Origin of the sequence: Bifidobacterium choerinum (assembly GCF_002761235.1) — a bacterium.
GTDB classification, from domain to species: Bacteria; Actinomycetota; Actinomycetes; order Actinomycetales; family Bifidobacteriaceae; genus Bifidobacterium; species Bifidobacterium choerinum.
The window spans coordinates 634,384-749,726 of record NZ_CP018044.1 but is presented as its reverse complement, the minus strand read 5'-3'; the positions used below and the strand labels follow the sequence as shown (position 1 = coordinate 749,726).

The 115,343-nt window shown below is 62.2% G+C and carries 89 protein-coding genes, 2 tRNA genes and 3 pseudogenes (2 of these 94 only partly in view); 49 read left to right on the top strand and 45 right to left on the bottom strand.

The window, feature by feature from the left end; genetic code table 11:
• Nucleotides 1-31, top strand: partial view of a putative RNA methyltransferase gene (locus BcFMB_RS02865; protein WP_099720998.1) — the end only. The gene continues 851 nt to the left of window position 1, outside the view; the window shows 31 of its 882 coding nt (coding positions 852-882); its start codon lies off the left edge, out of view; its stop codon occupies nucleotides 29-31.
• A gap of 1,189 nt (nucleotides 32-1,220) precedes the next feature.
• Entirely contained in the window at nucleotides 1,221-2,981 is a 1,761-nt protein-coding gene (locus tag BcFMB_RS02860) for a hypothetical protein (protein ID WP_099720997.1), read from the top strand.
• A gap of 154 nt (nucleotides 2,982-3,135) precedes the next feature.
• Here BcFMB_RS02860 and BcFMB_RS02855 read toward each other — a convergent pair whose 3' ends face one another.
• The 3 genes from BcFMB_RS02855 to BcFMB_RS02845 all read right to left on the bottom strand — a co-directional run bounded on the left by BcFMB_RS02855 (nucleotide 3,136) and on the right by BcFMB_RS02845 (nucleotide 5,943).
• Nucleotides 3,136-3,480: a hypothetical protein gene (locus tag BcFMB_RS02855; RefSeq protein ID WP_024540464.1), complete on the bottom strand. Its 345-nt coding sequence runs from the start codon at nucleotides 3,478-3,480 to the stop codon at nucleotides 3,136-3,138.
• Nucleotides 3,481-3,659: 179 nt separating this feature from the next.
• The gene (locus tag BcFMB_RS02850) at nucleotides 3,660-4,526 is read right to left on the bottom strand and encodes a DMT family transporter (protein WP_198405451.1); all 867 of its coding nucleotides are present in this window, start codon (nucleotides 4,524-4,526) and stop codon (nucleotides 3,660-3,662) included.
• Between the two features lie 343 nt (nucleotides 4,527-4,869).
• Nucleotides 4,870-5,943: an alpha/beta fold hydrolase gene (locus tag BcFMB_RS02845; RefSeq protein WP_024540462.1), complete on the bottom strand. Its 1,074-nt coding sequence runs from the start codon at nucleotides 5,941-5,943 to the stop codon at nucleotides 4,870-4,872.
• 189 nt (nucleotides 5,944-6,132) lie between these two features.
• Here BcFMB_RS02845 and BcFMB_RS02840 point away from each other — a divergent pair, with 189 nt between their 5' ends.
• The gene (locus tag BcFMB_RS02840) at nucleotides 6,133-7,953 is read left to right on the top strand and encodes an AMP-dependent synthetase/ligase (RefSeq protein WP_024540461.1); all 1,821 of its coding nucleotides are present in this window, start codon (nucleotides 6,133-6,135) and stop codon (nucleotides 7,951-7,953) included.
• Between the two features lie 16 nt (nucleotides 7,954-7,969).
• Here BcFMB_RS02840 and BcFMB_RS02835 read toward each other — a convergent pair whose 3' ends face one another.
• Complete coding sequence (locus BcFMB_RS02835) at nucleotides 7,970-10,333, bottom strand: prolyl oligopeptidase family serine peptidase (RefSeq protein WP_099720995.1); 2,364 nt, start codon at nucleotides 10,331-10,333, stop codon at nucleotides 7,970-7,972.
• A gap of 283 nt (nucleotides 10,334-10,616) precedes the next feature.
• On the opposite strand from BcFMB_RS02835, the gene BcFMB_RS02830 reads away from it, so the two are divergent.
• The 7 genes and pseudogenes from BcFMB_RS02830 to pknB all read left to right on the top strand — a co-directional run bounded on the left by BcFMB_RS02830 (nucleotide 10,617) and on the right by pknB (nucleotide 19,564).
• Nucleotides 10,617-11,318 carry an FhaA domain-containing protein gene (locus BcFMB_RS02830; protein WP_024540459.1) on the top strand — a complete coding sequence of 234 codons (702 nt, stop codon included), beginning with the start codon at nucleotides 10,617-10,619 and terminating at the stop codon, nucleotides 11,316-11,318.
• A 21-nt stretch (nucleotides 11,319-11,339) separates the two neighbouring features.
• Nucleotides 11,340-11,882, top strand: coding sequence for an FHA domain-containing protein FhaB/FipA (locus BcFMB_RS02825; protein WP_029675320.1), 543 nt, complete (start codon nucleotides 11,340-11,342; stop codon nucleotides 11,880-11,882).
• Nucleotides 11,883-11,886: 4 nt separating this feature from the next.
• Nucleotides 11,887-13,509 (top strand): PP2C family protein-serine/threonine phosphatase, encoded by a 1,623-nt coding sequence (locus BcFMB_RS02820; RefSeq protein WP_232513861.1) that lies wholly within the window; start codon nucleotides 11,887-11,889, stop codon nucleotides 13,507-13,509.
• Nucleotides 13,506-15,029: an FtsW/RodA/SpoVE family cell cycle protein gene (locus tag BcFMB_RS02815; protein WP_024540456.1), complete on the top strand. Its 1,524-nt coding sequence runs from the start codon at nucleotides 13,506-13,508 to the stop codon at nucleotides 15,027-15,029. The genes BcFMB_RS02820 and BcFMB_RS02815 overlap by 4 nt, the downstream gene beginning before the upstream one ends.
• Nucleotides 15,029-16,495, top strand: coding sequence for a peptidoglycan D,D-transpeptidase FtsI family protein (locus tag BcFMB_RS02810; protein ID WP_099720994.1), 1,467 nt, complete (start codon nucleotides 15,029-15,031; stop codon nucleotides 16,493-16,495). Before BcFMB_RS02815 ends, BcFMB_RS02810 begins: the two co-directional genes overlap by 1 nt.
• The gene (locus tag BcFMB_RS02805; protein ID WP_024540454.1) at nucleotides 16,492-17,487 is read left to right on the top strand and encodes a serine/threonine-protein kinase; all 996 of its coding nucleotides are present in this window, start codon (nucleotides 16,492-16,494) and stop codon (nucleotides 17,485-17,487) included. The genes BcFMB_RS02810 and BcFMB_RS02805 overlap by 4 nt, the downstream gene beginning before the upstream one ends.
• Nucleotides 17,484-19,564: pseudogene (gene pknB / locus BcFMB_RS02800) on the top strand (Stk1 family PASTA domain-containing Ser/Thr kinase). The gene BcFMB_RS02805 and the pseudogene pknB overlap by 4 nt, the downstream one beginning before the upstream one ends.
• A 116-nt stretch (nucleotides 19,565-19,680) precedes the next feature.
• Here pknB and BcFMB_RS02795 read toward each other — a convergent pair.
• The 3 genes from BcFMB_RS02795 to BcFMB_RS02785 all read right to left on the bottom strand — a co-directional run bounded on the left by BcFMB_RS02795 (nucleotide 19,681) and on the right by BcFMB_RS02785 (nucleotide 22,411).
• Nucleotides 19,681-20,328, bottom strand: a complete 648-nt coding sequence (locus BcFMB_RS02795) for an anthranilate synthase component II (RefSeq protein ID WP_024540452.1) — start codon at nucleotides 20,326-20,328, stop codon at nucleotides 19,681-19,683.
• An 87-nt stretch (nucleotides 20,329-20,415) separates the two neighbouring features.
• Nucleotides 20,416-21,513: a class E sortase gene (locus tag BcFMB_RS02790; protein ID WP_099720993.1), complete on the bottom strand. Its 1,098-nt coding sequence runs from the start codon at nucleotides 21,511-21,513 to the stop codon at nucleotides 20,416-20,418.
• A gap of 88 nt (nucleotides 21,514-21,601) precedes the next feature.
• Nucleotides 21,602-22,411, bottom strand: a complete 810-nt coding sequence (locus BcFMB_RS02785; protein ID WP_024540450.1) for a DUF881 domain-containing protein — start codon at nucleotides 22,409-22,411, stop codon at nucleotides 21,602-21,604.
• Nucleotides 22,412-22,569: 158 nt separating this feature from the next.
• On the opposite strand from BcFMB_RS02785, the gene crgA reads away from it, so the two are divergent.
• Nucleotides 22,570-23,034, top strand: a complete 465-nt coding sequence (gene crgA / locus BcFMB_RS02780; RefSeq protein ID WP_099720992.1) for a cell division protein CrgA — start codon at nucleotides 22,570-22,572, stop codon at nucleotides 23,032-23,034.
• A gap of 504 nt (nucleotides 23,035-23,538) precedes the next feature.
• On the opposite strand, the gene BcFMB_RS02775 is transcribed toward crgA, so the two are convergent.
• Nucleotides 23,539-24,780 (bottom strand): THUMP-like domain-containing protein, encoded by a 1,242-nt coding sequence (locus tag BcFMB_RS02775; RefSeq protein ID WP_099720991.1) that lies wholly within the window; start codon nucleotides 24,778-24,780, stop codon nucleotides 23,539-23,541.
• An 867-nt stretch (nucleotides 24,781-25,647) separates the two neighbouring features.
• Nucleotides 25,648-26,430 carry a rhomboid family intramembrane serine protease gene (locus tag BcFMB_RS02770; protein WP_024540345.1) on the bottom strand — a complete coding sequence of 261 codons (783 nt, stop codon included), beginning with the start codon at nucleotides 26,428-26,430 and terminating at the stop codon, nucleotides 25,648-25,650.
• A gap of 283 nt (nucleotides 26,431-26,713) precedes the next feature.
• Between BcFMB_RS02770 and BcFMB_RS02765 the strand changes: the two genes are divergently transcribed.
• On the top strand, nucleotides 26,714-26,938 hold the full coding sequence (locus BcFMB_RS02765; protein WP_024540346.1) for a hypothetical protein: 225 nt from the start codon (nucleotides 26,714-26,716) through the stop codon (nucleotides 26,936-26,938).
• A gap of 349 nt (nucleotides 26,939-27,287) precedes the next feature.
• Here the strand turns inward: BcFMB_RS02765 and BcFMB_RS02760 are convergent, their stop codons facing one another.
• Nucleotides 27,288-29,750, bottom strand: coding sequence for a glycogen/starch/alpha-glucan phosphorylase (locus BcFMB_RS02760; RefSeq protein ID WP_024540347.1), 2,463 nt, complete (start codon nucleotides 29,748-29,750; stop codon nucleotides 27,288-27,290).
• Between the two features lie 611 nt (nucleotides 29,751-30,361).
• Here BcFMB_RS02760 and BcFMB_RS02755 point away from each other — a divergent pair.
• Nucleotides 30,362-30,769, top strand: a complete 408-nt coding sequence (locus BcFMB_RS02755; RefSeq protein ID WP_099720990.1) for a sterol carrier family protein — start codon at nucleotides 30,362-30,364, stop codon at nucleotides 30,767-30,769.
• A 153-nt stretch (nucleotides 30,770-30,922) separates the two neighbouring features.
• Here BcFMB_RS02755 and BcFMB_RS02750 read toward each other — a convergent pair whose 3' ends face one another.
• Nucleotides 30,923-31,318 (bottom strand): DUF3073 domain-containing protein, encoded by a 396-nt coding sequence (locus tag BcFMB_RS02750; protein ID WP_024540349.1) that lies wholly within the window; start codon nucleotides 31,316-31,318, stop codon nucleotides 30,923-30,925.
• A gap of 143 nt (nucleotides 31,319-31,461) precedes the next feature.
• On the opposite strand from BcFMB_RS02750, the gene trpS reads away from it, so the two are divergent.
• Nucleotides 31,462-32,565: a tryptophan--tRNA ligase gene (gene trpS, locus BcFMB_RS02745; protein WP_099720989.1), complete on the top strand. Its 1,104-nt coding sequence runs from the start codon at nucleotides 31,462-31,464 to the stop codon at nucleotides 32,563-32,565.
• Between the two features lie 125 nt (nucleotides 32,566-32,690).
• Here the strand turns inward: trpS and BcFMB_RS02740 are convergent, their stop codons facing one another.
• Nucleotides 32,691-34,622: a threonine/serine exporter family protein gene (locus BcFMB_RS02740; protein ID WP_232513860.1), complete on the bottom strand. Its 1,932-nt coding sequence runs from the start codon at nucleotides 34,620-34,622 to the stop codon at nucleotides 32,691-32,693.
• Between the two features lie 137 nt (nucleotides 34,623-34,759).
• Between BcFMB_RS02740 and BcFMB_RS09495 the strand changes: the two genes are divergently transcribed.
• From BcFMB_RS09495 to BcFMB_RS02730, 3 genes are all read left to right on the top strand, one after another.
• On the top strand, nucleotides 34,760-34,951 hold the full coding sequence (locus tag BcFMB_RS09495) for a hypothetical protein (protein WP_157775055.1): 192 nt from the start codon (nucleotides 34,760-34,762) through the stop codon (nucleotides 34,949-34,951).
• A gap of 87 nt (nucleotides 34,952-35,038) precedes the next feature.
• Nucleotides 35,039-35,467: a hypothetical protein gene (locus BcFMB_RS02735; RefSeq protein WP_099720987.1), complete on the top strand. Its 429-nt coding sequence runs from the start codon at nucleotides 35,039-35,041 to the stop codon at nucleotides 35,465-35,467.
• Nucleotides 35,468-35,616: 149 nt separating this feature from the next.
• Nucleotides 35,617-38,370: a phosphoenolpyruvate carboxylase gene (locus BcFMB_RS02730; protein WP_099720986.1), complete on the top strand. Its 2,754-nt coding sequence runs from the start codon at nucleotides 35,617-35,619 to the stop codon at nucleotides 38,368-38,370.
• 151 nt (nucleotides 38,371-38,521) lie between these two features.
• On the opposite strand, the gene BcFMB_RS02725 is transcribed toward BcFMB_RS02730, so the two are convergent.
• Nucleotides 38,522-38,734: a MarR family transcriptional regulator gene (locus tag BcFMB_RS02725; RefSeq protein ID WP_099721703.1), complete on the bottom strand. Its 213-nt coding sequence runs from the start codon at nucleotides 38,732-38,734 to the stop codon at nucleotides 38,522-38,524.
• A complete protein-coding gene (locus BcFMB_RS02720) occupies nucleotides 38,688-39,491 on the bottom strand; it encodes a Fic family protein (protein ID WP_099720985.1) in 804 nt (267 codons plus the stop codon). The genes BcFMB_RS02725 and BcFMB_RS02720 overlap by 47 nt, the downstream gene beginning before the upstream one ends.
• Nucleotides 39,492-39,840: 349 nt before the next feature.
• Here BcFMB_RS02720 and BcFMB_RS02715 point away from each other — a divergent pair, with 349 nt between their 5' ends.
• On the top strand, nucleotides 39,841-40,176 hold the full coding sequence (locus BcFMB_RS02715) for a hypothetical protein (protein ID WP_157775053.1): 336 nt from the start codon (nucleotides 39,841-39,843) through the stop codon (nucleotides 40,174-40,176).
• Nucleotides 40,177-40,254: 78 nt separating this feature from the next.
• On the opposite strand, the gene BcFMB_RS02710 is transcribed toward BcFMB_RS02715, so the two are convergent.
• Nucleotides 40,255-41,367 carry a LacI family DNA-binding transcriptional regulator gene (locus BcFMB_RS02710; protein ID WP_099720983.1) on the bottom strand — a complete coding sequence of 371 codons (1,113 nt, stop codon included), beginning with the start codon at nucleotides 41,365-41,367 and terminating at the stop codon, nucleotides 40,255-40,257.
• A 108-nt stretch (nucleotides 41,368-41,475) separates the two neighbouring features.
• On the opposite strand from BcFMB_RS02710, the gene BcFMB_RS02705 reads away from it, so the two are divergent.
• On the top strand, nucleotides 41,476-42,165 hold the full coding sequence (locus tag BcFMB_RS02705; protein WP_418215001.1) for a carbonic anhydrase: 690 nt from the start codon (nucleotides 41,476-41,478) through the stop codon (nucleotides 42,163-42,165).
• Between the two features lie 203 nt (nucleotides 42,166-42,368).
• Here the strand turns inward: BcFMB_RS02705 and BcFMB_RS02700 are convergent, their stop codons facing one another.
• Entirely contained in the window at nucleotides 42,369-43,292 is a 924-nt protein-coding gene (locus BcFMB_RS02700; RefSeq protein WP_099720982.1) for a DUF559 domain-containing protein, read from the bottom strand.
• Nucleotides 43,293-43,671: 379 nt separating this feature from the next.
• Here BcFMB_RS02700 and BcFMB_RS02695 point away from each other — a divergent pair, with 379 nt between their 5' ends.
• Together BcFMB_RS02695 and BcFMB_RS02690 are read left to right on the top strand one after the other, a co-directional pair.
• Complete coding sequence (locus tag BcFMB_RS02695; RefSeq protein WP_099720981.1) at nucleotides 43,672-45,012, top strand: hemolysin family protein; 1,341 nt, start codon at nucleotides 43,672-43,674, stop codon at nucleotides 45,010-45,012.
• An 85-nt stretch (nucleotides 45,013-45,097) separates the two neighbouring features.
• On the top strand, nucleotides 45,098-45,580 hold the full coding sequence (locus tag BcFMB_RS02690; protein WP_024540361.1) for a Dps family protein: 483 nt from the start codon (nucleotides 45,098-45,100) through the stop codon (nucleotides 45,578-45,580).
• 204 nt (nucleotides 45,581-45,784) lie between these two features.
• On the opposite strand, the gene BcFMB_RS02685 is transcribed toward BcFMB_RS02690, so the two are convergent.
• On the bottom strand, nucleotides 45,785-45,943 hold the full coding sequence (locus BcFMB_RS02685) for a Rossmann-fold NAD(P)-binding domain-containing protein (RefSeq protein ID WP_198405437.1): 159 nt from the start codon (nucleotides 45,941-45,943) through the stop codon (nucleotides 45,785-45,787).
• Nucleotides 45,940-46,833: an aldo/keto reductase gene (locus BcFMB_RS02680; protein WP_232513858.1), complete on the bottom strand. Its 894-nt coding sequence runs from the start codon at nucleotides 46,831-46,833 to the stop codon at nucleotides 45,940-45,942. Before BcFMB_RS02680 ends, BcFMB_RS02685 begins: the two co-directional genes overlap by 4 nt.
• Here BcFMB_RS02680 and BcFMB_RS02675 point away from each other — a divergent pair.
• Nucleotides 46,738-47,349: a substrate-binding domain-containing protein gene (locus tag BcFMB_RS02675; protein WP_257790240.1), complete on the top strand. Its 612-nt coding sequence runs from the start codon at nucleotides 46,738-46,740 to the stop codon at nucleotides 47,347-47,349. The genes BcFMB_RS02680 and BcFMB_RS02675 overlap by 96 nt on opposite strands.
• 21 nt (nucleotides 47,350-47,370) lie before the next feature.
• Here the strand turns inward: BcFMB_RS02675 and BcFMB_RS02670 are convergent, their stop codons facing one another.
• On the bottom strand, nucleotides 47,371-49,542 hold the full coding sequence (locus BcFMB_RS02670; RefSeq protein ID WP_157775051.1) for a hypothetical protein: 2,172 nt from the start codon (nucleotides 49,540-49,542) through the stop codon (nucleotides 47,371-47,373).
• Between the two features lie 178 nt (nucleotides 49,543-49,720).
• Between BcFMB_RS02670 and BcFMB_RS02665 the strand changes: the two genes are divergently transcribed.
• The 6 genes from BcFMB_RS02665 (at nucleotide 49,721) to BcFMB_RS02640 (ending at nucleotide 56,596) form a co-directional block, all read left to right on the top strand.
• Entirely contained in the window at nucleotides 49,721-51,163 is a 1,443-nt protein-coding gene (locus BcFMB_RS02665; RefSeq protein ID WP_099720977.1) for a hypothetical protein, read from the top strand.
• A gap of 30 nt (nucleotides 51,164-51,193) precedes the next feature.
• Nucleotides 51,194-53,329 carry a coiled-coil domain-containing protein gene (locus BcFMB_RS02660; RefSeq protein ID WP_099720976.1) on the top strand — a complete coding sequence of 712 codons (2,136 nt, stop codon included), beginning with the start codon at nucleotides 51,194-51,196 and terminating at the stop codon, nucleotides 53,327-53,329.
• On the top strand, nucleotides 53,310-53,897 hold the full coding sequence (locus tag BcFMB_RS02655) for a hypothetical protein (RefSeq protein WP_099720975.1): 588 nt from the start codon (nucleotides 53,310-53,312) through the stop codon (nucleotides 53,895-53,897). The genes BcFMB_RS02660 and BcFMB_RS02655 overlap by 20 nt, the downstream gene beginning before the upstream one ends.
• A 445-nt stretch (nucleotides 53,898-54,342) precedes the next feature.
• Nucleotides 54,343-54,528 (top strand): hypothetical protein, encoded by a 186-nt coding sequence (locus BcFMB_RS02650; protein ID WP_157775049.1) that lies wholly within the window; start codon nucleotides 54,343-54,345, stop codon nucleotides 54,526-54,528.
• A gap of 111 nt (nucleotides 54,529-54,639) precedes the next feature.
• Entirely contained in the window at nucleotides 54,640-55,302 is a 663-nt protein-coding gene (locus tag BcFMB_RS02645; RefSeq protein WP_099720973.1) for a DUF1287 domain-containing protein, read from the top strand.
• An 838-nt stretch (nucleotides 55,303-56,140) separates the two neighbouring features.
• The gene (locus tag BcFMB_RS02640) at nucleotides 56,141-56,596 is read left to right on the top strand and encodes a hypothetical protein (RefSeq protein ID WP_157775047.1); all 456 of its coding nucleotides are present in this window, start codon (nucleotides 56,141-56,143) and stop codon (nucleotides 56,594-56,596) included.
• Between the two features lie 91 nt (nucleotides 56,597-56,687).
• Here BcFMB_RS02640 and BcFMB_RS02635 read toward each other — a convergent pair whose 3' ends face one another.
• The 3 genes from BcFMB_RS02635 to BcFMB_RS02625 all read right to left on the bottom strand — a co-directional run bounded on the left by BcFMB_RS02635 (nucleotide 56,688) and on the right by BcFMB_RS02625 (nucleotide 59,422).
• Nucleotides 56,688-57,272 (bottom strand): hypothetical protein, encoded by a 585-nt coding sequence (locus BcFMB_RS02635; protein ID WP_099720971.1) that lies wholly within the window; start codon nucleotides 57,270-57,272, stop codon nucleotides 56,688-56,690.
• Entirely contained in the window at nucleotides 57,226-58,161 is a 936-nt protein-coding gene (locus BcFMB_RS09490; RefSeq protein ID WP_157775045.1) for a zinc ribbon domain-containing protein, read from the bottom strand. The genes BcFMB_RS02635 and BcFMB_RS09490 overlap by 47 nt, the downstream gene beginning before the upstream one ends.
• A gap of 190 nt (nucleotides 58,162-58,351) precedes the next feature.
• On the bottom strand, nucleotides 58,352-59,422 hold the full coding sequence (locus tag BcFMB_RS02625) for a DUF4352 domain-containing protein (protein ID WP_157775043.1): 1,071 nt from the start codon (nucleotides 59,420-59,422) through the stop codon (nucleotides 58,352-58,354).
• Nucleotides 59,423-59,567: 145 nt separating this feature from the next.
• Between BcFMB_RS02625 and BcFMB_RS02620 the strand changes: the two genes are divergently transcribed.
• From BcFMB_RS02620 to BcFMB_RS02590, 7 genes are all read left to right on the top strand, one after another.
• Nucleotides 59,568-62,828, top strand: a complete 3,261-nt coding sequence (locus BcFMB_RS02620) for a helicase-related protein (RefSeq protein ID WP_099720968.1) — start codon at nucleotides 59,568-59,570, stop codon at nucleotides 62,826-62,828.
• Nucleotides 62,829-62,835: 7 nt separating this feature from the next.
• Nucleotides 62,836-63,603, top strand: a complete 768-nt coding sequence (locus BcFMB_RS02615) for a DUF4391 domain-containing protein (protein ID WP_099720967.1) — start codon at nucleotides 62,836-62,838, stop codon at nucleotides 63,601-63,603.
• On the top strand, nucleotides 63,600-65,624 hold the full coding sequence (locus BcFMB_RS02610; protein ID WP_099720966.1) for a site-specific DNA-methyltransferase: 2,025 nt from the start codon (nucleotides 63,600-63,602) through the stop codon (nucleotides 65,622-65,624). Before BcFMB_RS02615 ends, BcFMB_RS02610 begins: the two co-directional genes overlap by 4 nt.
• Before the next feature lies 1 nt (nucleotide 65,625).
• Nucleotides 65,626-68,730: a restriction endonuclease gene (locus tag BcFMB_RS02605; RefSeq protein ID WP_099720965.1), complete on the top strand. Its 3,105-nt coding sequence runs from the start codon at nucleotides 65,626-65,628 to the stop codon at nucleotides 68,728-68,730.
• A 73-nt stretch (nucleotides 68,731-68,803) separates the two neighbouring features.
• Entirely contained in the window at nucleotides 68,804-69,826 is a 1,023-nt protein-coding gene (locus BcFMB_RS09485; protein ID WP_198405436.1) for a hypothetical protein, read from the top strand.
• Between the two features lie 214 nt (nucleotides 69,827-70,040).
• On the top strand, nucleotides 70,041-72,377 hold the full coding sequence (locus BcFMB_RS09480) for a Tim44 domain-containing protein (protein ID WP_157775039.1): 2,337 nt from the start codon (nucleotides 70,041-70,043) through the stop codon (nucleotides 72,375-72,377).
• A 124-nt stretch (nucleotides 72,378-72,501) separates the two neighbouring features.
• Complete coding sequence (locus BcFMB_RS02590; protein ID WP_099720962.1) at nucleotides 72,502-73,209, top strand: DUF4357 domain-containing protein; 708 nt, start codon at nucleotides 72,502-72,504, stop codon at nucleotides 73,207-73,209.
• Here BcFMB_RS02590 and BcFMB_RS02585 read toward each other — a convergent pair.
• On the bottom strand, nucleotides 73,179-73,409 hold the full coding sequence (locus BcFMB_RS02585) for a hypothetical protein (protein ID WP_099721701.1): 231 nt from the start codon (nucleotides 73,407-73,409) through the stop codon (nucleotides 73,179-73,181). The genes BcFMB_RS02590 and BcFMB_RS02585 overlap by 31 nt on opposite strands.
• 302 nt (nucleotides 73,410-73,711) lie before the next feature.
• On the opposite strand from BcFMB_RS02585, the gene BcFMB_RS02580 reads away from it, so the two are divergent.
• Entirely contained in the window at nucleotides 73,712-74,527 is an 816-nt protein-coding gene (locus BcFMB_RS02580) for an aminoglycoside 3'-phosphotransferase (protein WP_099720961.1), read from the top strand.
• Nucleotides 74,528-74,958: 431 nt separating this feature from the next.
• Here BcFMB_RS02580 and BcFMB_RS02575 read toward each other — a convergent pair whose 3' ends face one another.
• The 4 genes from BcFMB_RS02575 to BcFMB_RS02560 all read right to left on the bottom strand — a co-directional run bounded on the left by BcFMB_RS02575 (nucleotide 74,959) and on the right by BcFMB_RS02560 (nucleotide 80,907).
• A complete protein-coding gene (locus BcFMB_RS02575; protein WP_198405450.1) occupies nucleotides 74,959-75,963 on the bottom strand; it encodes an alcohol dehydrogenase catalytic domain-containing protein in 1,005 nt (334 codons plus the stop codon).
• Nucleotides 75,964-76,129: 166 nt separating this feature from the next.
• Nucleotides 76,130-76,687, bottom strand: coding sequence for a hypothetical protein (locus BcFMB_RS02570; RefSeq protein ID WP_157775037.1), 558 nt, complete (start codon nucleotides 76,685-76,687; stop codon nucleotides 76,130-76,132).
• A gap of 659 nt (nucleotides 76,688-77,346) precedes the next feature.
• Nucleotides 77,347-79,854: an excinuclease ABC subunit UvrA gene (locus BcFMB_RS02565; RefSeq protein ID WP_099720958.1), complete on the bottom strand. Its 2,508-nt coding sequence runs from the start codon at nucleotides 79,852-79,854 to the stop codon at nucleotides 77,347-77,349.
• A 459-nt stretch (nucleotides 79,855-80,313) separates the two neighbouring features.
• Nucleotides 80,314-80,907, bottom strand: a complete 594-nt coding sequence (locus BcFMB_RS02560) for an NADPH-dependent FMN reductase (RefSeq protein ID WP_099720957.1) — start codon at nucleotides 80,905-80,907, stop codon at nucleotides 80,314-80,316.
• Nucleotides 80,908-81,146: 239 nt separating this feature from the next.
• On the opposite strand from BcFMB_RS02560, the gene BcFMB_RS09475 reads away from it, so the two are divergent.
• Nucleotides 81,147-81,290: a TipAS antibiotic-recognition domain-containing protein gene (locus BcFMB_RS09475; RefSeq protein WP_156097563.1), complete on the top strand. Its 144-nt coding sequence runs from the start codon at nucleotides 81,147-81,149 to the stop codon at nucleotides 81,288-81,290.
• Between the two features lie 20 nt (nucleotides 81,291-81,310).
• Here the strand turns inward: BcFMB_RS09475 and BcFMB_RS02555 are convergent, their stop codons facing one another.
• Nucleotides 81,311-82,063, bottom strand: coding sequence for a M48 family metallopeptidase (locus BcFMB_RS02555; RefSeq protein WP_024540143.1), 753 nt, complete (start codon nucleotides 82,061-82,063; stop codon nucleotides 81,311-81,313).
• A 424-nt stretch (nucleotides 82,064-82,487) separates the two neighbouring features.
• Here BcFMB_RS02555 and BcFMB_RS02550 point away from each other — a divergent pair.
• A tRNA-Ile gene (locus BcFMB_RS02550) sits at nucleotides 82,488-82,561 on the top strand.
• 32 nt (nucleotides 82,562-82,593) lie between these two features.
• Nucleotides 82,594-82,666 (top strand) — tRNA-Ala (locus tag BcFMB_RS02545).
• A gap of 625 nt (nucleotides 82,667-83,291) precedes the next feature.
• Here the strand turns inward: BcFMB_RS02545 and BcFMB_RS02540 are convergent.
• On the bottom strand, nucleotides 83,292-84,428 hold the full coding sequence (locus BcFMB_RS02540; protein WP_232513857.1) for a hypothetical protein: 1,137 nt from the start codon (nucleotides 84,426-84,428) through the stop codon (nucleotides 83,292-83,294).
• Nucleotides 84,429-84,545: 117 nt separating this feature from the next.
• Nucleotides 84,546-84,629, bottom strand: a pseudogene (locus BcFMB_RS10035) (zinc ribbon domain-containing protein); the annotation flags it as partial.
• A 478-nt stretch (nucleotides 84,630-85,107) separates the two neighbouring features.
• Here BcFMB_RS10035 and BcFMB_RS02535 point away from each other — a divergent pair.
• Together BcFMB_RS02535 and BcFMB_RS02530 are read left to right on the top strand one after the other, a co-directional pair.
• On the top strand, nucleotides 85,108-85,464 hold the full coding sequence (locus BcFMB_RS02535; protein WP_024540145.1) for a DUF2207 domain-containing protein: 357 nt from the start codon (nucleotides 85,108-85,110) through the stop codon (nucleotides 85,462-85,464).
• A gap of 9 nt (nucleotides 85,465-85,473) precedes the next feature.
• On the top strand, nucleotides 85,474-87,333 hold the full coding sequence (locus BcFMB_RS02530) for a DUF2207 domain-containing protein (RefSeq protein WP_157775035.1): 1,860 nt from the start codon (nucleotides 85,474-85,476) through the stop codon (nucleotides 87,331-87,333).
• Nucleotides 87,334-87,437: 104 nt separating this feature from the next.
• Here BcFMB_RS02530 and mscL read toward each other — a convergent pair whose 3' ends face one another.
• Both mscL and BcFMB_RS02520 read right to left on the bottom strand, forming a co-directional pair.
• Nucleotides 87,438-87,914 carry a large conductance mechanosensitive channel protein MscL gene (mscL, locus tag BcFMB_RS02525; protein ID WP_024540148.1) on the bottom strand — a complete coding sequence of 159 codons (477 nt, stop codon included), beginning with the start codon at nucleotides 87,912-87,914 and terminating at the stop codon, nucleotides 87,438-87,440.
• A gap of 302 nt (nucleotides 87,915-88,216) precedes the next feature.
• Nucleotides 88,217-91,342, bottom strand: a complete 3,126-nt coding sequence (locus tag BcFMB_RS02520; protein WP_232513856.1) for a glycosyl hydrolase — start codon at nucleotides 91,340-91,342, stop codon at nucleotides 88,217-88,219.
• A gap of 415 nt (nucleotides 91,343-91,757) precedes the next feature.
• Between BcFMB_RS02520 and BcFMB_RS02515 the strand changes: the two genes are divergently transcribed.
• The 3 genes from BcFMB_RS02515 (at nucleotide 91,758) to trhA (ending at nucleotide 95,432) form a co-directional block, all read left to right on the top strand.
• Entirely contained in the window at nucleotides 91,758-92,963 is a 1,206-nt protein-coding gene (locus BcFMB_RS02515; protein WP_099720954.1) for an MFS transporter, read from the top strand.
• Nucleotides 92,964-93,127: 164 nt separating this feature from the next.
• Complete coding sequence (gene gdhA / locus BcFMB_RS02510; protein WP_024540151.1) at nucleotides 93,128-94,474, top strand: NADP-specific glutamate dehydrogenase; 1,347 nt, start codon at nucleotides 93,128-93,130, stop codon at nucleotides 94,472-94,474.
• A gap of 112 nt (nucleotides 94,475-94,586) precedes the next feature.
• Nucleotides 94,587-95,432 carry a PAQR family membrane homeostasis protein TrhA gene (gene trhA / locus BcFMB_RS02505; protein WP_232513855.1) on the top strand — a complete coding sequence of 282 codons (846 nt, stop codon included), beginning with the start codon at nucleotides 94,587-94,589 and terminating at the stop codon, nucleotides 95,430-95,432.
• Nucleotides 95,433-95,981: 549 nt separating this feature from the next.
• Here trhA and BcFMB_RS09790 read toward each other — a convergent pair.
• The 8 genes and pseudogenes from BcFMB_RS09790 to dnaA all read right to left on the bottom strand — a co-directional run.
• Nucleotides 95,982-96,356: pseudogene (locus BcFMB_RS09790) on the bottom strand (VanZ family protein); the annotation flags it as partial.
• A 483-nt stretch (nucleotides 96,357-96,839) separates the two neighbouring features.
• Nucleotides 96,840-97,325, bottom strand: a complete 486-nt coding sequence (locus BcFMB_RS02495) for a DUF3566 domain-containing protein (protein WP_232513903.1) — start codon at nucleotides 97,323-97,325, stop codon at nucleotides 96,840-96,842.
• A gap of 148 nt (nucleotides 97,326-97,473) precedes the next feature.
• Entirely contained in the window at nucleotides 97,474-100,215 is a 2,742-nt protein-coding gene (gene gyrA / locus BcFMB_RS02490; protein ID WP_024540155.1) for a DNA gyrase subunit A, read from the bottom strand.
• A gap of 83 nt (nucleotides 100,216-100,298) precedes the next feature.
• On the bottom strand, nucleotides 100,299-102,350 hold the full coding sequence (gene gyrB / locus BcFMB_RS02485) for a DNA topoisomerase (ATP-hydrolyzing) subunit B (protein WP_269467039.1): 2,052 nt from the start codon (nucleotides 102,348-102,350) through the stop codon (nucleotides 100,299-100,301).
• A gap of 221 nt (nucleotides 102,351-102,571) precedes the next feature.
• Nucleotides 102,572-103,078: a DciA family protein gene (locus BcFMB_RS02480; RefSeq protein WP_099720952.1), complete on the bottom strand. Its 507-nt coding sequence runs from the start codon at nucleotides 103,076-103,078 to the stop codon at nucleotides 102,572-102,574.
• Nucleotides 103,078-104,232: a DNA replication/repair protein RecF gene (recF, locus tag BcFMB_RS02475; protein ID WP_024540158.1), complete on the bottom strand. Its 1,155-nt coding sequence runs from the start codon at nucleotides 104,230-104,232 to the stop codon at nucleotides 103,078-103,080. The genes BcFMB_RS02480 and recF overlap by 1 nt, the downstream gene beginning before the upstream one ends.
• An 82-nt stretch (nucleotides 104,233-104,314) precedes the next feature.
• The gene (gene dnaN, locus BcFMB_RS02470; RefSeq protein ID WP_024540159.1) at nucleotides 104,315-105,439 is read right to left on the bottom strand and encodes a DNA polymerase III subunit beta; all 1,125 of its coding nucleotides are present in this window, start codon (nucleotides 105,437-105,439) and stop codon (nucleotides 104,315-104,317) included.
• Nucleotides 105,440-105,928: 489 nt separating this feature from the next.
• Nucleotides 105,929-107,557, bottom strand: a complete 1,629-nt coding sequence (dnaA, locus tag BcFMB_RS02465) for a chromosomal replication initiator protein DnaA (protein WP_024540160.1) — start codon at nucleotides 107,555-107,557, stop codon at nucleotides 105,929-105,931.
• A 351-nt stretch (nucleotides 107,558-107,908) separates the two neighbouring features.
• On the opposite strand from dnaA, the gene rpmH reads away from it, so the two are divergent.
• The 5 genes from rpmH to BcFMB_RS02440 all read left to right on the top strand — a co-directional run bounded on the left by rpmH (nucleotide 107,909) and on the right by BcFMB_RS02440 (nucleotide 110,507).
• Complete coding sequence (rpmH, locus tag BcFMB_RS02460; protein ID WP_024540161.1) at nucleotides 107,909-108,043, top strand: 50S ribosomal protein L34; 135 nt, start codon at nucleotides 107,909-107,911, stop codon at nucleotides 108,041-108,043.
• 23 nt (nucleotides 108,044-108,066) lie between these two features.
• The gene (rnpA, locus tag BcFMB_RS02455; protein WP_024540162.1) at nucleotides 108,067-108,423 is read left to right on the top strand and encodes a ribonuclease P protein component; all 357 of its coding nucleotides are present in this window, start codon (nucleotides 108,067-108,069) and stop codon (nucleotides 108,421-108,423) included.
• Between the two features lie 23 nt (nucleotides 108,424-108,446).
• Nucleotides 108,447-108,731, top strand: coding sequence for a membrane protein insertion efficiency factor YidD (gene yidD / locus BcFMB_RS02450; protein ID WP_033491038.1), 285 nt, complete (start codon nucleotides 108,447-108,449; stop codon nucleotides 108,729-108,731).
• A gap of 10 nt (nucleotides 108,732-108,741) precedes the next feature.
• On the top strand, nucleotides 108,742-109,746 hold the full coding sequence (gene yidC, locus BcFMB_RS02445) for a membrane protein insertase YidC (RefSeq protein ID WP_024540164.1): 1,005 nt from the start codon (nucleotides 108,742-108,744) through the stop codon (nucleotides 109,744-109,746).
• A 218-nt stretch (nucleotides 109,747-109,964) separates the two neighbouring features.
• Nucleotides 109,965-110,507 (top strand): Jag family protein, encoded by a 543-nt coding sequence (locus tag BcFMB_RS02440; RefSeq protein WP_024540165.1) that lies wholly within the window; start codon nucleotides 109,965-109,967, stop codon nucleotides 110,505-110,507.
• 106 nt (nucleotides 110,508-110,613) lie between these two features.
• On the opposite strand, the gene fucO is transcribed toward BcFMB_RS02440, so the two are convergent.
• The 5 genes from fucO to BcFMB_RS02415 all read right to left on the bottom strand — a co-directional run.
• Entirely contained in the window at nucleotides 110,614-111,765 is a 1,152-nt protein-coding gene (fucO, locus tag BcFMB_RS02435) for a lactaldehyde reductase (RefSeq protein ID WP_024540166.1), read from the bottom strand.
• 116 nt (nucleotides 111,766-111,881) lie between these two features.
• Complete coding sequence (locus tag BcFMB_RS02430; RefSeq protein ID WP_024540167.1) at nucleotides 111,882-112,496, bottom strand: HAD family hydrolase; 615 nt, start codon at nucleotides 112,494-112,496, stop codon at nucleotides 111,882-111,884.
• Between the two features lie 123 nt (nucleotides 112,497-112,619).
• Entirely contained in the window at nucleotides 112,620-113,369 is a 750-nt protein-coding gene (locus BcFMB_RS02425; RefSeq protein WP_024540168.1) for a GntR family transcriptional regulator, read from the bottom strand.
• Complete coding sequence (locus tag BcFMB_RS02420; protein ID WP_099720951.1) at nucleotides 113,363-114,727, bottom strand: aspartate aminotransferase family protein; 1,365 nt, start codon at nucleotides 114,725-114,727, stop codon at nucleotides 113,363-113,365. Before BcFMB_RS02420 ends, BcFMB_RS02425 begins: the two co-directional genes overlap by 7 nt.
• Nucleotides 114,728-114,992: 265 nt before the next feature.
• Nucleotides 114,993-115,343, bottom strand: the final stretch of a protein-coding gene (locus BcFMB_RS02415; RefSeq protein WP_232513854.1) for an amino acid permease. 1,140 nt of this gene lie beyond the right edge of the window; the window shows 351 of its 1,491 coding nt (coding positions 1,141-1,491); the start codon falls outside the window, past its right edge; it ends in the stop codon at nucleotides 114,993-114,995.

Here is a 115,343-nt window from a genome sequence, read left to right as displayed (position 1 = left end):
TGAAGCGCGTATAATAGTCGCCCGAAAGTAATTTTTGCAAATCTCACGTGTGTTATTTTTTCTTCTTTTATGATGGATTATGCTGCCTGAGAAGAGCAGCGACGACGTGAGTCGCCACCAGACCACTGAAGGGGGTCCATCATGATACAGGGAAAGCACGCGCGTCCGCGCGGCAAGGAGCAGAACCGGCCGTTCTCGACGATGAAGGCGGTGAACGGGGCGGTGGCCACGATGGCCGCGGTCGCCACGCTCGGCGCACCGATGGTCGCCATCGCCGACGAGCCGGCGGCGCAGCCGCAGCAGCACACGGCAGCAAGCGCGGTGCAGCAGGCGCAGGCGGCCGTCAACGACGCCAAGGAAGGCGTGGCCCAAGCGCAGAAAGCGCAGAAGCACGCCGAAAGCACGGCCGCAGACGCGAGCGGCGAAGTCGACCAGGCGAATGCGGCGGTCCAGGACGCGCAGCAGGCCGTCGACGACGCAATCGCCAACGACCCGGACACGGCCGCGGCGCAGGATGCGCTCGACACAGCCAACGCCAAGCTTGACGAAGCCTCCCAGCATCTGCAGAACGCCGTGGATGCGCAGACGCAGAAAGCGGACGCGCTCAAGCAGGCACAGAACACGGCAACGACCGCCAAGGCGGACGAAGCGAAGGCCCAAAACGCCGTGAACGACCAGCAGACGAAGGTGGACGGTCTGCAGCAGCAGGTGGACACCACCGATATGAATGCGCTTGAGCAGGACACCGATCACACCGCGGCAACCGCGTCGGAGGCGAAGGATGCGAGCGCGGACGCCGCCAAGCAGGCCGCTGCGGCCCAGCAGCAGACCGACGCCGCGCAGCAGCGGCTCGACGAAGCGGAACGAATCGCCGGCGACGCCAAGGATCCGGCGAAGGTCGAACAGGCGCGCGAAGACGCCGCCGATACGGCCGCGAAATACGACGAGGCGCTCAAGCAAGCGCAGGCGGCGAGTTCGCAGGCCGATCAGGCCAACGCCGCGCTCAGCGACGCGAACGACGTCTACCAGAACGCCAGCGATGATCTGCGCAACGCGCGCAATGACGCGGATACGGCCAGGCAGGAGCTTGACCGGGCGAACGCCGCGCTCGCCGACGCCGAACGCAACGAATCCACGACGGCGGACGAACTCGCGGCGGCGACGACCGCGAAGCAGAACGCCGAGCAGAAGGTGGCCGCCGACAAGGCCGGCAGGACAAGGTGGCGGCCCAACAGCGGCTCGAAGCCGCGCAGAAGGCCATCGACGACGCGACGCAGGCGGCGGCCGATGCCACCAATCTGGAGCAGAAGGGCGCGCTCGGCTGGTCCGAGCACCGCAATGCGACGCTCGCGCAGCAGGTGCTGACGGATCCGGCGCTGAGCACCAAGAATCCGAACGACCCGGAACAGATCGCACCGCCCGATGGCGGATCGTGGCTGCAGCACACGCAGAGAGGGAACCCGAAGGACGCCACGAGTCTCGACAACATGCTCCAGGCGGTGGCGCTCATCCAACAGCTCAACCAGCTGCGGGCCGACGAAGGACTCGCACCGTTGCAGATCTCCGACGCCGCGATGGCCGCGGCGATGGTGCAGGCGAATGCAGGCACGAAGCTTGTCATGAAGCATAATCAGGTGCTGCCAAGCAACCTTCATCTGTCCGAGAACTTGGCATGGGGATACCGCGATCCTCTTGCCGGGTGGTGGACGGCAGAGAAGGCCATCTACGAAGATGCCCTCCTCAGCGGCAAGTATCCGGGTCTCGCCTCCATGAGCCCGTACCAGATCTACCAGAAATACCCTAAGCTCTACAAAACCATCGGCTACTACCTCAGCTGCTCCGATCCCAATGCAACCGCCACCGGCATCGGCGTGAGCCAGTACCCAGGAGCTGGCCATGTACCGACCTCCGCGATGGAGAACAGCAGCCACGCCATCAGCTACGACGGCGTCGACGACACGACGCCCACCGACGCGGACGTCTATCAGCAGGAACTGCAGGAGTACGTCGATCCAATCCGCAACGCACAGCAGAAGCTCAAGGACGCGCAGGATGTGCTCGCGAGCGCGCAGACCGCCGTGGAAACCGCGAACAAGGCGGCCGATGCGGCGAATCAGGCGAGCAGGCAGGCCGCCGACGACCTCAAGGCGGCGCAGACCGCGCAGTCGGACGCCGAACAGGCCTACGACAGCGCACTGACGAAGCATGAGGACGCGCAGCGCGCCAAGACGGCCGCGCAGCAGCAGGCGGACGCCCAGTCGGCCAAGTACGCGCAGGCCTCCGCGACGCTCACCGACGCGCAGAAGGCCTACGATATCACCGACGTCGCATTCACCGCCGCACAGCGCAAGGCCGACGACGCCGCGAAGGCGCTCGACCAAGCGAACCAGAACACCGACGCGGCCAAGACCGCCAAAGACGACGCGGCGAGCAAGTACGCTGCGATGCAGAACGCCAAGGCGAATCTGGACAAGGCGCAGGCCGCCTACAACACGGCGAAGCAGGCCAGCGACGCCGCGCACGCCCAGGCGGCCGACAAGGCGGCCGAGGCGGCGCAGGCGCAGCAGGCGGCGGATGCGGCCGCCGCGAGGCTCGCGGACGCCAAGCAGACGGTCACCGATCTGCAGGCTGCCAAGGACGAGCTCGCCAAGCGCAATCAGGCGCTCACGGCCGCCAAGGACACCGTCGCCAAGACCGGTGACGCGGTCGCCAGCGCCCAGAAGGACGCCGACGACGCCAAGGCCGCCGTGGATGACGCCCAGCAGGCCAAGGGCGCCGCAGTCGGCGCAGGTCACGGACACCGCCAGCAGCAAGCTCGCCGCCACCGGCGCAAGCACCGACGCCGTGCTCATCACGGCGTTCACGCTCGCGTTCGTCGGCGGCGTCGCCACGCTGAGCGCACGCCGTCGCGAGGAGTAGCCTACGGCATCGCCGACGCTGAAGGCGATCACATGACGCGATCAGCAAGACGCGTCCGATAAGCGCATCCAGTAACGACAGTGGCGGCCGGAACCTCTCTGAGTTCCGGCCGCCACTGTCGTATGTCACCTACGCCATGTCATCCGTGCTGAATCATCGATGCCACGCTACCGCGTATTCCACGCGAACACCGATGCATGGCGATGCGTCAACGCATCAGTCGTGCGGGCGCGTGTTGAGACGATGATAGTAGAAGATCGACGCGCAGCAGCACACGAGCGACGCGATGTTCGACGCGAGCTCGATCCACCACAGCGCCTGCACCCAGCCGTCGCCGAGCGTCCAGAACACGCCCGGCAGCGTCACGAGCCAGCTGATGATGATGAACACGAACACCCAGATGCCCCACTGCTGGCCCTTCTGCTGGTCGTAGAGATGCTCGGGCGTCAGCTCGAAGTTCGGCCGGTTGTTGTACACGGCGAACACGCCGAACACAAGCAACGCGATCAGCACGACCACATTGAGCACGACCATGACCACATTCTGCGCCGTCGAAAGCATAATCGATCCTTTCTCGTTCCCGCCGCCGTACGTTCTGCGTACATGCGCGAACGACTCCTGATTGTATGGCCGCGCGCACGGCGCCCACGGCCGATTATGCAGCCGGCACAGCCTGACGCGCGCTCACTGCACAGCGTTCACTGCACAACCCTCACTGCACAACCCTCACCGCACAGCGTTCATTGCACGAGGAACGACATCACGATGATGAGCGCGAAACCGACCAGATCGGTGCCGGTGAACACGGCGCCGGTCCACATGACGGCCGTGATCGTCGCCATGACCGGCTCGATCGTGCCGAGCATCGTCGCGCGCATCGAACCGATGCGCACGACGCCGGCCATGTACAGCCAGAACGCGACGAAGGTGCCGACGACGATCGTGAACGCGAGCAGCCCCCAGCCGCGCACGTCGAGCCGCGGCACGTCCTTCCACGGCTGCACGAAGGGCGTCAGCAGCAGCCCCGACAGCAGGAACGTGATGCCGTTGACGACGAAGTTGCCGTACTTCGCGATGAGCATGACCGGGATGATCGCGAGGCACGCGCATGAGAACGCGTCCGCGAGTCCCCACAGCAGTCCCGGCAGCGGCAGCGCGAGCGAACTGACCTTGCCGCCGGTCGCGAGCAGCCATACGCCGGAGAACGCGAGCGTGACGCCGACGATCTCCTTGACGGTCGGCTTGCGTTTGCCGCGTATGCACACGTAGACGAGCACCATCAGCAGATTCACCGTCTGCAGCACCGTCGCCGTGCCCGCGTTCGTCCAATGGATCGAGAACAGATACGCGACCTGCACGAGCGTGACGCAGGTGAGCGCCGTGAACAGGTACATCGGGTATTCGCGCACGCTTTTCACGGCCGCGGCGAGCGCATGCCGCGAACCGACCGCCGCGCAGCCGAGGAAGATGAGGCCGGCGACGATCTCCCTGACGCATGCGAGCCACAGCGGCGCGATGTGGTATCCCTCCATCAGGATCTTCGAGACCGATCCGTTGATGCCCCACAATGCGCCGCCGAGCAATGTGTACATCACGCCGACCATCATCCGCTTCGGCGTCTGCTCGAGCGACTGCGTGGCGACCGTCTCGTCGGCGAGCGTCTGTGCCGCGTCGGCGCGTTCCTCATGCGCCGACCGGTTCAGCAGGTCCTGCACCTGCTCCTGCGCGCTGCGCGTATCGTCCGCCGGCTGCCGCGTCGACGCACCGCCGAGCTCGCCGTCGGAGTCTCCGGAGCCGTTGGAGCCGTTCCGATCACCGCGTGCGTTCCGCGTCACTATACGCCCCGCTTTTCTCCTATGCGCGGCCGTGCTGCCGGCGCGCGCGCCGCTTTTCCCGAGGTGATTCTAACGCACCGATGGCCGGCGCAACGCCGTCCGCTGCGGGCGCAGGCTACGGCAGCACAGTCACCGTCTCCTCCGACTGCAGCCAACGGAAGATCCGCTGCAGATACGGCGCGACGACGGCGTTCGGCATCGAGAAGATCTCATGGACCGACCCGTCGACGCGTTCCTTGCTGATGCGGCCGCCGTCGCGTCCCACGCGCTGCACGAAGACGTCCTGCGCCGGATTGCTGACCCAGTGGTCGGCGCCCGCCTGGAACAGCAGCACCGGCACGTCGATGCGCTCGCACATGTGAGGGTCGAGGATCGCATGCGAGATGCGCACAGCCTGACGTACCCATTCGTTCGCGGCCGCCGTCGTCTGGTAGTGCGTGTTCGCGATGCGCAGCTTCTTGAACCATTCGATCCGCGCGGCGCACGCCCCCTGCTCGTCCTTCCAGTCGATCACTGGCGTGAACCTGTGCTGTCCCGGCGCCATCGACTTCGCGTGCCCGAGGTCGCACGCCGCACCGCAGACGGCGGCCGCGAGCCAGTTCGGCGCGCCGGTGTTCGCCTTGATCATCGGCGACGACAGCACGGCCCTGTCCACGATGTTCGGATAGCGTTCGAGCATCGCCGCGGCGATGCCGCCGCCCATCGAATGCGCGAACAACGTGAGCCTTCCGCCGTGTGCGTAGGCGCCGCCGACCTCCTTCGTGAACTTCGCGAGATCGGCGGCGTAGCGGCGCCAGTCGTCGATGTAGACGATCTCGTCATCGGTCACGTCGCGCGCCGAATAGCCATGGCCGCGGTGCTCGAGCACGCATACCGAGAATCCGGCGAGCAGGAAGTACCAGACGAGCTCGCCGTATTTGGCCGCGAACTCGGAGAAGCCGTGCGAGAACACGACGGCGCCGTGGTCATCGCGCGACGCCCCCGGGATGCCGAGCTTCTGGAATTCGGCCACGTCGTAGCACACGTAGTGCAGTCTGCCGGGCGTGCGCAGCCGCGGCAGCGGACGCCCCGCCCAATCCGTCTGCGCCGGTTCCAGATATCCTTCATGCGCGCATGTGTCCATGGCGGGAAGCGCCGTCTGCGCCATCGCCTGCTGCACATGCCGTTCGTCGACCATTGCAATTTCCATACCGATCATCCTAAACGGCCCGCGCGCTTCGCGGCGCGGCGCCGATTGTGCGTTCCCTACAAAGCGCAGCCGGCGTGTGTTGTCGATTCATACGAGGCGCACATTCCCTACGGTACCGTAGGATAGCCGAGGCGGCCGCACGGACGGCCGCGTTCCGAAGGCTGCTACGAAGGATTCGAAGGATTTCCCATGCTCACCGAGTACACGACGCCGGGCCATGCGCTCACCGTCCGCGACAATGAAACGATCTACACGTTGCTGACCGACCGCCTCGAGCGTTCCGGCGCCGATTCCCCGCTCACAGAGAACAAGGAGCCCGACGGCTCGTGGAGCACGCTCACCGCCGGCCAGTTCAACGACGAGGTGCGCGCGATCGCGAAGGGACTGATCCAGTTCGGCATCGCGAAGGGCGACGCCGTGACGATCTTCTCGGCGACGCGCGTCGAATGGGGTCTGCTCGACTTCGCGCTCGCCGCCGTCGGCGCCGTGACGGTGCCGATCTACGACACCGATTCGGCGATCCAGGCCGAACGCATCCTCAACGACTCCGACGTGAAATTGGCGATCGCCGACAACCAGGAGCGCTTCGACCGCCTCGACTCCGTCTTCGACCACTGCCCGAAGCTCGAACGCATCCTGATGCTCGACGCGAACGCGATCGCCGCGCTCAAGGGGCTCGGCGTCATGATCTCCGACGAGGAGCTCGACGAACGCATCGCCGGCGTCGGCGCCGACGATCTGGCGACGATCGTCTACACGTCGGGTTCCACCGGCGCGCCGAAAGGCGCCGAACTGACGCACCGCAACTTCGTGAGTATCACACGTGCGGCCGCCGAATGCGTCCCGGAGATGCTCGAGGGCAACGCGCGCCTGCTGCTGTTCCTGCCGCTCGCCCACTGCTTCGCCCGATTCATCCAGTACTTCGTGTTCACCTCCGATGCCGGCGTCATCGGCTATCTGCCGAGCACGAAGACGCTGCCGCACGACATGCAGACCTTCGAACCGACCTTCGTGCTTTCGGTGCCGCGCGTCTTCGAGAAGGTCTACAACGCGGCGTCGCGCAAGGCCGGCACCGGCTTCAAGGGCCGCATCTTCGCGAAGGCCGCCGAATTCGCGCGCGAATGGAGCGAGATGGAGCAGCGCGGCGAGCGCCCGGACGCGAAGCAGCGCGCCGAGCATGCGTTCTACGAGCGTCTCGTCTACAGTTCGATCCGCGGCGCCTTCGGCCCGCGCATCAAGTACCTCGCGTGCGGCGGCGCGCCGCTCGACCGTCGCCTGGCGACGTTCTTCAACGGCATCGGCCTGACGATGATCCAGGGCTACGGCCTGACCGAGACGGCGGCGCCCTTCGCGTTCACGCGTGTGCACGACAACGTCATCGGCACCGTCGGCCAGCCGGTGCCCGGCTCGTCGGTGCGCATCTCGGCGACCGGCGAACTCGAAGTCAAGGGCCAGAACGTGTTCCGCGGCTACCACAATCTCCCCGAGAAGACGGCCGAGACCTTCGCGGCCGACGGCTGGCTGAAGACCGGCGATCTGGCGTCGCTCGACGACGAAGGCCACATCACATTGACCGGCCGCGCGAAGGACATCATCATCACGGCCGGCGGCAAGAACGTCGCGCCGATCCCGATGGAGCAGGAGATCGCCACCTGTCCGATCGTCGAGCACGCCGTCGTCGTCGGCGACAACCGCCCCTTCGTCGGCGCCGTCGTCACGCTCGACCAGGAGGGTCTGGAGAACTGGCTGCCGACGCAGAAGCTGCCGGCGGGCCTGACGATCGAGCAGGCCGCCGGGCTGCCGGAGGTCGCCGCCGAGATCCAGAAGTACGTCGACCGTGCGAACGCCGAGGTCTCGCGCGCCGAATCGGTGCGCAAGTTCATCGTGCTGCCGGTCACGTTCACGCAGGAGAACAAGTGCCTGACGCCGTCGATGAAGGTCGTGCGGCCGAAGGTCAACGAGGTCTTCACCGACCAGATCGCCTCCGGCATCTACGGCGCCAAGCGTTGAAACGCGGCGACGGGGCTCAGCGCCTCAGCGCGCGCTCCAGGAAGTCGCGCTGGAGCAGCAGCAGGTTGCGCGCGACGGTCGGGTCGTTCGTCATATGCGTGATGCCGGTCAGCGGCAGGAACGTGTGGTCGCGCCCGGCCGCCATCAGCGCCTGGCTCAGCCGCAGCGAATGCGCAATCGTCACGTTGTCGTCGGCGAAGCCGTGGATGAGCATCAGCGGGCGTCGCAGCGCCGGCGCGTCGTCGATGATGCTGTTGCGCACGTAGTCGGCCTCGTCGAGTCCGAGGAAACGCTCGGTGTAGCAGGTGTCGTACAGCATCCAGTCGGTCGGCGGGGCGCCGGCGCACGCGGCCGCGAAGGTCTCCGGCGCGTCGAGCACGGCAAGCGCGGACAGGAAGCCGCCGTACGACCATCCGATCATCGCGACGCGGTCGAGCTCCGGGCGCGGCAGCACATGCGCGCGGGCGCCCGATGCGTGCCTGCCGTAGGCGGCCGCGTCGTTGATATGGCGCACCGCGTCGTCGAGCGCGTGCACGGCGTCGACCTGGTCCTCCAATGTGACCTGCTTCATCGCCTTGTACACCTCGCGGTCCCATGCCGGCCCGCGGCCGGTCGTACCGCGGCCGTCGGCGATGACGACGAGGTAGCCCTGTTCGGCCCACCACTGCGCGTCCCAGTACGCGGACTGGCTGAGCGTGACCTGCTGGAAACCGGGGCCGCCGTAGGGGTGCATGAGCACCGGCAGCGACTGCACGTCCGCGTATTTCACGCCGGTCGGCGCGACGATCGCCGCGTGCAACCTGCGTTCGCCGAGACGCACGAAGCGCACGTTGATGTCGAGTCCCGGCGTCGCCGCGTTGTTGGCGACGGCGACGGCCTCGCCGCGATAGTAGTGCGTCATCTGCAGGCGCGGATCGGCCATGTCGCGACCGGTGACGACGAGGCCGTCGCCGGCGCGCGTCGCGCTCCACACGCCCGGTTCGTCGGTGACCGGATACACGTCGCCGTCATAGTCGAAGGCGACCACGTCGAAACTGCGCGCATCGTGGTCGTCGGCCGTCGACGCCCACTGCTTCGGCACGTCGGGCGCCTGCTCGGGCGTGCGCTGCACGACGCACATGACCGTTTCGTCGTCGGCGTCGAGCACTTCGCGCACCTGCCAGCCGACCGGCGTGAACGGACGGCCGTCGACGGTCAGGCGGTTTGTGTCGTGCTCCATGTCGTTGACCGAGCAGATGAGCGCGCCGGACGGCGTGTAGGCGGGCGCGCCGCCGATGAGGTCGATCCACCGGTCGTTGGCGTGCGTTTCAAGCACGGTGACCGGCATCAGCGGCACGACGCCGTCCTCGACGGGCGCGTAGCGCTTCCAGTCCTGCTCCTTCGGTACGTCGATGTGCAGGATCTGCTCGTGCTGCTGGAGGCGATCGAGGACGCGCAGCAGCGGCATATGCCCGGTGTCCCAACGCACGACGGCCAGATATTCGTAGGTGTCGTTGTCCCAGTCGACGAGCGCCGTGCGTTCCGCGTTCAGGCGGTCGTCGCCCAGATGCACGGCGTAGAGTTCGACGATCGCGTTGTGCGTGAGCGCGCGCGGATAGCGGTGGTCGAATCCGCGGCGGTCCGGGTGCGCGGGGTCGCTGATCGTCCACAGCGGCTCCGGCGACGAGTCGAAGCGCTCGATGAGCAACGTGCGCGAATCGGGGCCCCACCAGAAGCCGTCGTAGCGGTCCATCTCCTCGGCGGCGGCGAACTCGGCGATGCCGGCGCGCACGTCGGCGCGCTCGTCCTGCGGCACCGCGTAGGCGACGCCGGCCTCGCCGGTTGCGGCGTCGACGACGATGACGGCCGCGCCGGTCGAATAGGCGATGCGCGTGCCGTCGGGGCTCACGCGCGGGTTGAGGATCGGGTGCAGCGGTTCGCCAGTGCCGTCGGCGGCGTGTACGTCGAGCGCCGTCGTCTCGGCTTCGGCGACATCGTCGGCGATCGTCGAGACGAACAGCTGGTCGTTGATCGTGAAGACGACGACTCGGCCGGCCGCGTCGACCGCATAGGAGACGATGCCGCTGCCGCCTTCACGCGCGCGTTCGCGGCGTGCGCGCTCGGCGGCGGGCACGTCCTCGGCGTCGGCGTCGGCGAGCAGTGCGCGCGGATCGGCGAGCAGCGTCTCGGTGCCGTCGGCCTCGCCCATCCACAGCGACGTCGCCGTGTCCTCGGCGCCGTCGGAACGCAGGAACAGCATGCGCGAGCCGTCGCCGAGCAGGCGCGGGCTGCGCGGGGCGCCGCAGCTGAAGCGCAGCGTGCGCGCCTTCGCGGCGGCGTAGTCGGGAATCGAGGAATCAACGGAGCGGGGATCATTCGTGTGCACAGTGGTTTGCGTCATACCGCATTACGCTAGCACCGCGACCCTGCGCATTGGCTGAACGCGTGCCGTCGCGCACGGCGACCGTCGCCGCCGCGCGCGACGTCGGTCATCGCGTATCCGTATAAAGGATGGAACAGACGTATTCATATATCATGAGTCATATGCGAATGACGTGCGCGGCGCGTCATGCAGTGCTGTCCACGGCGACGTCCGACGCGGAAGGCATTCGCCCGGCAGTGACAGAAGCCGGCGCGGTTCGCGACCAAGCGTAGGATGGGACAGGAACAAGAAAGGGACTACTATGAGCGTTCTTGACCGTTTTGAGAAAAGCGTGGAAGGCGCGGTCAACGGAGTGTTCGCGAAATTCGGCTCCAAGGACCTGCAGCCCGTCGACCTGACGAGCGCGCTCGAACGCGAGATCGACGAATCGGCCATGCCGGTGGGTCGCGAACGCACGGTCGCGCCGAACGAGTATCGCTTCAAGCTGAGCACCCCCGATTTCGACCGCATCGAACAGTGGGGTTCGGAGGCGCTCGCCAACGAACTCGCCGACAACCTCACGAAGTACGCGAAGAGCCAGCATTACGCGTTCGTAGGCCCCGTCGTCGTCGTGTTCGAGGAGGACCTCGAACTGTCGAAGGGCAATTTCAAGCTCACGAGCGAATCCGTGCAGGGCAACGCCGTCCCGGTCACGACCGACGCGCAGGCCGAGGACTGCCCGATGCTCGAGGTGAACAACAGCCAGTATCTGCTCACAAAGAGCAAGACGATCATCGGACGCGGCTCCGGCTGCGACATCGTCATCGACGACCCGGGCATCTCCCGCAAGCATCTGGAGATCGACATCACCGACAACGGCGTCATCGCACGTGACCTCGGCTCGACGAACGGCACCTACGTCGAAGGCCATCAGGTGCCGGCGGCCACGCTGCTCGACGGCAACACGATCACGATCGGCCGTACGCGCATCCTCTACTGGGCGTCGTCGCAGGACCAGGAGTAAACCGGGACACCGATTGCCGTTATGATTACCGAACTTACCTTCGCGGTACTGAAATACGCGTTCCTCATCCTGCTGTGGGTGTTCGTCTGGAGCATCGCCCGCTCTCTGTACCGCGACGTGGCCTCCTACAGCCCACGCAAGTCGCGCGCACGCCGCAAAAAGGAACGCGAGGTCCGCAGGAAGGCCGATGCGCCGGTCGCGGCCACACCCGCCAGCTCGACGCCGAACCATCCGGCGACGGGCGCTATGCCGGCGACGGCCGCGGACAAGCAGCCGACGCTGCTCGTCATCATCGACGGCCCGCTCGCCGGCACCTCGGTGCCGCTGAATTCATCCGTCATCACATTGGGACGCGCGGCTTCGAACACCGTCGTGCTCGACGACGAATTCGTCTCGTCGCACCATGCGCGCGTCTATCCCGACGAACGCTCGCACCAGTGGGCCATCGAGGACCTGCACAGCACGAACGGAACCGTGGTCAACCAGCAGCGCATCACCGCGCCCACGATCCTCGCGCCGCGCATGCCCGTGCGCATCGGTGCGACCACCTTCGAACTGAGGTGAGCCGATGACCCCCGCAGAGCACAGCACGCTGTACATGTATTCGACGACCGTCTCCGACGTCGGCACCGTCCGCTCCAACAACCAAGACTCATCGTTCGCGGGCGCCCACCTCGTCGCGATCTGCGACGGCATGGGCGGCCACGCCGGCGGCGACACCGCATCGACGATCGCGATCCGTTCGCTCGCGCACATCGAGAAGGACAGCGCCGGCGGCGACGTCGCACGCGCGACCGCAATCATGGAGACGTCGACGCTCGCCGCGCACGACGCAATCGTCGGCAAGGCGAAACGCGAACGCAAACTCGCCGGCATGGGCACGACGATCACAGCGATCACGTTGGTCTCCGGCTACTGGGTGCTCGCGCACATCGGCGACTCGCGCGCGTATCTGCTGCGCGACGGCGCGCTGATGCGCCTGACGAGCGACCACAGCTATGTCCAGCATCTCATCGACACGAAGCGCATCAGCGAATCCGAGGCGCGCAACCATCCGCAGCGCAACGTCGTCATGCGCGTGCTCGGCGACTTCGACATCGACGCGCGCCCCGACATCTCGATCCGCGTCGCCCATCCCGGCGACCGTCTGCTGCTGTGCTCCGACGGCCTGTGCGGCGTTCTCGAGGATTCGACGATCGAGGAGACGATGCTCGCGGCGACCGATCCGGAGGAATGCGCGCAGCGGCTCGTCTCGATGGCGCTGCGCGCCGGCAGCACCGACAATGTGACGGCCGTCATCGCCGACGCGACGCTCGCGCTCAACGCCGACTCCTTCGACGTCCCGCACCAGACGCCGCTCATCGGCGGTGCGGCGAGCGCCTCGCTCGACGCGATCGCCGACATCGTCAACGAACCGGTCGCCGCAGCGCCCGCGCTCATCGCGAAATCGTCACCGGCGGAACGCGCGGCAGCGCTCATCCAGTCACGTCCGTCCGATGACGACACGGCGGTCGGCGGCACACCGGCGAAGCCGAGCGTCGGCCACACGAGCGAAGTGCGTGAGGAAACCGGCGAGCTGCAGGATCCGGACACCGGCGAGATTCCGGTCGTGCGCAAAAGCAACGGACGGTACAGCGCCGACCCGAACGATCCGGAGGTCGCCGCCGCGATCCACCATGAGCAGCTCGAGAAGAAGAAGGCCGCGCGTTCGCGTCGCTTCCGCGGACGCGTCGCCGCGACGATCACCGTCATCATCGCCGTGCTCGCGCTGTGCGGCATCGCCGGCGGTGCGTACATGTGGAGCCAAAGGCAGTACTTTCTCGCGAAGGATGGCGACACCGTCGCGATCTATCAGGGCGTGCCCACCGACATCTTCGGCATCAAGCTGTCGCATCCGGTCGAGCAGACGAACCTGACGTTCAGCGAGCTGCCTGAGGGCTGGCAGAACCAGCTCGAAGCCGGCATCAACGTCGACGACTACGACGCCGCCGTCGCGAAGGCCGACCAGATCGAACAGGAGCTCAGGAAGACTCAGCAGCAGCGCAAGGACGAGGAAGCGCGCCGCAAGGCCGCCGCGAAGACGCAGAAGGACGCGCCTGAGCAAACGAAGAAGGGCACGGCGACGCCGTCGCCGTCCGCTTCGTCGTCGGCGTCGCCGTCCGCCACGGCCGAGGAGAAGGATTCGAAGTGACGAAGACCCGGATACGCTATCTGCTGCAGATCCTCTTCGCGTTCGCCATCACGGCCATCGGCGTCTTCCAGATGTTCGCACGCACCGAGGGGCGGCCGCCGGCGACGGCGCTCGTATTGATGGGCGTCATCGCCGTGCTGTTCATCGTCACGTGGGCGCTCATCTGCAAGTTCCAGCCGTACGCGAACCAGTCGATCATGGCCTGCGTGCTGATGCTCACGTCGATCGGCATCCTGATGATCGCGCGCTGCGACGCGGCGATGGGCACGAGCGTCGCGACGCGCCAGATGATCTGGCTGTGCCTCGCGCTCGTCTGCTGCGACCTGCTGTTCGTGTTCATGCGCGACTACCGCGTGCTGCGGCGATTCTCCTATGTGAGCATGGTCATCGGCCTCGTGCTGCTGCTCTCGCCGATGATCCCCGGCCTCGGCCGTGAGATCGGAGGCGCGCGCATCTGGATCGGCATCGGACCGTACTCGCTGCAGCCGGGTGAATTCGCGAAGCTGTTCCTCGCGTTCTTCTTCGCCTCCTATCTGTTCAACCACCGCGACCAGCTCGCCGTCGGCGGCAAGAAGCTCGGACCGCTGCAGCTGCCCCGGTTCAAGGACCTCGGCCCGATCGTCATCGTCTGGATCGCGTCGATGGGCGTGCTCATCCTGCAGCATGATCTGGGCACGTCGCTGATGTTCTTCGCGATGTTCGTCGCGATGCTGTACGTCGCCACCGGACGCGTGAGCTGGATCATCATCGGCTTCCTCGCCTTCGCCGCCGGCAGCGTCGTCGCCGCGCACATCTTCGCGCATGTCGGCTACCGCGTCGACGCCTGGCTGCATCCCTTCGACCCGGCGATCTATTCGCGTTATCCGGGCGGTTCGAGCCAGATCGTGCAGGGCCTGTTCGGCCTCGCCTCGGGCGGTCTGATGGGCACCGGCCTCGGTCAGGGCTACCCGACCGTCACGCCGCTGGCGAACTCCGACTTCATCTACGCGTCGACCGGCGAGGAGCTCGGTCTCGTCGGCGTCTTCGCCGTGCTCATGCTCTACCTGCTCATCATCGCGGCCGGCATGATCATCGCGATGAAGATCAAGGACGGCTTCGGCAAGCTGCTGTCCTCCGGCCTCGTGTTCACGATGGCCTTCCAGGTTTTCACCGTCGTCGGCGGCATCACGCTCGTCATCCCGCTCACCGGCCTGACGATGCCGTACATGGCCGCCGGCGGCTCATCGCTGATCGCGAACTACCTCCTCGCCGCGCTGCTCATCATCATCTCGAACGCGGCGAACAAGCCGCAGTCCGACGAGTTGAGCGACACCTTCCGCATGGAGGCGCTGTCGGTGCTGCGCAGCCGCCAGCGGGCCGAAGCGAGCTCCGCCGCGAACGACGCCGCCGTATCCTCGTCGACCGCCGCGAACGACGGCGACGGACCGATCACGCAGATCGTCACCCCGATCAACACCCATTCCTACGTCAACCTGCCGCAACGCGCGGTCGACGATGCACACCCGGGAGGTGAGGCCTGATGAACAAGATGCTACGTCAGCTGTTCACCGCCGTTCTCGTGCTGTTCGTCGTCCTCGGCATCTCGTCGTCGTTGATCATGACGGTCCGTTCGAACGCGCTCGCCAGCGACACGCGCAACGTGCGCACGCTCTACTACACGAACAGTGCGGCACGCGGCGCGATCCTCGCGTCCGACGGCACCATCCTCGCCAAATCGGACGCGTCGCAGGACGAATACAAGTACCAGCGTTCGTACGCCGACGGCGCGCTCTACGCGCCGGTCACCGGCTACTTCTCGGTCACGCAGAAAGCCGACCGCGGCATCGAGGCGTCCGAGGATACGCTGCTGACCGGCAAGTCCGACGCGATGTTCTGGCAGCGTCTCAAAGGCCTGTTCACCGGCGAGGAGAACCGCGGCGCCTCAATCGAGACGTCAATCGACACGAAGCTGCAGAAGGCCGCCTACGACGCGCTCGGCGACGACGACGGCGCCGTCGTCGCGCTCGAGCCGAGCACCGGCCGCATCCTCGCGATGGTGAGCAAGCCGAGCTACGACCCGAACCTGCTCGCGACGCATGACGGCGGCGAGGCGAACAAGCACTACGCCGAACTGAGTCAGGGACAGGCCAGCCCGATGATCAACCGCGCGACGAGCCAGCTATATCCGCCCGGATCCACGTTCAAAACCGTCGTCGCGGCCGCCGCGATCAACTCGGGCAAATACAACATCAATTCGCAGATCCCGGCCGGCGCGAGCTACACGTTGCCAGGCACCGAGACCCAGCTGACAAACTCGTCGCCGGCCGGCGACGGCTCCGACGGCACAATCTCGCTGAAGAACGCGATGGCGTATTCGTCGAACACGGCCTTCGCGCAGCTCGGCGTCGCGCTCGGCGACGACACGGTCTCCGACATGGCGAAGAAGTTCGGCTTCGATTCGACGATCACGATCGACGGTTCCGCCGCCGACGGCACGCCGATGCGCGCCGTCGCGTCACGCTTCCCGCAGCAGGTCACACCGGACCGTCTCGCACTGGCGTCAATCGGGCAGGGCGACACCGTCGTCACGCCGCTGCAGAACGCGATGGTCGCCGCGGCCGTCGCGAACAAAGGCAAGGTCATGAAGCCGACGCTCGTCGACCGTGTGCGCTTCAGCGACCTGTCGGTACTGCCGGACACGAAGCCGCAGGTCATGAGCACGGCATTCAGCGAGGACACGGCGAAGCAGCTCACCGAAGGCATGGAGGCCGTCGTCACCGACGAGAACACGAATCTGGAGATCCCCGGCATCCGCGTCGCCTCGAAGACCGGCACCGCGCAGATCGGCGCCGACAACGATTCGATCGACGGCTGGGTCATCGGCTTCGCGCCGGCCGACGATCCGAAGATCGCCGTCGCCGTCGTCGTGCACAACGTCGATCTCTATGGCTCGTTCGCGGCGGGACCGGTCATGACCGCAGTAATGAAGGAGGCGCTTACCCAATGAGACTCATCGAGGGACAGCTCATTCACCGGCGTTACCGCCTCGATTCGCGTCTCGCACAAGGAGGCATGGGCGAGGTCTGGAAAGGCTACGACATCCAGCTCGGCCGCCCGGTCGCGATCAAGGCGCTGCGCACCGACACGACGAACCAGGAGTCGAAGCTGCGCAGGCTGCGCACCGAGGCGCGCAATTCGGCGAATCTCGCACACCCGAACATCGCCGCGCTGTTCGAATACTACGAACATGACGGCATCGGATTCCTGATCATGGAGTACGTGCCGAGCAAGTCGCTCGCCGACCTGTTCCATGAGATCGACGGCCCGATGGAGCCGACGCAGCTGCTGCCGATCCTCACCCAGACGGCGCGCGGCCTCTTCGTCGCGCATTCGCACGGCGTCATCCACCGCGACGTCAAGCCGGCCAACATCATGGTCTCGAGCAACGGCGAGGTCAAGATCACCGATTTCGGCGTCTCGTATTCGACGAACCAGGAGCAGATCACGCAGGACGGCATGGTCGTCGGCACCGCACAGTACATCTCCCCCGAGCAGGCGCAGGGCCAGCATGCCACGCCGCAGTCGGACATCTACTCGCTCGGCGTCGTCGCCTACGAAGGCCTGTGCGGACACCGTCCGTTCACCGGCGCGACGCCGGTCGACATCGCCGCCGCGCATGTCAACAACCCGGTGCCGCCGCTGCCGGCGACCGTCGACTTCCAGCTGTCGCAGTTCGTCATGTCGATGCTCGCAAAGGACCCGCTCGACCGTCCGCAGGACGCGCTGACCGTGGCCCGTATCCTGTCGCGCATCGAACGCAGGCTGCTCGACCAGCAGACGAGCGCGATCGACGCGACGATGGTCACGTCCGGCAAGCGCGTGCCGCGCCGCGTCGCGAGCGCCCCCCATCACGATCCCACCACGAACGCGATGCATCCGTTTGCACAGGCGGGTTCCCCACGACACAACCACAGTACTGGGCGGAAGGAGCAGCAATGAGTAGCATGCCCACGACACTGGACGGTGGCCGCTACCAGCTCGGCCAGCTCATCGGACGCGGTGGCATGGCCGAGGTCCATGTGGCCGTCGATACGCGGCTCGGCCGTACCGTCGCCATCAAGATCATGCGCCCGGACCTCGCCCATGACGAGATCTTCCTGACGCGCTTCCGCCGCGAAGCGCATTCGGTCGCGCAGATGAACAACCCGAACATCGTCAACATCTACGATTCGGGCGAGGAGGTCATCACCTTCGAGAACGGCCAGACCGAGCATCTGCCGTATCTGGTCATGGAGTACGTCAAGGGCCAGACGCTGCGTGACATCATCAAGGCGAACGGTCCGCTGTCGCAGCGCGACGCCGAGCATGTGATGATCGGCGTGCTCAGCGCGCTCGAATATTCGCATCGGATGGGCATCATCCACCGCGATATCAAACCCGGCAACATCATGATCTCCGAGCAGGGCATCGTCAAGGTCATGGACTTCGGCATCGCCCGCGCGCTCGATGATTCGGCGACGACGATGACGAAGTCGCAGGGCGTCGTCGGCACCGCGCAGTACCTCTCCCCGAACAGGCGCGCGGCGAGACCGTCGACATGCGCTCCGACCTGTATTCCGCCGGTTGCGTGCTCTACGAGATGCTCACCGGCCGCCCGCCCTTCACCGGCGATTCGGCGGTCGCGATCGCCTACCAGCATGTCTCCGAAGTGGCCGTGCGTCCGAGCACGATCGTGCCGGGACTGCCGACGGCGTGGGATTCGATCTGCGCGAAGGCGATGGCGAAGGACCGCCAGAACCGCTATGCGACGGCCGCCGAATTCAAGAACGACATCATCGCGTTCATGAACGGCGGCGTGCCGACCGCGACGGCCTTCAATCCATTGACCGACCTGTCGGAGACGAAGGCGCAGCATCAGCTGCCGCCTACGCAGCCGATGACGGCCCAGCAGGCTCCGGCCACGCAGGTCTTCAATCCGGTCACCGGACAGTTCGAACGGATCAATCCGGACGGGTCGACCGGGCCGCTCAAGACGCGTGCGGACCGCCGTGCGGAAATCGCGAAGAAGAAGCACAAGCGCAACGTCGTCATCGCGTCGATCGCCGCGGCCATCGTCATCCTCGGCATCGCGATCGGCGGATGGCTGTGGTGGGACCATGCGCAGAACGCGACGAAGTTCGTGACGGTGCCGACCTTCAACGAGACGACGACCGAGGCGCGCGCACGCAAGCAGCTCGAGGATCTGGGCCTCAACATCAACGTCAAGCAGGACGCCGACTCGACGAAGCCGGAGGGCATGTTCACGAAGCAGACGCCGGCCGGCGGCAAGCGCGTCGCCGAGGGCAGCACCGTCGAAGTGTGGTTCTCGACGGGTCCGCGTTCGGTCAAGATCCCGGACGTGACCGGGTACACGCAGGAGCAGGCGCGTTCGACGCTCGAGGACGCCGGATTCGTCGTCGAATCGAGCGTGCAGACCGAGGACAGCGCGACGATCGCGAAGGACCATGTGACGCGCACCGACCCGGCCTACGGCACGTCGCAGCTCAAGGGTTCGACGATCAGCCTGTGGGTGTCGTCGGGCATGACGAAGGTGCCGGACGGCATCATCGGCAAACCGCAGGACCAGGCGTTGTCCGCGCTCTCCCAGATGGGTCTGACGGTCACCGTCATGCAGGAGTCGTCGGACAGCGTCGACAAGGGCTCGGTCATCCGCGTCTCGCCGGACGTCGGCACGTCGGTCGCGCAGAACAGCACGGTGACGGTGTGGGTGTCCACCGGACGTGAGCAGGTGACCGTGCCGAACGTCAACGCCGGCGATACGCTCGCGAGCGCGCGCGCCGCGCTCGAAGCGGCCAATCTGAGCGTCAAGGTGGATGGAGATTCGTCGGACGACGCAATCGTCGAATCGATCAGCCCGTCCGCCGGCACGAGCGTGGACAAGGGTTCCGAAGTCACCGTCAAGACGAAGGCGCCGTCGTCGAATCCGTCGCCGTCGCCGTCGCCGTCGGGTTCTTCCTCCTCGTCGGCGCCGCCTTCCGACGGCAGCCAGAACGACGGCGACCACGGTCAGGGCTGACGCGCATCAACCGCGCGCACGCTGAACGGGCACGCAATGGGCGGCCCCGGATCCGTGAGGGATCCGGGGCCGCCCATTGCGTTGCCTTCGTCGCAACCGCGACGGTCGGCGTATGCTCAACGCGTGAGCTTCGGCTGCATGCCCAGGCTCTTGTCGACCGCACTCGGCTGGCCGCAGACGGCGAGCCAGTTCGCGAACAGACGGTAGCCGTCCTGCGTGAGCACCGATTCGGGATGGAACTGCACGGCGTACAGCGGCAGCTCACGGTGCTTGATGCCCTGCACGATGTGGTCGTCGACGGTCCACGCGGTCACCTCGAGCACGTCGGCCGGCACCGAATCAGGTTCGACGGCGAGCGAATGGTAGCGCGTCGCCGTCATCGGATTCGCGACGCCCGCGAAGATCTCGTCGTCGATGTGCTCGACGAGGCTCGTCTTGCCGTGCATGATCGTCGGCGCATGGCTCACCGTGCAACCGAAGACCTCGGCGAGCGCCTGCATGCCGAGGCAGACGCCGAACATCGGCGTGCGCGTCGCCGCACACAGACGGATCATGTCCTCGCTGACGCCCGCGTCGGCCGGCGCGCCGGGGCCGGGCGAGATCAGGACGCCGTCATAGCCGTCGAGGACGGCGGCGTCGGCCGGGTCGATTGCGTCGTTGCGCACGACCGTCACGGTCGCGCCGAGCGTCTTGAGATAGCCGACGATCGTGTACACGAAGGAATCGTAGTTGTCCACGACGAGGATATGCGCGGAATCGGTCATGAAAGGTCCTCTCGCTGGCGTACGGGCTTGTTCTAATGCCAAACGTAGTCAAGTGTAGTGCAGCCGGTGTAGCGGGCGCACGGCGCGCTACACGGCCACGTAGTTGGACATCTGCTGCAGGAACGGAATGTTCGCGGCCGCCCATGGGAAGCCCCACTGGAACAGCGCGGCCGCGGCGGCGAAGACGAGCAGCAGCATCAGCAGCCAGCGGATCGGCGCGGCTCCGGGCTGATGGCGCAGCAGCCAGCCGTAGATGTCGACGTCCGGCAGCGGCCTGCTGCCCTCACGGATCGCGCGCAGCGCCGGCCAACGCCATGCGACGGCCGCCGCGAGGAATACGACCGCGTAGACGATGAGCGCACCCCACACCCACGGCGCAAGCGACGTGATCGACGACGCGAACGACTGCCGCTCGTTGTTGATGAACTCGACGGCGCCGTTGGCGTCGGTCTTCGCCAGCTCCTTCGGGATGCCGTCCGAGACCCTGGCCCAGTATGCGAACTCGCCGAAGCTCGCCCAGCGGTGCGTCGGCGCCGTGTACTTCGGCTCGCAGGTCGTCATCGTGATGAGCCGCTTCGTCGGTTGCTCGTCGGGATGTTCGGGATTCGGCCCGATGACCCATCCCTCGTCCGGCGTCACGATCGTGTAGTTCGTGTAGTGGTAGACGTACCAGTAGTCCTTGGAACGGATGACGATCGCGTCGCCCTTCTCGAGCTTGTCGACGTCTCCGAGCGGCTGCCCGTAGCCGTTCCTGTGTCCGGCGATCGCGAAGTTGCCGACCTGTCCGGCCATCTGCGAGTCCACATAGTGGCCAAGGCCGTGCTGATTGAGTTCGGCGAGGTCGGTGCCCTGCACGAGGTTGCGCTCCCATTGGTCGCCGAAGCGCGGGATGTAGACGCGGGCGATGAGTTCGCCGGTCAGCGCCTCCTTCGGCTGCACCGGAGGCTCGCCGTCCTGCGGCTGCGCGATCTTCAAGGTGCCGCCGTCGTTCGGCTGCGCCCACGCGACCTGCGCGCGCGTCTCCTGCTGGACATGGTCCGACTGCACGCCGGTCCACCATTGCATCCACGCCACGTACAGACCGCAGATCGCGGCGAAGGTGAGCAGCAGCTCCGCGACGATCGTGACGATCGAACGTCCGACGCTGCGTGTGCGGCGCGGCGCCGCATGTTGACTGTGTGCCATAGGTGGTGTCTTCCCCCGTTCGTTCTGCCTGATCGGCCGCCGCGGACGATCTGACGATCGCATCCGCGGACTGTATCACAAAATGGAACTATTGATTGCCGCCGTGTGCACCGCCGTTCGCGGCGTCGTCGGCATGTTCGCCGTCGCCGTCCTTGTTCGGCTGCTGCAGCACATGCGCGTACTGCAGCGGCTGCAGGAGCATCGTCGTGCTGTCGAAGTGGAGTTTGCTTTCCGTCTGCACGTCGTAGCCGAGACCGTACGCGTCCACATACTGCCGATAGATCTGCACGGCGCGCGAATCGTCGAGTGCCTGGATCATCAGCGTCGGAGGACCGATCGCGGAGATCGTGAACGGCGGCGAGTATTTGCGGCCCTGCAGCAGCAGCACGTTGCCCGAGCAGATGATCGCCGACGTCGACAGCACACGCTGGTCCATGATCTGCATCGACTCCGCGCCGCCCGCCCACAGCGCGTCGACGACGGCCTCGACGTCCTGCTGATGCACGACGTACTTATCGCTGTCCACCGTCGCCCCCGACGAATCGACGGCGTTCTTCCACATCGACGAATCGTTGAGCGTCACCGTGACGCCCGGACCTTCGACGGCGGGCAGCATCGTGCTCGAGCCGGCGTCCTCGGACGGCGGCGACTGGTCGGACTTCACCCGCGCGCTCAGCTTGTCGACCTGCGACGACAGCTCCTTGACGTCGGCCTGCAGTGCGTCCACCTTGCGCACGCGGTTCTCGACGAGTTCGGCGGTGTCCGAGGAGACGGTCGTCGTGCGGTTGACGCGCATGTTCGTGATGAGCAGGAAGCCGGCGAAGGTGACGACGAGCAGCACGGAGACGCTGCCGATGAACGACTTGCCGGTGCCATGCTTCGGTTTATGCCTGGCCATATCCGTCTCCTTACGAACCTCGCCGCCGAACCATATGGTCCGTCTTCGCGGCGACGCGCGAAAATATGATGATTTTGCTCATGATGGCCGACGCTGGTGGCCGCTTTCGTGAGCAACCACTATGATACCTAATTAGCCTATGCAAGGAGATAAGACAAATGGCTGACGAAGAGCTGCACAAAACACCCACGGATGGCCAGGTCGACGAACACGGCGCCGCCGAGAAGTCGAACGACGAGTCGCACGTGAAGAACGAGAAGAAGCCGATGGATCTGGCGCAGGCCGCCACCTACGTCGAGAATGACGAGATCCCGGTCGGCCGCATCGAGGAGATCCTCGACCAGACCGTCGACGAGAAGGACATGACGCCGCAGATGCGCCGCATGATGCAGCGTCAGCGTGAGAACACGAAGCGCGTCGAGGAAAGCATCAAGGGCACGAAGGCGAACCCGAGCTGGTTCGTGCCGGTGTTCTGCGCGCTGATGATCATCGGCCTCATCTGGGCCGTCGTCTTCTATCTGACGAACTACACGTATCCGATCCCTGCGATCGGCTCCTGGAACCTGCTGGTCGCGTTCGGCTTCATGCTCGCAGGCTTCATCATGATGGTCTGGTGGCGTTGAGACCGTGGCACATGGCTGATCAGGGCGTCTTCCGACGCCCTTTTTTGTTGCCCTTCCGACGCTGCCGCAACTCCCCTCTGGCCCGCCCACCGGACACCCTCTACCACCCGTACATTGCCGCCCGTAGCCCGCCCACCGGCATTCCGCAGGTGACCTCACCCATACGATGCCGTCCATAGCCTCTCAATGGCATTCCGTAGGTGTCACACCAATAAACTGCCACCCAACAACCCTCAAACGGCATTCCGCGCGTAGCCACACCTACGGAATGCCACCCGCAGCTCCCCGGATGGCATTCTGCAGGTGTCACACCAAAAGACTGCCATCTGCGACTCCTCAAACGGCATTCCGTAGGTGTCACACCAATAAACTGCCACCCAACAACCCTCAAACGGCATTCCGTAGGTGATCTCACCCATACAATGCCACCCGCAGCTCACCGGATGGCATTCTGTAGGTGCACCGCCCACATACTGCCATCTGCACATCCGCAACCGCCACCGCTCAGCTGTTTTTGCGCGCGCGGATGAGAATGTGCCGGCCGCCGGCATCGGTCGTCGCGAACAGATAGACGTCGCCGCCGTCAGACAGTTTGAGCTTCTTCGCGAGCTGCGCGGCCGTGAGCGGGAAATTGCGTACGGCGACGTTCGCCTTTTTCACGCCGCCAAGCAGTCGCCGCACATCCTTCTTGTTCATCGTGCCGATATCGTCGATCACGAAAGCGCGTCCGGGGAAATCGCCGAACCATCGGCCGGCGACGAACAGGTGGCTGTTGACGCCGATCTGCGCTGCCGGCCAACGCCGCTGCAGCGTCGCGAAGGCGCCGCCTTTCATGATCGCCGCGTTCGGTTCGTAGAGGAAACGCATATCGGGCAGCGTCGACACCGGCGCCACGCTCGGCCGCTCGTCATCGCCGGCGAGGAACTCGACGGATGCGTCGTCGTCCACACATCGGATCAGCGGCCGCTCGGTACGCTCCCGGCTGAGCACGACGAGAATCTCCTTGCATTCGTTGTGCACGGCGACGATGTCGAGACGTCGCACGGCGCCGCCGAAATCGTCGATCGTCTGCCGCCAGTCGAGCATCGGCGACAGTTTGATGACGACGAACGGCGCTTTGGCGAGCAGTTCGTCGCGCAGCGCGAGTACGTCGGGCGTGCAGTCGGCGATCGCGACGGTGCGTGCGCCGTGCGCGTCGCGCCGTGCCGGGTCGACGTAGATGAGCGTCGCCGGCGGCATCGTCTTCAGGAACGCGACGCCGTCGCCGCAGACGACATGGGCGTTGTCGACGCCGAGCTCATGCAGATTATGCGTCGCGAGCGCGCACAGCTGCGGCTGCCGTTCGACGTAGACGGCCTCGTCGAAGGCGCGCGCCATGAAGGAGAAGTCGACGCCGAAGCCGCCGGTGAGGTCGACGAGCGGCGTCGGATGCGGCTGTCCGGCGATGAGTTCGGCCGCGAGCCGAGCCTTGTATTCGGCCGCCGGCTGCGACGAGCATTGTTCCATCGGCACATGCGGCGGGTAGATGATGCCGTCGGTCGCCGCCCAGCGCGGCAGTTTCGTGCGTGCGATGCGTCGGCCGGCGATCTGGTCGAGCGCGAACGGCACGTCCACGTCGCCGTCGCGTTTCGCGTGGAGCGCGACGTCACGTATGTCCTCATCCCGGTGCGCCATGATGAACGCACGCGTCGCCTCATTGATCCGCGGCGCGATGTCGTCGTCGCGGATAGCGTTGTCGTTGCCCATACAGCGCATTGTAGCGACGCGTCGACCGCAGCTGCCGGCAGTGACGGCCGGCATCTGGCTAGACGGATATTGCCGTCTGAAGAGCTGCAGACGGCATTGCATACGTAAGGTCACCTACGGAATGCCGCCTGAGGGTCGCTGGGTGGCAGCCTTCTGGTGCGACACCTACGGAACGCCGTATGAAGGGGCTGTACGCGGGATGGAACTACGCCGATGCAGTCATGCGCAGAACTGCGGGAGGCAGATCGATAAACGCCGAGATTACAGGCATCAGGAGCCGCCATCTACTCAAAATGGGTAGAACGGTTGACAGTGCTTCATCGCCGAACGGATAATGGTCGCTAGGTCTTTCCGAGGTCAGCCCCGGCTCTACCACCCATTCCGGGAACACGCGCAGAGGATGGACGACGTCTGCGCGCGGATGCGGACCATTGCCTTAGAGCAACAACACGATTGACCTATCGGACGGCCGATGTATCCGACTTGCGGTACCGGCCCTACGGGGGTGGGAGTCCTTGAGGAGGAACAGTGGCAGGGGATGTCCACTGTGCTTTCAATTTCTGACATAACGTGAAATGTGGATAACTTTCGACGCACTACATATAGGGGGCATCCCCTTACCTAATCCCTATTTATGGCTTGATTTCAACGGTTCAGAGGGGATGTGGATAACTGTTATCCACATCCCCCACCGGTGGGGAAACCATAGATATCAACATTTGTGGATATCTATGTGGATAACTTCGGCCTGTTTCCTCATGCTATCCCCGAATTATCCACAGTGTTTTCCACATCTTGTGGAAAACTACACCGCTGTAAGTTGCGCAGCGACACTAGAGGCATGCGAAATCAGCCGCCACACGACGCTCACAGCATCATCGCGTAGATGTTGTTCTGGTTGCAGATGACGACGATGATCACTTCGAGCAGCAGCAACGCGCCGCCGTAGATCGACGTGCGCGCCAACGTCGACTTGCCGCGCAATGCACGCGGACCGTCGACGACGAGCAACGTGAGCAGGCCGCCGAAGATGAAGCCGCCGACATGCGCCTGCCATGCGATGTTCGGCACGACGAGCGGCATCGCGAAGTTGATCGCCATCCACACGAGCATCGACCGCATATCGGCGCCGGCCTTCCGGTAGACGACGAGGCACGCGGCGAACAGGCCGAACAGGGCGCCGGACGCACCATAGGAATAAGTGATCCAACCGGAGGGGTCACGGCCGAAGGCCGCCCACAGCTCCATGCCGACGCCGCCGCCGATGCCGGCGATCATATACAGCATCAGATACGGCCAGTGTCCCATGAGCCGCTCGAGGAACGGCCCGACGCACCACAGCGTCAGCATGTTGAACAGGATATGGAAGATCGACGTCGGCGAATGCAGGAACATCGACGTGACGAACATCCACGGCTCACGCGCCGCCCGGTAGGGCTGCATCGCGCCGTACTGCAGCAGATCCGCCAAAGCCGGGCGGCTCACCAGATTGAGGACGAACTCGACGATCCACAGCGCGACGCAGACGACGATGATCGCCGACGTGACGACCGGTTCGCCGTTGCGCCAGCGGTAACGCAGCGACCGCAGCGAGAACACCTGCCGCATCGACGGGGAATCGGGGAACAACGAAAAACGATTGTTGGGCATAGGTCACACTGTAGCGCAGGGTGACGTGCCGCGACGCGCACCGCTGTGCGCGTTACGACGCGCGTCGCGCGGTCGCCATGCGACCGTTGCGCGACCGTCATGCGACCGTCGTGCGACCGTCATACGACCGTCATGGAACCGGCCATGCATGCCGCCTTCGCGTTGAGGCGCAGGGACTTGCCATGAGCACAACCGAAGTCGCGCGAACGCGGCGAAGGTCCTATGATGGTGAACAGAGTTGTCTGGGGAAACCAGTCGACCAGGTAATCGGAAAGGAGCCGTCATGAAGGAACATAAGTCCTCTAGCGGTTGGAAATTCTTCGCGCTGCTCTTCGGTGCGCTGCTCGCGGCGGTCGTCGGAGTCTACATCTACAAGCAGCAGAACCCGGACTACGATCCGTGGGAGGAGCCGTGGGAGAACAGCTCGTCGCCTGTCGACCTCACGCTCGCGAAGGACAAGACTGAGGACGACGTCGACAAGGTCGCTCCGGCCGCCGACGCAGCCTGATCGCGACCGCCGCACTGCGTTGTGCGGCGGCGTCGTACGCGAACTACGCGTTGCTGACATCAGCGAACCGCGGTGTGCACGATTGTTGGAACGTGCACACCGCGGTTTTTCGTATCGATGACGACTGCGGCAGCGATATCGACATCCGAACATCGTCGCCGGCGGCGCCGTGCCGCCGTGCCGCCGACACTGTCGTCGCGGCGACGGCACGGCGCATACGGACGGACGATATATGCATCGACATGGCGATATGGATGGACGCATACACAAAGACGAACGGCGGGCGACACCCGAAGGTGCCGTCCGCCGTTCGTCTTCTATGCTGCAATCAGCCTCGCGGCTGCATGCCTCACTTCTCGGTCGGCAGCGGGCCGGTCATCCAGACGCGGTCGAGGTAGTCCTCGATCGAACGATCGGAGCTGAAGTAACCGGAGTTGGCGACGTTGAGGATCGCCTTGCGGTTCCACTCGAGCTGATCAGCGTAGAGCGTCTCGATCTGGGACTGGATGTCGTGGTACGCCGTGAAGTCGGCGAGCGTCATGAACCAATCCTTGGTCAGCCAATCGGAGACGAGCGGAGCATAGGTCTCCTTGTCGCCGTTGGAGAAGGTGCCGTCCGCGACCATGTCGATCGCGGTCTTGAGGCGCGGATCCGCTTCGTAGAACTTCGCCGGATCGTAGTTGCTCTCGTACATCTTGTCCACCTCGTCGACGGTCATGCCGAAGAGGAAGAAGTTGTCGGCGCCGACGCGCTCGCGGATCTCGACGTTCGCGCCGTCGAGCGTGCCGACGGTGAGCGCACCGTTGAGGGCGAACTTCATGTTCGACGTGCCGGACGCTTCCTTGCCGGCCTGCGAGATCTGCTCGTCGAGCTCGGTCGCCGGGATCAGCATCTGCGCGACGCGGATGTTGTAGTTCCACGGGAACACGACCTTGAGCTTGCCCATGACGTCCGGATCGTTGTCGATGACCTTGGCGACGTTGTTGATGAGCTGGATCGTCATCTTGGCGAGGTAGTAGCCCGGGGCGGCCTTCGCACCGAAGATGACGGTGCGCGGCGTGACGTCCTCGACCTTGACCTTGCCGGACTTGATGTCCGCATAGGTGGCGATGACCTCGAGGATCTTGAGGGCCTGGCGCTTGTACTCGTGCAGACGCTTGATCATCGTGTCGAACATCGTCGTCGGATCGAGCTTGAAGCCGTACTCGGACTTCGCGAAGTCGGCGAAGCGAACCTTGTTGTCGTACTTGACCTTCGCGAACTTCTTGACGAACTCGTCGTCCTGGGCGAGCGGCTCAAGGTTCTTGAGCAGTTCGAGGTCCTCGAGCCACTTGTCGGTGCCGAGGCCTTCGGTGATGAGCGCGGACAGGCCCGGGTTCGCGAGCTTCATGAAGCGGCGAGGGGTGACGCCGTTCGTGACGTTCGTGAACTTCGCCGGATAGATGTCCGAGAAGTCGCGCAGCGTCACGTCCTTGAGCAGCTGCGAATGCAGCTCGGCGACGCCGTTGACGTGCGAGCCGGCGTAGGAGGCGAGGTACGCCATGCGCACCGACGGGTTCTCGCCCGCGGTGAGGATGCGCATGCGCTCGATCTTCGCCTCGTCGTCGGTGAGGCCTTCGAGCTCGTGCATGAACTGGTCGTTGATCTTCTCGATGATCTCGAGATGACGCGGCAGCAGCTTGCCGATGAGCGACGCCGGCCACACTTCGAGCGCTTCCGGAAGCAGCGTGTGGCACGTGTAGTTGAAGGTCTTCGTCGTGATGTCCCACGCGGTATCCCAGTCGTAGCCGTACTCATCGATGAGGATGCGCATGAGCTCCGGAATGCCGATGACCGGGTGGGTGTCGTTGAGCTGGAACGTGATCTTGTCCGGGAACGTCGTCAGATCCGGCTTCTCGGCGTCGCCGTAGAAGACACGGATCGCGTCGTGCAGCGAAGCGGAGGCGAAGAAGTACTGCTGCTCGAGGCGCAGTTCCTTGCCGACCTCGGTCGAATCCTCCGGGTACAGGATCTTGGAGATGTCCTCGGCCTTGACCTGCGGCTTGACCGCGTCAAGGTACTCGGACTTGTTGAAGGTGAGCAGGTCGAACTCGTCGTAGGAGCGTGCCTGCCACAGGCGCAGCGTGTTGACGCGGCCGGACTCGTAGCCCGGAACCATGTAGTCGACCGGAATCGCGCGGACCGCCCAAGCCGGCTTCCACACGCGCTTGCCGGCCTCTTCGACGACTTCGCCGCCGAAGTTGACGCGCTGGTCGCGCGCGTAGTCGATGTGGCCCCACGGATCCTCGTTGGTCAGCCAGTAGTCAGGACGCTCGACCTGACGGCCTTCCTCGTCGAATTCCTGACGGAAGATACCATAGCGGTACTGGATGCCATAGCCGAAGGCCGGCACACCCAGCGACGCGAGAGAATCGATGAAGCAGGCGGCGAGACGGCCGAGGCCGCCGTTGCCGAGGCCCGGCTCGTATTCGGCGTCGATGACTTCCTGCGCGTCGAAGCCCAGCTCCTTGACCGCAGCATAGAACTGGTCGGTGAGGCCCGAGTTGAGCAGCGCGTTGCGCAGCTGCTTGCCCATCAGGAACTCAGCGGACAGGTAGCCGACGGCCTTGGTGTTGCCGTTGATCATGTCCTGCTGGGTCTTCATCCAAGAATCCATAAGGTGCTTGCGCACGGCGGTGGCCGTGGCGACGTAGATGTCGGCCGGCTTCGCCTGTTCGGGCGTAACGCCCTGCGTGTACTTGAGCTCGTTGCGGATCTCATCCGCGAACTGAGCTGCGGTAACCGAGGACTTCGGTGCCGTAAGTTCGGTCATATCTATGACTCCTCTGAACGTTATCTTCACTATGAACGCCCACGGGCAAAATCACCTGTCCTGTCGGAAATCCGCGATACAAGCTCTTCTGTCCGTTTTTGCATACGTTCTCAAACAGCAAATCATAGCATAACGTCGACTTCACCAAAGGTTACGACTGCAATCACGCGCTTTTTGTACCGCAATCTCCACATTGCGCAAGCGCTTCAGATGGGGCCAGCAGCCGTCATAGCCGCCTGCGCGTCCGCCGCCCGCGCGCACGCCCCGCGTGTCGTTCAGTCCGATTTCAGTAACGCCGCCGCGACCGTCGGCGATCGTCTCCGGCGCGTTCTGCACCCGCGACGTTCGCCGGCGGCGCCGTCCGCGAACGCGGCGGCCGCGCCACGCACCCGTTCTGTTCGCAAGCCGACCATTCCGCGATATCTTTGGGTGCGATATGCGACAAGGACGATCGCTTGCGCCATCATTAGCGACCGTTTCCGCCGCCGATTGCACCGCTGACGTTCACATGGCATCCATGTTCCGGTCGGAGCCGCCGCAACCTGCACCCGCAGCGATCGGCGATACCTATATATACTGACTTATCGCAACGTGCGCGCACAATACGAAGCATGGCTGCTATCCATAAGAAGGACATCACCGCCGGCATGGACGCCTACGACGCCTGGTGCGACGCCGCGCATGCGCTCGTCGGCACCGAAGCGGCGACCGACATCGCCCCCGCGCTGCCACGCCCGACGATGGCGCTCGCCGTCCGCTATTCGCTGCATATGCTCGAGCTGAAGGCGCCGGGCCCGGGCGTCGAGGTGCGCGTCGCGCCGTGGGGCGCCGTGAAGATCCTCGATGGCCCCGCCTCGGATCCGCATAATCTGACGCCGCCGGACGTCATCGAACTCGAACCGGCCGTCTGGCTGCGCGTCGCCAGCGGCATCACCAGCTGGGACGAGGAACGCGAGGCCGGCCATATCAGCGCGGTCGGCGAACGCGACGACCTGTCGGCGATCCTCCCGCTCGGCTAATCCGCACATCCGGCCATCGCGGCGGAACGCACGCCCCTACCCCCACCGCCGAATACAGATGTGCGGGTGTGCGTGAACCTCCAGGGTCCACGCACACCCGCACATCCTGCGATATGTCTCGATTCGTCCGTTCAACGGACCGGCACTGGACTCCTACTGCTGCTGCGCGGAGTCCGCATGCTTCGCATGATCGGCGTGCTTGAAGGCACCCGGCACTGGCATCGGAATAGGCTTGTGCGGCTTGGACACTGGCGTCACCGGCATCTCTCCGCTTGTGGCCTTCGCGGCGGCCTCGGCCGCCCATTGCGCATAGTCATCAAGGTCGTCCTCGGATGCAGCGGACACGACGGTCTCCTCATCCTCGAACTCGTCAACATCCGCGTCTTGGGCGTACTTCGCCTCCACATCGGCAAACGGATCGAATGAACCGGAACCTGGTTCCCGCGCCCCCAGCTCCTTCGCAAGCTCGTCATAATCCGTGTCAGTGGTCAGGTACTTGAGCTTCCTAGCTATCTTCTGCTGCTTGGCTTTTTGACGTCCGCGGCCCATCTGACCCCCTGGATTAACTGTTTGCTATCAATTCATCACATAAGAGAGTACCACTTCTCCGCCCCTCTTTTGTTGTCTGCTCAGATTTCTACGATGAAAACCACCGAAAACCAACGATTCGAACGGCACAAGGATTACTACGTATGGCTGAAGAACAAGAGGCGCGCCTGACTGCGGCCGGCAATGAGATGAGCGCGAGTTTCCTCGCTGCGAGAAAGCGTTCCGAGGAAACGCTCAAGAAGCTCGAGGAGCATCCGGAGAAGTTCACGATGCTCACCGGCGACCGTCCGACCGGACGCCTGCACCTCGGCCACTTCTTCGGCTCGATCAAGGAACGCGTTGCGATGCAGAACCGCGGCGTCAACACGAACATCATCATCGCCGACTATCAGGTGATCACCGACCGTGACACGACCGAGCACATCGACGACAACGTGCTCAACCTCGTCCTCGACTACATGGCCGCCGGCATCGATCCGGAGAAGACGATGATCTTCACGCATTCGGCGATCCCGGCCGAGAACCAGCTGATGCTGCCGTTCCTGTCCCTCGTCACCGAGGCCGAGCTGCACCGCAACCCGACCGTGAAGTCGGAGATGGAATCCTCCGGCCATGCGCTCACCGGCCTGCTGCTCACCTACCCGGTGCATCAGGCCTGCGACATCCTGTTCTGCAAGGCGAACGTCGTGCCGATCGGCAAGGACAACCTGCCGCACGTCGAGATCACGCGCACAATCGCCCGCCGCTTCAACGAACGCTACGCGAAGAAGCACCCGATCTTCCCGGAGCCGGCCGCGATCCTGTCCGACGCCCCGGAGATCCCCGGCCTCGACGGCCGCAAGATGAGCAAGTCCTACGGCAACTCGATCATGCTCGGCGCGACCGCCGAGGAGACGGCGAAGCTCATCAAGAAGAGCCCGACCGATTCCGAACGCATGATCACCTTCGACCCGGAGCACCGCCCGCAGGTCTCGGCGCTGCTGACGACCGCCGGCCTCGTCACCGGCCGCGACCCGCAGGAGATCGCCGAGGAGATCGGCAACGCCGGCGCCGGCGCGCTCAAGCAGTACGTGACCGAATCGGTCAACGAGTTCCTCGCGCCGCACCGCGAGCGCCGCGCCGAACTCGCGCAGGACATGGACACGATCCGCGACATCCTGCATGAGGGCAACCGCCGTGCGAACGCGATCGCCAACGAGACACTCGACGAGGTCCGCGAGGCGATGGGCATGCGCTACGACCGCTGACGCGGCGACCTCCTGTCATGCGCGCGTGCATCGCACGCACGTCAACATACGACGACGGCGGGGCGGCACTTGGGAATCCCAAGTGCCGCCCCGCCGTCGTATGCCATATGTGCGGCCGTTCGCCGTCACATGTCGTACCTCCAGGATTTGTCGGTGATGACGCGCGCCATCGCCAGACCGATCGGCAGGCAGATGATGACCATGAACGCGCGGAACGCCCAGTCGAGCGCGAGCAGCGTCTCGAACTGTCCCAGATGGAACATCGCCTGATACATATACAGTCCCGGCACCATGATGACGATCGACGGCACCGTCAGGCAGATGCGCGGATAGCCCAGATGCGGCGGCAGCAGCCGGTGGCGCACCGCCGAACGCCACGCCGATGCGAGCAGACCGGCGAGCATCGCACCGAGGAACGCGCCGGCCTCCGGCGGCAGCCCGTAATCGACGAATTCCAGACGCAGCGTGTCGGTGATCGCGCCGATCGTCGCCGCCACCAGACACATGCGCTGCGGTGAATTGAACATCATCGAGAATCCCCACACGCCGATGAACGCGAACAATGCGCGCAGGCAGCAGTTCACCCACGGCGCGAGATCGGGCGATTCGAAGCCCTGTGGGTTGAGATGGACGAGCGAAGCGACCATCCATCCGGCGAGCGTCGCCATCAGGATGATGCACACGACATACATCACGCGCTGCACGCCCGACGGGAAATCGATCTTCGCCATGTCGAGACCGCCGGTGATGAGCGGGAATCCGGGGATGACGAACAGCATCGCGCCGATGTACGCCGTGTCATGCTGCAACGCCACCGGATTGAACAGACCGATCAGACGCAGCGTGCCGACGCACGCGAAGGCCGCCACGGCCACGCAGACGAAGGTCACGAAGAACTGATTGAGATGATGCGCGAACAGCCGCCGTCGCAGCCACTGGCCGAGGCCGGCGCCGACGAACGCGCCGATCATGTCGTACGGCGCGCCGCCGAGCAGGAACACGAAGGACGCGCACGCACACGCCGACGCGAGTCCCGACAGCGCTGGCGAATACAGCGGCTTGCGACGCTCGATCATATCGAGCCGCTTATGCACGTCGCGCACCGTGATCTCATGCTTCTTGCGCGCGACGGCACGTTCGCCGACATGGTCGAAATGCTCGGCGTACCCGTTCTTCGGCGGGCGCTGCGAACGCTCACGCCATGCGCGTGTGCGCTCGCCGGCGACCGCGCGCAGCCGTGTGCGCGGCTTGCGCGGCATCGCCAGCTGTTCGGCGCTGCCTCGCGCGTCGTCGCCGTGGCCGTCGGCCGCGACGAGCGCGTCGATGACGGTCTCGTTGATCTCCGGCTGCGTGTCATCCGCCGATTGCATATCATCCGTCGACAGCACAGCGTTCGTCGACTGCGCATTGTCCATCGATTGCGTGGCAACGTCAGTCGACGCATCCGCAATCGTCGCCGCCGCGTCGACGGCGCTGCCGGCGAGCGCGGCCTCGTCGTCCTCAACAGCCTCGTCGGAGGCGGCCGCGCGTTCGGCGACGCGTGCCTGATGCCGTTCCTCGCGCAACTGTTTCGCCATGTCCGCGGAAACCTGCGAGGCGTCCCGCATGTCGAGATGCTGCATGAGACCCGCGGAGACCTTCGTCTCGCGGTGGTACATCGAGCCGGTGCCGAGATTGACGCTGAACCAGTCGGCGAAATGCTCGAGCAGCCAGATGCGCTCGGTGTTGATGCCGGTCGTCGGCAGGTTGACGACTTCGGTGATGCGCCCGGAGCCGTCGGTGCACGCCGCCTCGATGTCGGTGAGGTTGACGTCGGCGCGCACATGCACACCGAGCGGATACGCGATGCGGTGCATCATCTCGCGCACACGGAAACTACCGGTGCCGGCGCCAAGGTCGAGCATGCCGACGCGCACGATGACGCTCGCCTTCGCGGCGATGCCGGCCTCCTGGATCGGCTTGTCCCAATCGCGCTCGATGTCCTCCATGTCGAGCGGGATCGAATGGGAATGGTATCTCCCGGCGGCCGTGGCGCCGCTCTTTACTTCTTCCTGCATACCTCCAATGTAGAACATGCAAGTCATTTCACCGATGCAGCCTCTTGGCTGACCATATCTGCAAAGCAACGCAATCAGTCATTTTTTCGAATCATCACCCAAAACATTAGACGCTCCTGCGAAGAAGAATGACACGTTTGAAAATTGAAGTATTTGCCTCAAATAATGAGATAAAATTAAATCTTGACATCATCGCTATATACACTCAGCAAGGGAAGGGAGATATTATGAAAAATAAAAATCTATCTATAACCGCCATAGCTGCAAGCATCATCCTAACATTCCCCCAATCAGCTTTCGCAGCACAACATAAACCAGAATCCAATTGACGCAATCACTACAGTACGCACATAACAACGGTCACGACAACATGACCCGACACGGGCTCCGATATGGCAATATAGGAGGTACGACTGATGCGCAGGATCCACCTATCACAGCATAGATGGCGACAAATCCGCACGTACATCTACAGATTCGTCGCCATCTACATCGCCGCGCTCGCCGTATTCTACATCCTTCTCTCGCACGCACAATCAACCTATGCTTCATACGAAATATATTGGGAAGAAGCTGCAGGGATCGCAACCGACGTAGCCGATTCGAAACCATTGCAGCGCGCCATTGATGTCATCGGCACGAGGCCCTCACCGGAAGGTTGCGCAGACAAGCCCTCCACCAAGAACGTCACCCCATGGGCCGTCCTCGATACGTGGATGCAGCTCCGCAAGAGCACCAATACCATGAAGCAATGCGCCATCAATCAGCTGGAATGGGCTCACGTCGTCATTGATACGGAATCGCGCATGACATCTCACATCATGACCGAAACCAACGGCATGTAACGCAACTGTCGATTCCCCGCGCCTACAATGGGCGTGCAACCGAAGAGAACTCAAGGCTGTGGGCTCGCAACGTCCGATCAACACAACCGCGGAGGAGCCGCGGATGGCCGGAAGACCGAGCAACCTGATGTTCTTAGAAGGAGGTCAATGTGACTGATAACGAACAGATCACGCCTGCGGACGCGGCCATCGTCACGTCCGGCACGGGGACGAAAACCCCCGAAGAGCGTGAGCTGCCCCCCACGCTGCATGAGGACATGGATCTGTGTCTCAAAATCCTGCGCGGCGTGCTTTCCGAATATGACGAATCGCTGCTCAACACCTTCGACACCGTGCGCCAGTACGCCGTCGACGCGAGCGCGGAACGTTTCTCCGGCGTGCTCACCGACACTCACCCCGAGCGCGACGATCTGGAGATGGCCGTCAAGACGATCGACGCGATGAACCTGCACGACGCGCAGCTGCTTGCGCGCGCGTTCACCACGTACTTCCATCTCGCGAATCTGTGCGAGGAGAACTACCGCGTCTCCGTCCTGCACGAGCGTGAGGCGAAGGTGGACGACTCCCTGGCGATCGATCCGGTCAACGAGATGACGAAGGCCTACCACCAGCTGATCGCCGAGATGGGCCCCGCGAAGGCGAAGGAGCTGCTCAACCGTCTTGAGTTCCATCCGGTCTTCACCGCGCATCCGACCGAAGCGCGCCGCAAGGCCGTGGAAGGCAAGATCCGCCGCGTCGCCGACCAGCTCGCCGCGTACCACATGCTGGGCGGATCGGACAAGAAGGAATGCTACCGCCGTCTCTACAACGAGATCGACGCATTGTTCCGCACTTCGCCGATCGCACTCAAGAAGCCGACGCCGGTCGAGGAAGCCGACACGATCCTGGACATCTTCGACAACACGCTGTTCCACACGATCCCGATGGTCTACCGTCGTTTCGACGACTGGGTCCTCGGCGACAAGGCCGGCACCGTCGAACCGGCGTGCCCCGCGTTCTTCCATCCGGGCAGCTGGATCGGCTCCGACCGTGACGGCAACCCGAACGTCACCGCGAAGGTGAGCCGTCAGGTGGCGCGCAAGTTCTCCGACCATGTGCTCGCCGCCCTCGAGGAGGCGACGCGCAACGTCGGCCGCAATCTGACGATGGAAGCGGAGACGACGCCGCCGAGCGACGAACTGCATACGCTGTGGAACCAGCAGAAGGAGATCAGCGAGCGGCTCACAAGCAAGGCATCGCTCATCTCGACGAAGGAGCTGCACCGCGCCGTCATGCTCGTCATGGCCGATCGTCTGCACTATACGATCAAGCGCGACACCGACCTGATGTACCACAGCGCCGACGATTTCCTCGCCGATCTGCGCGTCGTGCAGCGTTCGCTCGCCGAAGCCGGCGACAAGCGCGCCGCCTACGGCCCGCTGCAGGATCTCATCTGGCAGACCGAGACCTTCGGCTTCCATATGGTCGAGATGGAGTTCCGTCAGCATTCGGTCGTGCATGCCCGCGCGCTCGACGACATCCGCGAACACGGCCTGCATGGCGAGCGCGGTGAACTGCAGCCGATGACGGTCGAGGTGCTCGACACCTTCCGCGCACTCGGCGCGATCCAGAAGCGCAACGGCGTCAAGGCCGCGCGTCGCTACATCATCTCGTTCACGAAGAGCGCGAAGAACGTGCGTGATGTCTACGAGCTCAATCGTCTCGCCTTCTCGAACCCGGAGGATGCGCCGGTCATCGACGTCATCCCGCTGTTCGAGCAGCTTGAGGATCTCGAGAATTCGGTGAGCGTGCTCGACGAAATGATCAAGATCCCCGAAGTGCAGGCACGTCTCAAGCAGACCGGCCGCAAGCTCGAGGTCATGCTCGGCTATTCCGATTCGTCGAAGGACGCCGGTCCGACCACCGCGACGCTCGCGCTGCACGCAGCGCAGGAGCGCATCGCCACGTGGGCCGAGGCGAACGACATCGACCTGACGCTGTTCCATGGCCGCGGCGGCGCCGTCGGCCGCGGCGGCGGCCCTGCGAACCGCGCCGTGCTCGCGCAGCCGAAGGGTTCGGTCAAGTGCCGCTTCAAGCTCACCGAGCAGGGTGAGGTCATCTTCGCCCGCTACGGCAATCCGGTGCTCGCGATCCGTCACGTTGAATCCGTGGCCGCCGCGACACTGCTGCAGTCCGCTCCGAGCGTCGAGAAGACGAACACGGAGATGACCGAGAAGTTCGCCCCGATGGCCGACGAGCTCAACAAGGTTTCACATGAAACCTACCTTGATCTGCTCAACACGCCGGACTTCGCGCCGTGGTTCTCCACGGTCACGCCGCTCACCGAGGTCGGCCTGCTGCCGATCGGCTCGCGTCCGGCGAAGCGTGGCCTGGGTGCGAAGTCGCTCGACGATCTGCGCACAATTCCGTGGATCTTCTCGTGGGCGCAGGCGCGCATCAACCTGGCCGCATGGTACGGTCTCGGTTCCGCGTGCGAGGCCTTCGGCGACCTCGATACGCTGCGTCAGGCATATCAGGAGTGGCCGCTGTTCTCGACCTTCATCGACAACATCGAGATGTCGCTCGCGAAGACCGACGAGCGCATCGCGAAGATGTATCTCGCACTCGGCGATCGCGACGATCTGCGCGACAAGGTCCTGCACGAGATGGAGCTTACGCGCCGCTGGGTGCTGCGCATCGTCGGCGATGAATGGCCGCTGCAGCATCGCCATGTGCTCGGCCAGGCGATCCGCATCCGCTCGCCGTATGTGGACGCGCTGTCGGTCACCCAGGTGCTCGCGCTGCGTTCGCTGCGTAAGAAGGTGGACAAGGAAGAGCTCTCGAAGAGCCAGCAGGCAGGATTCATCTACCTGATCCTGTGCACCGTTTCGGGTGTCGCAGCCGGCCTGCAGAACACCGGCTGATACCGGTTTCACTCCTTCGATAGGTGAGGGCCGTGGCATGGGATCGCTCCCGTGCCACGGCCCTCGTCTATTACGTGCGCAATGCGCATGACGACATGGTGCATGGCGCTTCGCCGAAGTCATCGTTCCCAGCGTTGCATTATGGCAACGCTCAGATTTCCGGCATCTCCTCCGACGAGTCCGCTGAGTCCACTCCATCGCCGGAGAAGCGGAACATCAGCGGGCGTCGCTTCGTGTATTCGATGAGTCCGGCCTGTTCAAGTTCCTTGACCACTTTGCGCGCGCTCTGCTTCGACAGTCCGAGATAATGGGCGGCGTCATCGAGCGTCAACGACCGCCATCCGCCGAACTTCTGCTCCTGCATGAGCACGAACAGTACATCGCCCGCATGGGGGGGGGAGAGAGAGCATGTCCATCAGCTGGTCGCATCGATGCCTCAGCCCTTCCACACCATTCATCAGCTGCACCAGATATTCGATGAGGTCGCGCTGCGACTCCATGATCAAGTCGAGCAGCATCATCACGAAGAAGGTAAGCTCGCCATGGTTCAGCTCATCCTCCACCTGCATGAAGGCCTTGTAGTACTTCGGCCTGTTGTGTGCGATGACGCGGGACAGCGGAAGAATCGTGGGCGTTGCAAGCGCGGATTGCAGATTGAGCGCAAGCAGGAACCGTCCGGTGCGGCCATTGCCATCGTGGAACGGATGTGTGTATTCGAAGAGGAAATGCGCGGCGGCCACGGCGAGCTGCACTTCCTTGCGGGTGCTGCGCACGCCTTCGATCTCATTCGTCGAGAGGATCTCGTCACCGATCGCCCGATCGATGTAGTTCCGCTTCATGATCTGCGGAAGCCGGCTCCATAACAACGCCACGCTCTGATCCTGGATGAGCACGTCGTTGAGTTTGATCGTCAACTCGCGCGGCATCGCGATGAACAGTTCACTCAACCTGGTAATGATGCCGGTGCGGAACGTCGAATCGGATTCAAGCTGTTCTCGCGCGGCATGTTCGAGGTTGGTTTCCATGCCCGCGTTCGTATCCATATGGAACAGTGTGGAAAGCTGCCGGTACGTGTCGCCCGTGCCGCGTCCTTCCGTCTCGATTCTGATCCAGATGAGCATAATCAGACGACTGCACCGCCGAATCGGCGTCGTAAATGATAGAAAGTATCAAATAGAGCGCGCATCGCGGCGTGCAACGGGTCGTAAATGATAGTCAGTATCATTTACGCGGCCGAATGTGTGACGGATGGTCATCGATGACTGGGCAGGTAATCGGGGGAAATCGGGAAGGACGATACGGCGCCGCGTCATCGTTGCAATCCATTATACCGGGGGCGGAAGGCCGAGGTCGGGGCGGAATGACGCGCTTAGGATGTCCGGTGGAGCCGGCGGAACGCGCCAACGATCGCAGACGGGGCGCGGAATGTCCGGCGAACGAACACGGATGCAGAGGAAAGGAAGCATCATCATGGCGGAAACCACCGAAGACATGACCCGCACCGGTGAAGCGCTGTACCAGTGGTACACGGTGCTGTTCGAGAACAAGCCGCTCGCACAGTATGAGGACAATATCGACGCGCTGCGCGGACTGTACGAGATGAAGGACACCGACAACAACCGCGATGAGCTGATCGTGGCCGCGTCGCGCATCGGGCTGCCGGAAGCCATCGAGCATGTGCTCGTCGAATGGGTGAACGCCGACCATGTGAAGTCCGACCGTTTCCCGGCGGACAAAGGGTTCTTCTCGCAGGACATCCGCGATCTGATGACGACCGACATCAACGTCTTCGAAGCCGAACACTGAGCGTCACACCGATCACAACATCTGATCGCACGAGCTGGGCCGTGCCGGCCGACGACGGCGTCACCGACACAGCCCAGCTCATCGCTGCGGCGCGACGCGCACCGACTGGCGGATGATCAGGTCAGCAGACACCAGACCCACGCCGTGCTGCGAGTTCGAGAACGCGGGCTCCTCACTCTCGCCCATCAGATACAGCGTCTCGCGCATCGCCATCGTGCCCAGATCGTCGAAATCCTGCCGCACTGTGGTCAGCGGAGGGTACAGATTGCTCATGCCGGGCATATCATCGAACCCGGTCACGCTCATCTCATCCGGCACACGCACGCCATGTTCCAGCAATGCGCGGATCACGCCGATTGCCATCACATCATTCGAGCAGACGGCACAGGTGGGCAGACGGCCGCCGTTCGAACCGATGCTGTCGAGGATGTGGTTCATCGATCGGTAGGCATCGGCCGATTCCCAATCGTGGCACTGCACCGTCACCGAATTCACTTTGTTCTTCGCACACAGCTTGTTCCATGCCACCAGACGCGTGCTCGCGTCGCGCCACTGCCCGGGACCGGCGAAGAACAGCACGTTGCGATGCCCGTGCTTGCGGATCAGGCGCATCACCGACGCCATGCCTCCCCACTGGTCGACGCCCACGAACGACACCTTTCTGCGCTGCGTCCCACGGATCATGCGCAGCCCCTCGCCCACGCTCACCGTCCCGTGCGCGGAGGTGATGATCACGCTGGGCTGCTGCACATGCGCGCGGCAGGCAGTCTGGAACATCGCATCGGTGGGGGTCATAAAGATGAACGCATCGACGCCCTGCTGCATGAACATGCCGCACAGATCGTCGAATTCACGCTGCGTGCATGCGGCCTCCTGCACCATCGCCACCGAAACGAACATCATATGCCGGCGGGCGGCCGCCTCGATCGAGGACAGGACGGTCGCCGGGCCGTGGAAACGCTGGCCTCCGGCGATCATGCCGACCGTGTGCGTCCGATTCGACGCCAACGCGCGCGCGGAATTGCTGGGACGGTAGCCGAGCTCCGCGATCGCGCGCTCCACCTTCTCACGCGTCGGCGCGGACACATTCGGTGAATGGTTGATGACGCGGGAGACGGTCTGGTGGCTCACGCCCGCGAGCTTCGCGACTTCAAACATCGAAGGACGTTGCGACCTTTTTCTTCCGGCCATCGGTACCTCCTACGACCGCGCGCGTTGCAACGCGCGCGACGGCGAAAAACCTCTATGATTTACCTTAGCCTAAGCGCTGCAGCGACCCAACGAACGCACAGAGGAGCCATGATGACCACAACAACCGCCGAAGAAACCACCGCGAACAGCACCTGGAGCCGCATGCTCGCCGGCAACCGCCGGTTCGCCGAAGGCAACGCCACGCATCCGTGGCAGGACAAGGAAACTCGCGAATCGCTCATTGACGCGCAGAATCCGGATGCGGCCGTGCTCAGCTGCTCGGATTCGCGCGTGCCGCCGGAGATCATCTTCGACGCGGGACTGGGCGACATGTTCACGGTGCGCACGGCCGGGCAGATCATCGACGACGCCGTGCTGCAGTCGCTCGAATACGCGGTCGGCACGATGCATGTGAGCCTGCTCGTCGTGCTCGGCCATCAGCATTGCGCGGCCGTGGAGCAGGGCGTCAAAGAACTCGACGCGCTCGTGAAGAAGCTGTCCAAGGAGGACGAGCACGAATCGGAGGTGGTGCGCGAACAGCTGATGGAGGACCTCGACGAGGTCATCCTCTCCTCCGATTCGCAGCTCCTCAAGAACGTCGGCCTGTCCGTCTGGCAGGCGCAGATGGCGGGGCTCGATTCGAACGAGGATTATGAGCAGGTGAACATCGCGCGCACGATCGAGCATCTGGTGACGCATTCGGAGATCATCCGAGAGGCGCTCGCCCATGAGCAGCTGATGATCGTCGGCGCCCGCTATCGTCTGGACTCCGGCCTGGTCGAAGTGCTCAGCTTCTGAGCGCGACGATTGGCCGGCGGTCGGCCGACGGTCGCCGGTCAATCAGCCGTATCTGCGATTTTGGGGTGGGCATCCTCTGAGACTCCTTCTCTAATAGCCCCTAAACCTACCATATACGAACAAAAGCGATAGGAATGACGCGTTTAGAGGCGTAGTCCCAGAGAATACCCACCCCAAAATCGCAGATAGCGCCCGGAGACTACTCAAAGCCAGCGTTTCCAAGCGGCTTCTGAAGCACGACGGCCATCGGTGAGCTGTTCCACCGTCAATGGAACACGGACACGGATCTTGTGTCCCAAGCGGATGCCGATGTGCTGCGCGACGCGCATCGCAAGCGCATGACGGTCACCTTCGGTGCGCATATCGACGGCGGTGACCTGAATGACATCCCAGCCTAGCTCGTCAAGGATTCGCCGGCGCTCCACATCCGCTTCCCATTGATCGGCATGGAACCGGCCATCGTATTCGATGGCGATCTTCAGTTCCGGATAGGCCATGTCCAAATGCAGCATCCGTCCGGTAATTGGATGCACCACGGGATGGTTCACGTCCGGGACGCCGAGACCATATTGATCGAGCGTGACACGCACGCGGCTCTCCATCGAGGAATCGGTATCCTCGCGAATCAGCTTCAGAGCCTTGCAGCATGCCCGGAATCCTTTGACCTTGATTCCTTTGCATCGTTCCCGCAACTGGTCGAGGTACTGCTCGAATCCCATGGCCGATGTGCGTTTGAGTGCAGCGTCGCGCCGCATCATGCTGTCACCCAGCACGACCAATTCCAGCATGCTCAGCATCGGCGCCATCATCACCCATGTGCATTCGGGCGCGGTGCAGCACACCGCATCCGCCACCACCTGTGTTTGGATCGGCCCGCTCCATTGCACATCATGGATGCCGGCAAGCGTATGATGCGCATTCTGCCCCGCGACCACGCGCTCCGGGCGCATATCCTCACCGCCTCCCGAACGACGCATCAAACGGGGCGGCTCGACTTCCAACAATCCCAACGCCGTCATCCGGCAGAACACCGGAGAATGCTGGAGCTTCGATTGCGCCTCGACGCATATACGCAGCATTTCGTCGCGAGCCTCGCGCAATCGCTTGGCCTGATTCGATTCGCTCATACCGGTCACTCAAGCATGCCGGCCGACTCGATGCCACCAGCGGCAATAAATCTGTGGAAATGTGGATAACCAAACTGTTTCCCACACTGTTCCACAATCGTTGCATGAACGTTGCGCCCCTCATTCTCGCTCCTCAGGAACAGTTACCGAACAGCAAGCCCAGTGGCCGTCGTAACACTTCCAAGCGACTAGACGTATCTGCGATTTTGGGGTGGGTCATCCGTGAGACACCGCCGCGAACAGCATCCAAACCCACCATATGCGAACAAAAGCGATAAGGATGGAACACAAAAGGGCGCAGTCTCACGGATGACCCACCCCAAAATCGCAGATAGGCTCTGGGCGGCCGATTGCCCTGCCAATGCCTTACGCTTGAGTCATGTCTTTAGGTTTGAACATTCTGCTCATCTTCGTCTTCCTGCTGCTCGGATCCGTCTTCGCTGGCACCGAGCTCGCACTCGTCTCGCTGCGCGGTTCGCAGATCGACCAGATGGAACATGAGGATGCGCGCGGCGCCCGCGTCGCGAAGATCGCGCGCGACCCGAACACGTTCCTTTCCACCGTGCAGATCGGCGTGACGCTTTCCGGCTTCCTGTCCGCGTCCTTCGGCGAATCGTCGATCTCCCCGTTCATCGTGCCGGTCGTGGAAAGCTGGGGCGTCCCGGCCAAGGTCGCCGCCCCGCTCACGACGATCGTGCTCACGCTCATCATCTCCTACTGCTCGATTGTCATCTCCGAAATGGTGCCGAAGCGCATCGCGATGCAGCGCAACGAGCAAATCGCCCGCGCCGTCGTCCCGGCAATCTCGGTGTTCGCGACGATCTGCAAGCCGATCATCTGGCTCATCGGCAAGAATACGAACGGCATCGTCCGCCTGCTCGGCTTCGATCCGAACGAAACCGAATCCGAGGTCTCCGACGAGGAGCTGCGCGTCCTCGTCAGCTCGAACTCGAATCTGACGAAGGATGAACGCACGATTCTCGACGACGTCTTCGACGCGTCCGAGAAGATCGTCGCCGAGGTCATGCGCCCGCGCGCCGATGTCGCGTTCCTCAACGCCGACATGCCGCTCACCGAGGCCGCCGCCTTCGTCCGCGACATGCCGTATTCCCGCTACCCCGTCTCCGGCAAGGACTTCGACGACATCCTCGGCTTCGTCCATGTGCGCGACCTGCTCGACGTGCAGAATCCCGACGGCATGACCGTTGCCGACGTGACGCGCGAGGGCATCGCGTTGCCGGGCACGTCGAAGCTGCTGCCGAGCCTGGCGCTGCTGCGGCAGCGTGGCATCCACCTGGCCACCGTCATCGACGAGTACGGCGGCACCGACGGCATCGTCACACTCGAGGATATGACCGAGGAACTCGTTGGCGACATCCGCGACGAGTACGACCTGCCTGAAGACCACACGAAGAACGATGGCAACGGAACCGTGTTCGTCAACGGCGTCGCCACCGTAGACGGCAGCATGACGATCGAGGACTTCGCCGACCTGACTGGCATCGAATTGAGCGACGGCCCATACGAGACGGTCGCCGGATACTTCCTTGCGCATACCGGCAAGATGGGCGAGGTCGGCGACACCTACACCTCCGATGACGGCGGCTACACGATGACCGTCACGAAGGTCGACGGCCGCAGGATCGAAACGATCGAAGTGCGCAAGCAGGACGATCATGAAGCCAGCGCATCAAAAGGGGATGAGGAGAATAAGAGTTAGGCTAACAGCTCACACTCAGCCAACATACGGCAATGGCACGTAAGCTCGAGGCAGAACATCCGCCAACATACCGAAAGGAACAACCATGGCACTGTCATTCATCATCCCGGGCCTCGACGAAGCCTCCTCGGAGAAGATCATCGGCATCCTGCAGGAGCGTCTGAGCCAGGAGCAGGAGGCCGCGCTCGTGCTCAAGCATGCGCATTGGAACGTCGCCGGCCCGAACTTCATCGCCGTCCACGAGATGCTCGACCCGCAGGTCGACGAAGTGCTCGCGATGGCCGACGAGACGGCGGAACGCATCGCCGCGCTCGGCGGTTCGCCCTCCGGTCGCCCCGACGACATCGTGCGCTACCGCACCTGGGACAAGTTCGAACTCGAAGGCCGCCAGAACACGCTCGACTATCTGCGTGCGCTCGACAAGTACTACGACTCGTTCATCAAGGCCGACCGCACCGCCGTCGCCGAACTCGACGACCTCGACTTCGTGAGCAGCAACATCATGCAGGACCACGTGCAGAAGCTCGAGCAGTTCCAGTGGTTCATGCGCTCGTTCCTCGTCGACTGATCCGTATCGGCTGAGCCGTCAGCCCAACGACCGGCGGCGGTCATCGTGCTGATGTTTCACATGGAACATGAAACATCGATGACTTTCAGCCGCCGGCGATTACGGGTGAGCCCCGGGTTTCCTCATGCGAGGAGGCCCGGGGCTCACCCATATCCGTTGATTTCAGCTGATTTCAGCATCGCTCAGCGAGCCGCGTTCAGCGACTCAGTAGAAGCTCGGCTTCGCCCATTCGATGCCGGGCTCACCGATGCCGAGGCTTTCACGATGGTAGTCCTGTTTACCGGTCAGCAGTTCGGTGGCGAACTTCGCTACCGTCTCGCGCGTGAGCTGCGCGTCCTTGAACGGTTCGCCCTTGCGCGTCACGAACGCAGTGCGCGCAGGCTCTGCCCGAAGATGCTCACGATGGCCGTCGGATCGCGGTGGTCGAAGAACTGGCTCTCATGCCTATCGAGACCGGCGATCGTAGCCATGTCCTCGTCGCTGAGTTCGAAGTCGAAGACGTCGAAGTTCTCCTCGATACGCTCCTTGTGCACCGACTTCGGAATCGCGACGATGCCGCGCTGCAGCAGCCAGCGCAGAATCACCTGACCGTTCGTCTTGCCGTACTTCGCGCCGATCGCCGCGATCGTCGGATCGGTGAAGATATGATGCTTGCCTTCGGCGAACGGCGCCCACGCCTCGACCTGCACATCCTGCTCTTCGGCGAAGCGCACCTCGTCCTTCTCCTGATACCATGGGGAGACTTCGATCTGGTTGACGGCGGGCTTCACGTTGCTCATCAGTTCGAGGTTGATGAGCTGGTCGGGCGCGAAGTTGGACACGCCGATCGAGCGGATCTTGCCGGCCTGCTGTGCCTCTTCGAGCGCGCGCCAGGCACCGGCGACGTCGCCGTACGGCTGGTGCAGCAGATACAGGTCGAGGTAGTCGAGGCTGAGCTTGCGCAGCGAATCGTCGATGCCCTGCTTCGCCTTCTCGTAGCTGAAGTGGTCGACCCACGGCTTCGAGGTCACGAAGATGTCCTCGCGCGCAACCGGGCTCTTCGCAATCGCGGCTCCGACCGCCTCCTCGTTCATATAGGCCGCCGCCGTGTCGATCAGCCGGTAGCCGGTCGCGAGCGCATCCGAAACCGCCTGCTCGCACACCGCGAGGTCCGGCACCTGGAACACGCCGAAGCCGCGTCCGACGCCTTCACGGCCGGCCATCGCCACCCGTCCGCCGACTCCTCCACACCCGACCCACTGACGATCCGCCATGATCTGATCGACCCGGACGCAGTGCTCGACGAGCTGTTGCTGCGTAAGGCGACAATCGTCATCACCGACCGCAAGATCGACGACCTGCGCGTCGATTCGCTGTATCTGGGTCGCGAATTCCTCTGCGTCGCGATCAACAACTTCAATCCGCTCGCGCAACGCGCAAGCGTCACCTTCGCCGACCTCGCCGGCATGAGCTTCATCGTCGCCTCCGACATAGGCCCGTGGCGTACACTCATCGAACAGCGTATTCCGGGCGCGCAGTTCCTGTACCAGCAGGATCTGGGTTCGCTCGAGCAGATCAGCCGCTATTCGGCCTTCCCGTTCTTCTATTCCAACCTCACGCGCTCGTCGCATGACGTCAACGGGCGATTCCTCGTGCACACGCGCACATCGGTGGCGATTGACGACCCCGCCAACCGTATCGATTTCTACGCGACCTTTCTGACCGGCAACCGCCGCGCCGCACTGCCGATCCAGCAGCGTCTGGCGCAGCGCTGGCCCCGCGAATCGTGAACGGAACCCTGCGCGCAGCCACTACAGCAGCAGGTCGTCGTGCGTGTTCACCGACAGGAACATGACCCGCCCGGCGGCGTCGCGCGAGAAATGCAGACGATACTGACCGTGCACGTTGCAGCGGTAGATCGCATTGCCCTGTTCATCCTTGCGCCCGGGGTTATCCCCTCCCCTGCCGGTGCGCAGCTGATGCTGCCGCAGCCCGTTGAGCGTCTCCTTGCCGGCGAGCACGAGCACCATCGTGCGGATCAGCGCCCAGCGTGACATGTCCCCGTGCTCGCATTCCGCCAGCGAATCGAAGAACTTCTCCCCATACGACCACGGCGCCAGCGGATGCCGCTCGCGTTCCTCGACCGAGAACTGCAGCAGCGACTGCGCCTGCAGCTGCCAGTCGAGCTCCTCACGAATCGAGGCGAACCTTCCGCTGAACGGCGCGAGCGGTTCGTTCTCCTCGATTGCCTTCTCGTAGACGCGATTGCGCCGTACCAGCTCGGCTTTCTCGTCGCGCAGCCGTTCGTTGACGCGCGTCAGTTCGACGTTCGCTCCCCGTGTCTCCATAAGCTGCCGGTGCATCGTGCGAATCGTCGTGCTCGCCGACTCCAATGTATCGACCGATTCGAGCAACGTCTCGATCGGCACATCGGCGAGACTGGTGCGCGCATACGCACGTGACAGATACGCCAACGCGTCTGCCGTGTTCAGCCACGCGGGACCTTCCGGCAGCAGATTCGGCGGTTCGACGACCGTGTCCGTCGATGCCGGCAGCGTGAACAGCCAGTCATCGGCGTCGCGCGCGACGACGCGCAGCGCAATCGTTGTTTCACGTGAAAACACCTGCCGCAGATCCATGTCGATGTTCACCGCCGTGCCGGCGAACAAATCCGCCCCGCGCACTTCGACCTCGACCGTCGGATACAGCATGACCTTGAGCATGTCCGCGCACACATACGTGACGAGCCCCGCGACGACGGCTTCCGGCGCATATTCGCACAGCGCGTCCTCGGCGTCGATCCAGTCGGGAACGATTTCGAACCCGTCCTCGCCAACGGCATACCCATGCAGATGCTGCCCTTTGCGCAGCAGCGCAGCCGTCGATATCGACTTCGGCAGCGTCGGCGGCAACTCGATCGTCGCCTTGCGCGGCATCGGCTCGTCGTTCGCTCGCACATACGCCGTGGAATCGATGATCATTTCGACGACGCCGTCGACGAGTTCGCCGTATCGTTCGTGCGCGGCGACGGCGGTGGCAGGTGACGCATCATCCGCATCGTCGTCGTCCGTGCCGACGCTGTAGCCGTCCGCATATGCGGTGTTCCACACCATTTCGGCGAGTTTGGCGACGACATCGGCGCTGTCCTCGCGGCCACGCACATAGAACAGCTTCGAATGCGTACGGTCAGAACCGTTGCGCGGCGGGAAGAATCGGCATGCGCCATGATAGGCGAGCGCCCAAGGCGGCAGATGGTCGCACAGCCATTGTTCGGTCTGCTGATCGGCGATGACGAAAACGACGGCGGCGTCCTCGATCTCGTCAAGCAACGCCGCCACGTCCAGATACGGCCGTGCATCCTCGGACGCGAGCGAGACGAGGATGCACGGGTATTCGCGGCTCGACGACATGATGGCTTCGCGGCACAGCAGAGCGTGCGCGAGATCGATATGAAACGAATGGCGGGGGCCGCGCACATCCTCAAGACTCGGCTCCTCGGCCGGCGTATCGGCGCGACTGTTCGGCGGCCGCGAAACCGGCACGGACGACGGCGCGGCAGGTCGAGCGGCATGCGTGGCGCGCGGCTCGCGCGCTGCGTCGATGACCTCGTTCAGTTTCTCGTCGATGCGCGCCAGATATGCCGGTTTGGACACCGATGGCAGCACGCAGGGAACGAGCCGGTAGTCGTCGCGCCACTGGTCGCCGGGAGGGAAGATGCGCGTCGCGCCATGGTAGGGATCGACGGTGTCGAGCTGATTGCGCGCCGATTGCTGCACGGCGTTGGCGAGCAGCACCGTCACCGCACGCGAGCCAACGGTTGCCCGCACCTGGTCGAGAGGAACGTACGGCTTGCCTTGCGCATCCTCGGACAGCAGCACGCAGGGGATGTCGCGCGTCGACCTGCGCAGCCAGTTGACGAATTCGGGCAGCGCGAAGGGATCGCTGATGGTCGTGCCGTCATAGGCGTTACGCGTATCCTTCATGTCGGCCCCTTCGCCCATCACGTCCCCGTTGGTGGTTCAAGCATAGCAGGGACGGACACGGATATAATGCAGCGCTCCTCGCAAACAATGCTCCCAATATTGAGCGTCGTCGGCGTGCCACGTCGCCGGTCGCCTACACTGTAGTCAACCGGCGATGAAGGCGAGCGAGGGGGGCGATATGGATACCGCGTGGCAATACATTCCGATGGCGCGCACGCGCATCGTCACCGCGGAGGATGTGGTGCTTGAATTCCAGAACGACCTTCCCGCCAGTGTGAGCTTCTGCTGCCCGTCATGCAACCAACCGGTGCATCTCAACCGCGGCAATATCGAATATGCGGCCATTGCCGGAACCCCGCGGCAATGTACGCGCGCCCGCTCGCCGAGACGTCCGCATGACGCTCCCCGCAGAACGGTGCACGCGCATTTCAAGCATACGAAGAACAATCCGGCCGCGAAACTGTGCGATCGCTATCAGGCCTCCATCGGCGCGCATACGCCTTCGGTTCCGCCTGCGCTGCCGATGTTCCTACGCAGGGACCGCAGCTCCGTGAACACTGCGACCAACGCCGACAATCCGCACACGGCCACGTTCCATCTGGAACTGTCGGTCCGCCGGAGGTCGCTCGGCTGCGATCTCATCAACGAACTGCGCGCTGATCATGCCGTGCTGACCGTCGATCACGATTCTCATAGCCTTGCCGACCTTGTGTCCGACCGCCGCCGCACCATACGCCTGAAGGATCCCGCATTCCAGCTGCGTGCGCGCATCACCGTTTCGGAACGCTGGCAGCGCAATGTGGGCGTTCCCGAGGACGGCGAGCGCGCATTCGTCTTCACCGCCGAATTCGGTCCGAACGGCGGCCGTCGTCTCACCGCCGGATCGTCGTTGCATGCCGGCTTCGACTATTACGTGATCGTGCGTCCGCGTGAGCTGCATGTGCTGCAGACCTGTTTCGACATCGCCAACGCCGTCGGCACATTGCCGTCGTCGCATGGCGATCTGCTCGTCGTGCGCATCGTCACGCTGGAGGATTCGCTGCAACGCGGCCAGGCCAACTTCTGGCTCGCCGACCATGGCTTCCGATTGACAAGCCTTGATCTGGACGCCGTTCCCGTCTGGCCGCCCCAGCTGCACGCCAACGGCATCGACGAACCGTTATTCACCAAGAGTTTCCAGATTTATCAGACGCCGTTCGCGACATGTGACGACGTGCAGGTATCCGATACGATCGATTTTCCGCCGTTGCATTGCGACCTCCCCGATCCCCGCCGCGCGGGACTGCTGGGCTTCACGCAGATCGGGCGTCGCTGCACGCAGACCGAAGGCGCCTGCTGCTTCCTACGCGCGAATGGCCATCTGCCGTGGAGCGCCTACGCGCTGTCACGGGCATATCCCGAAGGACTCGACCTGGCGGATCCGCCCGACTTACGTCCGGCCGAGCCTTCCGCAGCCGCTGACGCCGCCGTGTCTTCATCTTCCGCGCCGACACTGCAACGAGCGCAGCGGCAACGCGCCAACAGACACTACGACGTGGCGCAGATGCGCGCCGGACTGCCGACCTGCCACGGCTTGCCGTCCGCCGTCACCGTCGCCCGAATCCGTTCCGCACGCCGATAACGACCACACACAATCACAGGGGGTAATGCCATGGCACCATCATTCGACGAACGCCGACGTTCGTGGGGACTCTACGTCTGGAACAGCAACGGCGACGGAGACGGTCGGTTCATACGCGTCCTCGATTATGTGACCGACGCGGCCGGCCACGGACGATACGAATGGGTGATGCACGCACGCTGGTGGGATCGCCCCACCAATCCGAACGCCGACGATCCCAAGACTTTCTACCGCCGCGAGTTCCGCCGCGTCATGGCAGACAGTCCTTCCGACTTCCGCTTCCTGCAATGGACGCCATGCCTCGACCGTCCCGACCACCCGACCGTGAACTTCTTCCAGAGTGGCCTGCACGCCACTGAACCTCCGTTGTATGAAATCATCGATACCCCAGCGCAGAGTGCAGAGGAGCTTCCACATATACTCACGCGCGGTTTCCAATATTCGGGATACCCTACAGAGAAGATACTGCTGCTCTTCGCAGGGAGCGGTGACAGTTCGGATGCAGCCGTGCTCAAACGCGACATGGTCACGATACACAACGGCATGCTCACGCTGAACGAAGGAGCTCCACATAGCGTTCCACAAGTCAAACTGAAGAACAGGAACATTCACATCATCCATGGTTGGCATGGAAACGGACAGCGCTACGTCTACGATCAGCCGACGCTGCCGCCCTCGAATTCCTCCGTACTGATCAAAACGTTGCAGGAACTGGCGCAGGCGTACATGCAGTGGTACATCCGCAAGGAACGACTGCGGAACAGCAACGAGTACATGCACAGCGCGGGCGCCATTCTGGAACAGGCGTTCAGCAAACCGGAGAACCTGAACGAGTATCTGGACGTCAGTCCTTCATCGCAGGATCTCTGTCGGCTCCAGACCGCGCTCAAGGCGACGATCCGCAGCAACACCGACGACATATCGGCGATCATCTACGATCTACTCAAGCAGGACGACGATGTGATGACGGCGTTCAGACAACAGGCCACCGTCGCGCTCGAAGACGAATTCAACGTGCACAAGCGCAAACTGCGCACGCAACTCGACGATCTGCGCGAACAACGGAAACAGCAAACCAAGACCGTACAGCAGCTGACGCAACAGGTGCGAGAGCTCGACGAACAGCTGCAGCAGAAGCAGCGCGCGATACGCGACATGCAGGCGGAGCTGGAACTGCAGGAAGAGGTGCAGCAGCAATCGCTGCAGGAACTCGAAGAGAACGTGGCGCTCAAACTCGGCCTGCAGCAGATCGTCCGCCACAACGACGCCATGCTGCAGCAGATGGCGTCGCAACGCGCGGCATCGACGGACGCGAATGAACGACTGCGCAGCGCGCCGATGATGGCGCAAACATCGGTGCACGCGGCCGACGATGCACGGCATGCACTCGCGCAGAATCTGCAGGCATTGGGCTGCGCGTTCACCACGAAACGTTCGCGGAACAGCAAATGTCTGACGGATTTCGCGATGCAGCTGTGCAGGACGCTGCAGACGACGCGACTGCTGGCCGTCGACAGCGTGCATGTGCCGGCCGTGGCGAATGCGCTCGCGTTCGCGCTCGCCGGCGTCCCCGCACAGCATATGGGCATGCCCGTCGATTTCAGCGATTTCTCGGCGTTGGAAACGTTCCTGAAAGAGTCCGCATCGCCGGTGATTGTATTGGACAATGTCTTCGACACCGTCAACGAGAGTCTGCTGTTCGCGCTGAACCGATGCAACCCGGGAGATGCGATCGTCGTGCTGCCGATTGGCAGCCTTGCCAATCTGCGTCTGGTGGCACCAGAGGTCTGGCAGCGGATTTTCTTCGTGCCGACTGCGGGCATGATCGAGCTTCCCGTCTCACATACGCCGACCTTGTACAAGGCGGTACAGCCGCTCACACATGAGGACGCGGATACGGACACTGTGGTCGCGCAACTGTCCGCGCTGCAACCAACCGCGAGCCTGACCGCCACAGCGATGGTGACGCCCGCCACGATCATGGCGTTCGGGCATGGCATGACCGCGGCGCGGGAATGGGTCATGCCGCATCTGTGCGTGGAAATGTATGCGTACAACGGATTCGAGGCGGCGGACGCGTTGTGCAGGCATCGTTCCAACGCCACCATCGCCGACAAGCTCGTCGCGTTGATCAACAGGATTGATCATGGCTCTCCGGCTTGTTGATGTGATGGCCCGCGACTTGGGCGTGACGCGAAAACCAGGCGATGATGCGCAAGGACATGCATTCACCGTGCGCACGACGTTCACGGCGTTGCGGTTCTGGATGCAGGCGTGCTGCATCGACGACGGCTACGGCGGCGCGCTGGGCGTCACGCAGACGTCGGTGGAACACAAGGCGACTGACTGGATCGCCCAACTGAACGCCGTGTATCCGTGGCTGGAGGATACGTTCGATGCAACGATGCTGCGCCGATACTGTTCGGCGTTGGTCGGCGTCGGCGATCTGGTGCGGACCGATGAGGGCACGTTACGCTGTACCCGGCCGCATAATCTCACGGTGCCGTATGGAGCCTCGCACGGAGTGCGTGAAGATGGCACAGTGGTCACCGCACAGTTGGGATTGCGCGATCTGAGCGTGCAGGATTGGAGCGACTGCATGCTCGCCGGCTCCGTGGTGTTCGCCGGTGTACCCGAGCATGACGGTGTGATCAGCTTCGAGCCGGAGGCAATTGACCCGAGACTCCCCTACCGCGATGATCTACTGTTCCTGGCGACGTGGCCCGGCGGATGAAAACAACCCTGCCGGAGATTGGAAGCGCTTCGTCTTTCATCTGCGCGGCATCACGGCCGGCGCCGCGACGATGCGATATCTGTAGCTTCGGATGGCCATAGCTACAGATAATCGGATATCTGTAGCTATGGAGGAACTTAGCTACAGATATCGTGCCGACGGACGTGCAGGACGTTGCGGATCCAGCGCCTTTCCATCTACTGATTTCCTTTAGGAGACGACGGCTAATCGGCATGTCATCGGCACAACGGAAACGCCATCAGGTCAGACTAGACGAGGCACTGCCACCGTACGTCGTTATACTTTTTTATATTCTTTATACTTTCGAGGACTCTGATAACGAATCTGTTCAAACCCACTGCATAACATGACGTCACCCATACTGATCAGCAAGGAAGAAGACCTTAAGAGATCCGAGGCGGTACTTGGCAATGCCCTGGGCGACATGGTTCATGCTCCGGAAATCGACGGGCTGAGCTCGATGCAGAAGGAGTATCTGCTCGCCATGGCCCCGGACGACGGGCCATCGTCCACCGGGGAGATCGCCAAGCACCTCGAACGAAACGCCGGCTATGCAAACGTGTACCGCACGCAACTGATCAAGGAGGGCGTCATCTACTCGCTCGCATAGGATCAGGTAGATTTCGAGCTGCCCTACATGCGCGACCCTATCGTCACTCCCCATAGGCGATAAGCGTGCTATAACAGATGCCAGCGAAGGGCAACGCGGAGGAGGACATATATGGCACGACGACTATCCAGAGTCATCACGATAGGCGCGCTCATCGTCACCTGCACGTTGGCATCGTCCTGCGGGAGCGCAATAGGAAGCCCAGACGAAGACAGGCCGGCGAGGCAGTCAACGCCAAGCATCGCTCCATACATCAGCGCAATCGACAAAGACGGCGACGGCATCGACGACCAAAGCGACATTCTGCAGAGCGCGCGTGCCTACATCGCCACAAAACCGGCATACAAAAGCGAGTATTACGCAACCGGCTACCCGAACGACGGGTACGGCGTATGCACCGACGTCGTAGGCGCCGCCCTACGCGGAGCAGGCTACGACCTGATGACGCTCGTGCATGAAGACATACTCGACCACCCTGAGCGGTACGCGATCGACGCGCCTGACGCCAACATCGACTTCCGCCGCGTCCCCGTACTCAACGCGTACTTCGCCGCGCATGCGATCAACCTCACAACAGACACGACAGACGTCGGTGCATGGCAGGGCGGAGACATCGTCGTCTACAGCAACCACATCGGCATCGCCTCCGACACGCGCAACGCAGACGGATTGCCCTTGCTCATCCACCACGTGAGCGCGAAACAGAAGCAATACGAAGAGGATGTGCTCGGTACGTTTCCACAGGAGCTGGTCGGACACTACCGGATCAGTTGAGTGCGGACGAAGTCCGGATTCCGCGCAAATCACCCGATGCGATGCTTGGGAAGGCGTATTTCGGCATCTTTGGGTGCGTTCGGAGGCTCCTCGGCGCGTATTCGGGACGAACAGGTCGCTATCTCGGCATCTTTGGGTACCTTGAACGCCCAAAGATACCAAGATGGTCGCATGGCTCAGTGCGGGAAGCGGCCATTCGACCATGGGCAGCGCCTTTTGCGCCCAAGAAGTGTAGCCATGGATAGCCATAGCTACAGATAATCGAATATCTGTAGCTATAGGAAGATTTGGCGACAGGTAGAGCGCCACTGTTCGGTTCCCGGTGGCGCAAGTTCATATCTTTGGGTGTTCGAGGCACCCAAAGATACCGAGATATGCCGTGTTTTGGGAGTTGCGGCGCTTGAGACACCCAAAGAGACACCCAAAAATGGCGAGATAGTACGCTACGCACAGGCCACACGTCTCATCCGCTTCAGATTACACGCACTTTCGCATGCAGCTCGCGCTTTTCTTCATGTTCTTCTCTGGCATTCCGATACCCTCCGCGCTTCCATGCGATCACGCTTCGCAGCCCGATCCTCCCTATCGGGTCAATAATTGGCATATCTCGGCATCCTTGGGTGCGTCCAAAGGGACTCCGGAAGGTTTTCGACGCGAAAGGTCAACTATCTCGTTATCTTTGGGCACCTCGAACACCCAAAGATGGTGAGATACGGTCAAGCACCCATCTAGAGTCAGGAGGCAAAATGGGCATCATCCGAGTTCGCAAGAATCACGGATACAAAGGGCACAGTATGAGCAAGGGCGCTGCCCGCGCACACCAGAGGGGCGAGCGCCAATGATTACAACAGTTCCGCCGGCCCCGAGCGCTGCCCGCGCACACCAGAGGGGCGAGAAGCCAGAATCACAATGGACAAAAGAAACCATGCTCAGCAGGATCAAAAGAACCATAGAGTCAGAAGGCCTTCAACTGAGCCGAATTCAGTGGTCTAATCTCCAAAGGCTCCCCCAGAAAGCCATGTTCGACAATCTGTTCGAGACTACAGGCACATATCGAACTGGAGCGGCCGCTAGTAAAACATCGTTCTATAACCTGAATCGCATGGCGCTGCGTCAGCTTATCAGAGAGGGAGTGCAATTCCTACCCGATTACGTGATTCTAGTAATCCATGATATGGAGCTCGTCGAATTCGACAACGCACAGCAGATGAACGCCTACTACAAAAAACACAACTATCAAAATGAAGACATCAGCCTTGAGACGTACGCAAAGAAGATGATCTGCATCAAATAGCGCAGGGCATCATTAGGAACAAAGGCAGGCAAGCGCCCCGCAACAGCAAAGGGGCGCACACCCACGCGCGACCGAAAACCGGAGGAGGGGCCTACTTCTTAATCACCTTCATCACCGCTGGCACAACCTTTGGGCCGTACTTCTTGATGACCATACTTCCCGCCGTAACCGCAGCGCCGAGAATCGCCGCTCGGCGGCCTTCCACCTTAGCCTCACAATGCTTGCAGATGCCTTTCGCGCCGGTGGACGGCAGCCGCTTCCCGCACTTGGAGCACTGCGGCTGCTTGTCTTCGGTGCTGCCGGATTCCTCGGGCTCTCCGGCTTCAGTCTGCTTACGCGTATCACGCTTCCTGATTTCATGTATTTCCTCACTCGTGACGACTTCGTCTTCATCAGATACTGTTACCGATTCTATCTGGGGCACGATGCCAGCGGTAATCGCTTCTTGCTTCCACGTAGCAGTGCTGGACACCAGTTCCTGGAATTGGTCAATGACCGCCTCTCCCCCAGCCTCATTGGCAAGATAACTGTTGATCGACAACAAAGTGTCGGGATTATCGAGCTGTTGGGCGTGCACGAAGTCGGTGAACTGCACGAGACTTTGCTCGGCGGCATCGTACTGATTCAATTCAACGTGGCCTTCGCATTCGATGCGGACCATATTGGCGATGGACACAAGATCCTGTATTGGCGATGGACACAAGATCCTGCATCGCCTCCGTCGCAAGACGCTCATTCTCTCCCATGATTGCGCGCTTGGCTTTTCGAGCCTTTTCCGCAGCGCCCGATTTGGTTCCAGCAGTCACCCCCAGCGTGAGACTACGTTGTGCGTAGTTACGCATGAGTGTGCATTTCGCGTCGGTCGCCGTGGCCATCGCGAGGCGTAGGTAGTCATTGCGGGCGCGACCACGCGGGATCATGTGCGCTTGTGCCCATTTGTCCCACGCGCTATCTGCAATCGCCAACCGGTCATTCTGCAAATCGATTTGCAAGCTCTGGATGGATTCCTTCAGTCCTTTGATTTCTTCAAGTACTGCTGCGATAGCGACCTGCGTTTGGAGATGCTGCAGGGATTGCAACATATCCGGACTGAGATCGACTTCTTTGAGTCTGAATTGTTTCGCGAAACTGCCATCCAGATTATATGCAGTCGGAAGTATCCCGCTGCCATCCTTGGCTTCCTTGAGTACGATTTTGCCTTCGTCGATAAGCCGCGCATAGTATTCCGAAATATCAGCGACCCACTGCTTATTCGGTTCATGAGCAGCCTGCTGCTGCACCCATTCCGCCAATGCAGGCAGTAGCGTGACGACCTGTTTCCAATTGCCGAATATATTCCAAATACTCGCATTATCCTCGGGTGTCACATCCATCAGTTCGACGTTGCTGCGCTCCGCCATCGGATCCCAACGTTCGACTGCCATCTTGAACGTCGGTACGATCTCGTGCGTGATCTGTTCACTGATGGGACGCGATGGAGCATCGCCCACATATCCGCATTCCACGCACAAACGCGCCCTACTTGAAATCTGAGTGCCGCATTCAGGACACATGATCATGCTCATCGCTTCTTCTCCTTGTGTTCCTGTCAGTATAAACACTCAGTTCCATTCCACGGGCCAGTTGTCCGGCTTGGGCCAAGACCCTTTTAGAAACTCGAATTGTCTTATCGCCGTCTCTCATCATGGCCTGAATGCCAGCAAGTGCCGACGGAAACTAAACCTCATAACACAATTAATGACGATAGCATAATTATCAAGAAACGTGATAATTATTGTCTGTGATAATTACGGCATAATTGTCTTGTCCTGGTGTTCCTCCGACAAAATCACCCACATCACGAAACGCGATGCCGATCATTTTGGCATGCAACGGCACTTGGAAGGGATAGGTGACTTTCGTCTTTGTCCCCGGCTGCAAGTCAGCATTGCATTCTGGGTTGCCTTCGACATCATACAATTCATCAATTGGCGTATATTGTTGGTTATCCGAATTCAGCGCAACAATCTCATACGGGTATCCGCAGGTGATGTCCAATGGTTTCTTGGTGTTATTCGTCACCTCGACAGTCACAACCCAGAACTTGGTATCCGCATCCGGGTTCTTCGGAGCGAATTGACCATTACTGCATCCTTCGCCACAGGAATCAAAATTGATGGTTGGCTTCTCCCCGAACTCAAGCAGCTTCATAGTGATACCACCATTAGACACATCCTCATTAGGTTTGCCCTCAGTATTATCCGAAGCACCTGAATCGGTTTCATCTTGTTGCTGATCCTCACGCTGCAACGCAGATTCCAGCTGTTGTTTGAGCGAATTCACGGAGGTGTCCAGCTTTTCTATTTCCGCGTCCTTCGAGGCGATAAACCTGCGCAATGTGTTGTTGGCATGCAGCTGGGTGATGCCCCATCCGAGGGCGGCACCCACAGCCAAGGCTGCCACCGCGCTCACCACGGGGACCCACCACGCGACACTTCTCGTCGAGGCGGCCGGTACAGAAGGAATCGTGCCTCGAGGAGCGTTAGCAGCTGGACCATATGCTCCAGCTGTCCTTGCCTTCACAGTCTGCAAGGCTTGGGCGAAGGTCGTCGCCTCCGAATACTGCTGGGGATCGACGGTGAATACGATGATCCCTGTCGGATTGGCTGGCGACGCGGGCACTGTCAGCGCTACTTCACCAAAACCATCGTGCTGCGGGGCGCTGAGATCCATGCGCTGTACGCATGATACCGGCAAAACGATTGGTTCCTGACCAGTGATTGATATGCTGACATTCTGTCCGTTAGTATGCACCGCTCCTTCGCGCGCATGAAATACGAGGTCCATTGCTGTCTCTCCTCAAGAATGGTCTGTTCCCTTTTGATTTACATCATAATCGACTTCGTGCGGAGAATATACACATATATCCAAAGCCGGCACATACAGATACTCTCCCGTGAATCCCGGCGCTCCATACGCGTACAATACGGGTATGGATTTCATCGACAACAACAGCGCGCATGGCCTAGGGGAGGCTTTGCGCGACGTACTTGACGCCAATTCTCGAATGTCCATCATCGCCTCGTACTTCACGATCTTCGGATACAAGAAACTTCGTGATCGGTTGCAGGGCATTCAGGATTTCCGCTTCATCTTCGATGAGCCCACATTCATCAAGCAAATGAATCGAGAAAAAGAGCCCCGTGAATTCGTGCTTTCACAGCGGGCGCGCGAACACGGCATTGGTGGTGTCGGACTTGAACTCACCCTTCGCAATGGGCTAGACCAACGAGCTTCGGCGGATGAATGCGCCGACTGGATTGCACGCAAGGCCAAGTTCAAAACCAGCAAGGCTGCGGGGAATCTACAGACTGGATCCATGTTTCTGGTTTCGAATGGCAGCAGTGAAGCAACCCATGCATTTACTGGGCAAAACATCGGATTCACGATGGAGGGGCTGGGCTACGAACACAACCCGAACGTGTTTGCTCCAATAACCCATTTCGCAGGCTCCCCAAATGAAATACCTCAGACAAGCATATTCAATATGCTCTGGAACAACGATTCCATGCTGCAAGACGTGACTGAGGAAGTGCTCCAGCAGGTCAGGACACTGTACCGAGAGAACTCACCGGAATTCATCTATTTCCTCACGCTCTATAACATCTTCCGCGATCGCGTGGAGGATGAAGGCGACATCGACACCAAACACACCGCGGAGATTCAAGACACCGCTGTGTGGTCACGACTCTATGACTTCCAAAAAGATGCGGTGGTGGGCGCGATCCGCAAACTGGAGCGATATAAAGGCTGCATCATCGCAGATAGTGTGGGCCTTGGCAAAACATTCGAAGCCTTGGCGGTCATCAAGTATTACCAGGAGCTCAACGACCGCGTGTTAGTACTGACACCGAAGCGTCTCCGCGAAAACTGGACGATGTATCTGGGCAACGACGAGCGGAATATCCTCGTCGACGATAGATTCAGCTACGACGTGCTCAATCACACCGATCTGTCTCGGCGTCACGGAAAAAGCGGTGATATCAATCTAGAGACATTGCGGTGGGATAATTACGGCTTGGTCGTCATTGACGAATCCCATAATTTCCGCAATCGTCCTACCGATACGACCACCGATTCGCGCTATTACCGGCTGCTCAATGACGTGATTAAGAAGGGGCGGCGCACCAAAGTGCTTATGCTATCCGCCACTCCGGTAAACAACCGCCTGCTGGACCTGCGCAACCAGCTCGACATCATCACCGAAGACGATGATACCTATCTACGTGATGACGGAATCCCCAGCATCAACACCGTGACACGCACTGCCCAGCAACGATTCAAGGAATGGAGCGAGCTGCCGGATGCCGAACGCACAACGCAGTCATTTGTCGAATCCTTGAATGGCGATTATTTCAAACTGCTCGACATCTTCACCATCGCACGCGGGCGAAAACATATCGCGAAGTATTACACAGGGCAGGGTGGTGACCAATTCCCGGAACGCCTCAAGCCCATTTCGTTGCATACCACAATAGACGCCGAGGGTCAGCTCCCCTCCATCAAAGAGCTCAATAATCTCATTGCACAGTTGGCATTCCCTCAATATCAGCTGCTGCAATACGTCACCGACCCAGTGCGCAGACGCAAGTACCAAGAGCTATTCGGCGACACATGGGGCACCAACATGGAAGCGCAGACCAACCGCACTCAGGCAATCGCCGGCCTAATGCGCGTCAATCTGCTGAAGCGTCTGGAAAGCTCCGTGCACAGCTTCAACCTCTCCATCGAGCGAATCCTCGAGAATGCCAGAAAGCTCATGGATGATCTCAATGCCCTTGATGCAGGGCGGCCACCAGTCAACTACGCCCCTGTAATTCCACAAGATGTTGTTTCAGAAGACGATGCTGACGAGCTCCCGGCAACCGACAAGGTTACAGTGGACATTCGCGACGTGGACCGACTGAAGCTCCGTGCCGAATTGAACGAAGACATCACCATTTTGCAGAAGCTGCACAATTACGTGCAAGCAATCACACCCGAACGCGATCAGAAACTCATTAAGCTCGCAGATCTTATCCGTACCAAAATCGAGCAAACCCCTTATAACCCGGGAAATAAGAAGATCCTGATTTTCAGCGCATTCGCCGATACGGCCAAGTACTTGTACACCTCGCTCGCGGACGGGCTCAAACACGATTTCGGCATCGATAGCGCACTGATCACCGGCGCTGGTGGCACACAATCCACACTCAAGCTCACGCGCACCTCATTCGATAACGCCTTAGCTCACTTCTCCCCAAAATCCAAGGAGCTGCCGAAAAGCGATCCGGTGCAGAACGAGATTGATATCGTCTTTGCCACGGATTGCATTTCCGAAGGCCAGAACCTGCAGGATTGTGATTGCCTGATCAACTACGACATCCATTGGAATCCGGTCCGTATCATCCAACGCTTCGGCCGTATCGACCGACTGGGTTCCACGAACACACGCATCCAGCTCATCAATTTCTGGCCCGACATCGAACTTGATGAGTACATCCAGCTGGAGGGCCGCGTGCGCAGCCGTATGACAATGCTCGACGTTTCGGCAAGTGGCGACGAGAATGTGCTTGAAGGTAAACGGAACAGCGAAATGAATGATTTGCAGTACCGCAAGCGGCAGCTCCAGCAACTGCAGCAAGAAGTGCTGGATCTGGAAGACATCTCCGGCAATATCTCCATTACCGACTTCGCCCTCGATGACTTCAAGGTTGAGCTCAACCGCTACATGCAACAGCACGGCACGCAGCTTGAAAATGCGCCGATGGGCATTCATACGGTAGCCAAGATTCCCGAGGCACTGCGAGACGAGATCGAACCAGGTGTCATCTTCTGCTTGAAGTACAAAGGGGCAGCCGAACGGACCACATCCAATCCAATCGCACCATATGCCATCATGCTCGTCAATGCGCAAGGTGAGGTCAAGACGACCCCGGCCTACCCCAAAATGGCGCTCGATTATATGCGTGGCGTATGCGCAGGCGAGCATGAGCCGATCGAACAGCTTTACCGCCAATTCAACAGAGACACGTGTGACGGCAGGGATATGCGCGTATGCACCAAATTGCTCGAGGCGGCGGTTTCCACGTTGAATGGCACACATGAGCGCAATGCCATCGACGACCTATTCTCGCTAGGGGAAGTGAATGTGGAGTCTTCAGAACGCGGATTCGATGACTACACTCTGGTCACTTTCGTCGTACTGAAGTGAGGCACATATGCCATCAACACTGCTCGATCATCTCCACTTACCGCAACAATGTGTGCTGGTCAAACCGAAGGCCATTCCTAGATCGGCGTTCACACATCAGGCAAACCTCACCGCCCGTCAGCAACGGTTGCTCACCAACGTGGAACGGGTGGCGCTTATTGGCACACTGACCCATGCGACCACAGGCATGCCCACGCACATCGACGACACGTATGACGTGCAAAGCATTCTGGTGTTAGGGCTGAATCTCCGTGAGACCAAGAACGCCAACGAAGCCATTGAAATCATCCACCGTGCGTTGCCCCACCCAACCGTCCTCTTGGTGGAACAAGACAGGAAGACCTTGGTATCCCTAGCGATTCCAAGGAAAAGCCTTGCAGAACATGGCGCAATGGTGGTTGGTTACCATGCGCAGACCGGCTGGGTGGATGCCTATGCTCCGGATACACAGGCTTTGTGGGAAAAACTGCCATACGAAGCACAACCCCACGGCGATCTGCTCGCATATGCGCAAGGCTTGGGGCAAAACCTTGCCCTGTGGAATCTGCGCGAATGGGTCGGCGACCACGCGCGCATCGCACCATCAGGAATGTCCAACATACGGGAACCCTTGATACGATTGGAAACATTGAATGCCCAAATCAGCCAGTTGCGTGCACTGAGAAGGAACCCAGACACACCGTTGCGTGAATCCAGCCGCCTACGCGTGCAGGAACACCGACTGATCCAGGACGCAATGGCATTGGCAGAATGCATACAAGGAGCTTTGAGATGAACGAACGGCCTGAGGTGAAGCTGGACCAACTCGACACAGAGTCACAGAACCCGGATAGCAGCAGAGCGGAGCGGCTCAGGGAACTCTTCCCGGAAGCCGTCACTGAGGGAACCGGCGATATCGACTTCGATAAGCTTCGCGAACTGCTCGGCGAACACATCAACACCGGCAAGGAACGCTATGCGTTTACTTGGCCCGGAAAGCATGAGGCCATCAGGCAATCGCAGACTCCATCCACAGCCACGTTGCGCCCACTCAAAGAGAAAAGCGTGGACTGGGACACCACCGAGAACCTGTACATTGAAGGCGACAACCTCGAGGTACTCAAGCTGCTGCAGCGCTCGTACCACGGTCAGGTCGACATGATCTACATCGATCCTCCGTACAACACCGGCAACGACTTCGTCTACAAGGACTCGTTCGGTGACACGATTGAGAACTACCGCGAACAGACCGGCCAGGAACACGCCTCGAACCCGGAGACCAACGGCCGTTTCCACTCCAACTGGCTCAACATGATGTATCCGCGACTGAGGCTGGCGAGAGAACTACTGGCTCCGACAGGCGTCATCTTTATTAGCATTGATGACCATGAATCGATGAATCTCCGCAAAGCCGGAGATGAAATATTCGGCGAAAACTGTTTCGTGGCCGACATCGCATGGCAACGCACATACTCACCGCGAAACGACGCAAAGGGAATCCCGTCCGAAGTGGAACACATCCTCGTCTGGAGCAGGATGCCTAACTGGAATCCCCATAAGCTTGAGCGCACCGCCGAAATGGATGCGAAATACAAGAACCCGGACAACGATATGCAAGCTTGGACGAGCGACAATCCTTTCGCCCCAGGAGCTGCAACACATCAGGGCATGGTATACGCCATCCAGAATCCATTTACCGGAAATCTCATTTATCCTGCAAACACAAGCTGCTGGCGTTATCAGCAAGACCAGATGCTTGACTATATGAATGGATGGTGCGAGTACAAACTCGAAGACATTCATGACGAAGCAAAACGAGCAGAAATCTGCGGCATCCCAGAAGAGGATGTACGTTCCAATGTACAAGCCATAATGCTTGCTCAACCATTGGAAGAATCTCGACAGCATGCGCAAGCCGTACTCGAAAGAGGCCAGTGGCCGAGGTTTTACTTTACAAAAAATGGCTTAGGCGGTATTCGCCGTAAAACCTATCTCGATAGCGTTGGAGGACGTCTTCCCACCAATTTCTGGCCCTATGCCGAAACCGGACATACCGATGAGGCCAAAAAGGAAATCAAACGTCTTTTCGAGGGCAAGATGCCATTCGACACCCCAAAGCCTTCACGATTGATTCGCCGTATGCTCGACATTACGACGGACAAAAACTCGCTTATTATGGATTTCTTCTCGGGATCGGCCACTACAGCTGACGCCGTCATGCAAGCGAATCAGAAGGATGATGGTCAGCGCCGCTATATTCTTGTGCAGATTCCCGAGGAGACTACGAGTGGCTACGGCACGTTGTGCGACATCGGCGAGGAGCGTATCCGCCGTGCAGCGCGGAATCTGACGGAAGAGCAAGTGGACACGAACCAGCCAACGCTGGAAGAGACGGAGCCCGCATATCTTGATACCGGTTTCCGCGTCTTTGCCCTCGACAGTTCCAATCTGAAGTCGGATGAATATACTCCAGGGCAAGAACTCGACATCGATCTCGTCAAGCGTGGCCGCACGAATGATGATTTGCTGTTCGAGGTCATGCTGCGTTGGGGACTTGACCTGTCACTACCCGTCGAGACGAAGGAATGCAACGGATACGAATACCTCTCCGTCGCCGAGGGGGAACTGGTCTGCTGCATGAATGACGGGCTGACCGTTGAAGTGATTGAGCACATCGTGAATACCGACGACAAGCCACGACGCGTATTCATTCCCGATCATGTGTTCGGCGAGCAGAACAATCTCAAGCTCAACATCGTCGATGCATTGCGCCGCGCCTCGAGCGAGGGTCAGGAAATCGAATTGAGGACGGTGTGATATGACGCTGACACTCAAATACTCCGATGACCAGCAATATCAGCTCGATGCCATTGCCGCCACGATTGACCTGTTCCGCGACCAGCGCTTCTCCACTTCCAGCTTCACTGTGGAGGAGGCAACATCTTCGGCGGTGTATGACGCCATGCAGCTTGAGCTGCCGGTACCCGGTTTGACGCCCAATGCCCAACAGGGGGCGCTGAATCTGAATGAGTCTCCGACAATCGGGTATGCGAACCATGTGCGCATCTCCGACCTCGACCTGCTGCACAATCTGCATGCCGTGCAAGCCGCCAACAATCTGCCGCCGACGGAAGTCCGCACAGACGGCCGGTTGCGTGATTTCTCGATTGAGATGGAGACCGGCACCGGCAAGACCTATGTGTACATTCGCACGATCTACGAACTGAACAAGCGCTACGGTCTGACGAAGTTCATCATTGTCGTGCCCTCAGTCGCCATCAGGGAGGGAGTTCGGAAGACCTTCGAGACAACCCGTAAGCATTTCAAGGACCTGTATGACAGCCAACCTCTTGATTACTTCGTGTATGACGCGAAAAACATGGGCAACGTGTCCAGTTTCGCCACATCGGCATCGATTGAGGTGATGATCATCAATATCGGCGCCTTCAACAAGGCGTTTGAATCGGATGGAGACGAAGACAAATCCAATATATTCCATCGTGTGAGCGAAAAGCTCGCCGGCGGCCGCTCCCCTCGTGAAATGGTGGCGGAGTGCAATCCGATCGTCATCATCGACGAGCCGCAAAGCGTAGACAACACCACCAAAGCCAAGAAGGCCATCGAATCGTTGAATCCGTTGTTCGTGCTGCGGTATTCGGCCACGCTCAAGGAGTCCTACAACAAGATCTACGAGCTCACGCCGGTGGACGCGTTCCAGCAGCATCTGGTCAAGGGCATCTGCGTCGACTCGGTTCTGGCGGAGGAAAACCTCAACGGCGCCTATGTGAAGTTGGACAGCGTGAAATCCGAACCTTCATATTCGGCGAAGATGACCATTGACGTGCTCCAAAAAGACGGCAGCCAAAAACGCAAAACCGTCACCGTGAAGACCGGAACCGACCTGTATGAGGCCAGCAAAGAAAACCCGGATTACCGCGATGGGTGGATCGTGAGCAACATCGACGCAGAAGAGGGCTTCGAATCCGTCACGTTCTCGAATGACGAGTATTTCGAGGTGGGGCAGGTCAAAGGCGACGTCTCTGTGACGCTTGTCAAGCGTGCCCAGATTCGGCGGACCATCGAAAACCATTTCCAGAAGCAAGTAGAGATGCAGCCCCAAGGCGTGAAGGTGCTCTCGCTGTTCTTCATCGACGAGGTGGCGAAATACCGCGAATACCTTGACGCCGGCGATAGTGGCGAAACCATGGTCGAAAACGGCGAGTACGCGAGGATGTTCGACGAAGAGTATCGCAAGCTCATCGCAAGCGAGAGATGGAAGCGCCGCTTTGCGAAAAGCGGCATTACGATCCCGGAGGATCCAAAAACGGTACGCACCGGTTACTTCGCCCAGGACCGCAAGACCAAGCGCTTCAAGAACTCCAGCGGCTCGGCAGGTACGGAAGCGGATACCGACACCTTCGAACTGATCATGCGCGACAAGGAAACGTTGTTGTCGTTGCCGGATGAATCGAATCCGAGCACGCTTTATTCGTTCATCTTCAGCCATTCCGCGCTCAAGGAAGGCTGGGACAATCCCAACGTGTTCCAGATCTGCACATTGGTCGAGACCAGGGACACGATGACCAAGCGACAGAAAATCGGACGTGGTCTGCGTCTGTGCGTCAATCAGGATGGTGTGCGCCTTCACGACCCCGAAGCCAATACGCTCACCGTAATCGCCAACGAATCGTATATCGACTTCGCCAACGGATTGCAGAAGGAATTCACCAAAGCAGGCTACCGGTTTGGCGCCCTTGCCCCAGAATCCTTCACCAATCTCGACATGGCACAAGGTGCAGCTGCCGTACCCCAGCCTCTCGGGTTTGAGAAATCGCGCGCACTCTACAAATATTTGGAATCCAATAAGCTCATCAACAAGCAGGGCAAGGTTCTGCCGGAACTCAAACAGCGTGTCGAACAGCACACACTCGAGCTCCCCGAAGAGTTCGAAGCGGTCCGCCAAGGCATTGAAGAGATCATCCTGCAGCGTGCGGCGAATCTCACCATCAAGAACAAACAAGAAGAAGTGACCATCGAGATTCGTGATGAAGCGCTGTACAGTGACGCGTTCCAAGAACTATGGCAAAGGATCCGCCAACGCAGTACGTATCGCCTCAACGTCGATGAGGAAAAACTGATCGCTGAATCGGTGGAATGGATACAGCGTATGGAGGAAATCACGCCTCCCAAGGTGCGAAGTGTGCGAGCTGATTTGAACATCGACATGGCAGGCGTATCTACTGACGACGAGCGTGAGTCATTGATGAACATGAGTGACTCCCTGCAGTACAAACTGCCCGATCCAATCAGCGCATTGCAGGACATTGTTGGACTGACTCGCGCATCGTTGAAGCGCATCCTGGAAGACAGTGGGCGTTTGGATGAGTACCCGATTGACCCCAGCGCATTCATCACACAAGTGGCGTATGCCATTTCCGTGGCCAAGACCAACGTGTTGGCTGAGGGAATCTCCTATACCCTGCTGCCTGAAGATGAATGGTATACCGAACAGATCCTCATCCCCCATAACCGAAAAGGGTATCTGGAACAGAACGCATTCCAGCCCAGCCATATACAGAAGTGGCTTTATGACTATGTGGTATACGATTCAACCACCATTGAAAAACCGTATGCCCTTGAGTTGGATAAAGTGGAACAAATTCTGGTCTGCACCAAGCTGCCGCCGACCTTCACCATCGACACACCTTTCGGACCATACAATCCCGATTGGGCATATGTCCGCGAAGAGGACGACGGCACGAAGAGGCTCTATCTTGTAGTCGAAACCAAAGGTGGGCAGAAAGGCCAAACCAACACACGTGACCCAGAACGGGCAAAGATCGATTGCGCCACCGCGCACTTCAAGCAAATCACAGCAGAATACCCCGATTTTGAGTACAAGCCACAGTCTCGGTTCAAGTAGATCTTTGTTGCGGAAAGCAACGCATACGATAGACGATGAGGGAATCAGTGAGCAAGGCGGTTAAACCCAACTTATGACAACTTTAAAAGAACTATATGCCGCTCACTTCTACGAAGCGGCCAGCTACCACGCTCAGCGAGTGAAATTGCTGCAGAATCCCAATCTACGCGAATACGATGAAGACGGGTATGAGACATGCACACATGCCGCCATGTGCGCAGAGATGTTCATTACAGGGAAAGTGATAGAGCATAACCCTTCTGACGCAGTGCCCTCTAAATCCTTAAGGACAAGAAACCGGGAAAGCATTGCGTTATCCGCATTACAGGACAACGATGTGAACAAAGTCGATATCAACGCCCTCGTATCACTGCAAATGTGCGGCGCTGCAGAGATGCTCAAAAAATACATAGATATCGAAAAGGAACATTTTAAAAACGACAATCTTGGAGAAACACTTAATTCGATCAGGCATTATGCAAAATTACTAATTGACGAGAGAAATGACGTTTTACATCGACACTACATGCATACACAATCAATCCGCCCCGCTACCGCATTCTCATACCTTTGCCAGTACGTTGACGCTGTATACGGAGACAACAGTATGGAACATCAATACTTTACAGGCACATATTCTCGAGACAGCTCTGCGTTAACAGAACTTCTTGAACACTACCTTAGCGCAGCTTTTGACAAATCAGTAACCGTCAGCCATAACACATATCGCAAGCAAATACGTAGAATTGCTCGCAGTTACACTAAACTCATGCAGCGCAAACAGTATCCCCACATCTCAGTCTTCGTAGATATAGCCATCTGCCCGAAATGCCACAATCACGCTTTCCTAATCAAGCGAACCGAAGCTATAGCCACTTATTGGACAGGAGAACCAAATAATAGTGTCTCCGTATTGGAATTGTTCAATCCCAGTGGGGAATCCGAAGAAACGTTACGATGCCCTGTCTGCCGACTCGAATGGAAAGATGATGTACTACGACTATACCAAGACATTGGAAAAATAAAATGTATTAAATCAGACATTCACCCCAATGATTTAGGTCACGAATTTAGGTCATATCTTGCATGCATGTAAATCACTCACATTCCCATAAGTCTTATTACATGTAGCAGTCCAAGGTTTTCACAAAATCAGTCTTGAGATACTCCCTTGCAATTGTGGAATGGGAGATTTTCGAAGAATTCAAAACCTGCACCATACTCAATAACGCAGTTCGATTTTGTTGTTCTTAGTAATGCGCACCAAGATGCATTACCATAGAGTCGAAGATACGCGAGGAAGGGCAGATATGGGATTGTTCAAGAAACTCGGCGAAAGCGCACAGAAAGCCGCAGTAAAGGCGGCAGAGCAAGCCAAAGCGGCCGGAGAAAAACTCAAACCAGTAACCGAACAGCTCGCCGCCAAGGGGTCGGAAGCGCTTGAACAAGCCTCTAAAACCCACATCGGGCAAAAAGTCACCCATACAGCTACCTCAGTGACCGAGAAAGTCCAACACAATGCGAAAGCGATCGCGGAGAGTGATTTCGGGAAGAACGTCGGGCAGAAAGCGTCACAGCTGGGAGATTCCATGAGCGATGCCGCTCATTGGTCTGCAGAGCATATCTCACAGGCTTCCGTTTCGGTTTCCTCGGCCATCGACGCAGCACAAATACGCAAAGACCCGCAAGCACAGCAGAAAGAGGACGAGCGCATACATAGCGCTGAGGTTGCTAAGGAATCACTTCAGGAAACCACAGCACAAACGGTTTTGCAAGCCCTCGGCCCATCACCTGTTGACCTGAATTACAAAATATGCGACAAAGCAAAGACACTGTTCCCCATCCCACGCGAACAGCAGATCCTGTGGATGGATGCTGAATTCGATTTACGTCCAAGTGGCATTGTCTCTACAGATCAGGGAATCTTCATTAAAACAGACGAATCAATCATGCCTTCCGGAGAAGATGCGGAAAAGTCAAAACTGATTTATGTGAAATGGGACTCCTTTGATCCCACATGGTTCATTGCCAACTCAGACGAGAATATGGCGTGGAAAGTCAATCCCGAATGCCGAGGAACCTTCATCGAAACATGCCAGAGGCTTGCCCCGGAAGAAGAACCCGTTGAAACACGGCTTCTCGAAGCAGAAGAACAGTACGGCACCACCGAGGTGGTGGACACAGCTCATGCCACTGGTCCTTCACAAGGTACCAATGCCAGCATAAACATGGCAGCCAATACAATCCTGTCCGAAGAAGCCGTGCTTGCGCAGAATCATGCCCATGTCGCCGGTCATGGCGAGATGGCCGAAGAAGCAATCAATAAACTCGACCGGTTGCACGGTCTGGATGCCGTGATCACCGGTAGGGACAACGCGAAGAACGGTGCGGATCGTGTCGTGGATGGCATGCGTATTCAAACCAAGTATTATAAGACCGCCCAAGGTTCCATAGATGCGGCCTTCGACCCACAGAGCCACATGTACCGCTACATGGCCGACGGAAGCCCGATGCAACTCGAAGTTCCCAAAGATCAATATGAAACCATTCTGCATAAATTCGAGAAAAAAATTGCCGATGGAAAAGTACCTGGTGTGACCGACCCGAAAGAGGCACAGAACATTGTCAGAAAAGGACGTCTCACCTATCAACAAGCAGTAAATCTCACCAAGCCGGGCACAATCGAATCGCTTGCCTACGATGCAGCAACGGGAATCGTGGTATGCACATGCGCGTTTGGCATCTCTTTCCTCTCAGCCGCGTATAGCGCGTATCGAGAGAAGCGAGATATCAACGCATCCATCCAAGCCGGTGTTGTAGCAGGAGCGGAAGTATTCGGGCTGACGTTCATCCAACACATGCTCACCAACCAACTGGCGCGTACCGGCTTGTCACACGTACTCATAACTCCTACACAGCATCTCACTGCGAATATCATCGGATATCGAGGTTCGGCGACGATTGTGAACGGCATCCGTGCGTTGACAGGCAAACAAGCCATTCATGGCGCAGCCGCCTCCAAACATTTGGCTAAGATCATGCGCAACAATGTTATTACCTCTGCGATCTCATTCGCAGTGTTTTCCATCCCCGATACGATGCGCATGGCTGACAAGAAGATCTCCACCGCACAATACACCAAGAACATGGTGATGTTAGCGAGTTCCATGTTGGGAGCGGCCGCAGGCTCAGTGGGCGCCGGCATCGCTGCAGCCAAAGTAGCGTCCGCTGCTGGAACCGCTGTCACCCCAGGAGTCGGGACCGTGATCGGATTCGCAGGCGGCATGGTCGGTGGAGTTGTGGGATCCATGGCCATTAAAGGAGCTGCCGATATCTTCTATGAAGACGACGCCGTCCGCATCGGCCGTTTCTTCAATGCCATGATTAGCTGTCTCTGTTCCGAATACCTACTGAGCGGATCTGAGATCGATGAGCTGATTGAGGGGCTCAATCAAACATCTTCCGAGGATATGAAGAATCTCATCATGGAGGTTGTGAAATCTGAGCAGCAGGAACAAACCATTCGAGATTTCCTCCAGCCACGATTCGAGGAGATCACAGCAAAACGTGAACATTTTGTTCTGCCATCCACTTTACAGATTGACGCTGCTCTCAATGAAATTGTAGACATCGTGACCGCGGATTGAATCGTTCATTGAGACTGCCACAATAGATCATGCAACCAACTGCCCGGTGAAAACGTGCGGAGGTTCCGAAGACAGTTCTTTCGGAACCTCCGTCACCACACCTTCCACCCCAAAGGAGCCTCCCATGTCCGCAGGCGTACTCTACGTGATGTCGACGGTCGTGTCTGGATTGATCAAGATCGGCAAGACGACGACGGATCGTTTCGACAGTCGCATGTACGAGCTTGAGCACAACGGGTACCGCAACGTGACAGGGTTGCGGCGCAGGTTCGCGATCGAAGTCGAGGATTACGACGAGAAGGAACGTATGCTCGACGATATCTTCTCGAAGGCGCGCGTCCCCGGATCCGAACTGTTCGCACTCGACATCAATCTCGCAATCGAACTGCTCTCGTCATTCGAAGGTCGTCAAATCTATCCGAAGTCGAGCACTGAATCCAAGAGCAAAGTCTTCGATGACGCCGCGAAAAACCATCAGGAGAATACAGACATCCAATGCATTCCCGACGGTATCTATTATCTCAACAGAAAACGACCGCCGTTGCATGTGGAGATGGTCGTCGAGGATGGTACGCTCACAATACGCGCGGGGCAGCAAGTGGCCGAACATGACAGCGACAGCGTAGGCGACCACGCACGCGAACTGCGGCGCGCCAACGTTGCCGCTGACGGCACCGTGCGCGCGAACGCGCACTTCAGTTCGCCGTCACAAGCCGCAGCGTTCGCGACCGGTCATTCCTGCAACGGCTGGGCACAGTGGGAAACGCAGGATGGTCGATCAATCGACGTCTTCCGTACACGTCAGAACTCTTCGCCGCAATCGTTGCAGTGATGACTCGGCATGGGACGGTCGAACTCGATCGCACAACTGCCCAGCGCCACTTTGCCTTCATCAAGCTTGCGCCGCAGTTCCGCGTCGAACGCGGGCATACCGCACAGGATGTCCGCAATATTCCGCGAACCGCAGTATGGGCAGACCACTTCGGTATCTTCCGTATCTTCCGCACGCGCCACGTCTTCGTTGCCCGTCATGACCACCCCTGTCCATCATGCACTCTTGAACGCACTCTTGCATTGTGGGCACACCGCGAGCGCCGCACCCGTATTCTTACACTGCGCGAGCAGCCGTCGCGCGACCGCACAGTTCGCGGCATCGCGCGACGCAACCGACCCCTCCAACGTCGCGCGACCGCGCGCACTGCAGCACCGCGCGACACTAACGCGCCCTCAGCGACGCGCAACCGCGCACTTTGCAGCACTGCGCGACACCTGAATCCATCAGTGCTCTTCTTCTATGCTGGTACCATCGCACGACGCACACGAGGAGCCGCACCATGCACCGCACACCAATCCCGACGATTCCCGACGCGCCACCGAGCATACGCAGTCTCGCGCGCGGGTACGCGATCCACGACACGAGTAGTTCGCCCGAAGCGCGCGTCTACGCACTCAGCACAGAGGACGCGGACGCCAACGCCGACGCACTGTTCGTGAAGACTGCGGCAGCCGGTTCGCTCGCCCACGAAACGCATATGGACGCCGCGTTCCACGAACTTGGTCTCGGCCCTGAAGTCGTCGAATATCTGTTCGGAGACGACGCGAGCGCTGACTGGCTTGTCACGCGCGCGGTCATCGGCGACGACTGCACAAACGCACGCTATCTTGCGGAACCGGAACGGTTGTGCGATCTGCTCGCCGGCCGCCTGCGCGCGCTGCACGAGTTGTTCCACGTGCAACATGAGCGTATCGTCGAACTCGACATCCCCGACGTGCGCACGCGGTATCTCGAGAACGTCGAGCGCGGATGGAGATCCGGCCATTTCGACGCGCAGTTTTTCCCAACAATCACCGCCGACGACGCACATCGCATCGCCGCCGAAGCCGCGAGTTCGCTACACACCAACGCACTCCTCCACGGCGACTACTGCCTACCGAACATCATTCTCGACGACTGGCGTTTCTCGGGTTTCATCGACCTCGACCACGCCGGTCTCTCCGACCGTCACATCGACGTGTTCTGGGGTGCGTGGACCTTCTGGTTCAACCTACATACCGACGCCTACTGCAACCGTTTCCTCGACGCCTACGGCCGCGACGTCATCGACGACAACAAACTGACCGCAATCGCCGCAATGGAATGTTTCATGTAGCGCACAGCCGCTACGCCATACACAACCGCCACCAGCCTCCGTCGCGCGATCGCGCAGATCGCGGCACCGCACGACGCCAACATCTTCCATTCCGTCGTGCGATCGCACACTTCCCGGCATCGCACGACGCTCGCGACGCAATACCGACGCGCGTCCACACACACTGCGGTACCGCACGACGCCTGTGCCGCGTTAGCGTCGCGCGTTGTCACACATCGTGGCACCGTACGACGCATACGTCCCACCAGCGTCGTGCGGCCGCACAAAAACGGCATCGCACGACGTTAACGTTCCGTCAGCGTCGCGCACCCCCACACTTTGCGGCAACGCACGACGCTCATGCCGCATCAGCGATGCGCGATACCGCACAACGCGGCAACGCACGACGCTTGTGGCGGCGCGCACGGTTCCGGGCGCCGGCCATCCAACCGTCAGTCGAGGACCAGATACGACTTGATCGTCTTGCGCTGATCCATCGCCTCGTAGGCGGCTTGGATGTCGTCGAGATGGAACTCGGAAGTGAACACGCTGCCCGGGTTGATGTCCGCGTTGAGCACGGCGTCGAGCAGCACCGACTTGTCGTAGGTGGTGACCGACGCGGGGCCGCCGTAGACGCCGACGTTCTGGTAGAACGTACCCTCGCCGCTGATCTGCTGACCGTGCGGCAGGCCGACGCGACCGATCAACGCGCCCGGACGCGCGACCGACACGGCCTCCTGGAACGAGGCGTCGGTGCCGACGCATTCGAGGACGGCGTCGGCGCTGCCGTCGCTGATCTCCAGCAGCTTCGCGACGCCTTCGTCGCCACGTTCGGCGACGTTGTCGGTCGCGCCGAACTCCTGCGCGAGCGCGCGGCGGTCGTCGTGACGGCTCGTCGAGATGATGCGCTTGGCGCCCATCATCTTCGCGGCGATGATGCCGCACAGACCGACGGCGCCATCGCCGAGCACGATGACGGTGTCACCGGGCTTGACCTGCGCGGTGCGGGCGGCATGGTAGCCGGTCGCCATCACATCGGACAACGTGAGCAGGCTCTTGAGCATGCCTTCGCTGTAGTCCTCCGGCTGTCCCGGAACCTTGACGAGCGCCCACTGCGCATGCTGGAAACGGATGTACTGACCCTGCGCACCCATCGAGAAATTGTCCGGATGCGCCATGCAGGAGCCGTCGAAGCCGGCGCGGCAGGCGCGGCACCGGCCGCAGCCATGCGTGAACGGCGCGATGACGAAATCGCCGGGCTTGACCGACGTGATGGCGTCGCCGACCTCCTCGACGATGCCGATGGCCTCATGACCCGAGTTCGCCGAATGCTCCTCGGTCTGGTTGATGCCGCGGAACGGCCACAGGTCGGAACCGCATACACAGGCGCGCACGACGCGGATGATCGCGTCATCCGGCTGCTCGATCGCAGGCATCGGCGCCTCCTCGACGGCCATATGACGCGCCGACTCAAAGATAGCTGTCTTCACAGTATGATGTCCTTCCGTCAGAGGCGTCCAGCCCGCGCCGGAACACCTGATTTTTCAACCGTTGCATCATTGTATGATGCAGGAATTCGCCTGCGCCGTCAGTAGCAGCGAATCCTGATCCCGCCATGCCGCGTCATGCAAGGCCCTCGATGCAGATGCCCGCGGTTTGGGATTGCGCCGGCAAACCGAACGCGCCAAGCGCCTTGCATTCCTTGTCGAACTGCGCACGGTTGGCACCGCTCAAATCGAGCTGATATTCAGGAATCGCGATCAACGGGCCGTTCAACTCCAAACCATCCGCCGTGCCGTCATCGACGATCACGATGCCGACGCCGTACAGATCGGCATACGTGCAACTGATGAGCGTGAGCCGGTCGCCTGTCAGATATCGGCGCAGCCAGTTGTAGAGGAAATCGAGCATTGCGTCGGAAGGTTCGGTCGGCAATGGCAGAATCGGCATGCGCTTCGACCGCAAGTCGGACGGGTAGTAGACATCGTTCACGTCCACATACAACGCGGCGTTCTTGACGACGATGAATCGTTTTCTGACGAACGCGAGATACTGCTCTCCCACAACGAACGGGATGACGATCATGAACACCATCGACACGAAGCCCAATAGGATATGCCCGTATTCGCCGAGCACATAGGTCACATACGCCAGGCCTATCACCAATGCGATCGCAGCCATGCACACAAGCGTGGCGAGCGGCTTCCTCCGCAGCATGACGATCGACGTGATGTCGTTGCGAATCACGCGTTCCTCAGCGGATGAGCGGGTGCGCGAGTCCTTCGTTCTGCGCGAGAAATAGATGAAGAACGGGGAGCCGATGATCGCGAACAACACGGCGATGAATGTGAACACGATGATCGGATAGCACCATTCGCCAAAATCGTTGAACACCGCGATGACGACGAACAGGAAGTCGACGAGCAACAGACCCAGCCGACGAGCTGCCAGAACAGATACGGATGCCGCTGCGAAAAACCCATGTCGCCGCCTTTCTCACTCCTTCGTCGCACGGTGTCCCTTCAGCATAGAAGCGGCGGGGGCGAGGCGATGCGTTCATCTCAGCGGCCGTCGACGCTGCCACGAAGCGTAGCGAAAAGGACGGCAGTGATTGCGGGTCGGCCGGCGCCGGCCGGCGCCACGGCTAAGCAAACGAGGCAGGTGCAAACCGCACCCGGTCCGATCACTATCGGCACGCTAAGCGAACGAGACTGGTGCAGACCGCACCCAATCCAGTCGCAACTAGTCACCTTAGCGAACGTGTTGGGGCGACCCGCACCCACTCCGATCACAACCGACCCACACACCGCCCACACACACCGCGCCCACACACACAGCCTTCACCTCCGCGTCACGCCGACGCACGGCGCCAGATACTTGCCGGTCGCGCTGAGCGGATTCGCGGCGACCTGCGTCGGCGTGCCGACGGCCACGATCTCGCCTCCGTTTTCGCCGCCGCCGGGACCCATGTCGATGATCCAGTCGGCGTTCGCGATCATGTCGAGGTCGTGTTCGATCACGAGCACGCTCGCGCCGTGGTCGATGAGTTTCTGGAAGACACTGATCAATGTGCGCACGTCGAGTGGATGCAGACCGATCGTCGGCTCGTCGAAGACGAACAACGTACCTTCCTGCGCGCGTCCCATTTCGCTCGCGAGCTTGAGCCGCTGCGCCTCGCCGCCGGACAGCGCCGGCGTGCTTTCACCTAAAGTCAGATAGCCGATGCCGAGTTCGTGCAGCGTCGCCAGTTTCGCATGGATGCGCTTCTGGTCGGCGAACGTGTCCATCGCCTCGTCGACCGTCATCGCGAGCGCGTCCGGCAGCGACACCGGCGTGCCTCCGTCCTTCGGCGTCCATGTGATCTCGCCCGCCTGGTCGCCGTAGCGGGTGCCGTGGCAGTCGGGACAGTCGATGTCCACGTCGGGCAGGAACTGCACGTCGAGCGTGATCTGTCCGGTGCCGTCGCAGGTCGGGCAGCGCAGCGAGCCGGTGTTGTACGAGAACGCGCCCGCCTTCAGTCCGCGCGTCTTCGCTTCGTCGGTGCGCGCGTACAGCCGCCGCAGGTCGTCGAGGACGCCGCTGTAGGTGGCGACGGTCGAGCGCACGTTGGCGCCGATCGGCGTCGCGTCGATCATCGTGACGCGGTCGATGCCCGGAGCGTCGAGCGTGCGCACATGCTCGGGCAGTTGTTCGTCGGCGATCTTCGCGCTGAGCGCCGGCACGAGGCTTTCGAGTACGAGCGTCGTCTTCCCGGATCCCGAAACACCGGTGACGACGGTGAGACGATGCTTCGGCACGTGCGCATCCAACGCGTGCACGGTGTGCAGCGGCGAGGTCCTGATTTCGATGTCGCCTTCGTCGAACATCGCGTCGGCGGCCGTCTGCGGACGTACGATGCGTGCACGTTCGCTTGCGAGGAACGGGCCGATCAGCGAATGCGGATCGTCTTCGACGTCGTCCACGGTGCCCTGCGCGATCACGGTGCCGCCGTGCGCGCCGGCGCCGGGTCCCATTTCGATGATCCAGTCGACGTCGCGCAGCACGCGCACGTCATGGTCGACGACGACGACGGTGTTGCCCTGCTCCTTGAGATCACGCATGACGCCGATGAGACCGTCGACGTTCGCCGGATGCAGGCCGATCGACGGTTCGTCGAGCACGTACATCGCGCCGGTCAGTTCGCTGCGCACGGCACGCACGAGCTGGATGCGCTGACGCTCGCCGGTCGATAGTGTGGATCCTGCACGGTCGAGCGTCAGGTAGCCGAGGCCGAGTTCGAGCAGACGACGCGCGGTGCGCGTGAATTCGTCGACGATCGCCTGCGCCATCTCGCGCATGTCGTCCGGCATCGACGCGGGCACCGTGCGCACCCACGCCGCGAGGTCGTCGAGCTGCATCGCGCACTGTTCGGGCAACGTCCTGCCGTCGACGGGCAGTGTACGCGCGCGCTCGTTGAGGCGTGTGCCGTGGCAGTCGGGGCACGGCTCCTCCTTGATGAACGGCTCGACGCGTTTGAGCGCCTTCGCGTCCTTCGCCTTGTCGAGCGCGTTGAGCACGGTGCGCTCGGCGCTGAAATACGTGAAGTCGAGTTCGCCGGCGCGGTTCAGTTTCTTCGAGTGGTACAGGATGTGCCGTTTCTCGGCGGGGCCGTGCAGCACGATCTCCTTCTCATGGTCGGTGAGGTCCTTGTACGGGACGTCGGTGCGCACACCCATCTCACGGCACACGTCGACCATGATCGACCACATCAGCGAGCGCCACGGCGCCACCGCACCCTGTTCGATCGTCAGATTCGGGTCGGCGATCAATGTCGACTCGTCGACGGTGCGCACGATGCCGGTGCCCGAACACGTCGGGCATGCGCCGCCCGAGTTGAACGCGAGGTCCTCGGCGCCGAGCGCCTGCACCCGTTCGCCGCACACCGGGCAGATGATCGGCCGTTCGAGCGCGACGTTCGGCGTCGGATTGAGCACATGGCCGTTCGGGCAGCTGTAGTTGCCCAGTCGCGACGTCATCAGCCGCAGACTGTTGAGCAGCTCGCTCATCGTGCCGAAGGTGCTGCGGATGCCGGGAACGCTCGGCCGCTGATGCAGCGCGAGCGCCGGCGGCACATGCTCGATCGCGTCGATCTTCGCCTCGCCGCTCTGCGCGATGCGCCGACGCGTGTACGTGGAGAGCCCCTCGAGATACCGCCGCGACCCCTCCGCGTACAGCACGCCGAGCGCAAGCGACGATTTGCCCGAACCGGAGACGCCGGCGACGGCGACCATCTTGCCGAGCGGCACCTGCACGTCCACCCGTTTGAGATTGTGCACGCGCGCACCGGTGATATCGATTGTCTGTGCCATCCGCCACTTCCCTCTGTTGTCTATGTTCGACCGTGTCTGCCTGCGTCTGCTGTTCGCCTGACGATTACGTCATATTGTCATATCGATGACGCGCGGTCTGCCAAGCCGCTTCACGATATCGCTGCTGCCGAGCGTAAGACGCGCGTGCACACTCCGCCGTGAGCACATTCGCGCGCTTTCACCGGAATCCATGTGAATCAACAGTGAATTTTGAGCTTCCGTCATCGTTTTCTCAAGGCGCGCTTCGTATCGTAAAGCCATCGGCTCACGGAAGACGCGAACCGAGATAACTGAACATCTCCTTTTTCCTTCTCTCTCGGTGTTGGGTCGGGGCCGCGAACAGCGCAGCCCCGGCCCTTTCTCTGTTGTGTTCCGCCGCATTCTGCGCACCGCCGACCGACGATGACTGCGTACACGATGTGCGCTCGCACTCCCCCGATACGCGGCGACGTCGTCACATCATTCCTGATTGATCAACGCGATCACTGCGTCGGCCTGGTTGCGGATCGAGGCCTTCGCCGCGTCGTCAAGGTCAAGCCTGTCACTGATGAACATCTCGCGGTTCAACGCCACGCCGGTGAACGTCGCCGGGGCGATGCGCATCTTCAGCGCGTTGAGCACCGGCAGCCACGTCGAGAAGCAGTCGCGCGCGCAGCTCGAGCCGGCGGCGCCGCTCATCGTCATCATCTTGCCGACGATCGGCGACGGCGAGCCGTCCTCCGCGGGCCGAGACAGCCAATCGAACAGATTCTTGAGCGCTCCCGGCATGCCATGGTTGTATTCGGGAGTCACAATCCAGATCGCGTCGGCCTCGGCGACCTCGGCGCGCACCGACGCGACCGGTTCCGGCGTCGGGAACTCCTCGTCCTGAATGAACACCGGCACCTCACGCCAGTCGAGTGTGCGCACGTTCGCGCGGTCGGCGAGCTCGCCGGCGGCGAACTGCGCGAGCTGCCTGTTGAACGACTTCTTGCGCAGCGAGCCGACGATCATCAGCACGGTGGGCAAGCTGCCGTCATGTTCCTCGATGCGCACTTCGTTGACTGATTCCATCGCTGGATTCCTTTCGTATGCTCATGTCGTATGCTCACGGCCGACCGATGGCCGAATGGCTGTATTATCAGCCGTTGTGCGGCACATGAGCAACCCCTCACGCCCTCAGCTGACCGTGCGTAGACGACCGCGACTCGACACCGCATCACAGCCACACTGTCATCCACACCGTCATTCACACTATCATGTGATAGTGATGTGACAGTGTGATGACAGTGTGATGACAGTGTGATGACAGCGTGGCCGATAGTGTGAACGACACCGCCGATCCGCGATTCCGCGCGCATTACGACGCCATCGAGCCCGGGCTCGCCGACTGGCTGCGCGCGATCATCGAAGCGCAAGCCGCCGCGGAATGCGTCGACGTCGAACACGCGCGCTGACAGTAGCGGCGGGCGGCGAGTCAGCGCTGCATCTGCGGCACTTCGAAGATCGTGCAGCGATTGAGTTCGCGGCGCAACTCCTTCCATTCGGGCAGCGCGTCGCTCATGCGCGCCTGGAAGGCGGCGCCGTGGCCGTGCTCCCACAGATGCGTCAGCTCATGGACGAGCACATATTCGAGGAACTTCGGATCCATCAATCCGAGTTGCAGATTCAGACGGATTCGCGACGTCTTCGGCGTGCACGAGCCCCAACGCGACGTCATCGCGCGCACGGTGATCTTCGACGGAGAACGGCCGATGATCGGCGTCCACTTCTCCAGCAGCGCGGGAATCTGCTGTTCGATCGAGCGCCGCGCCTTCTCGACATACTGCTCGTTCCACGTGAAACCAGCATCGGCATCGCTTGCCCCGGTCGCCTCACGCGCGACGGAGACCTCGGCTTCGGTGGCGGCGATCGACGACGACGGCACCGACGGATCGACGTTCACCGACGCGAAGGTGCGCGAGCGTGCGGCCGCCATCTTGCGCAGCGCATCATCGATCCACTCGCGGCGGTCGCGCACGAAATCGACGATCGTCTGTTCGGGCATGCGCGCCGGCGCGGTCACTTCGACGGCGCCGTACGGCGGCTTGATGCGCAGATACATGTTGCGGTTGTTTTTGCGCAGCACCATCACCTGCAGCCCGTCGACATTGAGCGTCTCGCGCGAAATCAGCGCACGCTGCGACGGCCGGGGGAACGAACGGGCACGGGGCATTCCACGGAAAGACATATGAGCATTATCAACGCGCATTCGGACATATGTTCGAATGCGCGTGGGTTGCAGAGAAGGTCATGGAGGCGGATTTCCGCACCGTTTTGCCACGTCTTTCGCGTCTTTTGCGTCTTTTGCGCCCCCTCCGCGCACCCCGCGCATCCCGCGCCCTTCCGCGCACCCCGCGCCTCACGAAGACGACGACGCCGTCAGTCCGCGAGAAGTCGACGCGACGCCTATCGTCTGCGCGATCTCTATCCACCGCCCGCGTGAATATGGAATGCACGATACCGCGGCACGACAACACAGCAGACCCAAGACGGCCATGATCCGGCGCAAAACGGCCTCATCGGCAACGACGACACGCCGAACGATGCTCAATTTGCGCAAGTACACACCGAAGTGTATTCTCTTTATCTGTTGCGTCTAGCGCAATCGAATCGGGCCCGTAGCTCAGGTGGTTAGAGCGCATCCCTGATAAGGATGAGGTCGGAGGTTCAAGTCCTCCCGGGCCCACGTGGGGAGCATTCTCACGTGTTCCCCCGTTCGGGGCTATAGCGCAGCTGGTAGCGCATCTGCTTTGCAAGCAGAGGGTCCCCGGTTCGAACCCGGGTAGCTCCACTCGTGTAACCGTTGAAAACATTGGGTTTTCGACGGTTTTTCTGTTTTCTGGCGCTGTTCAGAAACGGGCGGATGTGCGGATGCGATCGCGCTGAGATTGCGCTGAACAACGCCTGCGATTCCGGGCTTTCGCAGACTTCACCCACATACACGCCTCTTCAGGCATGCGAGCGCCACTATTGCACGAGTGTTGCACGCCAGCACCGTCCCGATCCGTCGACGGCCCCAACGAATCCGGACGCCAACAGACCCGTTTCCGTCCCAAACCATCGACGTCGCCGACAACCCCGGACGCGAAGAGCCTCATTTCCGTCCCAAACTGTCGATACCGTCGACGAATCCGGACGCCAACAGGCCCATTCCCGTCTCGGTTCATCGACCAGCCCGATGACCCCACCCGCTCCGTCCCGATCCGTCGAGACCACCGACAACCCCGGACGCAAACTGCCTCAGCTCCGTCCCGATCCGTCGAGACCACCGACAACCCCGGACGCAAACAGGCCCGTCTCCGTCCCGAACCGTCGACACCGCCGGCGAATCCGGACGCTAAGACGTCTGTTCCCGTCCTGAACCATCGCCCAGCCCGACAATCCCGGACGCAAACCGCACACCGACGGCGTCAACATCACCTGTCCGCGCCGCCGTGCGCATACGGGGCCGTCAATGTCGGCGCCGTCTCCTCCAGAATCGGGTCGCATGAGGCATGGTTGGTTTCCGGATATATGAGTTCAATCATGCTGATGGCCTTATCCCCGATGATCTCCCGCACATAATGCACGTCGCCGTCCTGTGCCCAGGTGGCGACCATGACGTCGCCTTTGATCAGACTGTAGCTGACGTCATATTCCCTTTTGTACGTCGCGAGCGTCTGCTGCGGCGTCGTATCCAGAGCATTGTGCATCGCGCTGACGGTGATGCGCATGTCCAGATCCTTATCCACGAACGTCTGACCGTCGCCGTTATCCGGTCCAGGCGTCACGATCGCGAAATCCTCGGGAATCTGCGCGCTGAATCCGTAGCGCACGTTGATGTACTCCCGCTTGCCGTTTTTCGGGTAGGACAGCCAATCGCCGTCGATGTTCTCGCCGTCGGCGCGCGCCGACGAAGTCGTTGATTCCTGATTTTCGTTCGTCCGCTGCGCCTTGCGCGCCTGCTCCTTGGCCTCCTGCTGCTCCTGCTTGTGCTTCGCCTCGGCGGCCGCATCTTCGGCGGCTTTCGCATCGGCTTTCTGCTGCGCTTTGCGCGACGATTGCACCGCCTCGGCCGCCTTGCCGACGGCCTGCGCATCCTCGCGCTGCGTGGCGGCGCGCGAACGCGCCTGCCGCGTCACATAGTCGAGCACATCCTTATGCGCATCCGCCGCACAGGTCAGGCCGCTTTTGTCGCCAGAAAACTGGTGATACCGATTGATTGCGTCCTTGAGTTCCTTGAGCGTATCCTCATCGGCCACATCATCGGCCGACAACGTCTCCAGTTGTTGCGCTTCGTCGACTTCCTTCTGCGACTCCTCGTACTGATCTTCGAGTGCCTGCACGGCGGCGGTGCAGGATTCGCGCGCCTGCGCCAGTTCCGATTGATGACGCCGATTCCAGATGAAGCCGCCGACTGCGCCGATGACGATGACGACAGCCACGACAATCGCCGTGATGATGATGGCCTTCTTGTGACCATGTGTTGGACCATGCACCTGGCGGTCGTCATGCGGTGGTTCGGACTGCGGCACCGGCGTCGGCACGTCCACGACCGGCGGCGCCGATGGCACAGATGGAGCGGACGGTGCAGGAGGCACCGATGACACGAAGGTCGCCGTCTCATCCATGGCGGACGTCATGCCCGTCGCGACCCGTGTCCGATCCGGCACCGGCGCAGCATCAAGCGGCATGCCGCAGTTCGGACAAACCGCCGCATCCTCTGAGACGTTCATCCCGCAATTCGGACATGATTGCCATGTTCCATCCGCCATCCGCTTCCCCCTCTGCCTCTGTTCGCCGTCACCTCACCGCGGCGACGGCCACCGTTCCTTTCCGCCAAATATACCGCCGTGCCATTTCGCCAAACGCCTACCGTCCCATCTGCAGATTCCGTCTCCGTCCCAATCCATCGGCACCGCCGACGAACCCGGACGCAAACAGCCCTATTCCCGTCCCGACCCATCGACCAGCACGACGAACCCACCCGCTACGTCCCGACCCATCGACGCCACCGACAACCCGGGACGCAAACAGCCCCATTTCCGTCCCGACCCATCGGCACCGTCGACGAATCCATCCGCATCCCACCCGCACCCCGCTCGCATCCCGCTCCAGCCGGCGCGAAATTCTCAGGAGATGGACTCGCCGCCCCTCACCGCTCCCCTCCTATGCCACAATCTTCATTATTTACCGCACACCGAACAAGCAGCGGCCGGCCATGCGCACCCAAGAAAGGCGCCGGCAACCATCATGAGCACTAGCACAGTCAGTTCATCCCGATCATGCAAACGCAATCTCCTGCTGGCCATCGTCACGACGGTCCTCACCGCACTCCTCTTCGGATTCGCCGGCACGATCATCCTCGCCGGCATCGCGAACAGCGGCCGCGACGCGCGCATGACCTATCGTTCGCTCGACTATGACGTGACCGTGGAGGATGACGGCAGCCTGCATATCGTCGAGACGGTCGACGTCAAGCTCGACAAGCAGAAGAAACGACAGCCGTGGCGCCAGATCTACCAACGCTACACGCTCGATTCCAACCAGCTGACCGGCATCAGCGGCATCTCGGTGGAGCAGCTCGACACCGGCGACATCTACGCGTAGGGCGACATCGTGCAGCCGAGGGACGTGCGTCGCGCGCACGGCTGGAACAGCGAGCACGCCGGCACCTGGTACATCGCGAACGTCGAGAAGCCGAAGTCGAAGCAGTCGCCGCTGACCGAATACACGTCGATCGCACCGACCGACAACGTGGCCGACCCGCACAAGCAGACGGTGGAGATCGGCTGGAACATCCCGGAGACGAAACATGCGTCGAGCATGCGCTTCCGCGTCGAGATGACCTTCGACAACGTCGCGACCTCCTACGACGACGTCACGAAGTTCCAGTGGGAGCCCGTCTCGAAGGACAATGCGGTGCCGATCGGCACGCTCACCTCGCGCGTGCACTATCCGCAGCCGCTCGACGACGGCGATTCGTGGGCGTGGCTGCATTTCGAAGGTCCCGACTCGTCGATCCACCGCATCGACGACGGCTTCGAATTCCGCGCGACCGACGTCCGTTCGCGCATGTACGTCGACTATCTGAGCATGACGGCGAACGATGTCACGCCGTATGTCATGCGCATGGCGGACACATCGACGAAGGACGCGACGATCGCCGCCGAACGGCAGACGCGCATCGACTGGGACGGCAGGCGCACGCGCGACGCACGGCTCACGCTCGTCGGCATCGGCGTCGGCGCCGCGCTGTGGCTCGTCTGCACCGTCATGGCGTATCTGCAGTGTGCGCGCATCCTGCGCGGCATCCGCTACCGTGGCCCGATCGAATACTGGCGCGGTGCGCCGGCGCTCAGTCCGGGCGCCGCGGCGCGGCTGTACAACATCGTCGTCGGCTACGGCAACGGCGAAGCGGCGACGTTGCCGGCGATGGCGGCCACATTGATGGCACTCGTCAATAAGCGCATCGTCGCCGTCTTCCCCGGCAGGATCAAGTTGTACGACGGCGAGAACGGGCAGCCGCCGATCGACCTGACGTCGGCGACGCCGTCGATGGCGATGGTGCGGCTCAACATGCTCGACGACGACCCGTGCCGCAAGGCGATGAAGCAGTGCACCTTCGTGCTGTTGCCCGCCGCCTTCGACCAACGCGACCCCGCCACGACGCGACTGTGCGCATCCGAACGCACGCTGCTCGACATCCTGCTGGAGATTGGCGAGCGCACCGGATCCAACGTCTTCGACACGAAGCAGATGAACAAGACGGTGCGTAAATGGAAGCAGGCGAGCAAACGTTTCCGGCAGTTCACGCAGACCTGCCGCGGCGAGCTGCAGCATGCGCATGTCGTGCGGGTGTCCGACCGCGCGCTGCATTGGTGGGACTTCGGCGCCATCGCGGCGCTGCTGTTCGTCTGCATCCTGCTGTGCTTCGGCGTCGGCGAGTTCGTGCTCACCGGCATCGTCGCCTGCACCGCGTTGGCGTTGACGCTGTTCCCGCTGATCCGCGCGCCGAAGTACACGCTCGATCCGCAGGGCGCGCAGATCGCCGGCCAGGTGGAGGGTCTGGCGCGTTATCTGCTCGACTTCAACCATTTCCAGGACCGTACGATGCTCGACGTGACGCTGTGGGGCGAATATCTGGTCTACGCGACGGCCTTCGGCATCTCGAAGGACGTCGTCGCGCAGTTCGCGAGCGCCGCCGCCGAACTGCAGGACGCCGCCTGGCTCGACGCGCACGCCGACGCGACGCCGGTGCTGTATTGGTCGATGTGCGCGGCGAGCGGAACCGGTTCAGTGTTCACGAACGATGGCGGCGCGAGCGTCGGCGGCGCGTCGTTCTTCGATTTCGGCTCGCAGATGGGTTCCAATTTTTCGTCAATGATGTCGGCGGCGTCCGGCGGCGGCTCATCGTCGGGCAGCGGCTTTGGCGGTGGCGGAGGCGGCGCCGGCGGCGGCTCGTTCGGCGGCCGCTGATTGTTTGCGCCCGATATGACAATGAGCAGGCGCCCGTGTATCGGGCGTCTGCTCATGTGATGCGGTCACGGAATGCGACCTGTGGAGGAATGCGGCCTGATTACTTATTTGGATGCCGGAGTCGCCGTGGCGGTGCCGTTCTGCTGTGCGGCGAGCGAGTCGCGGATCTCCTGCAGCAGGACGACGGTCTGTTCCTCGGGGCTCAGCTCCGGTTCCCCGGCGGCGACGTCCTCGTCCTTCTCGCCCTTGACCTTGGCCATCGCCTTCTCGCTCATGTCGCGCAGCTTGTTGATCGGCACGATGATGCAGAAGTAGACGGCGACGGCGATGATCAGGAAGTTGAGCAGCGCGTTGAGCACGGAGCCGAAGGAGATGACCGAATTCTGGCCGGCCCAGTTGGTGATCGTCCAGTTCCAGGTCTTGCTCAGGTCCGGCTTGCCGAAAATCGCCGCGACGAGCGGATTGATGATGCTGTCGACGATCGCATTGACGACACTGGTGACGGCGGCGCCCATGACGACGCCGACCGCCATGTCGATCATATTGCCGCGCGCAATGAATTTCTTGAATCCGTCCAACATGATGCTGTCTCCTTTTTCAGTGTTTCGACGGGCGAAGCGGCCATCCGTCACCGTTCCGCCGCTTCACGTCGCCGGAAAGGACGGCAATCGGCACAGTGACGACCACATATTGCCATAGTAAACGACTTGATTACCGGGACATGTCCGAATGCGGGCAATCGCCGCCGACGTTCCGCGCTGCGCGCAACAATGCCCGACCTATGCGGCCGCCGGCACAGCAGACCGGAAGACGGCGGATGACCATCATCGTCCGCCGTCTTCCGGTGCCATGCCGATTATGGTGCCGATCGTTGCGCTGTCGATTATTCGGCGCGGCGACGTGCCACGACGAGCGCGACCACGGCTACGACGACGGCAATCGTTGCGGCGATGACGACGGCGGCGATCGACGAGCCGGTGTTCGCCGTCTGCTGCGTCGACTCGTCGTCGTCCGTCCGCTGCGCGGCGTCCGTATCGGTCGACGGTTCTGCGGTCGACGGCTTGTCCCCAGTCGACGGCTTATCCGGGGTTGTCGGCTCGGTCGGCTCGGTCGGCTCGTCGATGGCGGCGAAGTCGATCGGGCAACTGGCCGGGTCGCCGGCGGCGATGTCGGCCGAATAGTCCGGCGTCTCCTCCGGTTCGGTCGGCTCGGCGGGCTCCTCCGGCTTCGTCTCCGGCTTCGTCTCCGGCTTCGGGTCGGCGGTGGCGTCGGAGGGGACGACCTTGAGGTCGTCGACGGCGAAGTTGACGGCCGGATCGTCGTTGTTCCAGGTGTTGCCGGCGATGACGACCTCCTTGATCGCCGCAAGGTCGTCGGCGGTCATCGTCTTGCCCTTGTTGGCGCCCTCCGGCCAGGTCTGCGTCAGCGACGGGTTGTCGACGAGGTCGATCTCGACGGTCTTCCAATCGGTGCCGTCCTCGGCGGCGAGCTTGTGGTCAACGTGGAAGTACTTGTCGTCGGCGGTGCCGATCTGGATCGCCATCGCGTTGTTCGAACCGTCATGCCTCAGGCGGAAGGTCAGCTTGCCCTGGCCGGTCCAGTTGCTGCGCGCCGGATCGTTCTGGATGAACGTGGCGACGTCAAGCCAGCCGCCGCTCGGATTGGCGTACTGCAGGTACTGGTTGCCGTCCTCGGCCTGCAGCGACAGCACGTCGGTGTGGTCGCGGTTGCCCCACGCGTCCTTCATCGCCGCCTCATCGGCATACACATCGAAATCGTCGAGCATGATCGGCTCGGCGTCCGACGGTTCGACGGGTTCGGGCACATACGGGTCGCGCGTGCCGACGAGCCTGATCGAATCGAAGACGATGTCGCCGGTGCGCGGACGTCCGGCGCCGTCATGCAGCTCGTTGTCGTTGTCGTTGACGTAGATCGCGAAGGAGCCGACCTTCGACAGCAGCTTCTGGTCGGGCGTCCTGCCGGCGTTGGCCGTGTCCCAGCTCGCGACGTTCCACACGCCCGGCTCGTCGAAGGGCAGGCTGATCGTCTGCGCGTCGGTGCCGTTGAGCGACGGATAGGCCTCGAAGGTGACGCCGCCCGCGTTCATCTGAATGACGAGCTTGTGGTCGGAGCCGTCCGGCTTGTAGAACATCTCGATGCCGGTGTATGCCGACCAGTCGCGCTTCGGGTCGAAGGAGCGCGCATAGCCGGTGTAGCCCGGGTTGGCGTTGTAATCGTAGTGCAGATTGACGGCGTTGCCGGCGTCGGCGCCCTGCGGGCTCGCGACGAGCGTGAAGAACGCGCTCTTGCCGTTGTTCGGCGCATAGACGCTGTTGAGCGCGTCGTCGTTGTCGTAGGTATCGAAATCATCGATGACGTTTTCGGGGACGACGGCGGCCTCGCCGAGCTTGATTGCGACGGCGCCGTCGGTGCCATCCGGTGACATGAGCCGCGTGCCGTCGGCGAACGTGATCTGCGGCGTCAGGCGCAGCGTGCCGACGGTGTCCGGAACGCCGGCCTTGTCAGGGTCGAGCGCGCCGGTCAGATAGCCGTTGCAGCTGTAGGTGAGCGGCACCGTCACGAATGCGCCGTCGGCGCCCCGGTAGTCGGTCACGACGCCATCGGAGATCGCGTACGGCGGCTTGTCGGTGTTGTCGAACCTGACGTTGCCGATGTTCGCGTCGTCGATCTTCACGCGGATGTCGATCGTGCGCGCGGCCACGCGGTCGCCGTTTACCGGCGTCACAATGCGCGCGCTGCCGGCGCGCGAAGCGGCGGCCGGCGCGTTCGTGTAGTCGACGTTCGCGGGGCTCGCCATCAGCTTGTCGGAGCTGTTCGCGAACTCGACGAACTCGGGTTCGGCGTCCTGACCCTTCCACGGCGTGTACGCCTGGAAGTTCGAGCCGGAGCCGCCGAAGTTCGCCCACGTCATCATGTAGGCGGTGTTCGGCGCGTCCTTCGTCAGCGCATCGCGCAGCTCGGAGAAGAATCGCTTGTCCTTCGTCGCCGTGTCCTTCTTGAAGCCGCGTTCGTCGCTGCGGCCGAACTCGGTGAACGCGACGATCTTGCCGCGCGCGGCGGCCTCGTCGTTGAGCATCGCCATGTCCTTGATGACCGGCGCGAGCCATGCGGAGGCGTCGTCCTTCGTGTTGTCGCGGTCATAGGTGTCGTAGCCGAGCACATCGACGTAGCCGTCGCCCGGATAGGTCTTCAGATAGGCGTTCGCGTCGCCGTCGAGCGTGCCGCCCGGCGAGTAGGCGTACAGGAGGTTGTGCACGCCCTTGACGTCGCGCAGATAGTTGACGATGTAGCGGAACAGCTCCTTGTATTCGTCGGCGGTCGCATGCGTCGCGCCCCACCAGAACCAGTTGCCGGTGTTCTCGTGCAGCGGACGGAAGATGATCGGGATCGCCGTGCCGTCGGCGCGCGTGGACTGTTCGGCGACAGCGGCGATGCCGTCGAGCATCGTGTTGAATCGGCCGGAATAGGCGCCGCCGGGCAGCAGGTCGGCGACGACGCGCGTCGTGTCGTCGTAGTTGCCGCCGGTCTTCGGGTTGCTCCAATGCGCGGACAACGTCACGATCGCGCCGAGCGCGTCGGCCTTCGTGATCTCGGCGGCGAGCGCCTGCGCGTTCGCGGCCTGGTCGGAGCCTTTGCCCGGCTTTTCGCGGCCTTCGAGGACGAGGCCGGCGTCCCATCCGAAGACGGCCGGGTATTTGCCGGTCATCTCATGGACGTCGCCGTCGGTGGCGGTCTCGCTGATGTGTTCGTCGGTGGCGTGCTGCTGTCCGAAGCGCACGTCGCCGGCCTTCGTGTCGCGCAGTTTCGCGAACAACGCGCGCGTCTCGGTCGTCGCGGCCGGGTCGGCGATGTTCACGGCGGCGCCGCCGGCTGCGGTCGCGCCGGCCGTTTCGGTCGCGAGCGCCGGTCCGGCGCATGCGAGCGTGCCGACCGCCGTCGCGGCCGCCGCGCACCAAGCGATCAACTTCTTCGTCAATGCTGTGCTCACTGGAATCCTTCCGATGCACGATTCGCCGCATCGACGTCTTACACGATTTCGGCGTGTGCATACTGTCTGTCTTGGTTCTTCGCTCGTGGGCGGCGCACTCTGCGTTGAGACCGCTCACGCGAGTTATCCTAACGGCTTAAACGTTTAAGTGCACGTCGGGGATTTTCAGTAACCGCCACCGAGGAATCGCGAGGAATCAACGGTTCGTCGTACTGAACAACCGCGGGTTCGCGTGTCCGATTACGGCGTTTCCTCGAGCGAATCGCCCATCGTCGGCGTGTCGGAACGATGGAGGGCGGCTCCGGCGCATCGCGAACAGCGCGGCCGGAGACGACGGCGCCGCGCCTACAATGGCGACGTCGTCCGCGAAGACACCAACATAACCGCGCGCATCGCATCATCGAGAGGAAGCACCATGGCCGCCAACGATCACAAGGAGCGCCTGATCACACGCGACGTGGCGCTCATCATGGCGGCGACGTTCTTCTTCATGACGGCGAGCATGATGGGCGGCCCGATCGTCGCCGGCTTCGCGCACACACTCGGTGCGAACGGCGCATTGATGGGATTCATCGCCGGCGCATTGTCGCTGGCCGCATTGTTCTGCCGGCCAATCGCCGGACGTCTGTCCGACCGCACGAGCAAACGCGTGCTCGCCGTCATCGGCGGCGCGCTGTATCTGATCACGAACGTCTGGTACGCGTACGCGTCGACCCCGGCGTCGCTGCTCGCCGCGCGCATCGTCAACGGCGTCGGCTTCGCCTGCATCTCCGTGTGCCTGTCCACATGGCTCGCGACGCTGCTGCCGCTGTCGCGCATGGGCGCGGGCATGGGACTGTACGGGACGATGAACGCGTTGGCGCAGGCCTTCGGCCCCGATCTGGGCATCCGCATCTCGAAGACGGTGAGCTACCGTGCGGCGTTCCTGACGGCGTCGGCGATGGCGGCGCTCGTCGTCGTCTGCGTGCTGTGCATCCGCGACGCCGGCCGTCCGTACGCCGCCGCACGCGGCGCGACGGCTTCCGCCGATGGCCATAAGCTGCGGCTGAGCGCGTTGTTCGAGCCGAAGGTGGTGCCGATCGCATTGATCTTCATGATGTTCGGCATCCCCTATTTCGCGAATCAGTCGTTCATCGTCGATTACGCCGCGCGCATGCATGTGCCGTTCGGCGTCTCCGTGTTCTTCCCGATCTACGCGCTCGTGCTGCTCACGATCCGCATCGTGCTGCGCAATTGGTTCGACACGAAGTCCTTCCCGTTCTTCCTGACGTTGTGCACGGTCTGCGACGTCGTGATGCTGCTGTCGCTCACCTGGCTGCGCAGCTTCTGGATGCTCGCGTTGGCGGCGGTCATGACGGCCGGCGGCTACGGGCTGATGAGTTCGGTCACGCAGGCGAAGGCCGTGCTCATCGCCGGCAAGGCGCGCAGCGGCATGGCGAACACGACCTATTACGCCGGCATCGACCTGGGCATGTTCCTCGGGCCGCTCATCGGCGGCTTCCTCTACGGCGGCGTCCCGATTGCATGGTTCTACCCGGCGCTGCTCGTCACGATGCCGATCGCCTGGGCGATCTACCTGCCGTTCCGCCACACGATCAACGGCGCGCAGGCGCAGTCGTGACCTCCGCGTCCGACTTCCCCACCGACCGCGACGACCGCGGACGCGACGATGAATGACGGCGTTGGCAAAATCACCTTCCAAAACATGAAACATGCTTGTGCGCGTGTTTTCGCTGTCTTTAGAATGATGCTGTTTTGTCCGTATCCGAATCAGAAAGAGGAACAATGCTCACCGATGAGTATGTGAAGCGCGTCTACGCCAAGGTCGAAGAACGCGACCCCGACCAGAAGGAGTTCCTGCAGGCCGTGCAGGAAGTGTTCGAGAGCATCGAGCCGGTCTTCGCGAAGCACCCGGAATATGAGGCGGCTGGCGTCCTGCAGCGCTTCGTCGAGCCGGAGCGCCTCGTCAAGTTCCGCGTGGCCTGGGTCGACGACAACGGCGACGTCCAGGTCAACCGCGGCTACCGCGTCCAGTTCAACTCGGCGATCGGCCCGTACAAGGGCGGCCTGCGCTTCCACCCGACCGTCACCGAGAGCGTCATCAAGTTCCTCGGTTTCGAGCAGATCCTGAAGAACTCGCTGACCGGCCTGCCGATGGGCGGAGGCAAGGGCGGCGCGGACTTCGACCCGAAGGGCCGTTCCGACGCCGAGGTCATGCGTTTCTGCCAGGCCTTCATGACCGAGCTGCAGCGCCACATCGGCCAGTTCACCGATGTGCCGGCCGGCGACATCAACGTCGGCGCCCGTGAGGTCGGTTACCTCTTCGGCCAGTACAAGCGCCTGCGCAACGAGTTCACCGGCGTGCTCACCGGCAAGGGCCTCGAGTTCGGCGGCTCGCTCGCCCGCACCGAAGCGACCGGCTACGGCCTGTGCTACTACACGCAGGAGGCGCTGCGCGTGCTGCGCAACGATTCCTTCGAAGGCAAGACCGTCGCCGTCTCCGGCTCCGGCAACGTCGCGATCTTCGCGATCGAGAAGGCCACCGAGCTCGGCGCGAAGGTCGTCACCTGCTCCGATTCGAACGGCTACATCTACGATCCGAAGGGCATCGACCTCGACGTCGTCAAGGACATCAAGCTCGGCCACCGCGGCCGCATCAAGGAATACGCGGACCGCGTCGCCGGCTCCGAGTACCACGAGGGCTGCAGCGGCGTCTGGACCGTCAAATGCGACATCGCGCTGCCGTGCGCGACGCAGAACGAGATCGACGGCACGTCCGCGCAGACGCTCGTCGACAACGGCTGCACCGTCGTCTGCGAAGGCGCGAACATGCCGTCGACGCCGGACGCGATCGCCGTCTACCAGAAGAACCACATCCTCTACGGCCCTGCGAAGGCCTCGAACGCCGGCGGCGTCGCCGTCTCCGGCCTTGAGATGAGCCAGAACTCGTACCGTCTGTCGTGGACCTTCGAGGAGGTCGACAACCGCCTCAAGGACATTATGAAGAACATCGTGTCCGAGTCGCTCGACGCGGCGAAGGAATACGGCCATGAAGGCGACCTGATGTTCGGCGCGAACATCGCCGGCTTCGTCAAGGTCGCCGACGCGATGGTCGCCCAGGGCATCTTCTAAGCCCACCCGGGCGCACGTCGCCCTCACGCGCGAACCACCCGGATGCGCGGCCGTTCCCCGTCAGAGGAACGGCCGCGCATTTTTTCTGACGCACGCCCCTATGCTAGGAGACATGGTCGGCGAGAACAGCAGAAAACGGAAGAATCAGGTGCGTGCGGTGTCCCAGAGCCACCGCCCCATCTACAACATTCCGCGTTCGGAGGATGAGGAGCCGCGCAGGCCGAAGAAGGCGGTCACGGCGAAGAAGCTCAACGAGCAGAAGCGGCGCACCGCGAGGTTCCGCGAATGGCGCGAGCGCCGGCAGATCCTGCGCGAGAAGCCGAAGCTGCGCGGATGGCTGCATCTGATCGCCTTCCCGTTCTCAATCGCGACGTCGGTCATACTCATCTGTCTGGCGCCCGCCGGCTGGATGAAGGTCGGCATCAGCATCTACGGCGCCTCGGTGATGCTGCTGTTCGGCGTCAGCGCCACGCTGCATCTGGGCCACGGGTACTTCCCGAAGCTCGTCGACACGGTGCTGTGCCGCATCGACTATTCGAACATCTTCCTCGTGATCGCCGGCACCTGCACGCCGTTCCTGTTCGCGCTCAACAACAAGCCGATCTGCTGGACCTATATGGGCATCCTGTGGGTGACGGCGGCCGTCGGCACCGTCGTCCATCTGCTGTATCCGGCCGGCCTCGACTGGCTGTTCACGATCATCTACTGCATTCTGGGACTGTCGCCGCTGTCGATCATCTACTTCTTCTGGACGTCACCGTTCATCGGGCCCGTGCCGACAATCCTCGTCATCTGCGGCGGCGCCTGCTACATCGTCGGCGCCGTATTCTTCGCGCTGCGCAAGCCCAATCCGTTCCCGCGGTGGTTCGGCTACCATGAGCTGTTCCATCTGGGCACGATCGGCGGCTACGTGTGCCATGTCATCGCACTGTTCATGGTCGTGCTGCAGATGCGCTGACGGCGCAGAAGACGCCGTCGGGTCGCCGGGCACCAGATCCCACGGCATCCGGTGCATGAAGATCCACCAGACGACGAGTGCGGCCGTCAGATACCAGAACCAGCGGTTGGCGCCGGTGTTGAGCAGCACGTACCAGGCGCCGAGCACAAGCGTGCGCACCGTGTAGAGCAGGACGCGGCGCCAGCCGGTGCGCGGCGACGTCTCGATCGTCATGCGCGTGTAGGCGCCGCCAAGCGTGCGGCCGTCATGCCTCCATGGACGCCACACTTCGAAGATCAGGAACAGGATGCCGGCGAGGATGCCGGGCACCCAATGCACGCTGTCGGTCGAGATGAGCAATGCGCCGATGGCGTAGTGCGTGTCGTCGAACGCGACCGCGCATTTGTAGAACACATAGACGAGCAGCAGCACGAGCGCGTACAGGATGACGTCCATGATGATGACGTCGATCGCGAGCGCGACGAAACGGTGCACGAATCCGGGATGCGTGTTGACGCTGGCGGCCTGTTTCGCGCGTTTCGGCACGAGCTTCGTGTAGAGGGCGGCGAGGCCGTAGCCGAGCATCGCGCCGATCGTGTTCGTCAGCATGTCGTCGACGTCGAAGTAGCGGTAGGCGCAGGGGTAGAGCCCCCAGATGCCGGTGAGCTGTGTCGTTTCGATGAAGATCGAACAGGCGAGGCCGGTGCCGGCGGTCTGCCAGAACCTCCAGCCGGCCCAGCGGCCGAGCATGAAGCCGAGCGGCAGGAACAGCACGACGTTCATGACGAGCTGCAGCACGCCGGACAGGCCGCTCTGCGCGTCCTGGATGAAGCGCAGCAGGTCGAGCTGCGGCCCCAGATGGTGGGTGCGGCAGTAGGCGGTCGGATCGTCGGGCATCGGGTACATCGTGAACGCGAGCAGGCCGAGCGCGTAGAGCACGGCCATGTAGGCGGTGAAGGCGCTCATGAAGCTCAGCCGATGGTTGCGGTGGTAGATGACCGCAACGATCGGCAGCGTCAGCAGGAACGACACGAACGGCCACAGCATGGCGGCGAGCATGAACGACTGGCTGAAATACCCGAGATATCTGAACACGGTCACGAGTTTACCGGCCGCCGCGACGGTGCAGCATGGTCCGGATGGATGATTTTCCGTCCGGCCGCGAACGCGGCCCCCGCGATCTGCACTGCCGGCAATCGCAACGACGACGCTCCGCGAACACGAACGTTGCGATCCGCACCTGTCATGATCGCTTGGGCATACGTCCGCGAACACGCCGGGTGCGATACGCGGCGGTCACGTTCGCGAGGGCGCGCGTTTGCGAACATGACGGGGTCGTTCCGCACCCGAAACGGTCGCAACGGATGCAAAAAGGCGGCCTGCGGACGAACCATCGTCCGCAGGCCGCCTTCGCAGCGAATATCGGGATCAGTCGTCGCCGAGCGTCACATGGACGCCGCCGACGAGCGAGCAGACGACGTTGTACAGCAGCGCGAAGATCGTGACGAGGATCGTGACGAGCACGATCTCGACAATCGAGAAGATCGTGACGCCGCTGAGGATCGTCGGCAGCGAGAAGACGTTCGCCAGATTGATGCCGCCCGCGTCAAGGCCGGCGGACGAGACGATCTGCGTGACCTGGTCGAAGACGCCGACGACCTTGAGCAGCGACCACAGCAGCGCGACGGCGATGATCTGGATGAGCGCGCCGGCGATCGACAGCATGAATGTGACCTTCGCGACCGACCAGGCGTCCAGATGCGTCAGCGACAGCTTCATGCGGCGTGCGCCTGGCTTCTTGCGACGCTTGATCGGGCGGACCGGCTTGTTCTCCTCAGGACGGTCCTTGTCCGCGATCAGCGGAGTGTTCGAGGCGGAACGCGCGACGCGCGGCGCATGCCTGTCCTGCGTCATCGAAGCGGTCGTATGCTCCAGTGGATTGGCCTCGCGGGGGTCGCTCATGCTCTGCTCCTTGAAATGCTCATGGCTTTGAGGTCGAGATTACCAACGTTCGGGGACGTGCGACGGCCCTATGCAACGGCCGCACGTCCCCGAACATCGGTCATTCGGCGTCGTCCTCGTCGGTGCGTTCGATCGCCGCCGAATCCTCCTCGATGACCGGCGTCGGCTGGTCGCCGTCGGCGCGGGCCTCGAAGACCGGTTCGCCTTCCGCCGGCTGCACGCTCGTGCTGCCGGTCGCGGAATCGGTCGTGACGGTGTCGCCGTCGGCGTCGTCCTCGGTCTCGGCGTTGCGCGCGATCGAGACGATCTCGTCGTCCTTGTCGGGCTTCGCGAAGGTGACGCCCTGCGTCGTGCGGCCGGTGCGCTTGACCTCGCTGACGTCCGAACGGATGACCTTGCCGGACTTCATGATCGCCATGATCTGGTCCTCCTCGGACACGACGAGCGCGCCGACGAGGAAACCGCGGCCCTCGACGAGCTGCACGGCCTTGACGCCGTAGCCGTTGCGGCCCTGGAGACGGTATTCGCTCAGCTGCGTGCGCTTCGCGAAGCCTTCGTTCGTGACGACGAAGAGGTCCTTGTCGGTGTCGCCCCAGACGACGTCCATCGCGAGCAGCTCGTCATCGGCGCGGAACTTCATGCCCTGCACGCCGGCGGTCTGGCGGCCCATCGGGCGCAGCTGCTCGTCGTCGGCGCGGAACTTGAGGCTCATGCCGTGCTTCGAGACGAGGATGATGTCGTCCTCGGCGTTGCACAGGTTCGCGCCGATCAGCTCGTCGGTCGTCTCGCCATCCTCGCTCTGCATCAGGCGCACGGCGATGAGGCCGCCCTGACGCGGCGAATCGTATTCGGACAGGCGCGTCTTCTTGACCTTGCCGGAGCGCGTCGCGAGCACGAGGTACTTCGCGACCTCATAGTTCGGGATCGACAGCACGGTCTGGATCTGCTCGTCGGGTTCGAACTGCAGCAGGTTCGCGACGTGCTGGCCCTTGGAGTCGCGCGACCCCTCCGGCAGCTCATAGGCCTTGCAACGGTAGACGCGCCCCTTGTTCGTGAAGAACAGCAGCCAGTTGTGCGTGCTCGTCAGGAAGAAGTGGTCGACGACGTCGTCCTCGCGCAGCTTGGCGCCCTTGACGCCCTTGCCGCCGCGGTGCTGGGCGCGGTACTCGTCGGCCTTCGTGCGCTTGATGAAGCCGGCGTGCGTCACGGTGACGACGACGTTCTCCTCGGCGATGAGGTCCTCGACGTTCATCTCGCCGGAGAACGGCAGGATCTTCGTGCGGCGGTCGTCGCCGTACTTCGCGACGATCTCGTCGAGCTCGTCGCCGACGATCTTGCGCTGGCGTTCCGGCTTCGCGAGGATGTCGGCGTAGTCGGCGATCTTGCGCATCAGCTCGTCGTGCTCGTCGAGGATCTTCTGGCGTTCGAGCGCGGCGAGGCGGCGCAGCTGCATCGCGAGGATCGCATCGGCCTGCACGTCGTCGACGTCGAGCAGGTTCATCAGGCCGGTGCGCGCGACCTCGACGGTCGCCGACGAACGGATCAGATGGATTACCTCGTCGATCATGTCGAGGGCCTTGAGATAGCCCTGCAGGATGTGGTCGCGTTCCTCGGCCTCGCGCTTGAGGTAGGCGGTGCGGCGCGCGATGACGTCGAGCTGGTGGTCGACCCAGTGGCGGATGAACGCGTCGAGGCTCAGCGTGCGCGGCACGCCGTCGACGAGCGCGAGCATGTTCGCGCCGAAGGTCTGCTGCAGCTGCGAATGCTTGTACAGGTTGTTGAGCACGACCTTCGGGACGGCGTCGCGCTTGAGCACGAGCACGAGACGCTGGCCGGTGCGTCCCGAGGTCTCGTCGCGCATGTCGGCGATGCCCTGGATCTTGCCGTCGCGCACGGCCTCGCGGATCGAGACGACGAGACGGTCCGGGTTGACCTGGTACGGCAGCTCGGTGACGACGAGGCACATGCGGCCGTGGATCTCCTCGGTGTTGACGACGGCGCGCATCGTGATCAGACCGCGGCCGGTGCGGTAGGCCTGTTCGATGCCCTTGTGGCCGAGGATCGTCGCGCCGGTCGGGAAGTCCGGTCCCTTGATGCGGGCGATGAGCGCGTCGAGCAGCTCCTCGCGCGTCGCCTCGGGATGGTCGAGCGCCCAGTGGACGCCGTCGGCGACCTCGCGCATGTTATGCGGGGGGATGTTCGTCGCCATGCCGACGGCGATGCCGGAGGAGCCGTTGACGAGCAGGTTCGGGAAGCGTGCCGGCAGCACGGTCGGCTCCTGCGTCTTGCCGTCGTAGTTCGGCACGAAGTCGACGGTGTCCTTGTCGATGTCGCGCACCATCTCCATCGCGAGCGGCGCCATGCGGCATTCGGTGTAACGCATCGCGGCGGCCGGGTCGTCGCCGGGGGAGCCGAAGTTGCCCTGACCGTCGACGAGCAGATAGCGCATCGACCACGACTGCGCCATGCGCACGAGCGTGTCGTAGATCGCCGAATCGCCGTGCGGATGGTACTTGCCCATGACGTCGCCGACGACGCGCGAGCACTTGTTGTAGCCGCGGTCGGGGCGGTAGCCGCCGTCGTACATCGCGTAGACGACGCGGCGATGCACCGGCTTCATGCCGTCGCGCACGTCGGGCAGCGCGCGCTCCACGATGACGGAGAGCGCGTAGGAGAGGTACGACTGGCGCATCTCCTCCTGCAGGTCGACCGGCTGCACGCGCGTGCCGACCATCAGGCCGTAATCGGTGTTGTCCGCTTCCTGCGGACTGAGCGGCTCCATCGAGCCGGAGAGATTGCTGAGCTCGTCGTCCGAGCCGTTGTTGGTGGGTTCGTCTGCCACTTTGCTTCCTTTGCCTTCGCCGCGTCTGGGCGGTCACGTCTTGTTGCGGGTGGTGCCTTGGATCGCCTGTCCGGCCGATCCGGTCAGGCGTCGATCCAGCGGGCGTTGTGCGCGTTGCGCTGGATGAACTGGCGGCGGGGTTCGACCTCGTCGCCCATCAGCATCGAGAAGGTCTCGTCGGCCTGCAGCGCGTCCTCGATGTGCACCTGCTTGAGCACGCGGTTGGACGGGTCCATCGTCGTCTCCCACAGCTCCTGGTAGCTCATCTCACCGAGGCCCTTGTAGCGCTGGATGCCCTCGCCCTTCGGCAGCTGGCGGCCGGCGGCCTTGCCTTCGGACAGCACACGGTCGCGTTCGGCGTCGGTGTACACGAAGTCGTGCGGTCCCTTCGTCCACTTGATCCGGTACAGCGGCGGCATCGCCACGTAGACGTAGCCGGCGTTGATCATCGGACGCATGTAGCGGAAGAACAGCGTCAGGTTGAGCGTCGCGATGTGCGCGCCGTCGACGTCGGCGTCGGCCATGATGATGACCTTGTGGTACCTGACCTTGTCGAGGTCGAAGTCGTCGCCGTAGCCGCCGCCGATCGCCGTGATCAGCGATTCGATCGTGTCCGACTTCATCATGCGGTCGAGGCTCGCGCGCTCGGTGTTGAGGATCTTGCCGCGCAGCGGCAGGATCGCCTGCGTGTTCGGGTTGCGTCCCTGGATCGCCGAGCCGCCTGCCGAGTCGCCCTCGACGATGAACAGCTCGCACTCGCTCGGGTCGTTCGACTGGCAGTCCTTGAGCTTGTCCGGCATGCCGGCCGATTCGAAGATCGACTTGCGGCGCGTGTTCTCGCGCGCCTTCTTCGCGGCCATGCGCGCGCGGGACGCCTCGATCGCCTTCTGGATGATGTTCTTCGCCTCGTTCGGATGGGCATCGAACCAGTCGCCGAGACGGTCGTTCATGATGCGCTGCACGAAGGTCTTCGCCTCGGAGTTGCCGAGCTTCGTCTTCGTCTGGCCTTCGAACTGCGGGTTCGTCAGCTTGACCGAGACGACGGCCGTCAGGCCCTCGCGCACGTCGTCGCCGGAGAGGTTGTCGTCCTTGTCCTTGAGGATGTTCTTCTCGCGCGCGTAGCGGTTGACCATGCTTGTCAGCGCGGCGCGGAAGCCCTCCTCGTGCGTGCCGCCCTCGGTCGTCGCGATCGTGTTCGCGAAGGTGTGCACCGACTCCGAATAGGCGGTCGTCCACTGCATCGCGATCTCGGCGGAGACGCCGATCGCGAGGTCCTCGGCCTCGATGTCGATGACGTCCGGCTCGATCGGCTGCGCCTTGCGCATCTTCACCATGTACGCGACGTAGTCCTTGATGCCGTTCGCATACTGGTAGGTGACGCTCTGGTGCAGCTCGTCGCTTGCGTCGCTTTCGCCGGTGACCTCGTCGCCGGTCGATTCGGTCTCGCGCATATCGGTCAGCGACAGCCTCAGTCCCTTGTTGAGGAAGGCCATCTGCTGGAAGCGCGCGCGCAATGTCTCGAAGTCGTAGATCGTCGTCTCGAAGATCTTCGGATCGGGCCAGAACGTGACCGACGTGCCGGTGGATTCGCCGTCCTCCATCGCGCGGCCGCGCTTGAGCGGCGCCGTCGGATGCTGGTTGATGTAGGTCTGCGTCCAGTAGTAGCCCTGGCGGCGCACCTCGATGTCGACGCGCGTCGAGAGCGCGTTGACGACCGAGATGCCGACGCCGTGCAGACCGCCGGAGACCGCGTAGCCGCCGCCGCCGAACTTGCCGCCGGCGTGCAGCTTCGTCATGACCGTCTCGACGCCGGAGACGCCTTCACCGGGGACCTCGTCGACCGGGATGCCGCGGCCGTCGTCGACGACGCGGATGCCGTTGTCCGGCAGGATCGTCACTTCGATGTGCGTCGCATAGCCGGCGAGCGCCTCGTCGACCGAGTTGTCGACGATTTCGTAGACGAGGTGGTGCAGGCCGCGCGGGCCCGTCGAGCCGATGTACATGCCCGGGCGGATGCGGACCGCCTCGAGGCCTTCGAGGACGCGCAGGTCGCTCGCGTCGTAGTGTTCGGGGGAGAGGGTGTCGTCCAGCTGTCCGTCGACGACCTGATCGCCGTCGTTCGAGGATGCGTCCACCGCATCAGCCGTGAAATCTGCCACAGAGTTTCCTTTCTGTGTTCGTCGCGAGGGTGTTTTCGCGATGCGATATGCCCTATAACACGAATAAAACGCCCTTGTGGGCGTTTGACCGCTATAGTAAAGATTCTACTCGCGCGTAGGGACGGCGGCCTCCTGTGGCCCGTTATCCGTTTTTGTTCTCCTGCAGCGAACGATGACGTCGGCATCGCCTGCGCCGGTCAGCCGCGCGGACGCGGCCGTCTCGTATTCTGCTGCACGTATTTCATCATGCGCACGCCGCGGCCGTGCGTCTGCGGCCCGGTGACGCGCACCTCGTCGATGCGCAGCCCGCCGAGGCGTTCGCGCAGCGTCTCGGTGAGCGTCGGCGCGATCGCCGTGAGCTGCTGCGTCCACGATGGCGAATCGGCGGCGATCGTCAGCACGCCGTCGACGTAGCTCGCGACGCGCGAATGGCGCGCGTTGACCTCGCCGACGACCGACGCCCAGTCCGATTCGAGCGACGCCATCCTCAGCCGCGGCCCCCATCCCGACTGTTCGACGATCTTCGTGAGCACGTCGCCGAGCTCATGCGGTTCGCGTCCCGGCTTGCCGAAATTGTCGAGCGCCTCCTCGCGACGCACGCGCAGTTCCCCGATGAGGCCGGCCTTCGCGGCCACACGCTCGAATTCCTGGGCTCCGAGCTTGCGCTCGTCGAGCTTGAGCGTCACGCAGATCGGCGTCTGCATCACAGATCCTCCCCGTCGTCGTTTCGTGCGCGCAGCGCGGCGACGTCGACGACATGCGCGTCGGCGAGACGTTCGTCATCGGGGATGTCGCTCGCGGCGGCGACGGTGATGAACACCTGCCGCTGCGCCGCCGCGAAGCGCAGGATCTGCGCGCGGCGCGTCTCGTCGAGCTGCGCGAAGACGTCGTCGAGGATGACGATCGGCTGCGTGCCGAAGCGTTCCTCGAGCAGCCGGCAGACGGCCATCTTGAGTGCGAGGCCGAGCGTCCACATCTCGCCGTTCGATGCGAATTCGCGCGCCGGGAAGCCGTTGAGCCCGATGAGCATGTCGTCGCGCTGCGGGCCGATGAGATTGCGTCCGCGTGCGACTTCGCCGGCGTAGAGCCGCTGGAAATGCTCGCTGATGAGTCGCGGGGCGTCCTCGCCCTGCAGGATCTCGTCGAAGGAGGGCTCGTAGTCGAGTTCGGCGTCGTTGCCGGCTCCGGCGAGTTCGTGCACGAGCTCGTGGAACGGTGCGCGCAACCGGTCGACGACGGCCATGCGGTCGCGCGTCAGCTGCAGGCCGAGATCGATGTACTGGCCGGTCCAGATCTCGAGGCCGCTGAGCGCCGCGTCGCGCGATGCGTCGAAGTCGTCGGCCGCGCCGAGCTGCTTGAGCAGCGTCGCGCGCTGCTTGGCGACGTGTGTGAAGCGCTGCAGCGTATCGGCGTAGCCGCGCACGAGCAGCGACGCCGTCTGGTTGAGGAACTGCCGGCGCGCGGCGGGGTCGGCCGAGACGAGCCTCTGGTCGTCGGGTGTGAACGCGACGAGCGGGATATCGCCGACGATGTCGCGCAGATAGAGCGACGGTCCGCCGTTGACGCGAGCGCGGTTCGCGCCCTTCACACGGATCGTCACCTCATAGGTCGTCGTGCGGGCCGCGTCCTCGTCGGTCACATTCGCGCGGATCGCCGCCATGTCGAAGCCGCGTTCGACGAGCGGCGCCGACGACGAGGTGCGATGGCTCGCGCCGGTCGACAGGAACTCGATTGCCTCGACGATGTTCGTCTTGCCGAGCCCGTTCGCACCCTGCAGAATCGTCACGCCGGGCGTGAAGTCGAGCAGGCAGTGGTCCCACGAACGGAAATGGTCGAGGGCGAGACGGGAGATGAACATCGGTTTCCAACGGTTCGGCGGGGAGGGATACAAGGAAGGCGGCCGTGGCGTCCCCATGCGGCAAGGACGCCACGGCCGAGACTCAGCTGTTGAAGCGCATCGGGACGAGCAGGTAGCGGTAGGCGAGCGACTCCTCGGAGTCGGCTTCCTGCTGACCGTCGAACTCGACCGGCTTGACGGCCGTCGTCATCTTCATGCGCACATACGGTTCGGTGATCTCGCTCAGGCCCTCGCGCAGATAATTCGGGTTGAACGCGACGGTGACGTCCTCGCCGTCGAGGTCGACGTCGAGCACCTCGCTCGCCGAGGCCTCGTCGGCGGCGCCCGCCGTCAGCGTGACCTCCTGGCCGGCGAAGACCATGCGGATCGGCGCATTGCGTTCGGCGACGAGCGCGACGCGCTTGATCGCGTCGAGCAGGTTCTGCTTGTCGAGCACGGCGTGGATCGGATAGGAATCGGCGTACAGACGGTCGACGGCGGGGAAGTCGCCGTCGATGAGCTGGACTGTGGATACGCGGCCGGCGTTTTCCACACCGAGCAGCGTCGGGTTCTCGACGTCGAAGTACAGGTTGACGTTCTGCCGCTCGTCGAGCGAACGGGAGATGTCGCGCAGATGCGTGCCCTTGACGAGCGCGACGGCCTCGAGGCCGTCGTCGGCCGGCGACCAGTGGAAGGTCGAGCGCGCCAGACGGAAGCGGTCGGTCGACGACAAGGTCACCGTGTCGCCGTTGAACTTCATCTGCACGGCCGTGAGCACCGGGCGGTCGTCGGTGCGCGCGATCGCGACGGCGGCCTGGACGATCGACTGCGTCAGCGTCGGCGCATCCACCTGGCCGAGCAGTGGGGGCAGCTGCGGCAGATCCGGGTATTCGCTTTCCGGCATCAGCTGCAACGTGAAGGTCGACTTGCCTGAGGAGATGCGCAGCGTCGAGCCGTCGGTCTGCAGATAGGCCTTCTCGAAGGGCAGCGACTTGCTGATGTCGGCGAGCAGCTTGCCCGGCACAACGGCGGCGCCCGCCTCGTCGACGCCGGCCTCGATGTGGTCGCGCGACGAGAGTTCATAGGTGAATGTGGACAGTTGGAGCGCACCGTCCCGAGCCTCGAGCTTGATGCCGGAGAGCAGCGGGTTGAGCTGCTTGGCGGACAGGATGCTGGTCGTCCAGGACACGGCATCGGCGAACGAGGTGGAATTGACTTCTACTTTCATGCGCTTTCCTTGACTGTTGACGATTGGTGAGTCTGGCATTCATTCTAACTGCTCTTTGCTTCGTTCGTCGAGGCGAAGCGCAGGGCGCAGCCTTGGGTGGTTGATGGTCATGATGAGATTTAAGTACAAAAGGATTCATCACCATCATCAGCGCGGTGGATATGTGGAAAACCTTCGCGAGCCTTACAGGGCGGCGGTTTATCCACATTCAAGGCATGTGGATAACTTCTGCATCGGCTGTGGATAAAAGGCCGGTTTTTCCACATGGCGGTGGGGACCGAGCGACTATTCACATTTTGACTGCTTCTCTCCACGGGTTATCCACAGCCGATTTCGGCGTTTTCCCCGCGATATCCACCGGTTTTGCCAACAACTGTGGATAACCATGTGGAAAACTTTATGTCGAAATCGGCATGGCGAGGTGTGTCGCGAGCGCACAGCATCCACAGTCGGGAACGCCGCGCGTCCGGACCGTCCGGTCTCCGTCGGTCATTTGGTGTTGCGCTGGCGCAGCAGCACCGTCAGTTCGGTGACGTAGTTGTAGATCTCCTGCTTCTGCTTCATGCCGTCCGAGACGATCTTGATGTTGTGCATGACCGTCGTATGGTCGCGGCCGCCGAAGACCTGGCCGATGTTGACGAGGCTCATGCTCGTCAGGTCGCGCGTCAGATACATCGCGATCTGGCGGGCGAGCGTGATGTTGCGGTTGCGCTGCGGGCCGACGATGTCGTCGAAGGTCAGATGGAAGTACTTCGCGACGCGGCCGATGATGTCGGTCGGCTTGACCTCGATGTCGGTCGAGAAGAAGTCCTGCAGTGTCTGCTCGGCGAGTGCGACGGTGACCGGCTGGCCGTTGAGCGAGGCGAGCGCAGTGACGCGGTTGAGCGCGCCCTCGAGCTCGCGGATGTTCTCGGTGAAGCGTTCGGCGATCAGGTCGAGGACGTCGTAGGGCACGCGCATCCCGGAGTTCGACGCGATCATCCGCAGGATCGCGATGCGCGTCTCGAGGTCCGGCGGCTTGACGTCGACGGTGATGCCCTGCTCGAAGCGCGAGATCAGGCGCGACTCGAAGTCCTTGAGGTTCTTCGGAGGCACGTCGGAGGCGATGACGATGCGCTTGTTCGCCTGGTACAGGCTGTTGAAGGTGTGGAAGAACTGCTCGAGCGTCTCGGTCTTGCCGCCGAGGAACTGGATGTCGTCGATGAGCAGGACGTCGACCTCGCGGTACTTGCGGTTGAACGCCGTCACGCGGCTCGAGCCGGACTTCGTGCCGGCGTCCATGCGCAGCGAGTCGATGAACTCGTTCGTGAACTCCTCGCTCGTCACATAGCGCACGCGGGTGCCGGGCTGCTTGATCAATGAGTAGTTGCCGATCGCGTTGAGCAGATGCGTTTTGCCCAGGCCCGATCCGCCGTAGACGCACAGCGGGTTGAAGTCGCTGCCGCCGCCTTCGGCAACGGCGAGCGCGACGGTGCGTGCGAAGCGGTTCGAGTCGCCCGGCACGAAGGTGTCGAAGGTGTCCGACGGGTTGAGATGCGTCTCCGGGTCGATCATCGGCTGCGGGGAGCGGCCGAAGCGTCCCTTGAACACGTCGGCCGCGCCGGTGAGCGACGTCGACATCGTCGCCGCCGACGCCGGGTCGAGGTCGTCGCCCATCGAATCCTCGAAGGTCTGCACGACGGCGGCGTCGTAGTGCGTCGTCTTCGGCGGCTGCTGCACGACGACCGGCTCGGGCGCCGGCTCCGGTTCGGGCAGTGGCTGGCGCTTGCGCGTGTCGCCGCGCGGCGCCTCCTCGCTCAGCGCGGTGACCGGCAGCACCGGCTGCTCGGGCTCGTTCGCGCGCACCGCGATCTTGAAGGCGGGGAAGAGGTCGACGCCGCCGTTCGCGATGCGCAGCGCCTGCAGCAGCTCGTCGTTGAGCTCCGTCTGCAGCACATGCTGCGTCTCGCTGTTCTCGACGGCGAGGATGATGTTGGTGCCGAAGAGCGCCTCGGGGACCACGCCCTCGAACCAGCCCTTCTCACGGGCGGTCAGCGACGAGTTCTTCCGAAGCAGTTCGAGCGCGTTCGACCATATGACGGCGGCCTTGGCCGCCGGGTCGTTGCTTGCTTCGCTCATGATTTCGTCTCCATCAGTTGTATACACATGCGTAACAGGTCATTCTTACTCTGACTGATGGAAGTTATCCACAAGCTCGCATAGCGGAAATGCTGGGTTTTTGCGTTGGCGCCGCTGCGCGTTGTGCATAACTTCCCCCGGCTTTCCCCAGTATATCGGCACTGCCCTGTGGACGGCCGGCGACGATGTTCCACGACGTTCCCCGGGCGTGTCGCAGACGCTCCCCGCATGCCCGCATGTCGCCGCCGCGCGCTGAGGTATAGGGGTATCGGTAAATTGGTAGAGATTGTCTCAAGCGAAGTCATGCATGCACGCATGGCCCACCGACCTACCTAACGGGAGCATGAAACTATGAAGAGGACATTCCAGCCGAACAACCGTCGTCGCCACATGAAGCACGGCTTCCGTGCCCGCATGCGCACGCGTTCCGGCCGCGCGCTGATCAACCGCCGTCGCGCCAAGGGCCGCAAGACCCTTTCCGCCTGAGTTTTCGTTTCAGTCGGACGAAAGTGGAACGGCTCAGAAGCCACCGCGATTTCGTCGCCGTGCTGCGGCGCCGTCGGAAGGTCTCCGGCGACGACGTCGTCGTGCACTATCTGATGCCCGACGACACCGATGACGGCGGCGCCGGCGGTGCATCCAGACATGTGGGGCTGGCCGTTTCCAAGGCGGTGGGGAACGCGGTCGTACGCAACACGGTGAAACGCCGTTTCCGCGTGCTTGCGCAACGCTACGAGGACGAGCTCCCCGAGCGCTGCAGCGTCGTGCTGCGCGCCAAGCCGAGCGCGGCGCACGCGTCCTTCGCGTCGCTCGACGCGCAGATGGCGCAGCTGTTCCGCGCGGTGCGACGCAAGACGGCACGTTGATGACGAGTCATGCAGGGCGGGCGATGATTCGCTGCATCCGCTGGTATCAGCGGCGGATTTCGGCGAACACCCCGCCCTCGTGCCGTTATTACCCCAGTTGCTCGAACTACGCGATCCAGGCGATCCGCCGCTACGGCGCCGTGCGCGGCGGCATGCTCGCCGCGCTGCGCCTGCTGCGTTGCCGCCCGTGGAGTTCGGGAGGCATCGACGACGTGCCGCAGCGGTTCTCCCTGTTCTACAGATTCCCTTGGTCGCGCGCGCACGAAGAGCCGCGGCTGACCCCTCTGCCCGACGACGAGAAGGAGTGAACGGCCAGATATGACGGATAATTTCTTATTGGACAGCGGTTTCTGGGGGTGGCTGTACAAGCTGCTGACCCCGGTCGAGTGGCTCATGACGCAGGTCATGTACTGGTTCCACAAACTGCTCACGCTCATCGGCATGCCGGCCGTGGGCCTTTCCTGGGTGCTGTCGATCATCTTCCTCGTGATCGTCGTGCAGGCCTGCGTCTTCCCGCTGTTCTACAAGCAGATGAAGTCGATGCGCGGCATGCAGGCGATCCAGCCGAAGATGATGAAGATCCAGAACAAGTACAAGGGCAAGAACGATCCCGCGAGCAAGGAAGCGATGCAGCGCGAGATGATGAAGCTCTACAAGGACAACCACGCCAATCCGGCGGGGTCGTGCCTGCCGATGCTCATCCAGGGCCCGGTCTTCATGTGCATGTTCTACGTGCTCTCGGCGATCCCGTACATCGCGCGCGGCAAACGCGACCCGCTCGGCGCCTTCGACGTGGCGACCGCACAGGAGTTCTCGGAGACGACCTTCTTCGGCACGAAGGTCTCCGACACCTTCACGACGGCCGGGACGAGCGGCAAGGTCGTCATCGCGATCTTCGTGTTCGCGATGTGCGCGTGCCTGTGGTACATGCAGTGGAACACGATGCGCCGCAACACGGCGCCGGCGTCGATGAACAAGCAGACCGAACGCATGCAGAAGATGATGCTGTGGATCTTCCCGATCATGTACGTCTTCTCCGGCGTCGCGATGCCGTTCGCCGTGCTCGTCTACTGGCTCGCGAACAACATCTGCAACCTGCTGCGTTCGTTCTGGCAGCTGCGCGAGTTCCCGACGCCCGGTTCGCCGGCCGCGCTCGACAAGGAGAAGCGCGACCACGACAACGAGAACAGGAAACGCGAACGCGAAGGCCGTCCCTCGCTTGAGGAGGAGGAGCTCATCAAGGCGAAGGAAGAGGAGGAGCGCAGGAGCGTGCAGGGCCACCAGCGCCAGCAGCCCCAGCGCAAGAAGCGCAAGAAGAAGTAGCGTTTCCGCCGCTTTCCACGGTTCCCACGGTCGTCGATCGGCCGTGGGAACCGTCATATCGGGGCCCGTCACGCTACGCCGTGCGCGCCCGGCCATGTCGGGTGGCGGGGGACTGCCCTACACTGGTGACCTACAGGCGTGTATGTCCGGCGGAACGTTCCCCGGACCGAACGATTTTTACAGTATTGAGAACATTCCAATGCATGCAAGGAGTGCGTATGGTGCAGGACGAAGAACGAAGCGTGGAGCAGCTGGACCGCGAGGCCGACATCGCAGCCGACTATCTCGAGGGTCTGCTCGACATCGCCGACTACGAGGGCGACATCGAGATGGGCGTGCGCAACGGCCGCCCGATGGTGCAGATCGTGGCCGACGACGACACCGACATCAAACATCTGATCGGCCGCAACGGCGAGGTCGTGGACGCGCTGCAGCAGCTGTGCCGCCTCGCCGTGCAGCAGGAGACCGGCGAACGCTCGCACCTGATCGTCGACGTCGACGGCTTCCTCAAGCGCAAGCGCCAGATCCTGCGCGACATGGCGCTCGACGCCATCGATGACGTGCGAGAGACCGGCGAGCCGGTCGACCTCAAGCCGATGAACTCCTTCGAGCGCAAGATCATCCACGACGTCGTGCGCGACGAGGGCCTGCGTTCGCGTTCGCACGGCGAGGAGCCGAAGCGCTACGTGACGATCTACCTCAAGTACAACGACGCCGACGACGACGAGCTCGAGGACGACGAGTACATCGTCGAGGACTGATCGGTCGGCTGAACGAACGCGAGGGGCGCACGAGCCACATGGTTCGCGCACCCCTCGCGCATATGGCGCCACGGACGCCACTGGATGACGTCCGCGGCGCCGGCGGTCACATCAGGCTGCGGTAGAGCTCGAGGATGTCCTCCTTCGTCGCCGGGCGCGGATTGCCCGGCGTGCAGACATCGGCGGCGGCGTCCGCGGCGAGCGCGTCGAGGTCGTCCTCAGTGGCGCCGACCTCGCTGATCGTCGTCGGGTTGCCCAGGTCGCGCGTCAGCTGCGCGATGGCCTCGACAGCTTCGTCGCGCACATGCTCGAGGTCGCCGGTGTAGGCGTCCTCGACGCCGAAGGCGTCGGCGATGTCGCGGTACTTCTCGCCCGAATAGTCCTTGTTGTATGCCATGACCGGAGCGAGCAGGATACCGTTCGCGACGCCGTGCGCGACGCCGAGGCGGCCGCCGAGCGGATGCGCCATGCCGTGCACGAGGCCGAGACCGACGTTCGAATAGGACATGCCGGTGATGTACGAGGCGTAGGCCATCTGCTCGCCGGCCTCCTTGTCCCCTTCGACGCTCTTCGCCAGATTGTGCGCGATCATGCGGATCGTCTGCATCGACAGCGCGTCCGACAGGCTCCACGCGCCCGGCGTGATGACGCTTTCGATCGCATGCGTCAGCGCGTCGAGGCCAGTGGCGACCTTCAGGCCGCGCGGCATGCCGTCGGTCAGATCCGGGTCGACGAAGGCCGCGACCGGGATGTCATGCGGGTCGACGGCGACGAACTTGCGCTTGTTCGCCGTGTCGGTGATGACGTAGTTGATCGTCGTCTCGGACGCGGTGCCGGCCGTCGTCGGCACGCCGAAGATCGGCACGCTCGGATGCTTCGTGTCGGCGACGCCCTCCAACGAGAGCACGTCGGAGAACTCCGGGTTCGCGGCGACGATGCCGATGCCCTTGCAGGTGTCCTGCGGGCTGCCGCCGCCGAGGCCGATCAGGAAGTCGGCACCGGACTTATTGAACTCCTCGACGCCGTGCTGGATGTTCTCGACCGGCGGGTTTGGCTGGACGTCGTCGTAGATCACATAGGGGATGCCGGCGGCGTCAAGCACATCGGTGACCTTTTTCGCGGTGCCGTTCTTGACGAGCACCGGGTCGGTGACGATGAACGCCTTGTGGAAGCCGCGGGACTTCACCTCCTTCGGGATCTCGTTGATGGCGCCACGTCCGAAATAGGCGGTCTGGTTGAAAATCATGCGGTAGACCATACAGCTACGCTTCCTTTCGTACATAGGCGGCCACAACATCGTGGCCACAAATATCCAGCGTAGTCGGGCGGGCGTGGGCGGGCAAATCTCTTTGATTTCCCGCTCTTACGACCATCTCAGCGCGCGTCGCGCACGGCCTGCAGCGCCTGGCCGGCGTCGAGGAAGCGCACGCCGTGCATGCCGGCCTCGGTCGCCGCGCGCGCGTTCTCGAACTTGTCGTCGAAGAACATCGCCTGCTCGGGCTTGAGGCCGAAGCGTTCGATCGCGATTGCGTAGATCTGCGGGTCGGGTTTCGCGCAGCGCTCCTCGGAGGAGACGATCGTGCCGCCGAGCAGACGCATCGCCGGAAACTCGGCGTGCGCGAGCGTGACGAACGGCGTGCTGAAGTTCGTCAGGCCCCACAGCCGGTAGCCCCGCGCGTGCAGGTCGTGCAGCAGCGCCGGCATGCCGGGCATCATGCCGGCGAAGGCGCGGCGGTAGTTCGCGAAGTACAGGCGCATCGCCTCGTTGAGGTCGTCGTCGTGCGGATGGTGGCGGCGGAAGTCGGTGAGCACCTGCTCGGGGCTCCAGCCGATGTCGCTCATCAGGTCGTAGTACCAGAAGCCGTGGGGGTCGGCACGGTCGAGCACGCGGCGGATGATCGGCGTCGACACCAGTCCCTCCATCGTCAGCTCGGGGCGCCAGTCCAGCAGCACCCCGCAGTAATCGAATACGACGTCGGTGATCGGCATGGTTCTCTCCTCGGTTCTCGCGCTGCCGCGCATTCGTGGATCTGTGCGTCCGGCGCGCCGTCCGCACATCCGGGCGTCTTGCGGCATCCACTATCCTAGCGCCGCCCTTGCGCCTTGGCGTGGTCACGGCGTGCGTGTGGCGGACAGGCGCACGAAGCCGGAATGATGCATCGTGAAGCGTATGCGGTCGGAGCGGTACATGTCGATTGCCCGTTCGCACGGCAAGCCATGCGTGTCGGCGGTGATGCGGTGGATGCGGAGCAGTGGTGCGCCCGCCGTGGCGCCGAGAAGGGACGCCTGATCGATGTCCGCGGCGGTCACGTCGAGCGTCTCGTCGACGAACTTCGGGTGTATGCCGTAGTCGTCCTCGAAATGCCCATAGAAGGATGTGGTCAGGTCGAGGTCGAGGAAGCGCTCGAAACGGTATGCCGGCAGATGGGTCTCCTCAAGGGAAAGCGGCGTGCCGTTGAGCATGCGCAGACGGGTGATCGCATAGACCATCGGGCGGCCGTCGGGCAGACGCAGCAGGCGGCGGTCCGCAGGCGACCCGGTGGTGAGCGTCGCATTGAGCACGGTGGACGTGAGTCGCCAGCCTTGCCTCCTCGCGATCTGCGTGAGCGATTCCACCGTGTTCAGCGAGCGTTCGAGCCTGCCGTCGGCGATGACGATGCCGCCGTTGCGTCCGATTCGGCGGACGATCTCATGGGTCTGTTCAAGCTGCGCGAGCGCAAGCCTGAGCAGTGCGCGCGAAATGCCGAACAATGCCGCGAGCGCGCGCTCGGATCCGAGCTTTTCGCCCGGACGGAGCTCCTGCGTGCGGATGATGGATCGTATTCTGTGCACGACGTCATCGGCGGTGGGATGGGTCAGCATCCGAGTTCCTCAAGAGTGGTGGCGAACGCGCTGATGAACATGTCCACGTCGTCCTCGGTGAACACGAGCGGCGGCCGCAGTTTGAGGATGTTGCCGAACCGTCCGCACACCGAGGTCAGCACATGGTGGTCGCGCAACGTCTCGAGGATGTCGAGTGCCGTCGGCTGATCGGGGTCCTTCGTACCGGGCGCCACGATCTCGCATCCGATGTACAGTCCGGCGCCGCGCACGTCGCCGATGCACGGATGGTCGGCCATCAGGTCGGTCACGGCCTGTTTGAAAATGGCGCCGACACGTTTCGCGTTGCCCATCGTATCCTCGTCGCGCATGACGTTGAGCGTCTCCTGCGCGGCGGCCATGCAGACGGGATTGCCGCCGAAAGTGTTGAAGTACGGGATTGACGCGGCGAAGGGTTCGAGCACTTCGTGGCGTGCCGCCATCAGCGACGTCGGCAGGCCGTTCGCCATCGGCTTGCCGCTCGTGACGACGTCCGGGACGATGCCTTGGCGTTCGAAGCCCCAGAACGCGTCGCCGGTGCGCGTGAAGCCGGGCTGCACCTCGTCGGCGATCCACACGCCGCCGAGCTCGTGCACGGTGTCGATGACCGGTTGGAGATAGCCGACCGGATCGGGGTAGACGCCGTCGGACGAGAAGATCGAATCGGCGAGCAGCGCGGCGAAGCGGATGCCGTGCCGCTCCATGTCCGCCACGGCCTTGCGCACCTCACCGGCCATCCATGCGCCGAAGTCCTGTGCCGTGCACTCGTCGGCCGGCTTGCCGTCGATGACGAGCCGATAGGTATCCGGCGTGGGGATCGTACGCATCGTCAATCCCAGTTCCTGCGCGGTGCCGAGTGCCGGGGATAGCTTCGATGTGAGTGCCGAGTTGCCGTGATAGGCTTCGGCGGTCACGATGACGCCCTCGCCGCCTGTATAGGTCTGCGCGACGCGCACGGCGAGATCATTGGCTTCCGATCCGGTGCACTGGAACATGATGCGGTCGATTTCCGGCGGCATCGTGCTCAGAATATCCTCGGCGTAGTTGAGGATGTTCTCATGCAGATAGCGGGTGTGCGTGTTGAGCGCGCTCGCCTGACGGGTCATCGCGTCCACGACGCGGGGATTCGCATGGCCCACCGACGCCACATTGTTGTAGACATCCAGGTATTCCACGCCGTCCGCATCCCACAGCCGTGCGCCCTGTCCGCGTACGAGATGCACCGGATTGCGGTAGAACAGGCGGTAGGCCGGGCCGAGCACGCTGCGTTCCTCGGTGAGCCTGCGCGTCCGCGGGTCGAGTGCCGCCGCCATCTCCGGGCGGAAGCTGTTCGTGTCCATGATCGTCGAGCGAGTTGCCATGGGGGTCTCCTTGGGTGTGCCGTACTGTGCTGTTCGTCGATGATGGCGAGCCTATCGCGGCAATGTAGCGGCCATGGATACACTCCGGAAATGAACCATTATGGCGGGACGGGCAGTGAATGGTTGTGCACGCAGGGCGTGTGGCATCCGCCGGAGATGCGTCGCAGCGTCTTGCGCACCGGGCGGCCGCGAACGGGCATCGTGCCCGTTCGCGGCCGCCCGGTACGCAAGAGGTGGTGGAAAGGTATACGCGCCCCGCAGCCTGTCATTCATGCGTCCGGTACGCGGCGGTGCCGCCGGAGGCAGCGAACTCCTCCTCGGGGGAGAGCACGAGATGCTTGCGCCCATACACCGCGAAGAACACGGTGGCGGCCAGATAGATGCCGACCATCACATAGACGGCGAGTCGATAGTCGGGATTGAGCAGTACGGCAACGAAGATCGCGAACGACAGCAGGCCGGCGACCACCGCTCCGGGAACACCGAATCTGGAGACGAACGGCCTCTTGATGTTCGGCATGCGCTTGCGCAGCAAGACGTAGGAGACCATTTGCAGCAGATAGGCGAGCACGGCGCCCCACACTGCGATGTTGAGCACGACCGAGCCGGCGCCTTC

Excerpts from the sequence above, each read along its gene's own strand:
- BcFMB_RS02855 (WP_024540464.1), bottom strand. The coding sequence starts at position 3,480 with ATGCTTTCGACGGCGCAGAATGTGGTCATGGTCGTGCTCAATGTGGTC.
- BcFMB_RS02850 (WP_198405451.1), bottom strand. The coding sequence starts at position 4,526 with ATGATGGTCGGCGTGATGTACACATTGCTCGGCGGCGCATTGTGGGGC.
- BcFMB_RS02845 (WP_024540462.1), bottom strand. The coding sequence starts at position 5,943 with ATGGAAATTGCAATGGTCGACGAACGGCATGTGCAGCAGGCGATGGCG.
- BcFMB_RS02840 (WP_024540461.1), top strand. The coding sequence starts at position 6,133 with ATGCTCACCGAGTACACGACGCCGGGCCATGCGCTCACCGTCCGCGAC.
- BcFMB_RS02835 (WP_099720995.1), bottom strand. The coding sequence starts at position 10,333 with ATGACGCAAACCACTGTGCACACGAATGATCCCCGCTCCGTTGATTCC.
- BcFMB_RS02830 (WP_024540459.1), top strand. The coding sequence starts at position 10,617 with ATGAGCGTTCTTGACCGTTTTGAGAAAAGCGTGGAAGGCGCGGTCAAC.
- BcFMB_RS02825 (WP_029675320.1), top strand. The coding sequence starts at position 11,340 with ATGATTACCGAACTTACCTTCGCGGTACTGAAATACGCGTTCCTCATC.
- BcFMB_RS02820 (WP_232513861.1), top strand. The coding sequence starts at position 11,887 with ATGACCCCCGCAGAGCACAGCACGCTGTACATGTATTCGACGACCGTC.
- BcFMB_RS02810 (WP_099720994.1), top strand. The coding sequence starts at position 15,029 with ATGAACAAGATGCTACGTCAGCTGTTCACCGCCGTTCTCGTGCTGTTC.
- BcFMB_RS02805 (WP_024540454.1), top strand. The coding sequence starts at position 16,492 with ATGAGACTCATCGAGGGACAGCTCATTCACCGGCGTTACCGCCTCGAT.
- BcFMB_RS02795 (WP_024540452.1), bottom strand. The coding sequence starts at position 20,328 with ATGACCGATTCCGCGCATATCCTCGTCGTGGACAACTACGATTCCTTC.
- BcFMB_RS02790 (WP_099720993.1), bottom strand. The coding sequence starts at position 21,513 with ATGGCACACAGTCAACATGCGGCGCCGCGCCGCACACGCAGCGTCGGA.
- BcFMB_RS02785 (WP_024540450.1), bottom strand. The coding sequence starts at position 22,411 with ATGGCCAGGCATAAACCGAAGCATGGCACCGGCAAGTCGTTCATCGGC.
- crgA (WP_099720992.1), top strand. The coding sequence starts at position 22,570 with ATGGCTGACGAAGAGCTGCACAAAACACCCACGGATGGCCAGGTCGAC.
- BcFMB_RS02775 (WP_099720991.1), bottom strand. The coding sequence starts at position 24,780 with ATGGGCAACGACAACGCTATCCGCGACGACGACATCGCGCCGCGGATC.
- BcFMB_RS02770 (WP_024540345.1), bottom strand. The coding sequence starts at position 26,430 with ATGCCCAACAATCGTTTTTCGTTGTTCCCCGATTCCCCGTCGATGCGG.
- BcFMB_RS02765 (WP_024540346.1), top strand. The coding sequence starts at position 26,714 with ATGAAGGAACATAAGTCCTCTAGCGGTTGGAAATTCTTCGCGCTGCTC.
- BcFMB_RS02760 (WP_024540347.1), bottom strand. The coding sequence starts at position 29,750 with ATGACCGAACTTACGGCACCGAAGTCCTCGGTTACCGCAGCTCAGTTC.
- BcFMB_RS02755 (WP_099720990.1), top strand. The coding sequence starts at position 30,362 with ATGGCTGCTATCCATAAGAAGGACATCACCGCCGGCATGGACGCCTAC.
- BcFMB_RS02750 (WP_024540349.1), bottom strand. The coding sequence starts at position 31,318 with ATGGGCCGCGGACGTCAAAAAGCCAAGCAGCAGAAGATAGCTAGGAAG.
- trpS (WP_099720989.1), top strand. The coding sequence starts at position 31,462 with ATGGCTGAAGAACAAGAGGCGCGCCTGACTGCGGCCGGCAATGAGATG.
- BcFMB_RS02740 (WP_232513860.1), bottom strand. The coding sequence starts at position 34,622 with ATGCAGGAAGAAGTAAAGAGCGGCGCCACGGCCGCCGGGAGATACCAT.
- BcFMB_RS02735 (WP_099720987.1), top strand. The coding sequence starts at position 35,039 with ATGCGCAGGATCCACCTATCACAGCATAGATGGCGACAAATCCGCACG.
- BcFMB_RS02725 (WP_099721703.1), bottom strand. The coding sequence starts at position 38,734 with ATGCAGGAGCAGAAGTTCGGCGGATGGCGGTCGTTGACGCTCGATGAC.
- BcFMB_RS02720 (WP_099720985.1), bottom strand. The coding sequence starts at position 39,491 with ATGCTCATCTGGATCAGAATCGAGACGGAAGGACGCGGCACGGGCGAC.
- BcFMB_RS02715 (WP_157775053.1), top strand. The coding sequence starts at position 39,841 with ATGGCGGAAACCACCGAAGACATGACCCGCACCGGTGAAGCGCTGTAC.
- BcFMB_RS02710 (WP_099720983.1), bottom strand. The coding sequence starts at position 41,367 with ATGGCCGGAAGAAAAAGGTCGCAACGTCCTTCGATGTTTGAAGTCGCG.
- BcFMB_RS02705 (WP_418215001.1), top strand. The coding sequence starts at position 41,476 with ATGATGACCACAACAACCGCCGAAGAAACCACCGCGAACAGCACCTGG.
- BcFMB_RS02700 (WP_099720982.1), bottom strand. The coding sequence starts at position 43,292 with ATGAGCGAATCGAATCAGGCCAAGCGATTGCGCGAGGCTCGCGACGAA.
- BcFMB_RS02695 (WP_099720981.1), top strand. The coding sequence starts at position 43,672 with ATGTCTTTAGGTTTGAACATTCTGCTCATCTTCGTCTTCCTGCTGCTC.
- BcFMB_RS02690 (WP_024540361.1), top strand. The coding sequence starts at position 45,098 with ATGGCACTGTCATTCATCATCCCGGGCCTCGACGAAGCCTCCTCGGAG.
- BcFMB_RS02680 (WP_232513858.1), bottom strand. The coding sequence starts at position 46,833 with ATGGCGGATCGTCAGTGGGTCGGGTGTGGAGGAGTCGGCGGACGGGTG.
- BcFMB_RS02670 (WP_157775051.1), bottom strand. The coding sequence starts at position 49,542 with ATGAAGGATACGCGTAACGCCTATGACGGCACGACCATCAGCGATCCC.
- BcFMB_RS02665 (WP_099720977.1), top strand. The coding sequence starts at position 49,721 with ATGGATACCGCGTGGCAATACATTCCGATGGCGCGCACGCGCATCGTC.
- BcFMB_RS02660 (WP_099720976.1), top strand. The coding sequence starts at position 51,194 with ATGGCACCATCATTCGACGAACGCCGACGTTCGTGGGGACTCTACGTC.
- BcFMB_RS02655 (WP_099720975.1), top strand. The coding sequence starts at position 53,310 with ATGGCTCTCCGGCTTGTTGATGTGATGGCCCGCGACTTGGGCGTGACG.
- BcFMB_RS02650 (WP_157775049.1), top strand. The coding sequence starts at position 54,343 with ATGGTTCATGCTCCGGAAATCGACGGGCTGAGCTCGATGCAGAAGGAG.
- BcFMB_RS02645 (WP_099720973.1), top strand. The coding sequence starts at position 54,640 with ATGGCACGACGACTATCCAGAGTCATCACGATAGGCGCGCTCATCGTC.
- BcFMB_RS02640 (WP_157775047.1), top strand. The coding sequence starts at position 56,141 with ATGATTACAACAGTTCCGCCGGCCCCGAGCGCTGCCCGCGCACACCAG.
- BcFMB_RS09490 (WP_157775045.1), bottom strand. The coding sequence starts at position 58,161 with ATGAGCATGATCATGTGTCCTGAATGCGGCACTCAGATTTCAAGTAGG.
- BcFMB_RS02625 (WP_157775043.1), bottom strand. The coding sequence starts at position 59,422 with ATGGACCTCGTATTTCATGCGCGCGAAGGAGCGGTGCATACTAACGGA.
- BcFMB_RS02620 (WP_099720968.1), top strand. The coding sequence starts at position 59,568 with ATGGATTTCATCGACAACAACAGCGCGCATGGCCTAGGGGAGGCTTTG.
- BcFMB_RS02615 (WP_099720967.1), top strand. The coding sequence starts at position 62,836 with ATGCCATCAACACTGCTCGATCATCTCCACTTACCGCAACAATGTGTG.
- BcFMB_RS02610 (WP_099720966.1), top strand. The coding sequence starts at position 63,600 with ATGAACGAACGGCCTGAGGTGAAGCTGGACCAACTCGACACAGAGTCA.
- BcFMB_RS02605 (WP_099720965.1), top strand. The coding sequence starts at position 65,626 with ATGACGCTGACACTCAAATACTCCGATGACCAGCAATATCAGCTCGAT.
- BcFMB_RS09485 (WP_198405436.1), top strand. The coding sequence starts at position 68,804 with ATGACAACTTTAAAAGAACTATATGCCGCTCACTTCTACGAAGCGGCC.
- BcFMB_RS09480 (WP_157775039.1), top strand. The coding sequence starts at position 70,041 with ATGGGATTGTTCAAGAAACTCGGCGAAAGCGCACAGAAAGCCGCAGTA.
- BcFMB_RS02590 (WP_099720962.1), top strand. The coding sequence starts at position 72,502 with ATGTCCGCAGGCGTACTCTACGTGATGTCGACGGTCGTGTCTGGATTG.
- BcFMB_RS02585 (WP_099721701.1), bottom strand. The coding sequence starts at position 73,409 with ATGACGGGCAACGAAGACGTGGCGCGTGCGGAAGATACGGAAGATACC.
- BcFMB_RS02580 (WP_099720961.1), top strand. The coding sequence starts at position 73,712 with ATGCACCGCACACCAATCCCGACGATTCCCGACGCGCCACCGAGCATA.
- BcFMB_RS02575 (WP_198405450.1), bottom strand. The coding sequence starts at position 75,963 with ATGGCCGTCGAGGAGGCGCCGATGCCTGCGATCGAGCAGCCGGATGAC.
- BcFMB_RS02570 (WP_157775037.1), bottom strand. The coding sequence starts at position 76,687 with ATGGCTGCGATCGCATTGGTGATAGGCCTGGCGTATGTGACCTATGTG.
- BcFMB_RS02565 (WP_099720958.1), bottom strand. The coding sequence starts at position 79,854 with ATGGCACAGACAATCGATATCACCGGTGCGCGCGTGCACAATCTCAAA.
- BcFMB_RS02560 (WP_099720957.1), bottom strand. The coding sequence starts at position 80,907 with ATGGAATCAGTCAACGAAGTGCGCATCGAGGAACATGACGGCAGCTTG.
- BcFMB_RS02555 (WP_024540143.1), bottom strand. The coding sequence starts at position 82,063 with ATGTCTTTCCGTGGAATGCCCCGTGCCCGTTCGTTCCCCCGGCCGTCG.
- BcFMB_RS02535 (WP_024540145.1), top strand. The coding sequence starts at position 85,108 with ATGAGCACTAGCACAGTCAGTTCATCCCGATCATGCAAACGCAATCTC.
- mscL (WP_024540148.1), bottom strand. The coding sequence starts at position 87,914 with ATGTTGGACGGATTCAAGAAATTCATTGCGCGCGGCAATATGATCGAC.
- BcFMB_RS02515 (WP_099720954.1), top strand. The coding sequence starts at position 91,758 with ATGGCCGCCAACGATCACAAGGAGCGCCTGATCACACGCGACGTGGCG.
- gdhA (WP_024540151.1), top strand. The coding sequence starts at position 93,128 with ATGCTCACCGATGAGTATGTGAAGCGCGTCTACGCCAAGGTCGAAGAA.
- trhA (WP_232513855.1), top strand. The coding sequence starts at position 94,587 with ATGGTCGGCGAGAACAGCAGAAAACGGAAGAATCAGGTGCGTGCGGTG.
- BcFMB_RS02495 (WP_232513903.1), bottom strand. The coding sequence starts at position 97,325 with ATGACGCAGGACAGGCATGCGCCGCGCGTCGCGCGTTCCGCCTCGAAC.
- BcFMB_RS02480 (WP_099720952.1), bottom strand. The coding sequence starts at position 103,078 with ATGCAGACGCCGATCTGCGTGACGCTCAAGCTCGACGAGCGCAAGCTC.
- recF (WP_024540158.1), bottom strand. The coding sequence starts at position 104,232 with ATGTTCATCTCCCGTCTCGCCCTCGACCATTTCCGTTCGTGGGACCAC.
- dnaN (WP_024540159.1), bottom strand. The coding sequence starts at position 105,439 with ATGAAAGTAGAAGTCAATTCCACCTCGTTCGCCGATGCCGTGTCCTGG.
- dnaA (WP_024540160.1), bottom strand. The coding sequence starts at position 107,557 with ATGAGCGAAGCAAGCAACGACCCGGCGGCCAAGGCCGCCGTCATATGG.
- rpmH (WP_024540161.1), top strand. The coding sequence starts at position 107,909 with ATGAAGAGGACATTCCAGCCGAACAACCGTCGTCGCCACATGAAGCAC.
- yidD (WP_033491038.1), top strand. The coding sequence starts at position 108,447 with ATGATTCGCTGCATCCGCTGGTATCAGCGGCGGATTTCGGCGAACACC.
- yidC (WP_024540164.1), top strand. The coding sequence starts at position 108,742 with ATGACGGATAATTTCTTATTGGACAGCGGTTTCTGGGGGTGGCTGTAC.
- BcFMB_RS02440 (WP_024540165.1), top strand. The coding sequence starts at position 109,965 with ATGGTGCAGGACGAAGAACGAAGCGTGGAGCAGCTGGACCGCGAGGCC.
- fucO (WP_024540166.1), bottom strand. The coding sequence starts at position 111,765 with ATGGTCTACCGCATGATTTTCAACCAGACCGCCTATTTCGGACGTGGC.
- BcFMB_RS02430 (WP_024540167.1), bottom strand. The coding sequence starts at position 112,496 with ATGCCGATCACCGACGTCGTATTCGATTACTGCGGGGTGCTGCTGGAC.
- BcFMB_RS02425 (WP_024540168.1), bottom strand. The coding sequence starts at position 113,369 with ATGCTGACCCATCCCACCGCCGATGACGTCGTGCACAGAATACGATCC.
- BcFMB_RS02420 (WP_099720951.1), bottom strand. The coding sequence starts at position 114,727 with ATGGCAACTCGCTCGACGATCATGGACACGAACAGCTTCCGCCCGGAG.